Origin of the sequence: Sphingomonas sp. Leaf4 (genome assembly GCF_920939515.1) — a bacterium.
In the GTDB taxonomy this organism is placed as follows: Bacteria; Pseudomonadota; Alphaproteobacteria; order Sphingomonadales; family Sphingomonadaceae; genus Sphingomonas.
On record NZ_CAKLBB010000014.1, the window covers coordinates 1 to 85,227 of the forward strand.

The 85,227-nt window shown below is 68.3% G+C and carries 81 protein-coding genes, 1 tRNA gene and 1 pseudogene; 41 read left to right on the forward strand and 42 right to left on the reverse strand.

From position 1 onward, the window contains the following. Positions 1–122: 122 nt before the first annotated feature. Entirely contained in the window at positions 123–341 is a 219-nt protein-coding gene (locus tag LRA89_RS17610; protein WP_443025010.1) for a hypothetical protein, read from the reverse strand. A 38-nt stretch (positions 342–379) separates the two neighbouring features. Continuing rightward, positions 380–1,405: a glycerophosphodiester phosphodiesterase gene (locus LRA89_RS17615; protein ID WP_230772286.1), complete on the reverse strand. Its 1,026-nt coding sequence runs from the start codon at positions 1,403–1,405 to the stop codon at positions 380–382. Between the two features lie 74 nt (positions 1,406–1,479). Here LRA89_RS17615 and LRA89_RS17620 point away from each other — a divergent pair, with 74 nt between their 5' ends. The 5 genes from LRA89_RS17620 (at position 1,480) to zapE (ending at position 7,273) form a co-directional block, all read left to right on the forward strand. Then, entirely contained in the window at positions 1,480–2,001 is a 522-nt protein-coding gene (locus tag LRA89_RS17620; RefSeq protein WP_230772287.1) for a 2Fe-2S iron-sulfur cluster-binding protein, read from the forward strand. Then, positions 1,998–2,975, forward strand: a complete 978-nt coding sequence (locus LRA89_RS17625; RefSeq protein WP_230772288.1) for an FAD binding domain-containing protein — start codon at positions 1,998–2,000, stop codon at positions 2,973–2,975. The genes LRA89_RS17620 and LRA89_RS17625 overlap by 4 nt, the downstream gene beginning before the upstream one ends. Continuing rightward, positions 2,972–5,191 carry a xanthine dehydrogenase family protein molybdopterin-binding subunit gene (locus LRA89_RS17630; protein WP_230772289.1) on the forward strand — a complete coding sequence of 740 codons (2,220 nt, stop codon included), beginning with the start codon at positions 2,972–2,974 and terminating at the stop codon, positions 5,189–5,191. The genes LRA89_RS17625 and LRA89_RS17630 overlap by 4 nt, the downstream gene beginning before the upstream one ends. Positions 5,192–5,313: 122 nt before the next feature. Then, entirely contained in the window at positions 5,314–6,093 is a 780-nt protein-coding gene (locus tag LRA89_RS17635; RefSeq protein WP_055757485.1) for a succinate dehydrogenase iron-sulfur subunit, read from the forward strand. Positions 6,094–6,166: 73 nt separating this feature from the next. Beyond that, positions 6,167–7,273 (forward strand): cell division protein ZapE, encoded by a 1,107-nt coding sequence (zapE, locus tag LRA89_RS17640; RefSeq protein ID WP_056498435.1) that lies wholly within the window; start codon positions 6,167–6,169, stop codon positions 7,271–7,273. A 110-nt stretch (positions 7,274–7,383) separates the two neighbouring features. On the opposite strand, the gene hrpB is transcribed toward zapE, so the two are convergent. The 3 genes from hrpB to LRA89_RS17655 form a co-directional block, all read right to left on the reverse strand. Further along, positions 7,384–9,816 (reverse strand): ATP-dependent helicase HrpB, encoded by a 2,433-nt coding sequence (gene hrpB / locus LRA89_RS17645; protein ID WP_230772291.1) that lies wholly within the window; start codon positions 9,814–9,816, stop codon positions 7,384–7,386. Positions 9,817–10,046: 230 nt separating this feature from the next. Next, the gene (locus tag LRA89_RS17650; RefSeq protein ID WP_230772292.1) at positions 10,047–10,841 is read right to left on the reverse strand and encodes an aldo/keto reductase; all 795 of its coding nucleotides are present in this window, start codon (positions 10,839–10,841) and stop codon (positions 10,047–10,049) included. A gap of 66 nt (positions 10,842–10,907) precedes the next feature. Next, positions 10,908–13,265, reverse strand: a complete 2,358-nt coding sequence (locus LRA89_RS17655; RefSeq protein ID WP_230772293.1) for an FtsK/SpoIIIE family DNA translocase — start codon at positions 13,263–13,265, stop codon at positions 10,908–10,910. Positions 13,266–13,399: 134 nt separating this feature from the next. Here LRA89_RS17655 and LRA89_RS17660 point away from each other — a divergent pair, with 134 nt between their 5' ends. Beyond that, on the forward strand, positions 13,400–14,617 hold the full coding sequence (locus LRA89_RS17660) for a UbiH/UbiF/VisC/COQ6 family ubiquinone biosynthesis hydroxylase (RefSeq protein WP_230772294.1): 1,218 nt from the start codon (positions 13,400–13,402) through the stop codon (positions 14,615–14,617). On the opposite strand, the gene LRA89_RS17665 is transcribed toward LRA89_RS17660, so the two are convergent. After that, the gene (locus LRA89_RS17665) at positions 14,614–15,387 is read right to left on the reverse strand and encodes a crotonase/enoyl-CoA hydratase family protein (RefSeq protein ID WP_230772295.1); all 774 of its coding nucleotides are present in this window, start codon (positions 15,385–15,387) and stop codon (positions 14,614–14,616) included. The two genes, LRA89_RS17660 and LRA89_RS17665, sit on opposite strands and share 4 nt — an antisense overlap. 201 nt (positions 15,388–15,588) lie before the next feature. Here LRA89_RS17665 and LRA89_RS17670 point away from each other — a divergent pair, with 201 nt between their 5' ends. After that, positions 15,589–18,387, forward strand: a complete 2,799-nt coding sequence (locus LRA89_RS17670) for a TonB-dependent receptor (RefSeq protein WP_230772298.1) — start codon at positions 15,589–15,591, stop codon at positions 18,385–18,387. 146 nt (positions 18,388–18,533) lie between these two features. Here the strand turns inward: LRA89_RS17670 and LRA89_RS17675 are convergent, their stop codons facing one another. Next, entirely contained in the window at positions 18,534–19,373 is an 840-nt protein-coding gene (locus LRA89_RS17675) for a zinc-ribbon domain-containing protein (RefSeq protein WP_230772299.1), read from the reverse strand. A gap of 191 nt (positions 19,374–19,564) precedes the next feature. Between LRA89_RS17675 and ftsE the strand changes: the two genes are divergently transcribed. Genes ftsE through LRA89_RS17695 form a run of 4 tightly spaced genes read left to right on the forward strand, consistent with a single transcriptional unit; the run spans position 19,565 to position 22,393 of the window. Beyond that, entirely contained in the window at positions 19,565–20,269 is a 705-nt protein-coding gene (gene ftsE / locus LRA89_RS17680; RefSeq protein ID WP_056498421.1) for a cell division ATP-binding protein FtsE, read from the forward strand. Then, positions 20,266–21,150, forward strand: a complete 885-nt coding sequence (locus tag LRA89_RS17685) for a cell division protein FtsX (RefSeq protein WP_230772300.1) — start codon at positions 20,266–20,268, stop codon at positions 21,148–21,150. Before ftsE ends, LRA89_RS17685 begins: the two co-directional genes overlap by 4 nt. Beyond that, a complete protein-coding gene (locus LRA89_RS17690; RefSeq protein ID WP_230772301.1) occupies positions 21,147–21,686 on the forward strand; it encodes a YdcF family protein in 540 nt (179 codons plus the stop codon). The genes LRA89_RS17685 and LRA89_RS17690 overlap by 4 nt, the downstream gene beginning before the upstream one ends. Then, positions 21,683–22,393: a lysophospholipid acyltransferase family protein gene (locus LRA89_RS17695; RefSeq protein WP_329958527.1), complete on the forward strand. Its 711-nt coding sequence runs from the start codon at positions 21,683–21,685 to the stop codon at positions 22,391–22,393. Before LRA89_RS17690 ends, LRA89_RS17695 begins: the two co-directional genes overlap by 4 nt. Before the next feature lie 190 nt (positions 22,394–22,583). On the opposite strand, the gene LRA89_RS17700 is transcribed toward LRA89_RS17695, so the two are convergent. Continuing rightward, entirely contained in the window at positions 22,584–24,674 is a 2,091-nt protein-coding gene (locus LRA89_RS17700) for a malate synthase G (RefSeq protein WP_230772302.1), read from the reverse strand. A 108-nt stretch (positions 24,675–24,782) separates the two neighbouring features. Between LRA89_RS17700 and LRA89_RS17705 the strand changes: the two genes are divergently transcribed. The 4 genes from LRA89_RS17705 to LRA89_RS17720 all read left to right on the forward strand — a co-directional run bounded on the left by LRA89_RS17705 (position 24,783) and on the right by LRA89_RS17720 (position 28,682). Next, the gene (locus LRA89_RS17705) at positions 24,783–25,709 is read left to right on the forward strand and encodes a LysR family transcriptional regulator (protein ID WP_230772303.1); all 927 of its coding nucleotides are present in this window, start codon (positions 24,783–24,785) and stop codon (positions 25,707–25,709) included. A gap of 23 nt (positions 25,710–25,732) precedes the next feature. Beyond that, complete coding sequence (hppD, locus tag LRA89_RS17710; RefSeq protein ID WP_230772304.1) at positions 25,733–26,800, forward strand: 4-hydroxyphenylpyruvate dioxygenase; 1,068 nt, start codon at positions 25,733–25,735, stop codon at positions 26,798–26,800. A 233-nt stretch (positions 26,801–27,033) separates the two neighbouring features. Beyond that, positions 27,034–28,326: a homogentisate 1,2-dioxygenase gene (gene hmgA / locus LRA89_RS17715; protein ID WP_230772306.1), complete on the forward strand. Its 1,293-nt coding sequence runs from the start codon at positions 27,034–27,036 to the stop codon at positions 28,324–28,326. Next, complete coding sequence (locus LRA89_RS17720; protein WP_230772307.1) at positions 28,323–28,682, forward strand: Rieske (2Fe-2S) protein; 360 nt, start codon at positions 28,323–28,325, stop codon at positions 28,680–28,682. The genes hmgA and LRA89_RS17720 overlap by 4 nt, the downstream gene beginning before the upstream one ends. A gap of 233 nt (positions 28,683–28,915) precedes the next feature. Here the strand turns inward: LRA89_RS17720 and LRA89_RS17725 are convergent, their stop codons facing one another. Beyond that, the gene (locus tag LRA89_RS17725) at positions 28,916–29,953 is read right to left on the reverse strand and encodes a patatin-like phospholipase family protein (protein ID WP_230772308.1); all 1,038 of its coding nucleotides are present in this window, start codon (positions 29,951–29,953) and stop codon (positions 28,916–28,918) included. A gap of 197 nt (positions 29,954–30,150) precedes the next feature. Between LRA89_RS17725 and LRA89_RS17730 the strand changes: the two genes are divergently transcribed. Continuing rightward, complete coding sequence (locus LRA89_RS17730) at positions 30,151–30,768, forward strand: YbhB/YbcL family Raf kinase inhibitor-like protein (RefSeq protein WP_230772309.1); 618 nt, start codon at positions 30,151–30,153, stop codon at positions 30,766–30,768. A gap of 4 nt (positions 30,769–30,772) precedes the next feature. Here the strand turns inward: LRA89_RS17730 and pdeM are convergent, their stop codons facing one another. Both pdeM and LRA89_RS17740 read right to left on the reverse strand, forming a co-directional pair. Further along, positions 30,773–31,435 (reverse strand): ligase-associated DNA damage response endonuclease PdeM, encoded by a 663-nt coding sequence (gene pdeM, locus LRA89_RS17735; protein WP_230772310.1) that lies wholly within the window; start codon positions 31,433–31,435, stop codon positions 30,773–30,775. Between the two features lie 316 nt (positions 31,436–31,751). Further along, entirely contained in the window at positions 31,752–34,166 is a 2,415-nt protein-coding gene (locus LRA89_RS17740) for a ligase-associated DNA damage response DEXH box helicase (RefSeq protein ID WP_443025011.1), read from the reverse strand. Between the two features lie 103 nt (positions 34,167–34,269). Between LRA89_RS17740 and LRA89_RS17745 the strand changes: the two genes are divergently transcribed. Both LRA89_RS17745 and LRA89_RS17750 read left to right on the forward strand, forming a co-directional pair. Further along, positions 34,270–34,752, forward strand: a complete 483-nt coding sequence (locus tag LRA89_RS17745) for a hypothetical protein (protein WP_230772312.1) — start codon at positions 34,270–34,272, stop codon at positions 34,750–34,752. Between the two features lie 38 nt (positions 34,753–34,790). Beyond that, complete coding sequence (locus LRA89_RS17750) at positions 34,791–36,128, forward strand: oligosaccharide flippase family protein (protein WP_230772313.1); 1,338 nt, start codon at positions 34,791–34,793, stop codon at positions 36,126–36,128. A 97-nt stretch (positions 36,129–36,225) separates the two neighbouring features. Here the strand turns inward: LRA89_RS17750 and LRA89_RS17755 are convergent, their stop codons facing one another. Continuing rightward, positions 36,226–36,369: a hypothetical protein gene (locus tag LRA89_RS17755; RefSeq protein ID WP_230772314.1), complete on the reverse strand. Its 144-nt coding sequence runs from the start codon at positions 36,367–36,369 to the stop codon at positions 36,226–36,228. Between the two features lie 180 nt (positions 36,370–36,549). Then, a tRNA-Gly gene (locus tag LRA89_RS17760) sits at positions 36,550–36,624 on the reverse strand. Positions 36,625–36,790: 166 nt separating this feature from the next. Between LRA89_RS17760 and LRA89_RS17765 the strand changes: the two genes are divergently transcribed. From LRA89_RS17765 to LRA89_RS17780, 4 genes are read left to right on the forward strand one after another with little or no spacing between them, the layout of a single operon-like run. After that, the gene (locus LRA89_RS17765) at positions 36,791–37,684 is read left to right on the forward strand and encodes a tetratricopeptide repeat protein (RefSeq protein WP_230772348.1); all 894 of its coding nucleotides are present in this window, start codon (positions 36,791–36,793) and stop codon (positions 37,682–37,684) included. Continuing rightward, positions 37,681–38,298, forward strand: coding sequence for an LON peptidase substrate-binding domain-containing protein (locus tag LRA89_RS17770; RefSeq protein WP_055757443.1), 618 nt, complete (start codon positions 37,681–37,683; stop codon positions 38,296–38,298). Before LRA89_RS17765 ends, LRA89_RS17770 begins: the two co-directional genes overlap by 4 nt. After that, on the forward strand, positions 38,295–38,462 hold the full coding sequence (locus tag LRA89_RS17775; RefSeq protein ID WP_230772315.1) for a Trm112 family protein: 168 nt from the start codon (positions 38,295–38,297) through the stop codon (positions 38,460–38,462). The genes LRA89_RS17770 and LRA89_RS17775 overlap by 4 nt, the downstream gene beginning before the upstream one ends. Further along, positions 38,459–38,875 carry a hypothetical protein gene (locus tag LRA89_RS17780; RefSeq protein ID WP_230772316.1) on the forward strand — a complete coding sequence of 139 codons (417 nt, stop codon included), beginning with the start codon at positions 38,459–38,461 and terminating at the stop codon, positions 38,873–38,875. Before LRA89_RS17775 ends, LRA89_RS17780 begins: the two co-directional genes overlap by 4 nt. Here the strand turns inward: LRA89_RS17780 and LRA89_RS17785 are convergent. The 9 genes from LRA89_RS17785 to gltX all read right to left on the reverse strand — a co-directional run bounded on the left by LRA89_RS17785 (position 38,870) and on the right by gltX (position 46,906). Then, positions 38,870–39,433, reverse strand: a complete 564-nt coding sequence (locus tag LRA89_RS17785) for a hypothetical protein (protein ID WP_230772317.1) — start codon at positions 39,431–39,433, stop codon at positions 38,870–38,872. The genes LRA89_RS17780 and LRA89_RS17785 overlap by 6 nt on opposite strands. A gap of 478 nt (positions 39,434–39,911) precedes the next feature. Next, complete coding sequence (locus tag LRA89_RS17790; RefSeq protein WP_230772318.1) at positions 39,912–41,135, reverse strand: dicarboxylate/amino acid:cation symporter; 1,224 nt, start codon at positions 41,133–41,135, stop codon at positions 39,912–39,914. A gap of 139 nt (positions 41,136–41,274) precedes the next feature. Further along, positions 41,275–41,697, reverse strand: coding sequence for a 6,7-dimethyl-8-ribityllumazine synthase (gene ribH, locus LRA89_RS17795; protein ID WP_230772319.1), 423 nt, complete (start codon positions 41,695–41,697; stop codon positions 41,275–41,277). Between the two features lies 1 nt (position 41,698). Continuing rightward, positions 41,699–42,829, reverse strand: coding sequence for a 3,4-dihydroxy-2-butanone-4-phosphate synthase (gene ribB, locus LRA89_RS17800; RefSeq protein WP_230772320.1), 1,131 nt, complete (start codon positions 42,827–42,829; stop codon positions 41,699–41,701). Further along, positions 42,816–43,424, reverse strand: coding sequence for a riboflavin synthase (locus tag LRA89_RS17805; RefSeq protein ID WP_056498381.1), 609 nt, complete (start codon positions 43,422–43,424; stop codon positions 42,816–42,818). The genes ribB and LRA89_RS17805 overlap by 14 nt, the downstream gene beginning before the upstream one ends. A gap of 10 nt (positions 43,425–43,434) precedes the next feature. After that, entirely contained in the window at positions 43,435–44,382 is a 948-nt protein-coding gene (ribD, locus tag LRA89_RS17810) for a bifunctional diaminohydroxyphosphoribosylaminopyrimidine deaminase/5-amino-6-(5-phosphoribosylamino)uracil reductase RibD (RefSeq protein WP_230772321.1), read from the reverse strand. Positions 44,383–44,411: 29 nt separating this feature from the next. Next, on the reverse strand, positions 44,412–44,759 hold the full coding sequence (locus tag LRA89_RS17815) for a hypothetical protein (protein WP_056498376.1): 348 nt from the start codon (positions 44,757–44,759) through the stop codon (positions 44,412–44,414). A gap of 67 nt (positions 44,760–44,826) precedes the next feature. Further along, positions 44,827–45,501 (reverse strand): TonB family protein, encoded by a 675-nt coding sequence (locus LRA89_RS17820; RefSeq protein WP_055762379.1) that lies wholly within the window; start codon positions 45,499–45,501, stop codon positions 44,827–44,829. An 88-nt stretch (positions 45,502–45,589) separates the two neighbouring features. After that, entirely contained in the window at positions 45,590–46,906 is a 1,317-nt protein-coding gene (gene gltX / locus LRA89_RS17825; protein ID WP_230772322.1) for a glutamate--tRNA ligase, read from the reverse strand. A gap of 120 nt (positions 46,907–47,026) precedes the next feature. Here gltX and LRA89_RS17830 point away from each other — a divergent pair, with 120 nt between their 5' ends. Then, on the forward strand, positions 47,027–47,962 hold the full coding sequence (locus LRA89_RS17830) for a ribose-phosphate pyrophosphokinase (RefSeq protein ID WP_055762372.1): 936 nt from the start codon (positions 47,027–47,029) through the stop codon (positions 47,960–47,962). Here LRA89_RS17830 and LRA89_RS17835 read toward each other — a convergent pair. The 4 genes from LRA89_RS17835 to LRA89_RS17850 form a co-directional block, all read right to left on the reverse strand. After that, positions 47,959–49,191, reverse strand: coding sequence for a DUF2254 domain-containing protein (locus LRA89_RS17835; RefSeq protein WP_230772323.1), 1,233 nt, complete (start codon positions 49,189–49,191; stop codon positions 47,959–47,961). The genes LRA89_RS17830 and LRA89_RS17835 overlap by 4 nt on opposite strands. A 244-nt stretch (positions 49,192–49,435) precedes the next feature. Then, the gene (locus LRA89_RS17840; RefSeq protein WP_055762366.1) at positions 49,436–50,182 is read right to left on the reverse strand and encodes a sulfite exporter TauE/SafE family protein; all 747 of its coding nucleotides are present in this window, start codon (positions 50,180–50,182) and stop codon (positions 49,436–49,438) included. Continuing rightward, positions 50,179–50,574 carry a hypothetical protein gene (locus tag LRA89_RS17845; protein WP_056498371.1) on the reverse strand — a complete coding sequence of 132 codons (396 nt, stop codon included), beginning with the start codon at positions 50,572–50,574 and terminating at the stop codon, positions 50,179–50,181. The genes LRA89_RS17840 and LRA89_RS17845 overlap by 4 nt, the downstream gene beginning before the upstream one ends. Continuing rightward, complete coding sequence (locus tag LRA89_RS17850) at positions 50,571–51,095, reverse strand: sterol desaturase family protein (RefSeq protein ID WP_055762509.1); 525 nt, start codon at positions 51,093–51,095, stop codon at positions 50,571–50,573. Before LRA89_RS17850 ends, LRA89_RS17845 begins: the two co-directional genes overlap by 4 nt. Positions 51,096–51,132: 37 nt before the next feature. Between LRA89_RS17850 and LRA89_RS17855 the strand changes: the two genes are divergently transcribed. The 4 genes from LRA89_RS17855 to LRA89_RS17870 all read left to right on the forward strand — a co-directional run bounded on the left by LRA89_RS17855 (position 51,133) and on the right by LRA89_RS17870 (position 54,669). After that, positions 51,133–51,468: a hypothetical protein gene (locus tag LRA89_RS17855; RefSeq protein WP_230772325.1), complete on the forward strand. Its 336-nt coding sequence runs from the start codon at positions 51,133–51,135 to the stop codon at positions 51,466–51,468. 121 nt (positions 51,469–51,589) lie between these two features. Then, entirely contained in the window at positions 51,590–52,789 is a 1,200-nt protein-coding gene (gene sucC, locus LRA89_RS17860) for an ADP-forming succinate--CoA ligase subunit beta (RefSeq protein ID WP_055762358.1), read from the forward strand. 204 nt (positions 52,790–52,993) lie between these two features. Then, positions 52,994–53,743, forward strand: a complete 750-nt coding sequence (locus tag LRA89_RS17865; RefSeq protein WP_055762355.1) for an electron transfer flavoprotein subunit beta/FixA family protein — start codon at positions 52,994–52,996, stop codon at positions 53,741–53,743. Further along, on the forward strand, positions 53,740–54,669 hold the full coding sequence (locus LRA89_RS17870) for an electron transfer flavoprotein subunit alpha/FixB family protein (RefSeq protein ID WP_055762351.1): 930 nt from the start codon (positions 53,740–53,742) through the stop codon (positions 54,667–54,669). Before LRA89_RS17865 ends, LRA89_RS17870 begins: the two co-directional genes overlap by 4 nt. 100 nt (positions 54,670–54,769) lie before the next feature. On the opposite strand, the gene LRA89_RS17875 is transcribed toward LRA89_RS17870, so the two are convergent. Continuing rightward, positions 54,770–55,285: a hypothetical protein gene (locus LRA89_RS17875; protein ID WP_230772326.1), complete on the reverse strand. Its 516-nt coding sequence runs from the start codon at positions 55,283–55,285 to the stop codon at positions 54,770–54,772. A gap of 99 nt (positions 55,286–55,384) precedes the next feature. On the opposite strand from LRA89_RS17875, the gene LRA89_RS17880 reads away from it, so the two are divergent. Continuing rightward, positions 55,385–56,656 carry a dipeptidase gene (locus LRA89_RS17880; protein WP_230772327.1) on the forward strand — a complete coding sequence of 424 codons (1,272 nt, stop codon included), beginning with the start codon at positions 55,385–55,387 and terminating at the stop codon, positions 56,654–56,656. Here the strand turns inward: LRA89_RS17880 and dapD are convergent. From dapD to mnmA, 3 genes are read right to left on the reverse strand one after another with little or no spacing between them, the layout of a single operon-like run. Further along, entirely contained in the window at positions 56,634–57,452 is an 819-nt protein-coding gene (gene dapD / locus LRA89_RS17885) for a 2,3,4,5-tetrahydropyridine-2,6-dicarboxylate N-succinyltransferase (protein ID WP_230772328.1), read from the reverse strand. The two genes, LRA89_RS17880 and dapD, sit on opposite strands and share 23 nt — an antisense overlap. Further along, a complete protein-coding gene (locus tag LRA89_RS17890) occupies positions 57,449–58,111 on the reverse strand; it encodes a pyrimidine 5'-nucleotidase (RefSeq protein ID WP_230772329.1) in 663 nt (220 codons plus the stop codon). Before LRA89_RS17890 ends, dapD begins: the two co-directional genes overlap by 4 nt. Before the next feature lie 40 nt (positions 58,112–58,151). Further along, positions 58,152–59,246: a tRNA 2-thiouridine(34) synthase MnmA gene (gene mnmA / locus LRA89_RS17895; protein WP_056498356.1), complete on the reverse strand. Its 1,095-nt coding sequence runs from the start codon at positions 59,244–59,246 to the stop codon at positions 58,152–58,154. A gap of 116 nt (positions 59,247–59,362) precedes the next feature. Between mnmA and LRA89_RS17900 the strand changes: the two genes are divergently transcribed. From LRA89_RS17900 to LRA89_RS17910, 3 genes are all read left to right on the forward strand, one after another. Beyond that, positions 59,363–59,632 carry a hypothetical protein gene (locus tag LRA89_RS17900; RefSeq protein WP_082448549.1) on the forward strand — a complete coding sequence of 90 codons (270 nt, stop codon included), beginning with the start codon at positions 59,363–59,365 and terminating at the stop codon, positions 59,630–59,632. A 102-nt stretch (positions 59,633–59,734) separates the two neighbouring features. Beyond that, a complete protein-coding gene (sciP, locus tag LRA89_RS17905) occupies positions 59,735–60,037 on the forward strand; it encodes a CtrA inhibitor SciP (RefSeq protein ID WP_055762336.1) in 303 nt (100 codons plus the stop codon). A gap of 109 nt (positions 60,038–60,146) precedes the next feature. Further along, on the forward strand, positions 60,147–60,398 hold the full coding sequence (locus LRA89_RS17910) for a GlsB/YeaQ/YmgE family stress response membrane protein (RefSeq protein WP_055762331.1): 252 nt from the start codon (positions 60,147–60,149) through the stop codon (positions 60,396–60,398). A 72-nt stretch (positions 60,399–60,470) separates the two neighbouring features. On the opposite strand, the gene LRA89_RS17915 is transcribed toward LRA89_RS17910, so the two are convergent. Next, positions 60,471–62,450: a GAF domain-containing protein gene (locus LRA89_RS17915; RefSeq protein WP_230772330.1), complete on the reverse strand. Its 1,980-nt coding sequence runs from the start codon at positions 62,448–62,450 to the stop codon at positions 60,471–60,473. A gap of 106 nt (positions 62,451–62,556) precedes the next feature. After that, positions 62,557–63,099 carry a peptide-methionine (S)-S-oxide reductase MsrA gene (gene msrA, locus LRA89_RS17920; protein ID WP_055762325.1) on the reverse strand — a complete coding sequence of 181 codons (543 nt, stop codon included), beginning with the start codon at positions 63,097–63,099 and terminating at the stop codon, positions 62,557–62,559. 71 nt (positions 63,100–63,170) lie between these two features. Here msrA and galE point away from each other — a divergent pair, with 71 nt between their 5' ends. The 5 genes from galE (at position 63,171) to LRA89_RS17945 (ending at position 67,619) form a co-directional block, all read left to right on the forward strand. Further along, a complete protein-coding gene (galE, locus tag LRA89_RS17925; RefSeq protein ID WP_230772331.1) occupies positions 63,171–64,169 on the forward strand; it encodes a UDP-glucose 4-epimerase GalE in 999 nt (332 codons plus the stop codon). A gap of 31 nt (positions 64,170–64,200) precedes the next feature. Beyond that, positions 64,201–64,776: a pyridoxamine 5'-phosphate oxidase gene (gene pdxH / locus LRA89_RS17930; protein ID WP_055762319.1), complete on the forward strand. Its 576-nt coding sequence runs from the start codon at positions 64,201–64,203 to the stop codon at positions 64,774–64,776. Further along, positions 64,773–65,732: a cation diffusion facilitator family transporter gene (locus LRA89_RS17935; protein WP_055762316.1), complete on the forward strand. Its 960-nt coding sequence runs from the start codon at positions 64,773–64,775 to the stop codon at positions 65,730–65,732. The genes pdxH and LRA89_RS17935 overlap by 4 nt, the downstream gene beginning before the upstream one ends. Continuing rightward, positions 65,729–66,514: a PhzF family phenazine biosynthesis protein gene (locus LRA89_RS17940; RefSeq protein WP_230772332.1), complete on the forward strand. Its 786-nt coding sequence runs from the start codon at positions 65,729–65,731 to the stop codon at positions 66,512–66,514. The genes LRA89_RS17935 and LRA89_RS17940 overlap by 4 nt, the downstream gene beginning before the upstream one ends. Before the next feature lie 118 nt (positions 66,515–66,632). Further along, positions 66,633–67,619, forward strand: coding sequence for an LLM class flavin-dependent oxidoreductase (locus LRA89_RS17945; protein ID WP_230772333.1), 987 nt, complete (start codon positions 66,633–66,635; stop codon positions 67,617–67,619). 4 nt (positions 67,620–67,623) lie between these two features. On the opposite strand, the gene LRA89_RS17950 is transcribed toward LRA89_RS17945, so the two are convergent. The 3 genes from LRA89_RS17950 to LRA89_RS17960 are packed head-to-tail and all read right to left on the reverse strand — an operon-like array spanning position 67,624 to position 70,026. After that, positions 67,624–69,009, reverse strand: a complete 1,386-nt coding sequence (locus LRA89_RS17950; RefSeq protein WP_055762307.1) for a sensor histidine kinase — start codon at positions 69,007–69,009, stop codon at positions 67,624–67,626. Between the two features lie 10 nt (positions 69,010–69,019). Further along, entirely contained in the window at positions 69,020–69,709 is a 690-nt protein-coding gene (locus LRA89_RS17955; RefSeq protein ID WP_230772334.1) for a response regulator transcription factor, read from the reverse strand. Between the two features lie 20 nt (positions 69,710–69,729). Beyond that, complete coding sequence (locus LRA89_RS17960; RefSeq protein WP_443025012.1) at positions 69,730–70,026, reverse strand: hypothetical protein; 297 nt, start codon at positions 70,024–70,026, stop codon at positions 69,730–69,732. A 104-nt stretch (positions 70,027–70,130) separates the two neighbouring features. Here LRA89_RS17960 and LRA89_RS17965 point away from each other — a divergent pair, with 104 nt between their 5' ends. Then, positions 70,131–71,897 carry an ABC-F family ATP-binding cassette domain-containing protein gene (locus tag LRA89_RS17965; RefSeq protein WP_230772336.1) on the forward strand — a complete coding sequence of 589 codons (1,767 nt, stop codon included), beginning with the start codon at positions 70,131–70,133 and terminating at the stop codon, positions 71,895–71,897. Positions 71,898–72,085: 188 nt separating this feature from the next. On the opposite strand, the gene LRA89_RS17970 is transcribed toward LRA89_RS17965, so the two are convergent. From LRA89_RS17970 to LRA89_RS17990, 5 genes are read right to left on the reverse strand one after another with little or no spacing between them, the layout of a single operon-like run. Beyond that, on the reverse strand, positions 72,086–72,895 hold the full coding sequence (locus tag LRA89_RS17970; RefSeq protein ID WP_230772337.1) for a DUF815 domain-containing protein: 810 nt from the start codon (positions 72,893–72,895) through the stop codon (positions 72,086–72,088). A gap of 35 nt (positions 72,896–72,930) precedes the next feature. After that, on the reverse strand, positions 72,931–74,886 hold the full coding sequence (locus LRA89_RS17975) for a tetratricopeptide repeat protein (RefSeq protein ID WP_230772339.1): 1,956 nt from the start codon (positions 74,884–74,886) through the stop codon (positions 72,931–72,933). Then, a complete protein-coding gene (gene prsR, locus LRA89_RS17980; protein WP_230772340.1) occupies positions 74,870–76,219 on the reverse strand; it encodes a PEP-CTERM-box response regulator transcription factor in 1,350 nt (449 codons plus the stop codon). Before prsR ends, LRA89_RS17975 begins: the two co-directional genes overlap by 17 nt. Beyond that, positions 76,216–78,279: an XrtA/PEP-CTERM system histidine kinase PrsK gene (gene prsK / locus LRA89_RS17985; RefSeq protein ID WP_230772341.1), complete on the reverse strand. Its 2,064-nt coding sequence runs from the start codon at positions 78,277–78,279 to the stop codon at positions 76,216–76,218. The genes prsR and prsK overlap by 4 nt, the downstream gene beginning before the upstream one ends. A 4-nt stretch (positions 78,280–78,283) precedes the next feature. Beyond that, positions 78,284–79,672 carry a TIGR03013 family XrtA/PEP-CTERM system glycosyltransferase gene (locus LRA89_RS17990; RefSeq protein WP_056498336.1) on the reverse strand — a complete coding sequence of 463 codons (1,389 nt, stop codon included), beginning with the start codon at positions 79,670–79,672 and terminating at the stop codon, positions 78,284–78,286. A gap of 241 nt (positions 79,673–79,913) precedes the next feature. Here LRA89_RS17990 and LRA89_RS17995 point away from each other — a divergent pair, with 241 nt between their 5' ends. The 4 genes from LRA89_RS17995 to LRA89_RS18010 all read left to right on the forward strand — a co-directional run bounded on the left by LRA89_RS17995 (position 79,914) and on the right by LRA89_RS18010 (position 83,674). Next, the gene (locus LRA89_RS17995) at positions 79,914–80,900 is read left to right on the forward strand and encodes a sugar phosphate nucleotidyltransferase (RefSeq protein ID WP_230772350.1); all 987 of its coding nucleotides are present in this window, start codon (positions 79,914–79,916) and stop codon (positions 80,898–80,900) included. A 91-nt stretch (positions 80,901–80,991) separates the two neighbouring features. After that, positions 80,992–82,470, forward strand: coding sequence for a S41 family peptidase (locus LRA89_RS18000; RefSeq protein ID WP_230772343.1), 1,479 nt, complete (start codon positions 80,992–80,994; stop codon positions 82,468–82,470). 124 nt (positions 82,471–82,594) lie between these two features. Further along, entirely contained in the window at positions 82,595–83,341 is a 747-nt protein-coding gene (gene ung / locus LRA89_RS18005; RefSeq protein ID WP_230772344.1) for a uracil-DNA glycosylase, read from the forward strand. Between the two features lie 54 nt (positions 83,342–83,395). Next, on the forward strand, positions 83,396–83,674 hold the full coding sequence (locus tag LRA89_RS18010) for a hypothetical protein (RefSeq protein WP_055762278.1): 279 nt from the start codon (positions 83,396–83,398) through the stop codon (positions 83,672–83,674). 346 nt (positions 83,675–84,020) lie between these two features. On the opposite strand, the gene LRA89_RS18015 is transcribed toward LRA89_RS18010, so the two are convergent. Continuing rightward, on the reverse strand, positions 84,021–85,001 hold the full coding sequence (locus LRA89_RS18015; protein ID WP_230772345.1) for a hypothetical protein: 981 nt from the start codon (positions 84,999–85,001) through the stop codon (positions 84,021–84,023). A 92-nt stretch (positions 85,002–85,093) separates the two neighbouring features. After that, positions 85,094–85,227 (reverse strand): annotated as a pseudogene (locus LRA89_RS18020) (IS630 family transposase); the annotation flags it as partial.

Genomic DNA, 85,227 nt, shown 5'->3' on the forward strand with positions numbered 1-85,227 from the left:
GGGGTCAGTCCGCTTGCCCAGGCAATGCGGCTCGATCTTTGCCCATTGGGCGTCCGTCAGTACGTCACGATCCATCCATAGCGTGAATCACATCCGCACAACTTTGTGAATCCCCACAGACCCTAGTACGGCTCAGACGTAGCTTCGCTACGCCTCGCCCGGCGCTTCCGCATTTCCCGCCCCTCGCGCGCTTCCTTCTTGCGCATTTTGCGGCCGTAGTTGCGGTCGGCCTCCGACTGGCTGGTCGTGGTCCAGTCGACCACCTGCGCCCCCGCGCGCACCGGCGCGGTCGCCACATTCCATACCGTGCTGACACAGCCCCCGGTCAGGGGGGCCAGCATCAACACCATCCACGCCGCTCGCATGCTCCGGGAAATCCTCAATAGGGTTTGTCGCGTACCTGCGCCCCGATTAGCGGAAAATCGGTGAAGAAACCATCGACGCCCGCCGCCACCGCATCGGCGATCTCCTGCCCGACCCGACCCTGCGCCGCCGGACCACCCTCGACCCGGTAGCGTTCGGGCAGGAACACATTCTCCGCGCGATACGTCCACGGATGCACCCGCAGCCCGGCACGATGCGCGTCATGGATCAGCGGCTTGCCATCGGCGACCATCGACTTGTTCGGCCCGATCCCCCACGCATAGCCCGCGACGGCCTTCAGCCCCGCCGGGCTCGCCATCGCCGCATAGCTCGCCACCGCGCGGTCGGCCGGGCCGCCGCTGGCATCCATCAACTGGATCAGCCGGATGCCCGTCAGCTTCTTGAGCGCCTTGAGGTTGTTCACCTCGAACGACTGGATCAACACCGGTGCCTCCGCCGAATCCCACCCGGCCGCCTTCAGTTCGGCGACCAGCCGTGCCTCCATCGGATGGCCGATCGACGCGAAATAGGTCGGGTGCTTCGTCTCGGGATAGATGCCGATCGTCCGCCCGGTCGCCGCCGACGCCCGCTTGGCCAGCGCGATCACCTCGGCCAGCGTCGGCACGCCGTCCTGCCCGTCATAGGCGGTGTTGCCGGGGCGAAGCTTCGGCAGCCGCTCCTTCGCCCGCAGCGTCCGCAGCTCGGCCAGCGTGAAATCCTCGGTGAACCAGCCGGTCATCGCCTGCCCGTCGATCGTCTTGGTCGTCCGCCGGCCTGCGAACTCCGGGTGATCGGCGACGTTCGTCGTCTCCGAAATCTCGTTCTCGTGCCGCGCGACGAACACGTCATCCTTCGTCAGCACCAGATCGGGCTCGATGAAATCCGCCCCCTGCTCGATCGCGAGGGTATAGGCGGCGAGCGTATGCTCGGGCCGCGATCCGCTCGCCCCGCGGTGAGCGATGACGATCGGCGGCGACAGGGGACGTTCCTCGTTCACGGCAGTTCCTCCGGCCAGCGCCATCACCAGCATCAACCCCAACATCTGCGATCCTTTCGCAACAGGAAACCCTTTGCGTTCGGGACGTTGCCCGTTCCTACCCTCGGAGCACCGCCCCCATGCACTTCACCATCAACGGCCAGCCCCATCAGGCGGAGGTCGACATCCGCACCTCGCTGCTCGACCTGCTGCGCGAACATCTGTCGCTGACCGGCAGCAAGAAGGGATGCGACCATGGCCAATGCGGTGCCTGTACCGTGTTGGTGAACGGCCGCCGTATCAATAGCTGCCTGACCCTCGCCGTGATGCATCAGGATGACGAGATCGTGACGATCGAGGGATTGGGCACCCCCGGCGACCTCCATCCGCTGCAGGACGCCTTCGTCCGCCACGACGGGTTCCAGTGCGGCTATTGCACCCCGGGCCAGATCTGCTCGGCGGTCGGCATGCTCGACGAAGTGGCGAAGGGCTGGCCAAGCCACGTCAGCGCCGACCTCACCGATCCCGAGTTCACCGACGCGGAAATCCGCGAACGGATGAGCGGCAACCTGTGCCGCTGTTCGGCCTATCCCAATATCGTCGACGCGATCCGCGAAGTCGCCGACGCGAACCAGCCCGCCCATGCGGAGGCAGCGGAATGAAATCGTTCGACTATGCCAAGGCCGACAGCGCCGAAACCGCCGTTGCTGAGGCCGCCCATCCCGACACCCGCTTCATCGCCGGCGGCACCAACCTGCTCGACCTGATGAAATTGCAGGTCGAAACGCCAGCGCGGCTGGTCGACATCAGCCGCCTGCCGCTGTCCGACATCGAGGAAACCGACGACGGCGGCCTGCGGATCGGCGCGCTGGTCCCCAACTCCGACCTGGCGGCCGACCCGAAGGTCCGCGACCGCTACGAGGTGCTGAGCCGCGCACTCCTCGCCGGTGCCTCGGGCCAGCTCCGCAACAAGGCGTCGACCGGTGGCAACCTGCTCCAGCGCACCCGCTGCTATTATTTCTACGAGACGGCGGCACGCTGTAACAAGCGCGTGCCCGGATCGGGCTGCGACGCGCAAGAAGGCTTCAACCGCATCCTCGCCGTCCTCGGCACGTCCGACCATTGCATCGCGACCCACCCCAGCGACATGGCGGTCGCGATGCGCGCCCTCGACGCGACGATCATCACCTTGGGGGGTGACGGCGAACGGCGGCGGGTGCCGATCGGCGACTTCTACCGCCTGCCCGGCGACCGCCCCGATCTGGAGACGGTGCTGAAACCGGGCGAACTCATCACCCATGTCGAACTGCCCTCCGCCCCGGCGGGCCGCCAGACCTATCGCAAGGTCCGCGACCGCGCATCCTATGCCTTCGCTTTGGTGTCGGTCGCCGGCATTGTCGCCGTAGAGGACGGCACGATCACCTCGGCGCACCTCGCCTTCGGTGGTCTGGGGCCAATGCCGTGGCGCGATGCCGCGGTCGAATCGGCGCTGGTCGGCAATGCTCCCTCCGACGCGCTGTTCGGGCAGGCCGCCGACATCCTGCTGCGCGACGCCCGGGGCTTCGGCAGCAACGACTTCAAGATTCCGCTGGCGCGCCGCACGCTGATCGCCACGCTCAGGGAGCTGACCGCATGACCACCAACGCGCTCCAGATGGACAAGCCCGTCGAACACAGCCTGCTCGACGACGGCGTGCAGGGCATCATCGGCAAGGGGCTGGTGCGGGTCGACGGTCCGCTCAAGGTCGCGGGACAGGCGACCTATGCCGCCGAATACGACATCCCGAACCTCGCCCACGGCTTCCTCGTCCGCGCGACCTTCGCGGCGGGAAAGATCACCGCGATCGATGCCGAGGGGGCCAAGGCGCTGCCCGGCGTGATCGACGTGGTGGTCGACCTGAAAACCTTCATCCGCAACCCGCAGCAGGGCGGCGAAACCGGCGCCCCGACGCAGGGCGTGGCCGACGTCGCCTATTTTGGCGAGCCAGTGGCGATCGTCGTCGCCGAAAGTTTCGAGGTGGCGCGCGACGCCGCCGCGCTGGTCGTCGTCCGCTTCGAGCCTGCGGAGGGGGTCTATACCTTCGCGGACAACCTCGACAGCGCGGCCAAGCCGCCGCCGGGATCGATGCCGCCCTATCATGAGCAGGGCGATCTCGACCGCGCGATGGCCGGGGCGGCATTCACCGTCGACGACGTCTGGCGCACCCCGTCGCAGAATTCGGCGGCGATGGAGCCGCACGCCTCGATCGCGGTATGGGACGACGACGGGCTGACGCTCTACGGCTCGCTCCAGATGCCGTCATCCGACAAGCAACAGCTCGCCAAGGCGCTGGGCGAACGCCAGTCGAAGGTCCGCATCGTCGCGCGCTACATCGGCGGCGGCTTCGGCTCGAAGCTCGGCATCGCGCCGGATGCGGTCGCGACCGCCATCGCCGCCAAGGCGGTCGGTCGTCCGGTCAAGACGGTGATGACCCGCCAGCAGGTGTTCGAGGCGACGGTCCGCCGGTCGAACACGCAGCAGCGCCTGCGCCTCGCCGCCGATGCGAACGGCACGCTGACCGGCATCGGCCACGAAACCCTGTGTTCCAACCTGCCGGGCGAAGGCTATTTCGAACCGGCCGGACAGGCGACCTCGTTCCTCTACGGTGGCGAAAACCGGGTCATCACCCATGATCTGGTCGAACTGAACCAGACGCTGTCGGGGTCGATGCGCGCGCCGGGCGAGGCAGTCGGCCTCCTCGCGCTCGAAAACGCGATGGACGAACTGGCGGAACTGGCCGGACTCGATCCGGTCGAACTGCGCCGCCGCAACGATCCCGACCGCGATCCGCAAAAGGACATTCCCTATTCGTCGCGCGCGCTCACCCGCTGTCTCGACGAAGGGGCCAGGGCGTTCGGATGGGAGACACGCAACCGAACGCCGGGCGGCAAGCGCGACGGCGACTGGCTGATCGGTCAGGGCATGGCGTCGACCACCCGCGCCAACATGCTGCAACCCTCCGAAGCGGCGATGTCACTTAGGCCGGACGGGCGCGCGCTGGTCGAAACCGACATGACCGACATCGGCACCGGCACCTACACCATTCTCGCCCAGATCGCGGGCGAGATGCTCGGGCTGCCGGTCGAGCGGGTCGACGTGCATCTGGGCGATACGAAGTCGCCACCGGGCGCGGGGTCGGGCGGCTCCTGGGGTGCGGGCAGCGCCGGATCGTCGGTCTATCTTGCGTGCGAGAGCCTGCGCCAGCAACTGGCGAAGGCGATGGACGCCGATCCCGCCGACCTGACGCTCAAGGACGGCTATGCGACCGCCGGCAACCGCCGGGTGCCGCTTACCGACCTGATCGGCGACGGCCTCACCGCCACCGGGTCGATCAAGCCGGGCAAACAGGAAAAGCTGACCTCGCAGGCCAGCTATGGCGCGCATTTCTGCGAAGTGAAGGTCCATGCCGTGACCGGCGAGGTGCGCGTCACCCGCTGGCACGCGACCTTCGCCGCCGGGCGCATCCTCAACCAGCAGACCGCCCGGTCGCAGTGCATCGGCGGCATCGTGTTCGGCATCGGCACCGCGCTGACCGAGGATCTGGTCCATGACGACCGCGACGGGCGGATCGTCAACCACGATCTCGCCGAATATCATGTCCCGGTTCATGCCGACGTTCCGGCGATGGACATCGTGTTCCTCGACGAACGCGACATCCATGCCAACCCGCTCCATGCCAAGGGGATCGGCGAACTGGGCATCGGCGGAGCGGGCGCGGCGGTGACGAACGCGATCTACAACGCGACCGGCATACGGGTGCGCGACTATCCCGCGACGCTCGACAAGCTGCTCGAAGGATTGCCGGTAATGTGAAGGGTCCTCCCCGGTCACGGGGAGGATTTTTCCCTTGTTCGCATTTGCGGCAGCACTACCTGTCATGTATCTGACGCGCATATCGGGCGGAGCATCGCCCCCAAGCTGACCGAGCGAGCACCATGGCCGAATTCCGTTTGCCCAAGAACAGCCGCATCCAGAAGGGCACGACCCACACGTCGGCGACGAAGGGCCGGATCAAGAAGTTCAAGGTCTATCGCTACGACCCGGATTCGGGCCAGAACCCGCGCTACGACGATTTCGAGATCGATCTCGACGAATGTGGCCCGATGGTGCTCGACGCGCTCATCAAGATGAAGTCGGAGCAGGACCCCTCGCTCACCTTCCGCCGCTCGTGCCGCGAAGGCATCTGTGGGTCGTGCTCGATGAACATCGACGGGCGCAACGGCCTCGCCTGCACCACCGCGATCGAGGACATCAAGGGCGACATTCGCATCACGCCGTTGCCGCACATGGAAGTCATCAAGGACCTTGTCCCCGATTTCACCCATTTCTACGCGCAATATGCCTCGATCAAGCCGTGGCTCCAGACGGTCACGCCCGAACCCGCCGGCAAGGAACGGCTCCAGTCACCCGACGATCGCGCGAAGCTCGACGGGCTGTACGAGTGCATCCTGTGCGCCTGCTGCTCGACCTCGTGCCCCAGCTACTGGTGGAACAGCGACAAGTTCCTGGGTCCCGCGATTCTGTTGCAGGCCTATCGCTGGCTGGCCGACAGCCGCGACGAGATGACCGGCGAGCGGCTCGACGAGCTGGAGGACCCCTTCCGCCTCTATCGCTGCCACACGATCATGAACTGCGCCAACGTCTGCCCCAAGGGGCTGAACCCGGCCAAGGCGATCGCCGAAATCAAGAAGATGGAAGTCGAACGCGCCATCTGATCCGGCGCCCCATCGGGTTCGAGCCTGCCCGAAGCCCGTTTTCGACCGGCTCGAACCCTTGGTGGATTAATCGTTGCAGACCGTTCTTGCCCGTTACGACTCGCTGGTCGCCAGCGGCGAACTCCGCCCCGACCCCGAACAGCGCGCCGCCGCCGAACGATTGTCGCGGCTCGCCGGCCAGATCGATACCCCGCCCAAACGCGGGCTGTTCGCCCGGCTGACCGGCAGCGGCGCGCCGGCCCCGCGCGGCGTGTATCTGTGGGGCGGGGTCGGGCGCGGCAAGTCGATGCTGATGGACCTGTTCTACGACTGCGTCGCCGAACCGGCCAAACGCCGCGTCCATTTCCACGCCTTCATGATCGAGGTTCACAGCCGCCTCGCGGTCGAACGCGCCAAGGAAGCGGGCAACCCGGTGCCCCCGGTCGCCGAGGCACTGGCCAAGGACCTGAAGCTCCTCGCCTTCGACGAGATGGTCATCAACAACACCGCCGACGCAATGGTGCTGTCGCGACTGTTCACCGAGATGATGACCCACGGCGTCACGGTGGTCGCGACCTCCAACCGTCCGCCGGCCGATCTCTACAAGGACGGGTTGCAGCGCGACAGCTTCCTGCCGTTCATCAAGCTGCTCGAGGCGAACCTCGACGTGCTGCCGCTCAACGGTCCGGTCGACTACCGCCGCGACCGGCTGGGCGCGGTCGATACATGGCTGGTGCCGAACGGCCCGGCCGCGACCGAGGCGCTGTCCGCCGCCTTCTTCCGCCTGACCGACCATGCCGTCGAGGACCGCGATCATGTGCCGTCGTGCGACCTCGACGTCGGTGGCCGCACGCTGCACGTTCCCAAGGCGCTGAAAGGCGTCGCAGTGTTCAGCTTCAAGCGGCTGTGCGGCGAGGCACGCGGCGCGCCCGATTATCTGGCGGTCGCGCGGACGTTCCACACCGTCATCCTCGTCGGCATCCCGGTTCTGGGACCGGACAACCGCAACGAGGCGGCACGGTTCGTGACGCTGATCGACGCGCTCTACGAATATAAGGTCAAGCTGCTGGCGGCGGCGGATGCCCAGCCGGGCGACCTCTACCCGCGCGGCGACGGCCGCTTCGAATTCGACCGCACGATCAGCCGGCTGGAGGAAATGCGCTCCGACGACTATCTCGCGCAGGGCCACGGCGCGGACTGAGCCTGTCCCCGTCATTCCGGCGCAGGCCGGAATCCATTGTGTGGGAAGTTCGCGCCTCGATCGATGCCGCCCGTATCCATGGATCCCAGCCTGCGCCGGGATGACGGGGTTCATCCCCGCCGCGCGTCCGCCTTCTTGGTGCGCAATGTCGCCGACGCCGCCGCCGGATCATCGGGCCATGGATGGCGCGGATAGCGGCCGCGCATCTCCTTCGACACCTCGCGCCAGCTTCCCGCCCAGAACCCGGGCAGGTCGCGCGTCGTCTGGATCGGCCGTCCGGCGGGCGACGTCAGGCTCAAGGTCAGCGGCACCCCCGCGACCATCGGATGGACCGCCAGCCCGAACAGCGCCTGCACGCGCAGCTCGACCCGCGGCCCCCCTTCGGCGGCATAGTCGATCGCGTGGGTCGACCCGGCCGGGCTCTCGAACCGGGCAGGCGCGAGGCGGCGCACCTGCTGCATCCAGTCCCAGCCCGCCTGCCCCTCCAGCGCATCGTGCAACGCCGCCGGATCGACCGCGTCGAGCCGGCGCTTGCCCGCCAGCAACGGCGGCAACCAGTCGTCGAGCGTGGCGAGCAATGCGCCATCGCCCAGCGGATCGTCGTCGCCCCGCATCGCCGCGACGAACGCCGATCGCCGCCGCAGCGCCTCCGCTCCCCCAGCCCAAGGCAATAACGACAGGTCGCGCCGTACCCCTTCCAGCAGCGCGGCGGCGATCTCCTCGCGCGAGGCGGCGGCATCCGGCCCCGACGACAGCCGCACCGCCCCCAGCCGCCGTTCGCGCAGCGCGGTGATCGCACCGGTCGCGGGATCGAAGGTCACGCTGCGCCGGGTCACGATCGCCTCGCCGAACAGCGCCTCGACACTCGCCGGCTCGATCGCCACCGCCGACAGGATGCGCGCGCCCGCCGCCTGCCCCTGCGTCTCCGCCACCGCCAGCCATTCGCTCGATCCGAAGCCGCCGCCCTCCAGCCGGAAACCGCGCCCGCCGACCGACGCCCAGCGCTCGCCCGCCGCGTCGCGCCGCTTGGCGATTAGGTCGGGAAAGGCCAGCGCGACGCTGCGCGCCAGCGCATCGGCTGGCGGATCGTCGCGCCCCGGCACCAGCCGCCGCCACCGGTCGGCCAGCCGCCGCGCGCCATCGGCGCGCTGCCCGCGCTCGGACTGCCAACGGCGGCGACGCGGGTCGAGATCGATGTCGTTGCCGCCCAGCCCACGTTCGCCAAGCAGTACCGCGACCTCGGCGGCGACGCCGGCGAACCCGCCCTTGCCGGCACGGATCAGCATGTGACCGAGCCGGGGATTGAGCGGCAACCCGGCGATAGCGAGGCCATGCGGCGTCGGCCGTCCATCACTATCGATCGCGCCGAGCGTGGTAAGCCGCGCGCGCGCCTCCTCGACCGCCGCCGCGCTGGGCGGGTCGAGCCAGCGCAGGCTCGTCGGATCGCTCACCCCCCATTTGCCGCATTCGAGCACCAGCGCCGACAGATCGGCCTCCAGTATCTCGGGCGGGTCGAAGCGCGGCAGCCCGGCGGTGGCGGCGGCTTCCCACAGGCGATAGGCGACCCCCGGCCCCTGCCGCGCCGCGCGCCCGGCACGCTGCGTCACCGCCGCCTGGCTCGCACGCTCGGTGGTGAGGCGAGTCATCCCCGCCGCCCGGTCGTAGCGCGGTCGCCGCGCCAGCCCCGAATCGACCACTACCCGGATCCCGTCGAGCGTCAGCGAGGTTTCGGCGATGCTGGTCGCCAGCACGATCTTGCGCCGCCCTTCCGGGTCGGGCGCGATCGCCGCACGCTGTTCGGCGGGCAGCAGCGTCCCGTGCAGCCGGTGCAGCACCGCACCATCGGGCACGACCAGCCGCTGTGCAGTGCGTTCGATCTCGGCGACCCCGGGCAGGAAGGCGAGGATGCCGCCGTCGTTTTCCCTGAGCGCAAGGCGGATCGTGGCCGCCACCGCATCCTCGATCCGGCTCTCGGCATTGCGGCCCAGATGCCGCAGCTCCAGCGGATAGCTGCGCCCCTCGCTCTCGATTACCGGCGCGTCGTCCATCAACGCGGCGAAACGATCACCGTCGAGCGTCGCCGACATGGCGAGGATGCGCAGGTCGGGCCTGAGCGCCCCTTGCGCATCGAGCGCGAGGGCGAGGCCGAAATCGCTGTCGAGGCTGCGTTCGTGCACCTCGTCGAACAGCACCGCCGACACGCCGGCCAGTTCGGGATCGGCCTGAATCCGCGCGACGAAGATGCCCTCGGTCATCACCGTCACCCGCGTCGCCGCCGACCGCTTGCTGTCCATCCGCGTGGCATAGCCGAAGGTCCGGCCCACACCCTCGCCGGCGGTCGCCGCCATACGTTCAGCGGCGGAGCGCGCGGCGATCCGGCGCGGCGACAGCAGCAGGATTTCGCCCTCGACCCACGGCTCGGCAAGCAGCGCGGGCGCGACCGCCGTCGTCTTTCCCGCGCCGGGCGGTGCGACGAGGACGGCAGAAGAGCGGGCACGCAAGACGGTCAGCAGATCGGGGAGGACGGCATGGATCGGAAGCATCGCAGCGACCTCTAGGGCGGATCGACATTCAACGAAATGCCGTCCCAATCTGCTCCCCTCCCTGACAAGGGAGGGGTTGGGGGTGGGTTGGCCGGTTGTGGAGCGCGTACGTTTCCTTAGCAGCCGACCCACCCCCGGCCCCTCCCTTGTCAGGGAGGGGAGGCGCCTGAGCCGCCGTCCGGCTGAATGTCGATCGGTCCTCGCAATCCTTCCCCACTACCGGAAATGGCTTACAGCGTATCCGGGTTGGGGCCGAGGCGGCCGTCCGCACGGTCGAGCGCATCGATCGCGGCGACCTGTTCGCCCGACAGCGTGACCGACTGCGCCGCCAGATTTTCCTCGATCCGCGCGCGCGACGATGCCTTGGGAATCACGCCGAGCCCGGCCTGCAGATGCCATGCAAGGATCACCTGCGCCGGGGTCGCGCCGATGTCGCGGGCGATGCCGGCGATCACCGGATCGGCAAGCAGCTTGCCCTGCCCCAGCGGCGACCAGCTCTGCGTCACGATGCCGAGCCGTTCGTGCGCGGCACGTGCCTTACGCTGCTGAAAGGTCGGATGCAGCTCGATCTGGTTGAGCGCCGGCACCACACCCGTCGCATCGGCGATCCGGTCGAGATGGTCGGGCGAGAAGTTCGACACGCCGATCGAGCCGACCCGGCCGTCCTTCTGCAATTCCACCAGCGCGCGCCACGTATCGACATAGCGGTCCTGCGACGGCATCGGCCAGTGGATCAGGAACAGGTCGATTGTCGGCAGGTTGGCGGCACTGGCGTCGAACGCGCGCAGCGCCTCGTCATAGCCCATCGCGTCGCGCCACAATTTGGTGGTGACGAACGCATCGGTCCCGCCGGTCGCCGCGCCGACCCCGGCTTCGTTGCCATAGAAAGCAGCGGTATCGACCAGCCGATAGCCAGCATCCAGCGCCTCGCGCGACAGGCGTTCGGCGTCCTCGGGCGGGACCAGATAGGTGCCGAAACCGATCGCGGGGATGGTGCGGCCGTCGTTCATCGTCAGGTCGGTCATGCAAATCCTGTCAGGCAAAAGGGGGAGCAGGCGAAGCGCGGAACGGAGCGATCCGTTCCGGCCCCTTTACCCCGCCGGGCGACCGTCGGCGTCCATCAACACCTCACGCCGGCCGACATGGTCGGGGCGCGAGACGAGGCCCTCCTTCTCCATCCGCTCGATCAGCCGCGCGGCGGAGTTGTAGCCGACGCGGAGCTGGCGTTGCAGCCAGCTCGTCGACGCCTTCTGGCTCTCGGCGACCAACTGGCACGCCTGACGGAAGATCTGGTCCTCGGGGGAATCATTGCCGGTGGGCGCGCCGTCGAGGCTGAAGCCGGCATCGCCTTCGGGTTCGTTGACCACCGCGTCGATATAGTCGGGCGCGCCCTGGCTGCGCCAGAAATCGGACACCGCCTGCACCTCGTCATCGCTGACGAACGGCCCGTGGACGCGGGCCAGCGCCTTACCGCCGGGCATGTAGAGCATGTCGCCACGCCCGAGCAGTTGCTCGGCCCCCTGTTCGCCGAGGATGGTGCGCGAATCGATCTTGCTGGTGACGTGGAAGCTGATCCGCGTCGGCAGGTTCGCCTTGATGACGCCGGTGATGACGTCAACCGAGGGGCGCTGCGTCGCCATGATGAGGTGGATGCCCGCCGCGCGCGCCTTTTGCGCGAGGCGCTGGATCAGGAATTCCACCTCCTTGCCCGCCGTCATCATCAGGTCGGCGAGCTCGTCGACGATCACCACGATCTGCGGCAGCGGCGCGAGGTCGAGCGTCTCCTCCTCATACACCGGCGTGCCGTTCTCGGCGTCGTAGCCGGTCTGCACCTTGCGGCCGAGCTTCTGCCCCTTGGCGGTCGCCGCGCGGACCTTCTCGTTGAAGCTGGCGAGGCTGCGGACGTTGATCGACGCCATCATGCGATAGCGGTCCTCCATCTGCTCGACCGCCCATTTGAGAGCGCGGACCGCCTTGGGCGGATCGGTCACGACATCGGCGAGGAGGTGGGGGATGCCGCGATACATGCTCAGTTCGAGCATCTTGGGATCGATCATAATCATGCGGCACTGGTCCGGCGTCAGCCGGTAGAGCAGCGACAGGATCATGCAGTTCAGGCCCACCGATTTGCCCGATCCGGTGGTGCCCGCGACCAGCAGGTGCGGCATCGGCGCGAGATCGGCGACCACCGGATCGCCGGCGATGTTCTTGCCCAGCACGATGGGCAGTTGCGCGTTCTGGTCGGCGAACGCCTGGCTCGCCATCAGTTCGTGGAGGTTGACCGTCTCGCGCTTCTGGTTGGGCAGTTCGATGCCGATGACGGTGCGGCCGGGAATCGTCGCGACGCGCGCCGAAATGGCGGACATGTTGCGTGCAATATCGTCGGCCAACTGGATCACCCGGCTGGCCTTGATGCCCGGCGCCGGCTCGAGTTCGTACATGGTGACGACCGGGCCGGGCGAGACCTTCACGATCTGCCCCTTCACGTTGAAGTCGTCGAGGACGCTTTCGAGCAGCCGCGAATTGCGCTCCAGCGCCTGTTTGTCGATCGTCGGCCCGCTCGACGCGGGCGCGCGCGAAAGCAGGTCGAGCGAGGGCAGTGCAAAATTGTCGCGGCCTTCGCTGCTCGCGGGTTTGGGGGCGCTGGCGAGCGCGGGCGATGCCTTGCGGTCGGCGATCACCGGGGGCGGGCGGCGATCGGCCTCGGCGCGCGGGGGACGTGCCACCGGAACGTCGTCGTCCTCATCCGCCACCAGCGGATCGGCGACGAACGGCGCCGGCGGGGTCATGTCGAACGGCGCGTCGTCGTCGATCCGCCGATCGGCGGCGACCGCCTTGGCGCGCCGCTCGAACTTCGGCAGGCGGAAGGTGCCGTCGGGAATCTCGATCGTCAGCCCCTTGGCCCAGCGCCAGATGCCGAACACCCCGCACAGCAGCGCCACGACGCGGATCAGCCACAGCTCGGCGACCGGCTGGCCGATCAGGTGGATCAGCCCCTGCACGGCGGTGGCGATGCTCCAGCCGATCACCCCGCCATAGCCCGCCGGCAGCGTCAGGATCGCGTCACCCGACACAAAAGCGAGCGTGGTGCCCATCGCCAGCACGCCGACCACGCAGTCGCGGATCATGTGCTTCCACGGCCCCACCGGAACGTCGCGCCACAGCCGCACGCTGACGATCAGCGCCAGCGGCAGCAACAACGCCACTGGCACCCCGAACAGCATCAGCAACAGGTCGGCGACCAGCGCGCCGGGCGCGCCCAGCTTGTTGGCGATCGGGCCGCCCGCCGCCGTGCTGAGCGACGGGTCGGCGGGGGAATAGCCGAGCAGCGCCAGCACGATCAGCAGCACGCCGACGAACAACAGCGTCGCCCCGATCAACGCGCCGCTGCGCTTCGCCCCCGCCTTCATCGCCTCGCGCCACAACAGCGGCTGCGCGTTGGTCGCCATTCGTTCGATTCCTGTTCGATAAGGCGATCGGTTTGCGCCGGGGTGTACCGCGTCGTCAAGGCGGCGTTGCGGCGGGTGGCTGCAACCCCTAGATCGGGTTGCATCCAACGACTTCGCAGGAACGGACGGACTTCATGGCACAGGCGGACGTCATCATCCTGGGGGGCGGACTGGTCGGCAGCACGCTGGGCGTATCGCTCGGCGTTCACGGCATTTCGTCGATCATCCTCGATCCCGCCAATCCGGCGGTGACGCTGGCGCCGGGGTTCGACGGCCGCGCCTCGGCGATCGCCAGCGCGACGCACCGGATGTTCGACGCGATCGGCATCACGCCGGGGCTGGGGGCCGAGGGTTGCCCGATCGCCGCGATCCGCGCGACCGACGGGCTGGCACCGGGCAAGCTCGACTTCATCCCCGATGCCGCCGACGATCCGGTGGGGATGATGTACGAGAACAAGCGCCTGCGCCGCGCGATCTACGACGCCGCCGTCGCCAGCCCCCATGTCGACCTGCGCTACCGCGACCGCGCGCTCGACGTGCAGCGCGGCGCGACGGGAGTCACGGTGACGACCGCCGGCGGCGACACGCTCACCGCACCGCTGCTGATCGCCGCCGAGGGGCGCAATTCGCCGACGCGCGAGGCATCGGGCATCCGCGTGGCCAAATGGTCCTACGATCATGCCGCGATCATCACCACGCTCGGCCACGCCGAACCGCATGAGAATATCGCGTACGAAATCTTCTACCCCGCCGGCCCGTTCGCGATCCTGCCGCTGAACGACGACGACCACGGCCACCGCTCGGCGATCGTGTGGACGGTCGATGCGAAGGACCGCGACGCCATGCTCAAGCTGTCAAACCGCGCCTTTCTTGCCGAAGCGTCGAAGAAAATGGGCGGGTTCCTCGGGACCCTGTCGAACCTGTCGGCGCGCTCCAGCTATCCATTGGGCTTCCACCATGCCGCGCGGATCACGGCGGAGCGGCTGGTGCTGGTCGGCGATGCCGCGCACGGCATCCACCCAATCGCTGGACAGGGGCTGAACCTCGGCCTGCGCGACGTGGCGGCGCTGACCGAGGTGCTGGTCGAGGGCAAGCGCACCGGTCTCGATCTCGGTGATCCCTATCTGCTCGAGCGCTACCAGCGCTGGCGCGGGCTGGACACGTTCGCGGTGGCGCTGGCGACCGATGGTCTCACCCGGCTGTTCGGCATCCCCGGCAAGGCGGCGAGCGCGGTGCGGCGCTTCGGCCTGTCGGCGGTCGATTCGATCCCCCCGCTGAAAGCCGCGTTCATGGCCGAGGCGCGTGGCGAAACCGGCAAGCTGCCCAAGCTGCTTCAGGGCATAACCGCCTAACCCCCGAAAATCGCCGCGCGTCCTTCCAGCCCGGCGCGCACCGCCTCGCGATGTTCCGCGCCCTGCAGCAGCGGCTGCTGCTCGCGCCGTTCGGCGGCGAGGATCGCGGTGGCATCGGCATCGTCGGCCAGGTTGGCCAGCCGCTTGGCGGCGCGGACCGCCGCCGGGCTGCGACCGGCGATGGCGCGGGCCAGCGCGCGGGCGGCGGTCAGCGGATCGTCGACAACCTGCGTGACGAACCCCGCCGCCTGCGCCTCCGCCGCGTCGAAGGTCCGCGCGGTATAGGCCAGCTCGCGCAACACATCGCCGCGCACCCCGCGCCACAGCGCGAAACCGGCCATGTCGGCGACCAGCCCCCATCGTGCCTCGAGGATCGCGAAGCGGGTGGCGGTATGGGCGATGCGGACGTCGGCCCCGGCGGCGATCTGCAACCCGCCGCCCAGCGCTTCGCCGTGCAGCGCCGCGATCACCGGCATCGGCAAGGTGCGCCAGCCCCACGCCACCTGCTGCACCCGGTTGGCCGGCCCGTACGCGACATCGCCCAGATCGAGGTCGCCCGCCCCCGCCGCCATGCTGGCAAGGTCGAGGCCCGCGCAGAACCCCGCCCCCTCGCCGGCAAGGATCACGCAGCGCGCGTCCAACCCCTCAAGTGTCGCGATGGTATCGATCAGCGCGTCGAACATCGCCGGATCGATCGCGTTGCGCTTGTCGGGCCGGTTCAGCCGCACCTCGGCGATCCCGTCCGCGATCGCCATCGTCACCCGCTGCATCGTCCCGCTCCTTTTGCCCGGACGATAGCCGCGCCGGCCCGACCACGCCACATTGCACGCGACGAGGGAACCGGCGGCGGCCACCGCTCGCTTGGGGGCCGGGGCGACACGATGCGGCACTACCGGAATTTTCGGATGCCATGCGATATTCGTGCGACAATTGAACGATAGCAGCCGGATGCCGCCTTCAACGGCGGAACGATGCACAAGGGGAAGAAGCGCATGGCGCGGTGGAAACTGGCGATACTGGCATTGGGAGCGGCCCCGGGCGTTCTGGCGGCACAGGCCCCCGTGGCCCAGACGCCGCCCGCCCCCGCCACCCCGGCGGCGACCGAACCCACGGCAGCGGCGGCGGACACCGAAAGCGATGCCGAGGAAATCGTCGTCACCGGCCGCCCGCCCCCCGGATCGGTGCCCGGCGACATCAAACCCGAACTGCAACTGTCGCCCGCCGACATCCGCAGCTACGGCACCAATTCGATCACCGAACTGCTGAGCGAACTCGCCCCGCAGATCCAGTCGGTGCGCGGTGGCGAACCGGTGATCCTCATCAACGGCCGGCGATCGGCGGGTTTCCGCGAGATCGGCGACTTCCCGCCCGAAGCGTTGCTGCGCGTCGACATTCTCCCCGAGGAAGTTGCGCTCAAATTCGGCTATCGCGCCGATCAGAAGGTCATCAACTTCGTCCTGCGCCCGCGCTTTCGCAGCTATACCAGCGAACTGGAGGGCAGCGCGCCGACGCAAGGCGGATCGAGCAATTTCGAGGCCGAAGGCGGCCTCGTCCGCGTCGACCGCGACAAGCGCTTCAACCTGAACCTTCAGGCGGAGACGACCTCCAACCTGCTGGAGAGCGAACGCGGCATCCGGCCCAACGCCACGGCCACGCCGTTCGACCTGACCGGCAACGTCACCTCGACCGTGACGGGTGCGGCGATCGATCCGGCGCTCGGCACCGCGACGATCGCCGCCGTCCCCACGGGCAGCCCGACACTGGCCGGTTTCGCCGCCGGGGCGGGCAATCCGAACGTCACCGACACCACGCCGTTCCGCACGTTGCAGGGACAGAGCGACCGTTTCTCGGCGAACGCGGTGTACAGCCGCAACGTGTTCGGCAACGTCGCGGCAACGGTCAACGGCCGCGTCGAGCACAACCGCAGCGAATCGCTGCTGGGGTTGCCGAGCCTCACGCTGACGCTGCCCGGTGTCTCGTCCTTCTCGCCGTTCGACAAGGACGTGCGCGTGCTGCGCTATGCCGACACCGATCCGCTGCGCCGCACTGCCGCGACCACGACCGCCAATCTCGGCGTGGTGCTGAACGGCGACATCGGCCGGTGGCGCTGGACGGTGAACGGCAGCTACGACCGCACCGAAAGCGACACGCGGACCGAACGCGGCGTCGATGCGAGCGCATTGCAGGCAGGCGTGCTAGCCGGCACCGCCAGCCCGTTCGGCGATCTGGGCAGCTTCATCCGCACCACCGATCGCGCGAAGTCGACCTCGAGCGCGGGCGCGATCGAGGGGCTGGTGTCGGGATCGCCGTTCGCGCTGCCCGCCGGAGAGGCGAACGCCACCATCCGGCTGGCCGGGCGGACGACCGATTTCAGCAGCCGCTCGCAGCGTTCGGGGATCGACGGCAGCACCGATCTCGGCCGCGATGCGGGGTCGGTGCGCGCCAATCTCGACCTGCCGATCGCCAATGCGCAGCGCGACGTGCTGGGCTTCCTCGGCCGACTGTCGCTGAACGGCAATGTCGAGCTGGAGCAACTGTCGGACTTCGGCACGCTCACCACCTATGGCTATGGCGTCAACTGGCAGCCGATCACCGCCGTGCGGATCATCGCCAACTTCACGACCGAGGAAAACGCGCCGAGCCAGCAGCAGCTCGGCAACCCCACCGTCGTCACCCCGTTCGCGCGCGTGTTCGATTATGTCCGGGGGCAGAGCGTCGACGTGACCACCGTCTCCGGCGGCAATGCGGCGCTGCTCGCCGAAACCAACAAGAGCTTCAAGCTGGGGCTGAACGTCAAGCCGTGGAGCGAGCGCAACCTGACGTTCCAGGCGGACTATCTGTCCGAACGCGCGAAAAATTCGATCGCGGGCTTCCCGGCGATCACCGCCGAAATCCAGAATGCGTTCCCCGACCGGTTCGTGCGCGATGCCGATGGCACGTTGATCCGGCTCGACAGCCGGGCGGTGAACTTCGCCCGGACCGAGAACAGCCAGCTTCGCTACGGCCTGAACTTTTTCCAGCGGATCACCACCGCGCGTTCACGCGCCGGAGCGGCACAGCGACAGGCGCGGATGGAAGCACGCCGCGCCGCACGCGAGGCGGCCGAAGCGGCGCGCCCGACCAGCGACGCGCCACCGCCCCCACCGCCGGGGGACGGCCCACGCGAGGGCGGACGCGGCTTCGGCGAAGGACCGGGCGGTCCCGGCGGCGGACGTGGCGGCTTCGGCGGTCCCGGTGGAGGGCGCGGCTTCGGTGGCCCCGGTGGTCCGGGCGGCGGCGGTGGCGGCGGCGGGTTGCAGGCCAGCCTCTATCACACGGTCGTGTTCACGAACACGGTCCTGATCCGTGCCGGACTGCCAGAGCTGGACCTGCTGAACGGATCGGCCATCGACGACAATGGCGGCACGGCGCGCCACCGGGTCCAGTTCAATGGCGGCTATACCCGTGACGGGTTCGGCGCGCGGCTGGGCGTCGACTGGCGCGAGGGGACACAGGTGAACGGCGGAACGACCGGCGGGCAGCCGCTCGACTTCGGCAGCCTCACCCGCGTCAACCTGCGCCTGTTCGTCAATCCCGGCGAGCAGCCGTCATGGGTGCGCAACAACCGCTGGCTGCGCGGCAGCCGGATCAGCCTCAACGTCGACAATCTGTTCAACACCCGCCAGCGCGTGACCGATGCCGGCGGCGAGGTGCCGTTCCGCTTCCAGCCGGGGTTCGTCGACCCGCTCGGCCGGGTGGTGCGTGTCACGTTCCGCAAACTGTTCTTCTAGGCGGTATCGACCTTCACGCGCATGTCGTCACCCTGGACCTGTTCCGGGGTGACGAAAGAAACGCTCGCTTCGACCAAGAAAAATGCCGATCACGCCCAAGGGTGCCGTACGGAAACCCGCCGAAGCGCGATCCCCGGAACGACCCGTCAAATCCCCGAAGCGAAGCTCAGTTCGAGCTTCTTGCTGTTCGCCGGCACGTCGAGCGCGGCGCTGTTGAACGCCAGGCTGCCGCTCGGCCCGATCACGCGGACCTGCGGCTTGATCGTCCAGCTATAGACCATCTTGCCGCCCTCGTCCTTCAGCACGGCGCGGATGTCGGGAATGCGGTGGCGCGCGTTGGTCGGGTTGAGGATGCGGCCCGATACCGCGAACAGCTCGTTGCCGCTGGACAGCAGCCGGCGTTCGGGTTCGCCGATCGACAGCGTCAGCGGCATGTCGCTCGGCCCGATCGGCAGGCCGAACTGCTGCGCGATGCCGGGCGTACCAGTGTAGAGAATGCCGCCGACCGCCGCGAGCATCGCGACGCCCGCCGCCACCGCGATCGCGGTCTGGCGGCGCGCCGGATTGCGACGCGGCGCGAAGCGTGCCGGGGGCGTTTGCCGCACCCCGTCGGGCACCGCCGCCTGCGGCGGCTGTTCCGATGCGGGATCGACATACCGGCGCAGCGCATCCTCGCCGGTGCGCGGCCGGACCGCGGCGGCGCGCGGGGCCGGCGCGGGGCGCGCGACCGGATCGGGCGTCCGCGACTCGTGACGCGGTTCATGGCGCGACTCGCGCAAGGGGGCGGGCGCATCGGCCGGGGCAAGCGCGGTGCGCGGTGCCGCCGGCTCGATCGCGGCGGGCGGCACGCTGCCCAGATCGAGCATCGCCGGCGGCTGGAACCAGCTATGCCGGCACCCCGCGCAACGGACGGTGCGCCCCGCCGGTCCGATCGCCGAATCGGCGACCAGATAGCGCATATGGCATTGCGTACATTCGAGGATCATCGTCCCCTGCCCCCTGCTGAACCCCGCGCGCGAACATTGCGCGTGCGCCCGGAACAGCGACAAGCCCTACCGGATTCTTGCAATTAAACTACGGCGTCATGGCAGGCGATGGCAAGGCACGATTGCACGCGGCTTGAGGCGCGCCGTCCCATGTGCGATTGGCGACCACGCGGCGAAATCCAAGGGCGAACGTGGCCAGTATCGTTCAGTTCGAGAATGTCGGTCTACGCTATGGCGAGGGAGCCGAGACGCTCAGCGACCTGAGCTTCTCGCTCGCCGAAGGGTCGTTCCATTTCCTGCTCGGCCCCTCGGGCGCGGGCAAGACCTCGCTGCTGCGCCTACTCTATCTGGCACAGCGGCCCAGCCGGGGCGTCATCCGCCTGTTCGGCGAGGATATGGTGCTGGCCCCGCGCGGGCGGATGCCGGGGTTCCGCCGGCGGATCGGCGTGGTGTTCCAGGACTTCCGGCTGGTGCCGCACCTCTCGACGCGCGACAATATCGCGCTCCCCCTGCGCGTCGCCGGCATCGCCGAGGCGGACATCGCCGGGCCGGTGGGCGAGATGCTCGGCTGGATCGGCCTCGCCGACCGGGCCGATGCCCGCCCCGCGACGCTGTCGGGCGGCGAGCAGCAGCGGGTGGCGATCGCCCGCGCGGTCATCAACCGGCCCGAAATCCTGATCGCCGACGAACCGACCGGCAACGTCGATCCCGAAATGGGCGAACGGCTGCTCAAACTGTTCGAATCGCTCAATCGCCTCGGCACCACCGTCGTCATGGCGACGCACGACTATCACCTGCTGCCGCGCGTGCCGCAGGCACGGCTGATGCGGCTGGACAAGGGGCGGCTGGCCGATCCCACCGGCACGCTGCGCCACCCGCCCGAGCCGGCGCGATGAGCGCGGCGACCCGTGCGGCGCAGCCGCTGCTCGACGATGCGCAGGGACGCCGGGCGATGGTGTGGATCATGGCGATCATGATCTTCCTGACCACGCTCGCCGCAGCACTCGGCCTCGCGATGCAGGGCGCGGGGGCGGCGCTCGACCGGCAGCTCGCCGCGCGGCTGACGGTGCAGGTGATCGAGGGCGATGCCGCCACCCGCGACCGCGCGGTCGCCGCCCTCCTCCCCCGCCTGCGCGCCGCGCCGCAGGTGGCGGCGGCGGTCGAGGTCGACCGGGCACGGCTCGCGCAACTGCTCGAACCATGGCTGGGCGAGGCGGGGCTCGACGCCGACCTGCCGATGCCGGCGATGATCGACGTCGATCTGCGACAGGGCGACGCCGCGACGGTCGCCGGGGTGGAGGCGCTGGCGCGGGGCGTCGCCCCCAACGTGCGCGTTGATCGCCATGCGACGTGGCTGGCCCCGGTGCGGGCGTTCGTCGGGCTGCTCGGGTGGACCGCGCTCGGGCTGGTGCTGGTGATGGCCAGCGCCACCGCCGCCGTCGTGCTGCTGGCGGCGCGCGCGGGGCTGGACACGCATCGCGGAACGATCGACATCCTGCATATGCTCGGCTCCACCGACCTCCAGATCACCCGCCTCTTCCAACGGCGGATCGCGCACGACACGCTGACCGGCGGGTTGATCGGCGTGCTGTCGGGCGGGCTGGTCGCGGCGTTCCTCGGCAGCCGCCTGTCGAGCCTCGAATCGCAACTGGCCGGTGGCGTCACGCTCGATATTGCCGACTGGCTGGCGATCGTGGCGCTGCCGTTCGTCTTTACCGGCCTCGCGATGCTGGCGGCGCGGTTCGCGGTGCTCCGCCGGCTGGCGCGCGTGCTGTGATCGGGCGGGTCGCCTCGCTGCTGCTGCTGGCCTATGCGCTGGGCTTCGCGATCTTTGCGGTGACGCTGCCGCAGCCGGTCGTGGCGGGGGTGCGGACCGACGGCATCGTCGTGCCGACCGGCGCTCCGGGGCGAATCGAGCGCGGACTGGCGCTGATCGAACAGGGCAGCGCGAAACGAATGCTCGTCACCGGCGTCGATCCCGATGTCCGGCCGATGGAACTGGCGGCGGTGGTCAAGGGGCCGAAGCGGCTGTTCCGCTGCTGCGTCGATCTGGGCCACGAAGCGGTCGACACCCGCTCGAACGCCGACGAGACGGCGGACTGGGTGCGGCGCAACCGCTACCGGTCGGTCCGGTTGGTCACGTCGAACTGGCACATGGCCCGCGCGGCGATGGAACTGCGCCATGCGCTGGGCAATTCGGTGCGGGTGGTGCGCGACCCGGTGGCCGGGCATCCCGGCTTCGGGCTGCTGTTCGGCGAATATAACAAATATCTGGTGCGGGGGGTCGTGATGCGGCTGGGGATCGACCTGTGATCGCGTGGGTTCGGACGTGGCTGTTCCGTATCGTCTTCTACACCGTGTCGGCACCGATCGTGGTCAGCGCGCCGCTCTCCGCCCGCTTCGGGCACCGGGCGATGCTCCGCCACGCCCATGTATGGATCGCGACGCACCGCTTCCTCGCGCACTGGTTGCTGGGGGTGAAGGTACGGATCGAAGGGACGGCACCGGCGGGTCCCTATCTCTTCGCGGTCAAGCATCAGTCGATGTTCGAGACGCTGGAGATGGCGCAGCGGATCGACGGCCCGCTGATTGTGCTCAAGCGCGAGCTGGCCGACATGCCGTTCTGGGGCCGCGCGGCACGGGCCTATGGCGCGATCCCGGTCGACCGCGATGCCTCGGCCAAGGCACTGCGCTCGATGCTGCGCGAAGCGGCGGTGGCGCGCGCGCAGAACCGGCCGGTGCTGATCTTTCCCGAAGGCACGCGGGTGGCGGTGGGGGACGCGCCGCCGCTGCGATCGGGGTTCGCCGGGCTGTACAAGGCGCTGGGCATGCCGGTGGTCCCGGTCGCGCTCGACAGCGGCCGCTGCATGCGGCGCAAGGGAGCCGCGCGACCGGGGACGATCACCATCCGCTTCCTCGACCCGATCCCCGCCGGCCTGCCGCGCGACGAGATAGAGGCGCGCGTCCACGCCGCGATCAACGCGCTGGAACCCGCCGCCGGCGGCGTGGCGGCGGGCTAGGACCGATCGACGTTCAGCCAGACCGCGGCTCCTGCATCTCCCCTCCCTGACAAGGGAGGGGTTGGGGGTGGGTAGGCCGGTTTTGGAGCGCTTACGTTTCCTCTCGGGCCGGACCCACCCCCGACCCCTCCCTTGTCAGGGAGGGGAGCAGGTTAGGACGGCATTTCGTTGAATGTCGATCCGGCCCAGGCTACCCCGCCTTCGCCCGCGCGCGCCACGCATGGAGCAGCGGCTCGGTATAGCCGCTGGGCTGAGCCAACCCCTCGAACACCAGCGCGCGGGCGGCGCGGATCGCAGGGCCGTCGCTGTCCGTCAGCGGGCGATAGGCGGGATCGGCGGCATTCTGCGCATCGACCTTGGCCGCCATCCGCGCGAACGCCGCATCGACATCGGCGGCGGTGCAGACCCCGTGGAGCAGCCAGTTGGCGACATGCTGCGACGAGATACGCAGCGTCGCGCGGTCCTCCATCAACCCGACATCGTGGATGTCGGGCACCTTGGAACAACCGATCCCCTGATCGATCCAGCGCACGACATAGCCGAGAATGCCCTGGATACTATTGTCGAGTTCGCGCGCGACCGCCTGCGCTTCCCAGTTGCGGCCATTCGCGACCGGCACCCGTAACAGGTCGGCGATCGGCGCGACCGGTTCGGCACTCCGCCCACGCTGTTGCTGCGCAACATCGACCGCATGATAGTGCAGCGCGTGCAGCGTCGCGGCGGTGGGCGACGGGACCCATGCGGTGCTCGCGCCGCTGCGGGGATGGGCGATCTTCTGCGCCAGCATGTCGGCCATCCGGTCGGGTGCGGCCCACATCCCCTTGCCGATCTGCGCGCGTCCACCAAGCCCGCAGGCGAGGCCGATCTGGACGTTGCGGTCCTCATAGGCCGCGATCCACGGCGTCGCCTTCATCTCGCCCTTGGGGATCATCGGCCCGGCGCGCATCGCGCTGTGCAGTTCGTCGCCGGTGCGGTCGAGGAAGCCGGTATTGATGAACACGATGCGGTGGCGCACCGCATGGATGCACGCGGCAAGATTGGCCGAGGTGCGGCGTTCCTCGTCCATCACCCCGATCTTGATCGTGTGACGCGGCAGCGCGAGCAAATCCTCAACCGCGTCGAACAGCGTATTCGTAAAGGCGACTTCCTCCGGCCCGTGCTGCTTGGGCTTGACGATGTAGATTGATCCGGCGCGGCTGTTGGCACGCGGCCCGTTCACGTCATGCAGCGCGATCAGGCTGGTGACGATCGCGTCGAGGATGCCTTCGGGCGCCTCGCCCCCATCGGCAAGGCGCAGCGCGGGCGTGGTCATCAGATGGCCGACGTTGCGCACGAACAGCAGCGACCGGCCGGGCAGCGTGATGGTGCCGCCGTCATGCGCGACATAGCGCCGATCCCCGGCCAGACGGCGCTCGACACTCGCCCCGCCCTTGGCGAAGCGCGCGGTCAGCGTGCCCTGCATCAACCCCAGCCAGTTGGCATAGGCCGCGACCTTGTCCGCCGCATCGACCGCCGCGACCGAATCCTCCAGATCGCAGATGGCGGTCAGCGCCGATTCGAGCAGGACGTCGGCCAATCCCGCCGGATCGCGGCGCCCGATCGGATGGGCACGGTCGATGACCAGTTCGATGTGCAGCCCATGGTGGCGCAGCAACAGATTGTCGCCCGACCGTCCGATCCACTGATCGGGATCGGCCAGCGACGGATCGCCGCCCCGCCAGTCGCGCCAGCTCCCGCCGGCCAGCGGCACCGCATCGTCGAGGAACGCCTTGGCGCGGGCGATCACCTGCGCGCCGCGTGCCGCGTCATAGCCGCCGGGGGCGGGCGTGCCGGGAAGCGCGTCAGTGCCGTAGAGCGCATCGTAGAGACTGCCCCAGCGCGCGTTCGCCGCATTGAGCAGGAAGCGCGCGTTGAGGATGGGTACGACCAGTTGCGGCCCGGCCAGCGAGGCGATCTCGGCGTCGACGTTCGCCGGATCGATGGTGAACGGCGCGGGTTCGGCGACGATATAGCCGATCGCGCGCAAGAACGCCTCCTGTTCGGCCGGGTCGATCGGCTGTCCGGCGCAGGCGGCGAACCAGCCGTCGAGTTCCGCCTGCAACGCATCGCGCCGGGCGAGCAAGGCACGGTTGTCGGGTGCGAACCGGGCGAAGATCGCGGCGACGCCGTCCCAGAAGGCGGCGGGATCGATGGCGGTGCCGGGCAGCGCCTGCTCCTCGACGAAGGTCGCGAGGTCGGTCGCGACCTGAAGGCCGGCCCGCTCGACATAGGTTTGCGCCATTACCGCTTCCTTTCGCCTCACATCATTATCTTGCGAGACGACATAGCCCCTCGCCTTTCCCATCGGTAGCGGCGATGATCGCAGCACAGCCGTTCGCCGGAGGAACGAATGACGCTCGACCCCGATCACGCGCTGTTCGTCGCGATCGTCGATGCCGGCAGCATCGCCGCCGCCGGGCGGGCGCATGGCCTGTCCCCCGCCGCCGTCTCGAAACGGCTGGCGCGGCTGGAGGCGCGGCTGGGCGCGAGACTGGTCGAACGGACGACACGGCGGCTGCACCCGACCGCCGCCGGCGCGCAACTCCATGCCGATCTGACCCACATCCTCGCGGCGCTGGCGGCGGCGGAGGCACGGGTCGGCGGGGCGGCGGCGGTGCCGTCCGGCCGGTTGCGGGTGGCGGCGCCGACATCGTTCGGGCGGCTGCACATCGCGCCGCATCTCGGCGACTTTCTTGGCCACCACCCGGCGATCACGTTCGAATTGCTGCTGTCCGACGCCTATGTCGATCTGGCGGCCGAGCGGATCGATTGCGCGATCCGCATCACCGATCGCGTACCGCCGGGCCTCACCGCACGGCGGCTGGCGACCAACCGGCGGGTGGTGTGCGCCAGCCCGGCCTATCTAGCCGCGGCGGGCGTGCCGATGACACCCGACGATCTCGCGCGCCACCGGCTGCTCGCCGCCGACGGGCAATTGCCATGGCGGTTGCTGACACCGGGACGCCGCGCGCTGATCGAGGGGGCAAGCGCGGTGCGAACCAATTCAAGCGAGGTAGTGCGCGAACTGGCGCTGAGCGGGGTCGGCGTGGCGCTGCGCTCGCTGTGGGATGTGGGCGAGCCGTTGCGCGACGGTCGGCTGGTGCGAGTGTTGCCGGCGTGGGAGGGGCCGCACGACCTCGGCATCCTAGCGATCCACGGGCCGCAACCGAGCGCCGCCGTGACCGCGTTCGTCGACCATCTCGCCCCGCGCCTGCATGCGGCGTCATGGGAAGCGCTTGACTCGACGACGGGAGAGGTGCAGCATCGTAACAATTGATACCAGATTGAGAGGATGCGACGATGGAGCATATGGACGTCAATCCGATGGGCCTCGACGGGTTCGAGTTCTGCGAATTCTCCGCACCGGACGTCGAACGCATGGGCCGGCAGCTCGAACAATTCGGCTTCGTTGCCGCATCGCGCCATCCGACACGCGATGTCGTGCGCTACAAGCAGGGGCGGATCAACCTGCTGCTCAACCGCATTCCAGACGGCCATGCTGCACAATTTGCTGCGCAGCATGGACCATCGGCGGCGGGGATGGCGTTCCGGGTCGCCGATGCCCGGGCGGCGTTCGACGCTGCGATCGCGCGCGGCGCGAAGCCTGCCGACGCATCGCACGGCGCGCTCGGCGAAGGCTATGCGCTGGAAGGGATCGGCGGCTCGCTCCTGTATCTGGTCGACCGCCATGGCGATGCCGGATCGCTCTACGACGACTGGGAACAAGTGCCCGGCGCGGCGGAAGCCGAGGCGGAGAACAATGTCGGCCTCGACCTGCTCGACCACCTGACCCACAACGTCAAGCGTGGGCAGATGCGGACGTGGTCGACCTTCTACAACCAGATCTTCGGGTTCGAGGAACAGAAGTATTTCGACATCAAGGGCAAGGCGACCGGCCTGTTCAGCCAGGCGATGATCGCGCCGGACAAGGCGATCCGCATCCCGCTGAACGAAAGCCAGGACGACAAGAGCCAGATCGAGGAATTCATCCGCGACTATAATGGCGAGGGCATTCAGCACCTTGCCTTCACCACCGGCGATATTTTCGAGACGGTCGAAAAGCTGCGCGCGCGCGGCGTGAAGCTGCAGGACACGATCGAAACCTATTACGAACTGGTCGACAAGCGCGTGCCGGGGCATGGCGAGGACCTCGAACGGCTGCGGCGCAACCGCATCCTGATCGACGGCAATGTCGGCGACGAAGGGTTGCTGCTGCAAATCTTCACCGAACCGATGTTCGGGCCGATCTTCTTCGAGATCATCCAGCGCAAGGGCAACGAGGGCTTCGGCAACGGTAATTTCCAGGCTTTGTATGAGTCGATTGAACTGGATCAAATTCGGCGGGGGGTAATCACGGTCGACGCATAAGCGTCGACCGGATGCCGGGACGCAGGTCCCGGCCCCGCGCCGGCCAGCGCAGCGCAGCCGGGCCACAAGGCGCGGCTCCGCCGCGACTGACGGCCCGGCGGGCGGCAAACGCCAACCGTCACCCCGGCGAAGACCGGGGTCCATGGTAACGGCTGGTATCGATAGAAGCGTAACGTCACCTGTCCATGGATTCCGGCCTGCGCCGGAATGACGAAGAGGCGAAGGAGAGGATCATGCCCGGTTCCACCTACCACCCCGGCTTCGCCAACCATGTCGCCACCGAAGCCGTCGCCGGCGCGCTCCCCATCGGCCGCAACAGTCCGCAGCATGTTCCTTTCGGCCTGTACGCCGAACAATTGTCGGGCACCGCCTTCACCGCGCCGCGACACGAGAACCGGCGATCGTGGCTCTACCGCCTGCGCCCCACCGCCAACCACGGCGCGTTCATTCCCTACACCGGTGCGGCGCACCTCAAGTCGGCCCCGATCGACGGCCCCCCGCCCAGCCCCAACCGGATGCGCTGGGACCCGCTTCCGTTCCCCGACGCCTCGACCGACTGGGTCGACGGCCTCGTCACCTATGGCGCGACCGGGGATGTCGCCGCGCAAAGCGGGGTCGGCATCCACCTCTATGCCGCGACGCGCGACATGGACCGCGCGTTCTTCTCGGCCGATGGCGAGTTGCTGATCGTGCCGCAGCACGGCCGCCTCGCGATCGATACCGAACTGGGCCGGATCGACATCGCCCCGCTCCAGATCGCGCTGATCCCGCGCGGGCTGCGCTTTCGGATCAAACTCCCCGACGGCCAAGCACGCGGCTATGTCTGCGAGAATTACGGCAGCCTGTTCCGCCTGCCCGACCTCGGGCCGATCGGTGCCAACGGCCTCGCCAACCCGCGCGATTTCGAGGTGCCCGCCGCGTGGTTCGAGGACCGCGATACCCCTTGCGAGGTGATCCAGAAATTCCAGGGCGGCCTGTGGACCACCACGCTCGACCATTCGCCGTTCGACGTGGTGGCGTGGCACGGCAATCTGGCGCCATGCCGCTATGACCTGACGCGCTTCAACACGATCAACACCGTGTCGTTTGACCATCCCGACCCGTCGATCTTCACCGTGCTGACAAGCCCAAGCGACACGCCCGGCACCGCCAATTGCGACTTCGTGATCTTTCCGCCGCGCTGGATGGTGGCGGAGGACAGCTTTCGCCCACCATGGTTCCACCGCAACGTGATGAGCGAGTTCATGGGGCTGGTGACGGGGGCCTATGACGCGAAGGAAGGCGGCTTCGCGCCGGGCGGCGCGTCGCTCCACAACCAGATGAACGGCCATGGCCCCGATCAGGCGAGCTATGAAAAGGCGGTCGCCGCCGACCTCAAGCCGCACCGCATCGCCGACACCATGGCCTTCATGTTCGAGACGCGCCACGTCGTCCGCCCGACCCCCTGGGCGATGGCGACGCCGACGATGCAGCTCGATTACGACGATGTCTGGACCGGATTCGCCAAGGCGAAGCTGCCGGGATGAGCGACGACCGGGTCTTCGCAACGCCGGCCGGGGTGACGCTCGGGCCGCTGGGCGACGTCGCCGAGGGCGCGGCACGCAACTATGTCCTGCAACTGCGTGCCGGGCGGTTCCACGGCTTCGTGGTGCGCACCGGCGACGGCGTGGTCGGCTATGTCGATCGCTGCCCGCACATGGGCCTGCCGCTGGCGCAGACGCTCGACGGCTATCTGACACCCGACGGATCGGCGATCGTTTGCGGCTGGCACGCCGCGCTGTTCGACATCGCCAGCGGCGCGTGCCTCGGCGGCCCCTGTCCCGGCCAGTCGCTAACCCCGTGGCCGGTAACGGTTCGCGATGGGGCGATCGTTACCGCCTGAGGCGGGTTTCACGCGAAGGCACGAAGGCACGAAGAAGATTTGGTTCGCGCAGAGGCGCGGAGGCGCAGAGAGGTTAGGGCGCACGATCGTCTCGCGCCGAATGGCACTGTTCCATGCCGCATCGTGGGAGAGGAGAGACGCTGCCGCGTCCACAACCCCTCCGCGCCTCTGCGCCTCTGCGCGAAAAACCCTTCTTCTTCGCGCCTCCGCGCCTTCGCGCGAACCAATCCGCCTCAAGCCGCCACCGCCTCGGGCAATGCGGTGAGCGTCGACGCCCGCCCGAATGACCCGGCATTGTCGCGCAGCCACGCATCCGCCGTCGCCCGGCCGAGATCGCGCAGCGCCTCCAGTTGCGACCAGCGCGTGTCGCTCTTGCCCGACGGCCCCCGTTCGGCCAGCGCGTGCGGCGCTTCCATCAGGTGCAGGTTGGTGTCGGCCAGCGCGGTAAACTTGTCGGTGATCGGCGGCGCCTGTCGCGCGATCGCCTGTACCTCGGTCAACGCCTTCAGGTCGCGTAACAGACAGGCGTTGAAGCCGATGTCGCTCATCCGCGTCATCACCTCAACCAGTGTGTCGGGGGTTTCCTTCGTCAGAAACGGCGTGATCTGCACGATCAGCAGGTCGCTCTGGCCATGCCCGTCGAAGATCAGCGGTTCTAGCGCGGGGTTGGCGGAAAAGCCGCCGTCCCAATAGCATTCGCCCTCGATTTCGACCGGCCCGAACAATTCGGGCAGGCAGGCCGAGGCCATCAGCGAATCGAGCGTGATCTCACCGCCCTTGAACAACCGTGCGGCCCCCGTCGACACCCTGGTCGCGGCGATGTGCAGCGGCACCGCTTGCGGCGCGGCGAGCGTGGTCAGGTCGATATTGTCGGCGACGACGCCCCGCAACGCGCGCATGTCGCGCAGGTCGGGCGACAGCGGCGCGACATAGCGGCCGAACAATTTGCTGAGTTCGATCGAGCGGCGCAACACCGGCTCGAACAACGGCCCCGCCCAATACATGTCGAAATCGAATGCCCTGAGCGGCGAGCGCCGCGACACGCCGCGCCACAGCCGTTCAAGCGCCGCCTTCGCCCCCGGCCGCCCGCCTTCCACCAAGCCGCTGACCAGCGCCGCGCCGTTCAGCGCGCCCGCCGAGGCTCCACTGACCGCGACGATCGGCAGGTCCTCGTCGAGCAGCCGGTCGAGTACGCCCCAGCCATAGGCACCATGCGCTCCACCGCCCTGCAACGCGAGCGAGAGGCGCGGACGATCGTCGATATGGGTCATGATCGGAATTCCTGGGGGACGAGGGGGTTGTCGGCTCTCCCGATCGGTCGGCGATCCTGCGTCGCCTTGGCCGGGGAAACGGGCGACCGGCCGATTGGATGCAGCCGCCATCGCCGCATTTTGGCGAGGATATGACGGACCCCGCCGCCGCTTCGCCGGTTATCCCTCCATACATCACGGCTACAGGGAGATGCGCGATGCTCGAACACGTACCGGCATGGCTCGGGGCATTGCTGCGCGGCGTCCGCGCCGGGGCCTCCAAGCTGACGATCGTCGATCCCGCGCTCGGCAGTTTCGACAGCCTCGATCTGTCGAGCCTCGCCTTCGCCGACGGACAGCGGCTGCCCGAACGCTTCACCGCCGATGGCGAAGGACTGTCGCCGCCGCTCCACTGGCGTGGGGTGCCGGCGGGCACGCGGCGGCTGGCGCTGATCGTCGAGGACCCCGATGCGCCCGCGCCGCAACCGCTGGTCCATGCGATCCTGTGGGACTTGCCGCCGGAGGACGGGCAATTGCCCGAAGGCGACATCCGCCCCGATGGCGATGGCGAAGCGGGACACGGCGATGTCGGCCGCAACAGCTATCTGCGCGAAGGCTGGCTGCCGCCCGACCCGCCGACCGGCCACGGCGAGCATCGCTATGCGTTCCAGCTCTTCGCGCTGGGCGACGGCCCGGACCTCGATCCCAACCCCGGCCGCAGCGCGCTGGTCGAGGCGATGGCCGGGCGGGTGCTGGCGGCGGGGCTGTTGACCGGCACCTATTCGCGCGGGGAACCCGCCGATGTCGGACCGGTGGGCGCGCCGGCTACCGCCTGATCCGCTACGCCACCAGCCGGAACCGCAACAACCGGTCGTCGAGCGCGATCAGCGCCTCGGCGGCCGTACCCACCGCGCGGACGATCTCCGGGTGGCGGGCGTCGAGCCCGCCGGTCAGCGATCCGAAGGCGGGCAGGATCAGCTTGGTATCGGTCGCGACGAAGCAGCGCCGTGATACCGACTTGCCGCGCACCTGCACCCTGAGCTTGGGGTGGAAATGCCCCGACAATTCGGGGCACGTTTCCCCGCGCTCGGCTTCGTGGCGCAGCACCAGTCCGTCGACCTCGGCCTCGGCCGCCACCCGTCCGCCGCAATGATCGGCGACAACCGGATCATGGTTGCCGGTGATCCACGTCCACTCGGCCCCGCCGGTCAGCGCGCACAGCCGCGCCCGCGCTTCCCCCGACAACCGGTCGCACCCGGCGCTGTCGTGAAAACTGTCGCCCAGACACCAGATTTCGCGCGGGTCCGTCCGCGCGACCAGCGCCTCGATTCCCGCCAGCGTTTCCAGCGTGTCATAGGGCGGCAGCATCTGCCCGAACTGCGCGAACCAGCTCGCCTTCTCGAAATGCAGATCGGCGAGCAGCAGCGCGCGCCGCGCAGGCCAGTACAGCGCCCCTTCGCGCAGGGCGGAAAATTCATGTCCGGCGAACGAAAGACGAACCATCGGTGGCGCTATGCCGGTCGTTCCGGTTCGCATCAAGCCGCGCAGGCGTAACGGTCGGATTGATTCACGCGAAGGCGCGAAGGCACGAAGAAGATTTGGTTGGCGCAGAGGCGCGGAGGGGTTCCGCTTGCAGCAACATCCCCCGCGCAAGCGGCCTCACGCTATCGGAGCAGCCAGTACGACGTCTCCCGGTCGCGCAGCGTCACCCCGAACGCACCCCCTCCGCGCCTCTGCGCCTCTGCGCGAAAAACCCTTCTGTTCTTCTCCTCCGCGTCTCCGCGCCTTCGCGTGAACCAACCTTCTTCCGACCGACCGATCAATCCAGCGTCATCGCCTCCGCCGCCAACGCTTCCGCCTCGGCCAAAAGCGCATCCTCCGCCGACGACCCCTGCTCCATCCGCTCGCGCCCGATCAGCACCAGCACCGGCACCGCCAGCGGGCTGATCCGGTCGAGTGCCACATGCCGCATCCGCGCCTGCGCCGTCTCCAGCAGCGTCGCCAGCCGCCCGACATCGGTCATCCGCGCCCGCGCATCGTCCCACGCCGCCTGCAACAGCAGATGCCCCGGCTCGTACTTGCGCAGCACGTCGTAGATCAGGTCGGTCGAGAACGTCACCTGCTTGCCGGTCTTACGCTTGCCCGGATGCTGGCGTTCGACCAGCCCGCCGATCACCGCCACTTCGCGGAACGCCCGTTTCAGCAGCGCCGATTGCTGCACCCAGTCGACGAACTCATGCTCCAATATGTCGGGCGAAAACAGCGCCTGCGGATCGGGGATCGGCTCCAGCCCATAGCAGGACAGCGCATAGTCGTTCGCCACGAAGCCGATGGGTTTCAGCCCCATCGCCTCCATCCGCCGCGTGACGAGCATGCCGAGCGACTGGTGCGCGTTCCACCCCTCGAAGCTGTAGGCGACCATGTAATGCCGCCCTTCGCGCGGGAACGTCTCGACCAGCAGCTCTTGGGCGCCCGGCAGCACCGACCGTCGCGCCTGTATCTCCAGCCATTCGCGCACGTCGTCGGGGAAGCGATGCCACTGACCCGGCGAGGCAAGAAACCCGCGCACCCGATCGGCAAGGCTGGTCGACAGCGCCATGCGCGTGCCGCCATATTTGGGAATCCGCGCCGGCCGGCTCGACGCCCGCACCACCAGATCGGTCAACTCGATCTTCTCGACCTCAAGACTCATGCCCGCGAAGAAAAACGTATCGCCCGGCGTGAGTGTCGAGGCGAAATATTCCTCGACCGTGCCCAGCCGCCGGCCATTCTTGAACCGCACGTCCAATGTCGGCGCATCGACGATGATCCCGGCGTTCAGCCGATGCTGCGCAACAAACGCGGGTTTGGTGACATGCCACAGCCCGTCGTCGCCCAGCCGCAGCCGCTTGAACCGGTCATAGGCCTTCAGCGCATAGCCACCCTCGGCGATATAATGCAGCACCCGGTCGAACGTGTCGCTATCCAGCGCCGAATAGGGCAGCGCGCTGCGCACCTCGTCCAGCATGTCGGCGGTGGCGAACGGCGCGGCACAGGCGCAGCCCATCAGATGCTGTGCCAGCACGTCGAGCGCGCCGGGGCGGAACCGGTCAGGGTCGAGTTCCCCCGCCTCCACCGCATCCAGTGCCGCCTGCGCTTCGAGAAACTCGAAACGGTTGCCCGGCACCAGCAACGCCTTCGACACCTCGTCCAGCCGGTGGTTGGCGCGGCCGATGCGTTGCAGCAGCCGCGACGATCCCTTGGGCGCACCCATCTGGATGACGCAGTCGACATCGCCCCAGTCGACCCCCAGATCGAGGCTGGCGGTCGCAACCAGCGCGCGCAACCTGCCATCGGCCATCGCCTGTTCGACCTTGCGCCGCGCCTCGCGGTCGAGGCTGCCGTGATGCACACCGATCGGCAGTTGCCTGTCGTTCGCCTTCCACAAATCCTGAAAGATCAGCTCGGCAAGGCTGCGGGTGTTGCAGAAAACGATGGTCGTGCGATGCGCCTCGATCTGCTGCATCACCTGTCCGGCGGCATAGCGCCCCGAATGGCCCGACCACGGCACCCGGTCGGTCGGCAGCAGGATACGGATGTCGGGATCGGCCCCGGCCTCGCCCTCGACCAATATCACCGTGTCGATGTCGCCGTCGGGGGCCAGCCACGCGCGATAGCCGTCGGGATCGGCGACCGTCGCCGACAGCGCCACCCGCCGCAGATCCGGCGCCAGCCGCTGCAACCGCGCGAGCCCGAGCGCCAGCAGATCGCCGCGCTTGTCGGTGGCAAAGGCATGGACCTCGTCGATCACGATCGTCCGCAGGCCGGCGAACAGGGTCGGCGCATCGGGATAGGATAGCAGCAGGCTGAGCGACTCGGGTGTCGTCAGCAGGATATGCGGCGGTTTGCTGCGCTGGCGCGCCTTGCGATCGGACGGGGTGTCGCCGGTGCGCGTCTCGACCCGAATCGGCAGGTCCATCTCGGCAATGGGGGTCAGCAGGTTGCGCTGCACGTCGACCGCCAGCGCTTTCAGCGGCGAGATATACAGCGTGTGCAGCCCGTCGCGCGGGGCCTCAATCAGCTCGGTCAGCGTCGGCAGGAACCCGGCCAGCGTCTTGCCCGCGCCGGTCGCCGCGACCAGCAGCGCATGGCTACCCGCCCGTGCCGCCGCCAGCATGTCGAGCTGATGCCGCCTCGGCCGCCACCCACGCGCGGCGAACCAGTCGGCAAGCGGGGCGGGAAGAGGTTCGCTCACCCCGACGCATGTAGGATGCCCGCCGCCCATCCGAAAGCGCCGCGCTGGCAAGGGGGTGGCGGATGTGCGACTCTCGCGGCCGACGCCCTTGGGGAAACCGCCGATGCTTACGACCCTCGCCCTGTTGCTTGCCTCGCCGCAGGCAGCCGCCCCCTGCCCGGCGACCCCGGCCCCGCTGCCGGCGGAATTGCGGAGCTGGACCCGCCCGACCGCCGTGACCGCCGGGGCCGATGCCGCCCGCGCCATGCGCATCCGCCCGGGCGAAACGGTCCGCGCGACGCTGCTGCCGCGATCCGGGGTGCGCTTTGCGTTCCTTCCCCCGAAGGGCGCGGGCCATGCCGGGCTGTTCGGGATCACGGTGGAGCGAGCGGGCCGCTACAAGATCGCGCTCGGCGATCGTGCATGGATCGACATGATCCGCGATGGAGCGCCGCTGCCGTCGGTCGCCCACGGCCACGGCCTTGCCTGTTCGGGCATCGCCAAGCTGGTGGAGTTCGATCTTCGCCCCGGCCGCTATCTCGTCCAGATCACTGGTTCGGCCACCCGCCAGATCACCCTCCTCGCCACGCCGGTCGCGACCCGCTAAGCAACCGCCCTTTCCCCGGCAGGACCACCGACCCGACGATGAACGGCACCTCCTCCTCGATCAGGGCCAAGTCGTTCTGGACGATGGGCACCTATGTCGCCTCGACCGCGCTGCGCTTCGGCGGCAACATCATCCTGTCGCGCGTGCTGGGGCCGGAGATCATGGGCGTGGCGGTGATCGCGCAGGCGATCCGCAACGGCTGCGAACTGCTGTCCGACTTCGGCTTCGAACAGAATGTCGTGCGCAGCCCGAACGGCGAGGATGGCGGCTTCCTCGACACCATCTGGACGATGCAGATCCTGCGCGGCGCGATCGTCTCGCTCGCCTGTCTCGCCCTCGCACCGCTGCTCGCGCGTTCCTACGGCATCGACGTCGCGCTGATGGTCGCGCTCAGCGCTGCGCCGCTCCTCACCTCGCTGACGTCGACCGCGCCCTACACCATGGCGCGCCAGTTGGAGGTGAAGCGCCGCAACCTGTTCGAGCTGGGCAGCGAGGCGGCGGGCCTCGCCATCACCGTCGCGCTGGCGGTGACGCTGCGGAGCGCGTGGGCGCCGATCCTCGCGATCCTGCTGTCGTTCGCGCTGCGCTCGGCGCTCACCTATCCGCTGCTCCACCGCCGCCCCACGCTGCGGTTCGACCGCGCCCATGTCCGCGAGATCGTTCATTACAGCAAATGGATCATGCTTTCCTCGCTCGCCTTCTATGCCGCGATCTATATCGACCGGCTGTATCTGGGCGCGGTGGTGACGCTGGCGATGCTCGGCATCTACGGGCTTGCCCGCTCGATCGGCGACCTGCCCAATACGGTTGCCGGGCGGCTGGGGTTTCAGGTCGTCTTTCCCTTCGTCGCCCACAACGACGGCGGATTCGCGCCGGGCAGCACCGCGCGACGCGAACTGGGCCGCACCCGCGCGCACTTCCTGATCCTCGTCCTGATCGGCGTCGCCACCGTCATGGCATGGGCCGACATGGCGGTGCTGGCACTCTACGGCGCGCGCTTCGCCGCGGCGGGGTGGATGGTGTGCGTGCTGCTGGCGGGAAGCTGGATCGCGGTCCTCGCCTCGCTCGGTGAAGCGACCGTGTTCGGCGGCGGCAAGCCGAGCAACGTCAGCACCGCCAACCTGTTGCGCTTCGCGGTGATGGGCGCGGTATTGCCTTTGGGCTTCCATCTCGGCGGCATGCCCGGCGCGCTGCTGGCGCTCCCGGCGAGCGAGCTGGTGCGCTACCTCTCGCTGCTGCGCGCGCAATATCGCATCGGCGTCGCCTTCGTCGCGCAGGACGTGGCGCTCACCCTCGCCTTCGCCGCGCTGTTCGGCGGCTGGATCGCGCTGCGCCTCGCGCTCGGGCTGGGCGTGCCATGGGCGTTGATGGGGTAAGGCGGTTCGCGCTGGTCTGGTGCTGGCCCGCTTCCCACGGGTCCCCGCCACCCAATCGAGGCACGCGGCCGCGCGATTGGCCGCACTGCCCTACCCCTTACCCCGGCGCATCGTCGTGCGAATCGAAATGCCGCCGCCACTGCGCGATGCCCGCCGCCGTCTGATCGTCGATCTGCACGCCGCGCGGCCCCTGCCGCACGAACACATGGGTGACGAGCAATAGCGAGGCCGGTGCCGGCATGGCGTCCTGATCCACGAGGGGCGAGCGGAAGGCCGCTGTCGCATCTGGTGGGGCGGAGCGCAATCGGGGGGCACGCGGGGCACGACATGGCAAAGCCATGTCGTCAGTCGACGCTCTGCGTCGCTAGCCGGGCGTGTTGCTTTGTCGCTAGATAGCTGCCGCTATCTTGCGGCAACACGCTGGAGCGGGCGAAGGGATTCGAACCCTCGACCCCAACCTTGGCAAGGTTGTGCTCTACCCCTGAGCTACGCCCGCTCTGGCGTCTGTCCGAACCGGCGAACCGGCTGGGGTGAGGCGGGCTATTAGCCGGGGGTTTGGGGTCGCGCAACCCTAAAAAGAAACTCTTTTGCATGTCCCGCGTCATGCCCACATAGGGGCGCTCCCCAACGGACAAAGGAATCGACGCTTGGCCACGCTTGGATTGACCGCCCCGGAAAAGGAAGCCGTGGAGGCGTTCCGCCGCGATGTCGTCGAACCGTCGATGACGCAGCTTGTCGTCATCGATTTCTGGGCCGAATGGTGCGGCCCGTGCAAGGCGCTGACCCCGATCCTCGAAAAAGTCACCGCCGACTATGCCGACAGGGGCGTGGTGCTGGCCAAGATCGATACCGACAAGAACCAGTTCATCGCCGCCCAATTCCAGATCCGCTCGATCCCGACGGTCTATGCGATGTTTCAGGGCCAGTTGGTCGCCGATCTGACGCAGGCACGCACCGAGAGCCAGCTCCGACAGATGCTCGACCAGTTGCTGCAGCAGTTGCCGGTCGAGCCGGCCGAGCCCGCCGGCCCCGACATCGAACCGCTGGTGGCGATGGGCGAACAGGCGCTTGGCGAGGGCGACGCGATGCGCGCGCTGTCGATCTTCGAACAGGTCGCCGAGATCGCGCCGACCCATCCGCAGGTGCTAATCGGCCGTATCCGCGCGCTGCTGGCGCTGGGTGACCATGACACCGCGCAGACCGCGCTCGACGTGCTGCCGCCCGAGGTCGCGAAACTGCCCGCCGTCGATCAGGTGCGCGCCACCCTCGCGCTCGCCCGCGACGCACAGCCGGTCGACGATCTGGCGGGCCTCAAGGCCGAGGTCGCCGCGCAGCCGGACGATCATGACGCGCGCTTCCGCCTTGCCGGCGCGCTGATGGCGGCGGGCGACCGCGACGGCAGCGCCGAGCAGCTTCTGGCGATCGTCGCCGCCGACCGGAGCTGGAACGAGGACGCCGCGCGCCAGCAACTGCTCAAACTGTTCGAGGCGGTCGGGCTTGAGGATCCGTGGGTGTCGCAGCAGCGCCGCAAATTGTCCGCGATCCTGTTCGGATGAGCGCGCGCGTCTCGATCTTTCCCCTGAGCGGGGCGTTGCTGTTTCCCAACATGCACCTGCCGCTGCATATCTTCGAGCCGCGCTACCGGGCGATGGTGTCCGATTCGCTCGCCCGCGACCGGCGGATCGGCATGATCCAGCCGCGTCCGGCGGGCGGTGAGGGCGACCGCGTGCCGCTGTTCGACATCGGCTGCGTCGGGCAGATCATCGATGTCGAGGCGCAGGCCGACGGCCGCTACGACATCGTGTTGCAGGGCGTCACCCGCTTCCGCATCCTGCGCGAGCTGGACGTCACCACCGCCTTCCGCCAGGTCGAGGCCGAGCTGCTGCCGGCCGAGGCGGACGCGACGCTGGCGCTCGCCGAGCGCGCCTCGCTCGAACTGGAATCGCGCCGCTTCGCCGATGCGCAAGGCTATGCGGTCGACTGGGATTCGGTCGCCCGGCTCGACGATGAGAGCCTCGTCAACGGCATCGCCCAGATCGCCCCGTTCGACGTCGCCGCCAAACAGGCGCTGCTCGAAGTGGATCGCCTGTCCGACCGCGCCGAGCTGATCGTGCAACTGATGCAGTTCTTCGGCCGCCACGGCGACGAGGACGAGGCGACGCTGCAATGACGCTCGACCCGTGGCTGCTCTCGATCCTCGTCTGTCCAGTGACGCGCACGCCGCTGGAGCATGATGTTGCGGCGAACGAACTGGTCAGCCGCGCGGCGGGTCTCGCCTATCCGGTCCGGGGCGGCGTGCCCGTCCTGATCGTGGAGGAGGCGCGCGCGCTGTGAGCCATGACCTGACCGGCAAGTGGAGCGGGATCTTCAACTATCCCCACACCCATCCCCCGACCGCGTTCGAGGCCGACCTCGCCGATCTCGGCGGGTCGATCGTCGGCACGGTGCATGAGCCGGACCTGTTCTCGGTGCCGCCCGGCGCGCTGATCGCCGCGGCGATCGACGGCCACCGCGAGGGTGCGAAGGTCGCGTTCAGCAAATTCTACGACGAGAGCGAGGGCTATGCCGACATGGTCGTCTATGCCGGGGCGCTCAGCGACGACGGCTGCGAGATCAGCGGCCGCTGGGACATTCCCGGCGTGTGGTCGGGCACCTTCCTGATGATCCGCCCCACGGCGGTCGTCCCGGCCGGGGAAATCGCCGGCGAGGCGGTCGACGACCTGCCGCCGGACGGCACGGCCTCATAGCAGATAGACGACGACATACCGCGCGACGAGCGCGACCATGACGATCCGCGCGGCCCGCTCGCCGCGCACCCACATCGCCGCCGCCATCAATGCGACGAGGACCACCGTCAGCACGATCGGCAGCCAGCGCAGCAGATGCACCGCCAGCACCGGCTCGCTGGCATACCACGCCAACTGGCACGCCAGCAGCACCGCCAGCACCCCGATCACGATCCGGCGGACGCGAAAGAAATGCTGGTCGAAGTCGGTCGTCTCGTCGCTGTCGCTCGGAAACGCCAGCCGCGCCGCGAGGTAATAGGCACCGGCAAAGCCCGTCACCGCCATCAACGCCTTGCCCGACACGCCGACCACGTCGCGCACCGTCCATGCCGCCTGCCAGAACGACAACAGGTCGAGCAGCACGAAGATACCCAGCAGCGGCGTCAGCCAGCCGATCCGCACCACGCTGCCCGGCCGCAACCGCCGCTCGATCGCCCGCGCGAACCCGCCGAGCACCTCGGCGATCGACAGCCCGAGCAGCAACCCGAACAACGCGAAGATGAATTCGAAATCCGACATGGCGCCCCCCGACGTCCGCTCGATCCCAAACGGTAGCACCATGACGGCAGGCGCGACAACGGCCGGCCTGTCCTACATCCGGGGCGGCTGCTACGGTTGCAATGCCGGCCCGTGACGGGGATGCGGCCGTTCCTTGACAGTGCCGGACACGACGCTCGCGACGCTGTCGCAAGTGTAAACTTTGTAAACTTTGGCCATGGGGTGGACACCGGACCATAGCCGACAGGCACGGATAACGCCCTGCGACCGGAACCGTGCGGTCCCTGACCATGGCGCACGCAACACCGTCGCAAGTGTAAACTTTGTAAACTTTGGACCCACAGGGGACGCCCGGATGCCGATCCCGGCCCATCTGACCCGCCGTTCAACCGGGGGCGGCTCGCCGCTCCGCCCCGGCGGACCCGATCGACGTTCTCGATCAGGATCGAATGTCGGGCATATCCCAAACGACAGGCATGAATGCCGTCATCTCGCGAGCTTACGCCAAACTGTCACTTTCGCGCTCGAACCCGACCGGCGTGACGGGCGCCACCGTCGCTGTCACGATCAGGTCGTAGGTGACGTTGGCGACGGTTCGCGCCATGTCGGGGATCACATCGACCGCAGCGAGGATGGGCAGCAACTCGATCTGCGCACCCAGCGCGATGACTGTCGGCGCGGCGCTCGCATAGACGCTGATCGCGCCCGGAAGTCCAAGGATCATCAGGCTTGAGAGCACCGCCAGCGGTATCGCCATGGCGATCTGGACCGGCGAAACCGTAACGCCGCCCATCCATGCCAGCGCCAACGCCACCAGCAGCGTGTTCGACGGTGCGGTGATCTTGAAGACCGCGACGGCGATCGGCAGCGCGACCGACGCATCGCGATCACCGATGCCAAGCGAACGCGCGCCGAGGATCATCGCAGGCAAGGTTGCGAGCGACGATTGCGTACTCGCCGCAATCACCTGGGCGGGTGCCGCAACCCGCGCGAAGCGCCAGAGCGGGACGCGGCTGGCGAAACGCATCCATCCGTACCCGATAGCGATCAGCAGCACCGACAGCGCGAGCGAGGCGGCGACATATTGCGCCAGAATGGTAAGCACGCTCACCCCTGCGGACGCCCCTACCGAAAAGGCGAGCGCGCCGATCCCCAGCGCGCCGACCCGCAGCACCCAGCCGATCACCATCACCATGGCGTCGGCCAGACCGTTGAGCGCCTGAACCAATGCCGCAGACCGTTCTTCCTCGATCCGGCCGACCGCGATCCCCAGGACCAGCGCGAAGATGACCAGCGGGACGATCGCGCCCGCTGCCGCCGCCGCGACCGGATTGGTGGGAATCATCGCACGCACCGCCTCGACGGGTCCGGGCACGACCGGGGGCACCGTTGCGGGAAACATGGTGCGGAGTGCGACGATGCTGTCGTGCGGAATCGTGAAAAGGTCGATCAGCAACGGGGCGACCAGTGCCGTGACGATCGCCGACAAGAAAAGCAGCCCGATCATCACGATCGCCAGCCGCTTCCCCAGATCGCCCCCTTCTTGCCCGGTCGCCGAACGCAGCCGGGCAACCCCGGTCACGACCAGCGCGAAGACTAGCGGGACGATCGTCATTCGCAGCAGATCAAGCCACAGTCCACCGATCAGACCGGCGATCGTCAGCGCGGCAGGGCGCTCGCCCGATACCGTCCCGGCGACGAAACCGCCGACGAGCGCAAGCATCAGCCACGCTGGCGCCGGTATCCGCCGTGCCGCAACCAAGGATATTCCTACCATGACCGCCCCCCGATGGCGATCGTGAGTCTACCACCAGGCGTATGTCAACCGAAAGGGACGACCGATACGATCGGCTCGCCCGGAGCTATTCCGCGAACCGCTCGCGCAGCGCGAGCATGGTGAGCGCAGCCTTGGCCGCCTCGCCGCCCTTGTCCTTCTCGTCGCGCTTCGCCCGCGTCAGCGCCTGCGCCTCGTTCTCGACGGTCAGGATGCCGTTGCCGACGGGTACGCCCTCCAGCGACAGGTTCATGATCCCGCGCGCGCTCTCGTTCGACACGACCTCGAAATGATAGGTCTCGCCGCGGATGATGACGCCCAGCGCCACGAACGCATCATAGTGTTCGGACGCATCGGCGATCGCGATCGCGCCGGGTACTTCCAGCGCGCCGGGCACGGTGATCGTCTCGTGGCTATGCCCCGCCGCCTCGATCGCCGCGCGCGCGCCGTCGAGCAGCAGGTCGTTCAGATGGTCGTAAAACCGGGCCTCGACGATCAGGACCTTCGCCATGTCAATTCTCCGTGATCGGCCGTTCGCCGACGATTTTCAGGCCATAGCCATCGAGGCCGATCAGCGTGTGGTGGGTGTTGGTGAGCAGCACCATGTCCTCGACGCCCAGTTCGTTCAGGATCATCGCGCCGACGCCGTAGTCGCGCAGTTCCTCCATGTCGGGCACCGGCGCGCCGCTGCGGGCATGGATCGCGAGGGTGAGGCCGTCGGGACGCGGCCGGTTGATGACCACCACCACGCCCGCCCCTTCCTCGGCGATGATCCGCATCGATCGGCGCAGCAGGCCGCCGCGCTCGCCGCCTTCGCCGAACAGGTCGGCGAACGGCGACAGCGCGTGCATCCGCACCAGCGTCGGCTTGCTCGGATCGATCAGGCCCTTGACCAGCGCGACCTGCTCGCTGCCCGTCGCCTTGTTCCAGAACGACATCGCGCGCCACTCGCCGCCCCACTCGCTCTCGAACACCGTCTCGGCGCGCTTCTCGACCAGATGGTCGTGGCGACGGCGATAGGCGATCAGATCGCGGATCGTCCCGATCCTGAGCGCATGCAACTGCGCGAAGGCGACGAGGTCGTCCATCCGCGCCATCGTCCCGTCCTCGTTCATGATTTCGCAGATCACGCCCGAGGGATTGAGCCCGGCGAGGCGCGACACGTCGACCGCCGCTTCGGTATGGCCGGCGCGCACCAGCACGCCGCCCTCGCGCGCGACCAGTGGGAAGACATGCCCCGGCGTCACGATCTCCGACGCTTCCTTGGCGGCATCGATCGCGACGGCGATGGTGCGCGCACGATCGGCGGCCGAGATGCCGGTCGTCACCCCCTCGCGCGCCTCGATCGAGACGGTGAAGGCGGTTTCGTGGCGCGTGCCGTTGTTGCGTGCCATCAGGTCGAGGCCGAGTTGTTCGACCCGAGCCTTGTTCATCGCGAGGCAGATGAGGCCCCGGCCGTGGCGCGCCATGAAGTTGATCGCATCGGGCGTCGCCATCTGCGCCGGGATGACGAGGTCGCCCTCGTTCTCGCGGTCCTCGTCGTCGACGAGGATAAACATCCGCCCGTTGCGCGCCTCGTCGATGATCTCTTCGGGCGACGAGAGAAAGGCGTGGGCGAGGCCCGACAGTTCAGCGTTGGCCACGGACTTGTTCCATTCGCATCAGATAACGGGCGAGGACGTCGATCTCGATATTGACCGCCTGGGACGCGGCCAGCGTACCGAGTGTCGTCACCGCCTGGGTGTGGGGGATCAGGTTCAGGGTGAAGCGGGCGTCGTCGGCCGCGTCCTCGACGGTATTGACCGTCAGCGACACGCCGTCGACCGTCACCGACCCCTTGGCCGCGACGAACGGGGCCAGCGCACGGTTGACCGCGATCGTCACGCGGGTCGAATCACCGTCGGGCGCGGTGTCGACCACCTGGCCGACGCCGTCGACATGGCCGGTGACGATATGCCCGCCCAGTTCGTCGCCCAGCCGCAACGCGCGTTCGAGGTTGAGCGGGCGGCCCTCGCGCCACTGGTCGGACGCGGTGCGCGACACCGTCTCGCCCGACACGTCGACCGCGAACCAGCCCGGCCCCTTGTCCACGACCGTCAGGCAGACGCCCGAACAGGCGATCGACGCACCCATGTCGATGGTCTGCGTGTCGTAACTACAGGCGATGGTCACGCGCAGGTCGCCCGCCCCGCCGATCGATTCGATGCGACCCACGTCGCTGACAATTCCGGTAAACACTCGGCGGCTCCTATCTGGCGCGCTCGTAGACTTCCAGCCGGTCGCTGCCAAGACTGCGGGCATCGTGCAACCGCCAGCGACCATGCGCTTGCGTCAGATCGGTGAGGCCGATGTCGGGCAGCGTCCGGCCATGCCCGATCAGGATCGGCGCACGATACAGCAGCAGCCGGTCGACGACGTCGGCGCGCAGGAACGCCGCCGCCGTGGCCGCGCCGCCCTCCACCAGCACATGATCGCCGGGAAGCTCGCCCAGCGCTTCGACTCCGGGAAGCATGACGAACCCCGGCATCGCCGCGCAATCGGCCGACAGCACCACCCGCGCAGGGCTGTGGTCGCCCAGACCGGCCAGTCGCACGTTCAGTTTCGGCCGGTCGATCTCGGCGGTGCCGCGCCCGACGAGGATCGCCTCGTGCCGGCTGCGCTCCAGATGGCCATGCGCGCGGGCGACGGGTCCGGTGATCCACTGGCTGCGCCCGTCCGACAGCGACACCGCGCCGTCGAGCGACAGCGCCAGTTTCAGCGTCACGAACGGCCGGCCAAGCGCGCGCCGCGTCAGGAACCCGGCCATCGACCGCCGCGCATCCTCCGCGCCCGGTCCGACCACGACGTCGATGCCCGCCGCGCGCAACCGGGCAAGCCCCACGCCATCGGTGCGCGGATCGGGATCGCCGATCGCGACCACCACCCGCGCCACCCCGGCCGCAACCAACAGGTCGGCGCAGGCCGGTCCGCGCGGCGAGACATGGGCGCAAGGCTCCAGCGTGACATAGGCGGTGCCGCCCCGCGCACGCTCACCCGCCTGCGTCAGCGCCATCGCCTCGGCATGCGGCCGCCCGCCCGGCTGCGTCCAGCCGCGCCCGGCAACCCGCCCCTCGGCATCGACCAAGATGCAACCAACATTGGGATTGGGCGTAGTCCGCCCGCGCGTCCGCTGTCCGAGCGTCAGCGCCGCCGCCATGTGGCGCGGATCGGCGGCGGGGGCGTGGGTCAGATGCCCCAGCTATTCAGCTTGTCGTCGATCCGCTTCCATTCGGCCTGACGCTTGGCACGATCGCGTAGGAATTCCTCGGTGGCGATGCGGTCCTTCTCCATGTCGATCTTCTGCTGGGCGATGATCTCCGCATCGCTGCGGTTCGCCGGCCAGCTTTCGACGTAGATGATCTCTTTCTTGTACGGCCGCTCGAAATGCGAATCGTGGACGAAGCCCCAGCCGATCACCAGCACGATGCAGATCGACAGCAGCAGGAACCACCATTCATAGGGTTTGCGCGTACGGGCATAGTCCACGAAGTCGCGGATGGCATGTAGCGGCGAGAACAGGCGGAGCAGACTCATGACGCCGTCCAAGATAGGCGCGAGCGCCCCCGTCCGCCAGTGCGGAACGGGGGCGGGCGTTACATGCCTATTGATCCGTCATGGTGAAGCGCACGGTCATCTCGCGCCAGCTTTCCACCGCCACGCCGTCGCGCGTCGCGGGACGAAAGCGCCATTTGGACAACGCGCGGCGCTTGGTCGCCTCGAAGAAGGCGTCGCTGGTGGCGCTCACCGGCTCGATCGCGGTGACGCGGCCGTTGCTGCCCACCAGCACGCGAACGACGACCACCCCGTCGCGGGCCTGATTGCGCTCGAACGCCGGATAGTCGGGCTGGAAATCGGCGCGGTAGCGTGGATCGACGCTGGCGGCGACCAGCACGGGAAGCGGCGAGGCGACCGTGACGCCGCCGGTGCCGCTGCCCGTGCCGCCGGGCGATGCCGTGACCGGTGACGGCGGCGCGATCGGTGGCAGGATGTCGGTGCTCGCGATCACCGGACCGGGCACCGGGAACGGTGCGGGCGGGTTGAACGGCAGCGGCGCCGGCGCGGGATCGGGCACGGCGGTCCGCGGCAACGGCTTGGGGGGATCGATCGGCGGGGGCGGTGGGTCGATGGGAATGTTGATCGTTGTCAGCGGCTCGTCCCCGCCGCGCAGGATGGTCGTCGTCGCCATCGTCGTCATCAGCGCCAGCAGTGCGCCGTTGATCGCTATCGCTATTCCCAGTCCGGTCGGACTGAGGCCACGTTGTCCCTGATATGCCATGCCCTCACGCTCCTCGATGCAACTCTCCCAGGCCAAATCGGCCGAGCTGCGAGGAGATACCTGTCGGGGACGGCTGTAAAGCTGACGCCTACGTCAACCGTGCGATCGCCGCCTCTCGCCCGATCAGCGGCAGCAGCGCGGCCATGTCCGGCCCATGCTCGCGCCCGGTCAGCGCGAGGCGCAGCGGCAGGAACAGCGCCTTGCCCTTGCGCCCCGTCTCCGCCTTCAAAGCGCCGGTCAGTTCGGCCCATGGTGACTCCCACGCGATCGTCGCCGCAACGCGCGCGGCAGTGGCGAGGAACGCCGCATCCTCTTCGCCCAGCGCCGGCCGCGCGACCGGCCCGGTCACGACCCGCCACCAGTCGGCGGCATCGCTCACCCGCTCCAGATTGCCGCGCACCGCTGCCCATGCGGCCGCATCCATGCCCTCGGGCAGCAAGTCCGCGACGCGCCCGTACGGCAGTTGGTGGACGATCCGCGCGTTTACCTGCGCCAGTTCGCCCTCGTCGAACCGCGCTGGCGCGCGACCGAAGCGGGCAAAGTCGAACCCCTCGACCAGCGGCGCCGGATCGACGATCGGCTCCACCGGATCGCTGGTGCCGAGCCGTGCGAGCAGCGCGATGATCGCCTCGGGTTCGATGCCCTCATTACGGAAATGATCGATCCCCAGCGATCCCAGCCGCTTCGACAGCTTGCCCTCGTTCCCCGTCAGCAGTGCCTCATGCGCGAACGCCGGCGGCGTCGCGTCCATCGCCTGAAACATCTGCATCTGCGTGGCCGTGTTCGACACATGATCCTCGCCGCGCACGACATGGGTGACGCCCATGTCGACATCGTCGATGACCGAGGGCAGCAGATACAGCCATGATCCGTCGGCGCGGCGCACCACCGGATCGGACAGCAGCGCACCGTCGAAGCGCTGTGGCCCACGGATCATGTCGTCCCACAGGATCGGTTCCGCCGCCAGCCGGAAGCGCCAGTGCGGTCGCCGCCCTTCCCCTTCCAGCCGTTCGCGATCCGCGTCGGTCAGGTTCAGTGCCGCCCGGTCGTACACCGGCGGCAATCCCCGCCCGGCGAGGATCTTGCGCCGCAGGTCGAGTTCCTCGGGCGTCTCATATGCCGGATAGATGCGCCCGGCAGCGACCATGTCGGCGAACACCGCCTCGTACCGGTCGAACCGTGCCGACTGGCGTTCCTCGCCATCGGGGGTCAGCCCCAGCCACGCCAGGTCGGCGCGGATCGCCTCGACGAACCGCTCTTCGCTGCGTGCCTTGTCGGTATCGTCGATCCGCAGCAGGAACCGCCCGCCGTGCCGCTTCGCGAACATCCAGTTGTGGAGCGCGGTGCGAAGGTTGCCGACGTGCAGCGTGCCGGTCGGGCTGGGGGCGAAACGGGTGACGATCATGGCCGCCCTCTCGCCCATTTGGAGGATCGGCGCAAACACGGGCGTCACATGGGTTTCACATTTCGTCCATGCGCTCTATGGCGCGCCCATCTTCTCCACACACGGACCACGGGGCATTCCATGAAGCTGCTGGCGGGCAATTCCAACCTTCCCCTGTCGACCGCGATCGCGGACTATCTCGAAATCCCGCTGACCAAGGCGAGCGTCCGGCGCTTCGCCGACGAGGAAATCTTCGTCGAGGTGCTGGAGAATGTGCGCGGCGAGGACGTGTTCGTCATCCAGTCGACCAGCTATCCGGTCAACGACAATCTGATGGAGATGCTCATCATGATCGACGCGCTGAAACGCGCGTCGGCACGGCGCATCACCGCCGTCATCCCCTATTTCGGCTATGCCCGGCAGGACCGCAAACCCGGCCCCCGCACGCCGATCTCGGCCAAGCTGGTGGCGAACATCGTGACCGAGGCGGGCGCCGACCGCGTGCTGTGCGTCGATCTCCATGCCGGGCAGATTCAGGGTTTCTTCGATATTCCGACCGACAATCTCTACGGCGCGCCGGTGATGTCGGAGGACATCAAGACCCGCTTCGGCGAGCATAACCTGATGGTCGTCTCGCCCGACGTCGGCGGCGTGGTCCGCGCGCGCAGCCTTGCCAAGCGGCTGCACAACGCCCCCCTCGCCATCGTCGACAAGCGCCGCGAACGGGCCGGCGAATCCGAGGTCATGAACATCATCGGCGATGTCGAGGGCCGCTTCTGCGTGCTGATCGACGATATTGTCGACTCGGCAGGCACGCTGTGCAACGCGGCGGCCGCATTGAAACAGGCCGGCGCGGTCGGCGTCGTCGCCTATTGCACCCACGGCGTGCTGTCGGGCGGCGCTGTCGCCCGCGTCGAGGCATCGGCGCTGGAAGAACTGGTCATCACCGATTCGATCGGCAACCACGACGTGATCGCGCAGGGGACCAAGATCCGCCACCTGACCATCGCCCCGCTGCTGGCCGAAGCGATCCGCCGCATCGCCGACGAATCGTCGGTGTCGAGCCTGTTCGACTAAACGCCCCCCAACGTCCGCGCCAGCGCCGCTTCGTCCTGCATCACCCGCCGGACATTGCGGCGCAGCTCCTCGGCAAGCGCATGGGTGGTCGCTCCGGCATGGGGCAGCGCCTTGCCGAGCGCGGCGAGGATTTTCAACACACGCTGCGCCACCTCTTCCTCGCCGGCACCCTCGCGTATGATCGATACGAAGCCGTCGCGGATCATCTCGTCGATGCCGGGACGCGGCAGATACACCGGCGGCAATTCGGCATCGGGCGGCGGCGCTTCGGCGGGCAACAGCGACAAGGTGCGGAACAGCGCGTTCACCACCTCGATCGCGGTGCCCGGATCGTTCGTCGCCGGGGCAAGCGCCCGTCCGGCGATCTCGCCCAGCGCGATCAGCCCCAACCGGAGATCGTGATCGAAGCGCCGGTGCCGCTCGACCATGAACGCCTTCACCAGCGCCCGCTCAGTCGCCTCGTCGACGTCCTTGCCGACGATCCGCAGCAACGGCCGGTCGCCATGCACCAGCGTTCCCGGCAGCGCTTCGACATGGATCGCGATGCCGTGTTCGCGGGCGATCGCGATCAGGTCCGCCATGTCGATATGGGTGACATAGCCGATCCGGTCCGCCGTCACCGTCCGCGCGCCCGGGGGTAGCGCAACCGCGGGACTACCGCCGCCGTACGGGTCCCTGGCGAACGCGGCCATCGCCGAACCTGCCGCATCCTCGACCCGGTCGATCACGTCCGCCATCCGCCCGAACGCGGCGAGATGCGCGATCCAGCGCAGCAGCGTGACGACGACCAGCACGATCAGCAGGATGGTCGCCAGCAACAACACCACCCGCCCCTGCCCGCCGTAGAGCCGGGTCTGCAACCCGATGATTCCCACCACCGCAAAGACGAACGCGCCGAGGAATGTCGACAGCGCGTTCTGCGACGTTCGGTCGGAGATCATCAACTGCGTCGCGCGTGGCGTGGCGAGTTGCGTCGCGGACGAATAGGCGCTGACCATCGCCGTCAACGAAAAGGTCGTCACCGCCAGCATCGACGATGCGATGATCCCCAGCACCGTGCCGACCGCGTCCTGACCGATGTCGCCGGTGAAATGATAGGGCAGCCACCGCGCGATGATCCCGGCGAACCCCGCCACCGCCACGCTCGCCACGCTGATGAGCGCGGCGCGGAACCAGATCTGCCGTCCGGCATGCCGGGCCAGCCAGGCGATACGCGAAACCGATACCATATTGCCCCCTTCTTCCCGCGAACGCACGGACGAAGCAGATCGGTGCGCGGCCCAGGCGATTATTGCGCGGGCGGTTTCGCCGCCGGCGCGACGCCCTCGCCCGGTCGGATCGTCATGCGTCCATTGATGGTCCGCTGTTCGGGCCGGGCATCGGCCTCGGCCAGATCATGCCGCGCTTGATGGCCGAGACATTTTATCTCTCGGCTAAAAACCGATGCGTCCCGTCGCACCCGGCACGGGTGGGTCACACCACCCCGTCCCACAGCAACTTCACCCCTACCGCGATCATCAGCCAGTAGATCACCCGGTAGAACCGCTCGGCCGACACCCGCCGTACCAGCCACACGCCGACGAAGGTCGTCGCGATCGCCACCGGCAGCAATGCGGCCGAGGTCAGCAGATTGGTCCGCGTGAACTGCCCCAGCGCCAGATAGGCGGGCACCTTCAACCAGTTGACCGCGCAGAAGAAGATCGCGGTCGTCCCCACCAGCACGTCGCGCGGCAGGCGGCGGGGCAGAACCCAGAGCTGGAACGGCGGCTGCCCGGCATGGGCGATCTGGCTGGTGATGCCCGACAGCACCCCGAACAGGCTGCCGACCCAGCCGGGCGACGCGGAGGCGACCGGTACGCCGTGCCGCTCGGTCCACAGCCGCCAGCCGCCGAACAGGATCGAGATGCTCCCTACCGCCGCCAGCACCGCCGAAGGCTGCACCATGGTCGCAAAGCCATAGCCCAGCGCAATTCCCACCGCCGCGCCGGGCAGCATCCACAACAGGACATGCGCGTCGAACGTCCGACGGAACGCCCATACCCCCACCACATCCTGCACGATCAGGATCGGCAGCAGGATCGCGGCGGCCTGTACCGGATCGATCGCCAGCGCCAGCATCGGCATGGCGAGCGAACCGACTCCGGCGAACCCGCCCTTGGCCAGCCCCTGCGAGGCGACGGCGGGGATCGCCAGCGCGTAGAACCACGGATCGACGATCAACGGACCGCGTCGCCCCGCATCTGCGCGATACGGAACAGCGCCAGCACGCCGACCGCCATCACCGCGACCAGCGCCAATACCGCATAGGTCAGCGCCGCCAGCCAACCGGCGATGTCGTGCAACGCATCGGCGTGAATCCGGGCGGTGGTTTGTTCGGGGGTCAACTCGCGCGGCGCGCCAGTGGTGAACGGGGCGGGAGTGCCAGCTTCGGGTGCAGCGGCGCGTGAGTCGACCGCCTGCGGGCCATCGCTGCGGCTTGCCTGCCCGCCCCCATCGGCCATGCCGCCAGGCGTGTTGGTCGACATGGTGGCGACCGCGCCGACCATCGCCAGTGTAGCGAACACCGCCAGCAGCCACGACAGTGCGCGTGCCTGCCACCCCCCGGGCGTCACGGATGCTCGACCGGATCGCGGGTGACGGCGGTCGGCGCGCGCACCCCGGCGTTTCCGCGCGCCTTCAACGTCGCCTTGAGGTCCTCAGGCTTCGGGGCCCACAGGAAACCGAAGCTGACCGTGCCGTGCTTCGTTTCGACGACATGGTGCAGCCGGTGCGCGGAGATGATCCGCTTCATATAGGACGACCTGGGCAGATAACGATGGCTGAGCCGGCGGTGGACGATCACGTCATGGAACCCGAAATAGATCGCCCCATAGGCGGCGATCCCCGCGCCGATCCAGATCGTGCCCGGCCACCAGCCCCATTGCACCCCGCCCAGCAATAGCACGATCGACGGCACCGCGAAGATCGCGGCGTACAGGTCGTTCCACTCCCAGTTACCATGGCGGGGCGCATGGTGGCTGGCGTGAAGGAACCAGCCCGGCCCGTGCATCAGCCAGCGGTGCGCGACATAGGCGAACCCTTCCATGAAGATCACGGTCGCGACGAAGATCAGGATACCGATTGCCCAGTGCATGGCGGCGATATAGCCTCGCCCCATGAAAAGCGCGAGGGTGACAGCGACCTTGTTCGCGATGGCTTTGCTGGCTGGGTGTCAGCCGACCGACGAACAGAAGTTGCAGTCGTGGCTGTTGCACAGCCTGCCCGAGCGCTTCGCCAACTGCATCGCCGAACGCACCTATGATGCGCTGACTCCGGTGGAAGAAAAGGCGTTCCGCGACGCGGTGCTCGCCGGATTCCGGGCATCGCCCGACAGGTACACCGCCGACCGTCCGCGGACGCTCGCCGAAGCGCAGGCAGCGATCGCACGCGATCTTCCCGCCAATGTGGCGCAACGGGTCCGCGCCACCACCGCCCGTTGCCACGTCCACAACTGGCGTCTCGGTTAAAGCATTTGCGACGCAATTGCATTAATGCGCTTTCGGACTGGATTCGCCTGCGCGCATGTGCTTTACGCGCGTCAACTTCGCAAACTTGCGTACAACCACCCGAGAGGCGGAAGGCAACGTCATGAACATTCACGAATATCAGGCCAAGGAACTGCTGGCGAAGTTCGGCGTGCCGGTCCCGCAGGGGTTCGCCGCGCTCACCGTCGACGAAGCCGTCGAGGCCGCCGGCAAGCTCCCCGGGCCGCTGTATGTCGTCAAGTCGCAGATTCACGCCGGCGGGCGCGGCAAGGGCAAGTTCAAGGAACTGGCCCCCGACGCCAAGGGCGGTGTCCGTCTCGCGTGGAACCTCGACGAAGTCCGCGCGCACGCCACCGACATGCTCGGCAACACGCTGGTCACGATCCAGACCGGCGACGCCGGCAAGCAGGTCAACCGCCTGTACGTGACCGACGGCGCGAACATCGCGCAGGAATTCTACCTCGCGCTGCTCGTCAACCGTGCGACCGGCCGCGTCTCGATGGTCGCCTCGACCGAAGGCGGCATGGACATCGAAACCGTGGCGCATGACACGCCCGAGAAGATCCATTCGATCGACATTGATCCGGCGACCGGGTTCCAGCCGCACCACGGCCGCGCCGTCGCCGCCGCGCTCGAACTGAAGGGCGACCTTGCCAAGCAGGCCGCCAGCGTCGCGTCGAAGCTATACGATGCGTTCCTCGGCACCGATGCCGAGCAGATCGAGATCAACCCGCTGGCCGTCACCGAGGAAGGCCAGTTGGTCGTGCTCGACGCCAAGGTCGCGTTCGACGGCAACGCCATGTTCCGTCACAAGGACCTGATGGAACTGCGCGACACCACCGAAGAGGACGCGATGGAGCTGGAGGCGTCGAAGTACGACCTCGCCTACATCAAGCTCGACGGCGACATCGGCTGCATGGTCAACGGCGCCGGCCTCGCCATGGCGACGATGGACATCATCAAGCTGAACGGCATGTTCCCGGCCAACTTCCTCGACGTGGGCGGCGGCGCCAACAAGGAGAAGGTGACGGCGGCGTTCAAGATCATCCTCGCCGATCCGGCGGTGAAGGGCATCCTCGTCAACATCTTCGGCGGCATCATGAAGTGCGACATCATCGCCGAGGGCATCGTCGCCGCCGCGAAGGAAGTGAACCTGTCGGTGCCGCTGGTCGTCCGTCTGGAAGGGACCAACGTGCAGGCCGGCAAGGACATCCTCGCCAATTCGGGTTTGGCGATCGTTCCGGCCAACGACTTGGGCGACGCCGCCAAGAAGATCGTGGCGGAAGTGCAGAAGGCGGCCTGATCGCCTTCGCGCGCAAGCGAACCGAAAGGGGCCCGGGCGGAAACGTCCGGGCCCTTTTTCGTTGGGTGGCTGGGTGATTCGGTCTAGGGTTGCCGCCTGTCGCACCCGCGACCCGGCCTTTCCGTACCGGACTTGCGAAAACCACGCAGTACCGCCACAGAAACCGCCGACGTCGCCGTGCAAGAATTTTGAGAGGGAGTGCCCATGAAGGTGCTGGTGCCGGTCAAGCGCGTGCTTGACTATAATGTGAAGCCCCGCGTGAAGGCTGACGGAAGCGGGGTCGACCTCGCCAACGTCAAGATGAGCATGAACCCGTTCGACGAGATCGCGGTCGAGGAAGCGATCCGCCTGAAGGAGAAGGGCGTGGCGACCGAGATCGTCGTCGTCTCGATCGGCGAGCAGAAGTCGCAGGACACGCTGCGCACCGCGCTGGCGATGGGTGCCGACCGTGCGATCCTCATCACCAGCGAGACGAAAGTCGAACCGCTGGGCGTCGCCAAGCTGCTGAAGGCGGTGGTCGACGAGGAGCAGCCGGGTCTGGTGATTCTCGGCAAACAAGCGATCGACGACGATAACAACCAGACCGGGCAGATGTTGGCGGCGCTCACTGGCTATGCCCAGGGGACCTTCGCCAGCAAAGTCGAGGTGTCGGGCGACAGCGTGAACGTTACCCGCGAAGTGGACGGCGGGCTGGAGACGGTCGCGCTCACGCTGCCGGCGATCGTCACCACCGACCTGCGCCTCAACGAGCCGCGCTATGCCTCGCTGCCCAACATCATGAAGGCCAAGTCCAAGCCGTTGGCGGCCAAGACCGCCGCCGATTACGGCGTCGACGTGACCCCGCGGCTGACGACGGTGAAGGTCGAGGAACCGGCCAAGCGGCAGGCGGGCGTCAAGGTCGCCGATGCCGACGAACTGGTAGCCAAGCTCAAGACGCTGGGAGTGGTCGCATGAAGACGCTGGTTTGGGTCGAACACGACGGTTCGGTCGTCAAGGACGCCACCTTCGCCGCCGTTACCGCCGCCGCGAAGCTGGGCGACGTCGATCTGCTGGTCGCGGGTCAGGGGGTCGACAGCGTCGCGCAGGCCGCAGCGCAGATCGCCGGTGTCGCCCGGGTGCTGGTTGCCGACGATGCCGCCTTCGCCCACAATCTGGCTGAGAACGTCGCGCCGCTGGTCGTCGAGCTGATGGGCAGCCACGACGCCTTCGTCACGGCGGCGACCACCACCGGCAAGAACATCGCGCCGCGCGTTGCCGCGTTGCTCGACGTGATGCAGATCAGCGAAATCCTGTCGGTCGAGGGACCGGACAGCTTCACCCGCCCGATCTATGCCGGCAACGCGATCGCGACGGTCAGGACCAGCGATCCCAAGCTGGTGCTGACGGTGCGCGGCACGGCGTTCGACAAGGCGGAAGCGACCGGCGGATCGGCCAGCGTCGAGGCCGTCGGCTCGACCGGGGACAAGGGCGTGTCGAGCTTCGTCGGTTCGGAGATTGCGGCATCGGAACGGCCCGAGCTGACCAGCGCCAAGATCATCGTCTCGGGCGGTCGCGCGCTCGGATCGGAAGAGCAGTTCCATGCACTGATCGATCCGCTGGCCGACAAGCTGAACGCGGCGGTCGGTGCCAGCCGCGCGGCGGTGGATGCGGGCTATGCGCCCAACGACTATCAGGTCGGCCAGACCGGCAAGATCGTCGCCCCCGAAGTCTATATCGCGGTCGGCATCTCGGGCGCGATCCAGCATCTGGCGGGGATGAAGGACAGCAAGGTCATCGTCGCGATCAACAAGGACGAGGATGCGCCGATCTTCCAGGTCGCCGATGTCGGGCTGGTGGGCGACCTGTTCACGCTGGTGCCGGAGATCACCGCGAAGTTGTAAGGCACGTAGCGGAGCTACGCGCCGGTGCGCGACGGTGAAGCCGTAGCGCATACAACGGCGACGGCCGGCGTCGCCATAGCGACGACCGACGACGCGGGATTTACTCCCGCGTCGTCCCTCCCGGAACCGCCACCGGCAAAGGCACCGCCGGATCGAGCGGGATCGCCACCCGCTTGGCACGTTCGGCCTTCGACGGGCCGCGCTTCGCGCCACGCATGACATCGCCGATCAACTTGCCGACGTCCTTGTATTCGCCCGGCTCCTCGCAGCAGCTATTCGGATCGATCAGCTTGCCCAGCGCGCGGACGAGGAACACGCCGCCACCGATCATGTCGACCCCGGTGGTACAGCCCTGCGACAAGGTGGCGCAGGGCGGTGCGGCGGCGGCCATCGCTCCGGCACCATCGGTATAGGGGTTCGACGCCAGCGGCCGGTCGGGCGGCGTACGTTCGGCGGGAATCGGAAGACGCGGATCGCGTGCCTGTTCGCCGCACACCAGAATTTCGTCGTCCTGCGAATGGCGCCGCTGCGACGCACAGGGATCGACGAGGATCGAGAACCGTTCGGGCGGCGGGGCGGCAGTCTGGCCAAGGCCGATCAACAGCAGCGCAAACATCGGACGGCCTCCCCGACAGGATTTCCGTGACCAAAGCACGGCGCACCACATGGGGTAAAGCGCTTGTCGTGCCGCATGACCGCACGGTAGCCTGACGCCATGATGTTCGCTCCCCTGCTGTTGCTGGCTGTGCAAGCCACCGCCCCGACCCCTGCCGATGTGGCGCGAGCCGAACGGGTACTGGCGCGACACCCGATCATCGACGGGCACAACGACCTGCCGTGGGAATTGCGCGACGGACATGGCGCGGCTGTCGAATCGGTCGACCTGACCGCCGATACAAGCCGGATCGATCCCCCGCTCCAGACCGATCTCGCCCGGCTCGCCCGGGGCCATGTCGGCGGGCAATTCTGGTCGGTGTGGATTCCGGCGACGACCACCGGACCGCAGGCGGTCGAGACGACGATCGAGCAGATCGACATCGTCCGGCGGATGATCGCCGCGAACCCGACCCGCATGGCGCTAGCGAAGGACGCCGCCGACATGGCGCGAATCGCCCGGAGCGGCCGGATCGCGTCGCTGATCGGCGTGGAGGGCGGGCACCAGATCGACGGCCGGCTGTCGGTGCTGCGGCAATATCGGGTGCTGGGCGTGCGCTACATGACGCTGACGCACGGCAAGAGCGTCGGCTGGGCGGACAGTTCGACCGATGCCCCGCAAGCGAACGGGCTGACCGGATTCGGTCGACAGGTGGTGGCGGAGATGAACCGGCTGGGGATGCTGGTCGACGTCGCGCATGTATCCGACGCAACGATGTCGGCGGTGCTGGCGGTGAGCAAGGCACCAGTGATCGCGTCGCACTCCAACGCGCGCGCATTGGCCGACCGGCCGCGCAACATTCCCGACGCGCTGCTGGGCGCGATCGGGCGGAATGGGGGCGTGGTGATGGTCAACGCCTATCCCGCCTTCCTGTCGGCGCAGTGGAACGCATGGGACAATGCCCGCAGCGCCTATGCCAAGACGCAGGGGCTGCCGACCAACCGCTATGGCGCGCGGGCACCGGCGGCGATGCAGGCATGGGACGCGGCCAATCCCGCACCGCGCGTCACGGCATCGACGATGGCCGACCATGTCGAGCATATCGCCCGGATTGCGGGCCGGGCGCATGTCGGCATCGGCGGCGATTATGACGGCATTTCGGGCACCGGTCCCGAAGGGATGCAGGGGGTCGACGGCTATCCGCTGCTGTTCGCCGAACTGGCACGGCGCGGCTGGAGCGATGCCGATCTCGCCGCGCTGGCGCAGGGCAATATTCTGCGCGTCCTGGCGCGGGCGGAGGCGGTGGCGACGTCGCTGGCGACCGAGAAGCCGGTCGATGCGACGTGGCCCCCTGCCCCCGCCGCCCCGATCAATCCCGCAACAGGTCGTTGATGCTGGTCTTGGACCGGGTTTGCGCATCGACCCGCTTGACGATCACCGCGCAGTAGAGCGCGGGCTTGCCGTCGCCGCCACCGATCGAACCGGGCACGACCACCGCATAGGGCGGCACTTCGCCACGAAACACTTCGCCGGTCGCGCGGTCGATGATCTTGGTCGAGGCACCCAGATAGACCCCCATCGACAGGACCGCGCCCTCGCCCACCCGGACGCCCTCGGCGACTTCGGCGCGGGCACCGATGAACGCACCGTCGCCGATGATGACCGGATCGGCCTGCAACGGTTCGAGCACACCGCCGATGCCGGCCCCGCCCGACAGATGGACGTTCTTGCCGATCTGCGCGCACGACCCGACCGTCGCCCAGGTGTCGACCATCGTGCCTTCACCGACATACGCACCGATGTTGACGAAGCTCGGCATCAGGATCGCGCCCTTGCCGACGAACGCGCCGCGCCGCACGATGCTGCCCGGCACCGCGCGGAAGCCCGCCTCGCGGAAGCGATGCTCGCCCCAGCCGGTGAACTTGCTCGGCACCTTGTCGAACCAGTTGGTGCCGCCGGGGCCGTCCATGATCTGGTTGTCGTTCAGCCGGAACGAGAGGAGCACCGCCTTCTTGAGCCACTGGTTGACCTGCCAGCCGCCCTCGACCGGTTCGGCGACGCGTGCCTCGCCCGAATCGAGCAGCGCCAGTGCCGCGTCGACCGCCTCGCGCACCTCGCCCTGCGTATGAACGGTCAGTTCGGCGCGGGCGTCCCACGCGGCATCGATCTGGGCGGCAAGGTCGGTCATGATTCCTCCACGAAGCGTAACCACGCGACGAGATCGTGCGTGGTGTAATCGATATGGTCGTAAGCCTCGACCGGCCCCTGTTCGGACCCGTTGTCGACCCACAAGGTCGTCATCCCCGCCGCCTTGGCCGGCACGAGGTTGCGCGCCATGTCCTCGGCGAACAGCGACTGGGCGGGGTCGATCTCCCATGCGGCGCACAGTCCTTCATAGGCGCGGACGTGCGGCTTGGGGTGATAGGCGGTGGCATGAATGTCATGGATGCCGGCGAAACTGTCCGACAGGCCGAGCCTGTCGAGCACCCGGCCGGCATAGTCGATGTCACCGTTGGTGAAGATCAGCTTACGCCCCGGCAGTCCGGCCAGCAGGCGCGGCAGATCGGGGTCGGGCACCAGCGGCGACAGATCGATGTCATGCACGAAATTCAGGAAATGGTGCGGATCGACCTGATGCTCGGTCATCAACCCCGACAGGCTGGTGCCGTGCGCATGGAAGTGCATCTTCTGGACCCGGCGCGCTTCCTGCGCGTCGCAGTCGAGCAGGTCGCAGATATACTGCCCCATGCGCGCCTCGATCTCGGCGAACAGGTTGCACGACGCCGGATACAGCGTGTTGTCGAGATCGAAAATCCAGTCACGGACATGGGCGAGCGCGGGCAGCATCGGACGCGGGCCTTAGGCGGCAGCGGCCCGCGCGGCAAGCTCAAGCCGCTTGCGTCCGCTCGATCCAGCCGCCGCCGAGCACCCGGTCACCGGCATAGAGCACCGCCGCCTGGCCCGGCGCGACGCCATATTCGGGCGCGTCGAACACCAATTGGTCGCCATGCAGTTCGGCGGGGACGGGCTTGGCCATCGATCGCACCTTGGCGGTCAGCGGCCCGACGTGATCGCCGCCGATCCAGTTGATGTCGGACAACAGTGCCCCGCCCACCGCCAGCGCGCGGCGTGGGCCGACGACCAGCCGCTTCGTCTCCGGCTCCAGCCGCACGACATAGAGCGGTTCGGCAAGCCCGCCGATCTCGAGCCCGCGCCGCTGGCCGACGGTATAGCCGACGAGCCCGCCATGACGGCCGAGCACTTGGCCCTCAAGGTCGACGATGTCGCCGCCGTCGTTCGCTTCCGGGCGTAGTTTGCGGACCAGCCCGGCATAGTCGCCATCGGGGACGAAGCAGATGTCCTGGCTGTCGGGCTTGCCGGCGACGCCAAGGCCCAGTTCGGCGGCGATCTCGCGCACCCGCGCCTTGGGCATGCCGCCCAGCGGAAATCGCAGGAAATCGAGCTGGTGCTGGGTCGTGGCGAACAGGAAATAGCTCTGGTCGCGCGCCGGATCGACCGCGCGGTGCAGTTCGGCGCCCGCAGGCCCCAACACCCGGCGGATGTAATGGCCGGTGGCAAGGCAGTCCGCGCCCAGATCGCGCGCGAGTGCGAACAGGTCGGTGAACTTCGGTCCCATGTTGCATTTCACGCAAGGGATCGGGGTGCGCCCGGCAAGATAGGCATCGGCGAAATCGTCGATCACCGTCTCGCGAAAGCTCGTCTCGTGATCGAACACGTAATGCGCGATGCCCAGCCGGTCGCAGACCGCGCGGGCATCGCGAATGTCGCGTCCGGCACAGCACGATCCGGCACGTCCCACCGCCGCACCGTGATCGTAGAGTTGCAGCGTGACGCCGATCGTCTCCGCGCCGGTCGCATGGGCCAGCGCGGCGACGACCGAACTGTCGACGCCGCCCGACATGGCGACAACGATTCGGCGCGCGGCAAGGGGCGGGTCGAGTTGAAAATCTGCGGCGGTCATCGCGCGTCAGATAGGCGCTTGCGCGATCAGTTGCAAAAAATGACGATATTTACCGGACCTTCAACACTGTGGGCGCATGACGCTGTTTCTAAAGGACGTTGGTTGGGACGGTTGGTTTGGATCTGAGTTTCGCCCGCTTCGATCGTGGCACCGCGATCACGGTACTGCCGACCGATCTGGCGGTATTGCTGGCGGCCGTGACCGGACGCCAGGCAGCCAGCCAGACGGCGCGGTTGCAGACACGGCTGGCGTGGAAACGCGCGCCGGTATCGTTGCTGCATCCCGCCGACGGGGCGTTCGATGGCTGGACGGCGGCACTGCTCGCGTCATCCGTCGCGCCGTGGGACCCGCCCGTCGCACCACGGCAGGCAAGGGACTGCGAATGAATACGATATTTACCTAACCGATTTAAACCATGTTTAAAGGCAACCGCGTATGACCGCGACAACAGGTTTCCCGGGGCACCGCCACCCCGTTCGAGGTCCAGTATGATTGAGAACCAGAAAATCCGTCCGGCAAAAGTGATCGGTCCGCTCGGCGAGCCGCTGACGGTCGATTCGCTGCCCCCGCCCGAAACGACTCGCTGGGTGGTGCGGCGCAAGGCGGAGGTCGTCGCGGCGGTGAACGGCGGATTGCTCAGCATCGACGACGTGTGCGATCGCTACAATCTGTCGGCGGAAGAGTTCGCCAGTTGGCAGCGTGCGGTCGACCGGTCGGGCATGCCGGGACTGCGCGTCACCCGAATCCAGCACTATCGGTCGCTCTACGACCGGCAACAGCGAAAATATTGAAACCTCGCTCAAAACGGGAGCGGAACAAGCCAGCCCATCAAGAGTCTTTCCCTCAGTACGCCCGGTACGAATACTTACTGTGGCGCGGCATCAAATGGAGGGACGGACCATGGGATTCATCATCTGGCTTATCGTAGGTGGCGTCGTGGGCTGGCTGGCCAGCATCATCATGCGGACTGACGCACAGCAGGGTATCCTCCTGAACGTCATCGTCGGCATCGTGGGTGCGGTGATCGCCGGTTTCGTCACCGGAACCAACATCAACAACGGCATCACCGTGATGAGCTTCGTCTATTCGTTGATCGGCGCGGTCGTGCTGCTGGCGATCGTGAATCTCGTTCGTCGTGGTGCGGTGCGCTAAGCACCGAGCGAACCCACCGGGTTCAACGCGGGCCGCTCCTGATGGGGCGGCCCGTTTTCTATGACACGATGGTCAGCCGCCGGTAAGTTCGCCGAGCGTCGCCCGCATTTCGGCCCGAACGCCATCCGGTTCATAGGCGATCGTGCTGCCACCAGTTCCCGCCAGTCCCAGTCCCAGCAGTTTCGTGCCGAAACCGCGCCGGGCAGGACACGTCACTGCCGGACCCCCTTGTTCCTGCCAGACCAGCGTCAACACCTCGTCCTCGACCTGCCACGTCAGCACGACGCGGCCAGTTGCGTTCGACAGCGCACCATATTTGACCGCATTGGTCCCCAGTTCGTGGAGGATCAGCGCCAGTCCCAGCGCGGCACGGGCGCCCAACGCCACATCCGGTCCGCCCAGCGTGATCCGGTCGTCACAGCCGAACACCGCGATCACCTGCCGCACGGTCGACCGCAGGTCCGCGCCGACCCAGTCGCGATCGACCAGCACGTCGTGCGCGATGCCCAGCGCCTGCAACCGCTTTTCGAACGCATCGAGTGGGGCACGATCGACCAGCCCGCGCAGCGTCTGCGAGGCGATTGCCTGCACCATCGACAGGGTGTTCTTTAACCGGTGCGCCAGTTCGTGGATCAACAGGCTCTGCTGCTTTTCCGATTCGACCTGCGCCACACCCACCTCGACCCGGTCGGCGACCTTGCGCAGAAACCCCAGTTCCTCGGGCGTCCAGTGACGCGCAGTCGCGTGATGCGCCATGAGGATCGCAACGACCCGCCCGTCGCGGCGCACCGGCATCTTCACCAACGCTCCGACCTGGATCGATTCGAGCATCGCCAGATACGGCATGCTACGCGAATCGAGCCGGACGTCGTCGATCGCGATCGCGTCGCTCTGGGTCAGAGGATCACACAGCGGCCCGAAATCGGCGAGCCGGTGCCGGCCAGTGATCTCCGACACGCCCGGCGCGCTCCAGCCGGGGCCGACGTCGATGAACGTCGTTGTCGAGTCGATCCGGCCAAACGCCGCTCGCACCAGTCCCAGTGTTTCGGCGACCATCGTCGTCGCGGCCCGGGTGACATCGGCGATGTCGTGACAGTCGCGCAGCGCGTCGCCAAGACGGATAAGCGCCGCCTGGCGTGCCGCCGCCGCCAGCTCCTCGGTCGTATCGTGAAGGATCACCCCGAACCGGTCGCCCTCGATACGAAAGCAGCGTCCACGGAACCAGCGCCCGCGCGATGGCGCATGGTGGACGAAGCCGACCGGCTTGCCATCGGCCAGCAACCGGTCGAGATCGTGCGTCCAGTGCGCGGGGGCGCTGACGTCCAGCGTGCGGCCGGTACGCGCCAGCATCGTCGCGCGATCGAAGCCCGACAGCGCGAACCATGCCGGATTGGCATCGAGATAGCGCCAGTCGACGACCTTTCCGCCCGTGTCGCGGATCACTTCGCCCAGCGCGAAGCCGTCGCCGATATTTTCGAACAGATGCTGCCACCGACGCTCCTCGCTCGACAAACGACGCTCGGTGGCGACGATCCGGGCAAGCGCCGCATCGCGTTCGGCCAGCGAACGGCGCAGGTCCAGCGTCGTCACCACCTGCCGCGCCAGACGGCGGAGCGTATCGGCCTGCGCGGCGGTCAGGCCGTCGGGCCGGGGAACCGTGTCGAGCACGCAAAGCGTTCCGATCGCCGTTTTGTCGTCGCCGACCCGCAGCGGCACCCCGGCATAGAAGCGGACCTGTGGTCCATCGGTCACGATCGGGTTGGCGCACGTCCGCGGATCGGCGGCCAGATCGCGGATTTCGACGAGATCGGACGAATGCAGTGCATGGATGCACAGCGCGTAATCGATCGGCGTCCCGTCGAGATCGGTCCCGGTCCGGGCCAGGAACCGCTGCCGTTCGGTTTCGATCAGGGTAACCAGCGCCACCGGCGCGGCGCAGGCGTCGGCCGCCAGCAGAACCAGATCGTCCTGTGCCGGATCATGCCATGCGCAGTTCAGACGATAGGCATCGATCGCGTCCAGACGCCGTCGCTGCTCCGCCGAGTCGGTCATCGCCCCCATCACACCGCCCCCTGCCGGCCGATCCGGGCGTAGCAACTCCACTCGATACAGACAAGGGTCGCGCCGGAACTGGCACGACCCTTGCAAAACTTAACGCCTATGCGTCGGTCGTGGTGCGCGACCGGGCGGCGAAGCTCTTGCGCAGCTTCTGCAACTTGGGCGGAATGATCGCGAGGCAGTACGGATTGCGCTGGCCTTCGCCTTCCCAATATTCCTGGTGATAGTCCTCGGCCGGATACCAGGTCGTCAGCGGTTCGATGGTGGTGACGATCTTGCCACGTCCCTCACCCGCCCGCTCGATTCCCGCACGCGCCTCGGCTTCCTGATCCGCATCGTGCGGGAAGATCGCCGAGCGATATTGCGTGCCGATGTCGTTGCCTTGGCGGTTGAGCTGCGTCGGATCATGAGTCGCAAAAAAGATGTCGAGCAGATCGTGATAGCCGACCACTTGGGGGTCGAACGTCACCCGGATCGCTTCGGCATGACCGGTGTCACCACCGCATACCTGCTTGTAGGTCGGGTGTTCGGTCGTGCCGCCGATATAGCCGCTTTCGACCTTCTCGACGCCGATCACGTCGCGGAACACCGCTTCGACGCACCAGAAACATCCGCCCGCGAACGTCGCGACTTCGGTAGCCATGGGATACTCTCCTTCGTACAGAGAGCCATGTAGGCGCGCGCTGCGCCGGTACAATCGGGGACGGAAACGCAATGGCGAACGGCAAGGTTCTGGTGACGGGCGGTGCGGGCTATATCGGCAGCCATGCCGTGCTGGCGCTGCTGGATGCGGGGCATGAGGTGGTGGTGGTCGACAATCTCGTCACCGGCTTCGACTGGGCGGTCGATTCGCGCGCCTCGCTGGTCGTCGCCGACATCGCCGACGACGCGGCGGTGCGCGCCGCGATCCGCGAGCACGGCGTGTACGCCATCCTGCATTTCGCCGGATCGGTCGTGGTGCCCGAATCGGTCAGCGATCCGCTCAAATATTACCGCAACAACACCGCCGCCTCGCGCAGCCTGATCGAGAGCGCGGTCGCCGAAGGGGTGAAGCATTTCATCTTCTCCTCGACCGCCGCGACCTATGGCATCCCCGAGGTCGTGCCGGTGCGCGAGGATTCGCCCAAGCGCCCGATCAACCCCTATGGCATGTCGAAGCTGATGACCGAGATGATGCTGGCCGACGTCGCCGCCGCGCATCCGATCAACTATGCCGCGCTGCGCTATTTCAACGTGGCGGGCGCCGACCCCAAGGGTCGCAGCGGCCAGTCGACGGCGGGGGCGACGCATCTCATCAAGGTCGCGGTCGAGGCGGCGACCGGCAAGCGTGCCCATGTCGGCGTCTATGGCACCGACTTCGCGACGCCCGACGGCACCGGGGTGCGCGACTATATCCATGTCAGCGATCTCGCCGACGCCCACGTCCATGCGCTCGACCTGCTGATCGCCGATCCAAGCCAGAGCCACACGATGAACGCCGGCTATGGCCGGGGCTATTCGGTGCTCGAAGTGCTCGACGCGGTCGACCGCGCGACCAACCAGACGATCGACCGCCGGCTGGAGGGTCGCCGCGCGGGCGATCCCGACGCGCTGATCGCCGACAATAGCGCGATCCTCGCCAAATTGCCGTGGCGGCCGGCGCATGCCGATCTCGACCAGATCGTCGCCGACGCGCTGGGCTGGGAGCGCACGCTCGCCGAACGGGCGGGATGAAATCGAGGCGAAAAGGGCGTAAGGGGCCGGCATGACCGACCCCTTCGCCCTGTTCGACGACTGGTTCGCCGAGGCCCGCGCTTCGGAACCGAACGACCCCAATGCCATGGCACTGGCGACCGCCGATGCCGCCGGCCATCCGTCGGTGCGGATGGTGCTGCTCAAGGGCCATGGCCCCGACGGGTTCGTGTTCTACACCAATCGCGAGGGCCGCAAGGCGGGCGATCTGGCGGCCAATCCGCATGTCGCGCTGCTCTTCCACTGGAAATCGCTGCGGCGGCAGATCCGCATCGAAGGGCCGGTTGCGCTGGCCAGCGATGCCGAGTCGGATGCCTATTTCGCCTCGCGCGGGCGCGACTCGCAACTGGGCGCATGGGCATCGGACCAGTCGCGTCCGCTCGATGCGCGCGCGACCTTCGAGGCACGGTTCGATGAGGTGCAGGCACGATTCGAGGGACGCGACGTGCCGCGCCCGCCGTTTTGGGGCGGCTATCGCGTGACGCCGGAGCGAATCGAGTTCTGGCAGGACCGGGCGCATCGCCTGCACGAACGCCGGCTGTTCACTCGCGACGGCGATGGCTGGCGCGAGGGTTTGCTGTTCCCATGACCGAGACCGAGCGCAAGCGGGTGATTCCGCTCGCCACGCGGGCCGCCATCGCATCGGTGACGATGGCGCTGTTCCTGCTGGGGCTGAAAGGCTTTGCCGCATGGCATACCGGGTCGGTCGCGATGCTCGGCAGTCTGGCCGACACCGCGCTCGACCTGCTCGCGTCGCTCGTCACGCTCTACGGGGTGCGACTGGCGGCGACGCCGGCGGACCATGACCACCGCTTCGGCCATGGCAAGGCGGAGGCGCTGGCCGCGCTGTTCCAAGTGATGCTCATCACCGCGTCGGCGGCGGGCATCGGCTGGCGCGCGATCGCCGCCTTCGGCGCACCCGGCGAAACGCAGGACGTCGAGTTCGGCATCGGCGTGTCGGTGATCGCGATGATCGCGACCTTCGCGCTGCTGGCGTACCAGAAATCGATCATCGCGCGTACCGGATCAGTCGCGATCCGCGCCGACAACGTCCATTACCAGAGCGATCTGCTGCTCAACCTCGCGGTCATCATCGCGATGGTGCTCGATCAGGTGTTCGGAGTGCGCGGGGCCGATCCGGTGATGGGCATCCTGATCGCGCTGTGGCTCGGCTGGGGCGCGTTCCAGGCGTCGAGCCAGGCGATCGACCAGTTGATGGACAAGGAATGGCCCGAGGACGAACGCCGCGCCTTTCTCGACGTGGCGGCGCGGCAGGAGGGCCTGCGCGGCATTCACGACTTCCGCACCCGCCGATCGGGCAGCCACGACTTCGCGCAATTCCACATGGAGGTCGCGCGCGACATGACCGTCGCCGATGCGCACGACGTGGTCGAGAATGTCGAGCGCGCGTTGCGACGGGCGTTTCCCAAGGTCGAGGTGCTGATCCACCTCGACCCAGAAGGCCATGTTGATACCGACAATCCGCTGGTCGAGGCCGATGTAACGCCGCACTGGTTCGGCAAGCGCATCGGGAATTACGGATGACACTGCCCTTTACCGTGGTCGACGCCTTTGCCGACCGCCCGTTCACCGGCAATCCGGCGGCGGTGATGGTGTTGACGGCATGGCCCGACGATGCGGTGCTGCGTGACATCGCCGCCGAGCATAATCTGTCGGAAACCGCCTTCGCCGTGGCGACGGACAACGGCGACGCCGACTATGAACTGCGCTGGTTCACCCCGACCGTCGAAATCGCGATGTGCGGCCATGCGACGCTGGCGAGTGGCCATGTGCTGATCGGCGAGCGCGACGAGGTTCGTTTTGCCACGCGCAAGGCAGGCGTGCTGACCGTTGCGCGCGACGGGGCGGGCTATACGCTCGAGCTACCGGTGACGCGGGTGGCCGCAGCGCCCGATCCGGCGCTGCTCGCGGCGCTGAGGTGCGAGGGCGAGGTGTTCGCCAGCATCAGCGGCGCGCAGGCCACCAGCATCATCCTGTTGCCCGATGCGGCGGCGGTGCGCGGTTGCGCGCCCGATATGCGCGCACTGGCGGCTTGTGGGGTGATGGCGATCGTCACCGCTCCCGGCGACGTCGCCGATGTCGTCAGCCGGGTATTCGTGCCCACGTGGGGCGTGGACGAGGACCCGGTGACCGGATCGGCGCATGCCGCGCTCGCTCCCTTCTGGGCGGAGCGGTTGGGACGCGAGCATTTCACCGCGTTTCAGGCGAGTGCCCGCGGCGGGCATCTGACGGTCACGCTGGCGGGCGAGCGGGCGGTGCTGGGCGGCGGGTGCGTGACGGTGATGCGGGGCGAGTTGCTGGTCTGAGGCCGGACCGGAAGAAGACGGGTTTTTCTGCCCCCCGCCGCCCACGAACGATCGTTGCTTTCAACCGGCCAAGCCTTGCTTCGGTAGCAATCCGCAACCCGCCTCCCATCTATCTCGAATGACCCGTTATTCGATGCTCGATCTCGTGCCGATCCGTGCAGGCGGCACCCCGGCGCAGGCCATGGCGCAGGCCGCCGACCTTGCCGCCCATGCCGAACGCCAAGGCTATCACCGTTACTGGGTGGCGGAACATCACGGCATGGCCGGCATCGCCAGCGCCGCGACCGCCGTGGTGATTGGCCATATCGCGGCTGCGACCAACACCATTCGGGTCGGCGCGGGCGGGATCATGCTGCCCAACCATGCGCCGCTGACGATCGCCGAACAGTTCGGGACGCTGGATGCGCTCTATCCCGGCCGGATCGATCTGGGGCTGGGCCGCGCGCCGGGATCGGACCAGATCGTCGCCCGCGCGCTGCGCCGGACGCTGGAAACCGATCCCAACGCCTTTCCGCAGGATGTGGTCGAGCTGCAGCGCTATTTCGCGGGTGACGACCGTACCGGTATCCGCGCGGTGCCCGGCGCAGGAGCGAAGGTCGACCTCTGGATATTGGGGTCGTCGCTGTTCGGGGCGCAACTCGCGGCGATGCTGGGGCTGCCCTATGCATTCGCGTCGCACTTCGCCCCCGCCGCGCTCGATCAGGCGCTGGAGGCGTATCGTCGCAACTTCCGCCCGTCCGCCATACTCGACAAGCCGTATGCGGCAGCCGCCTTCAACGTGCTGGCGGCCGACAGCGACGACGAAGCGCGGCTGCTCGCCAGTTCGACCGAACAGATGTTCGTCGCGATCCGCACCGGCAAGTCGATCGAACTGCCGCCGCCGGTTGCCGGCTATCGCGCGCAGATCGGGGTACAGGGCAACACGATCCTCGACCATGTCCTCGAATGCTCGGCGATCGGTGGGCCGGAGACGGTGCGAGCCGGTCTTGCAGCCTTCATCGAGCGGACGCAGGTCGACGAGGTGATCGTGACCGGCGCGATGTTCGATCCCGCTGCACGCAAGCGCAGCGCCACCATCGCGGCGGAGGCGATGCGCGGCCTGTGAGCGATCAGGCGGCGGGCAGCCGGAGCCGGACGAGCAGCCCGCCCAGATCCTCGCTCTCCTCGAGCGAGGCGGTGCCTTCGTAGATTTCGGCGACGTCGCGCACGATCGCGAGGCCGAGGCCGGTGCCGGGCTTGCCCGAATCGAGCCGCACACCGCGATCGAAGATGCGCTGCCGGTCGGCAGCAGGGATGCCGCGCCCGTCATCTTCGACCAGCAGTTCGACGAAGCCGGCATCGGCGCGGACGGTGACGAACACGCTGCCCCCGCCATATTTGGCGGCGTTCTCGACGAGGTTGCCGAGGATTTCGTCGAGATCCTGCCGTTCGATCCGCGCGATCAGGTCCTTCTGGCCATCCACGTCGATGCGGACGTTGGGATAGAGCCGCGCCACCGCGCGCTCGACCGCCTCGACCGAGGTCCAGACCTCGGCGCGGCTGTGCGCCGATCCGCGCCGCCCGACCGCGCGGGCGCGGGCCAGATGATGGTCGACCTGCCGCCGCATCGTCCGCGCTTCGCGGATCACCGTGTCGGCGAGGTCGGCCTGTCCGGCGGCCGAGGCGTTCATGATGACGGTGAGCGGTGTTTTCAGCGCATGGGCAAGATTGCCGGCATGGCGGCGGGCTTCCTCCGCCTGCCGGTCGTTGTGTTCGACCAGCGCGTTCAGTTCCTCGACCAGCGGCGCGACTTCGGCAGGCATGCTGCCCTCGACCCGTGCGGCCTGTCCCGCGCGCAGCTTGGAGATGGCGTCACGCACCGCGCGCAAGGGGAGCAGCCCATACCATGTCTGGAGCGCCGCCATCACGATCAGCCCCAGCCCGAGCAGCGCGAACGAACGCACCAGCGTCTTGCGCAAGGCATTGATCTGCTGGTCGAGCAGGTCGCGCGCCTCGGCCACCTGGAACCGCCACACGGTGTTCGATCCGGGCAGCGTCAGGTCACGCTCGACGATGCGCAGCTTCTGATCGGGGAAGGGTTTCGCGTCATAGACGCGCAGGTCGTTGCCGATCTTGGCCGGATTGCCGGGCAGCCGCCGGTCCCACAACGAGCGCGACGGGAACGGATCGAACCCCTCGCCGCTCACCTGCCAATACAGGCCCGAATAGGGTTCGAGGAACCGCTGGTCCGATAGCTGGCGGCTGAACGTCACCTGCCCGCTGGTGTCGATCTCGGCCGAGACGATCAGCGAGGTCAGGATATAGTCGAGCTGGTCGTCGAAGTTGCGGGTGATCGCGCCGGTCAGCACCCGGTCGAGCGCGAAGCCGCCGCCGGCGAGCAGCAGCATGATCCAGCAGGCGGCGATGACGATCATCCGCCGCGACAGCGATCCCGTCACCTGCACATAGCCGCGCGAGTCGGCGGCACGGGAGGCGGGATCGCTCGCCTTCGTCATGGTCGCGGCGTCAGGCTTCCGCGCCGGCGGGCTTGGGCGCGCCGGGTTCGTCGAGGCTGTAGCCGAGCCCGCGAATGGTGGTGATGACATCGGCGCCCAGCTTCTTGCGGATGCGGGTCACGAACACCTCGATCGTGTTCGAATCGCGGTCGAAGTCCTGATCGTAGATATGTTCGATCAGTTCGGTGCGGCTGACCACCTTGCCCTTGTGGTGGAGCAGGTAGCTGAGCAGCTTGTATTCCTGCGCGGTCAGCTTCACCGGCTCGCCCGCCTTCGTCACCTTGCCCGAGCGCGTGTCGAGGCGGATGTCGCCGGCGGTCAGCTCGGCCGAGGCGTTGCCCGAGGCGCGGCGGATCAGCGCGCGGAGCCGCGCGATCAGTTCCTCGGTCTGGAACGGCTTGGCGACATAGTCATCGGCCCCCGCATCCAGTCCGGCGACCTTGTCCGACCAGCTATCGCGCGCGGTCAGCACCAGCACCGGGGCGGTGCGCCCTTCCTTGCGCCAGCGGTCGAGCACGGTCAGTCCGTCGATTTCGGGCAACCCCAGGTCGAGGATGATCGCGTCATAGGTTTCGGTCGACCCGAGGAAATGCCCTTCCTCGCCATCGGTCGCGAGGTCGATGGCATAGCCAGCCCCCTCCAGCGTGGCGCGCAACTGGCGGCCGAGATTCGGTTCATCCTCGACGATCAGGACGCGCATCGGCTTCTCTCCCTTGTTCGTTAACGGCTGCGGCCGACGACCTGCCCGGTACGGGCGTCGACATCGACCCAGATCACCGCGCCATCGCGCAGGAACTTGAGCGTGTAAATGCCCCGGTCGGGGTCGTAGTCGAAGCCGAGATATTGCGCGCCGCGCATCTGCGGCACGACGCGGCCTTCGATCTCGCGCAACGGCAGGATGCGGCCCTGCGCGCGCGCGGTCCGGGCAGCCTGATGGTCGCGCAGCAATTGGTCGGGCATCGCCTGTGCGACCCCCGATACCGCCATCAACCCCGCCATTAGGAACCGAACGACCATCGTCATGCGGCGTGACATAGCGACAACGCATTGAACAGCCCGTGAATAGGGCAGACAGGCTGGCGTAACTTGCTTCGTCGCCGAGTGCGGCTTACCTGCCACACATGGCTGCACCTGTTTTGTCGTATGAAGGCCTTGGACTCGTCCAGGGCAATGGCTGGCTGTTCCGTGGATTGGACATCCATGTCGGACAGCGTGACCGCCTTGCGCTGATCGGGCGCAACGGGGCGGGCAAGACGACGCTGCTCAAGCTGATCGCGGGCGCGATCGATGCCGACGAGGGGCGGCGGACGATCGTACCGGGCACGCATGTCGTGCTGCTGGAACAGGACCCCAAGGTCGACGGCTATGCCACGCTGCGCGACTTCGCGCTGCGGGGGCCACGCGCACCCGCCGAACATGAGGTCGACGCGATCGCCGACCAGCTCGGCATCGACCTCACCCGCGAGGCGGCGACCGCGTCGGGCGGCGAACGGCGGCGGGCAGCGATCGCCCGCGCGCTGGCCGAGAACCCCGACGTGCTGCTGCTCGACGAGCCGACCAATCACCTCGACCTGTCGGCGATCGAATGGCTGGAGGAATGGCTGAACCGCTTCAACGGCGCGTTCATCGTCATCAGCCATGATCGTACCTTCCTGACGCGGCTGACCAAGTCGACGCTGTGGCTCGATCGCGGCGGCATTCGCCGCGCCGAGATCGGCTTCGGCGGGTTCGAGGCGTGGATGGAACAGGCGGCCGCCGAGGAAGAACGGGCGGCGCAACGCCTCGACGCCAAGCTCAAGATCGAGGAACATTGGTTGCACCGGGGCGTGACTGCCCGGCGCAAGCGCAACATGGGGCGGCTGGAGAAGCTGCACGACCTGCGCGCCGAACGTGCCGCGATGCAAGGGCCGCAAGGGACCGCGAAGATCCAGATCGAAGCCGACGACACCAAGACCAAGGTCGTGATCGACGCCGAGCATGTGACCAAGGGCTTCGGCGACCGGACCGTCATCAAGGACTTTTCGCTGCGGGTGCGCCGCGGCGACCGGATCGGCATCGTCGGTGGCAATGGCGCGGGCAAGACGACGTTGCTGCGGATGCTGACCGGTGATCTCGAACCCGATTCGGGCAGGATCATGCGGGCGCAGACGCTGGAAGGCATCGTCATCGATCAGCAGCGCAAGCTGATGGCCCCGGAAAAGCGGGTGCGCGACGTGCTGGCCGATGGCGGTGACTGGATCGAGGTCAACGGCTCGAAGAAGCATGTCCACGGCTATCTGAAAGAGTTCCTGTTCGATCCGTCGATTGCCGAGGCGCGGATCGGCACCTTGTCGGGCGGCGAGCGGTCGCGGCTGTTGCTGGCGCGCGAGTTCGCCCGGCCGTCGAACCTGCTGGTGCTCGACGAGCCGACCAACGATCTCGACCTCGAGACGCTCGATCTGTTGCAGGAGGTGATCGGCGATTATGCCGGCACGGTGCTGATCGTCAGCCACGACCGCGACTTCCTCGACCGCACGGTGACGGTGACGCTGGGGATGGACGGATCGGGCCATGTCGATGTCGTGCCCGGCGGCTATGCCGACTGGGTCGCCAAGCGGCGCGAGCGCAGCGCGGCCAAGGTCAAGGCCAAGCCGGTGGAAACCGTGGCCAAGCCCAAGTCGACCAAGATGAGCTACAAGGACCAGCGCGACCTGGACCTGCTACCGAAGCGGATCGAGGAACTGGAAGCGGCGATCGTGCGCGACGAGGCGCTGCTGTCCGATCCTGCGCTCTATACCAAGGACCCGAAGCGGTTCGCTTCGCTGAACGCGCAGATCGATAAGGCGCGGGCGGAGAAGGATGCGGCGGAGGAACGCTGGCTGGCGCTGGCGGAGTTGGCGGAGGTCTGATCTTCCGGCTGTGTCCAGGAAGATTGGGTTCACGCGGAGGCGCGGAGACGCGGAGGGGCTGCGGCTCCCGACCGTTCCGCGTCAGCGGAACCCTGTCCGCCCGTGGCCAGCATCGCTGACAGGGATCGCTACGCGATCGGGCTGCCACGCCTGCAACCCCTCCGCGTCTCCGCGTGAACCCGACTTCTTTAAATCGCCTTCCCGTGCCGCCCGGCGAGATCAGTGACATACTGCCACGCCACCCGGCCCGAGCGGCTGCCGCGCTTCGTTGCCCAGCCGATCGCGTCGTGCGCGTCGAACGGCAGGGTATAGGCGGCGCAGTAACGCTCGACGATCGCGACATAGTGATCCTGATCGACGACATGGAAGCCGAGCGACAGGCCGAAGCGGTCGGCGAGCGCCAGCGCGTCGTCGACGGTGTCGCGCGGGTTGATCGCGCTATCCTGTTCCTTGAGGTCGCGGGGGACGAGATGGCGGCGGTTGGCGGTGACGATCAGCCGGACGTTGCCGGGGCGACCTTCGGCACCGCCCTCGAGTAGCGAGCGCAGCGCCCTGCCCTCGGCGGGGGTGTCGAAGCCGAGATCGTCGACGAACACCACGAAGGCGCGCGCCACGCCGTCCAGCAGCGCGAACAGCCGGGGCAGGCCGTCCAAGGCAGTCGCAGGCGCCTCGACCAATGCCAGTGCGCCGCCGTTCGCCTGCACCTGCCCGACCGACGCCTTGACCAGCGCCGACTTGCCGGTACCGCGCGCGCCCCACAGCAGCACGTCGTGCGCCGCCGCGCCCTTCGCCAACCGGTCGAGATTGGCGGTCAGCGCGGTCTTCTGCGCCTCGATCCCGACCAGCCGGTCGAGCGGCACCGGGCGAAAGCCGCGCGCCGCGCGCAGCACCCGGCCGTCCCAGCCATAGGCGGGATGCGCCAGCGGATCGGCGGCGGCGGGCGGCGGGGGTGCAAGGCGTTCGAGCGCCTCGGCGATACGGAGCAGCGGATCGGTCATCGTACCCCCTTAGGCGGACGGCAGCCCGATTTGAACTACCCCGCCACTTCGGCGAGATGCGCGGCGATAGCAGGGTCGGCAGGCGCGAGCGAGGCGGCCTTGCGCAACAACGGCAGCGCCGCGCCCGGATTGCCGGCACGGTAGAGCGCCCAGCCATAGGCATCGACGACCAGCGGGTTGGCCGGGGCCAGCGCATAGGCAGCCGCGCCGAAGCTGGTCGCGGGGTCGCCCTGCCCGGCGGCAGCATAGGCACGGGCGAGGCCGGCCAGCACCGCGACGTCGCGGTCGCCGACGAGGTCGCGCAACCGCTCGAACGTGGCGACGGCAGAGGCGACATCCCCCGCCGCCAACTGCCATTCGCCGGTCAGACGGAGCGCAGGGACGCTCGAAGGATTCTGCGCGAGATAGAGCGACAGCGCGGCGCTGGCCTCGCGGCGTTGCCCGGCGCGGGCGCGCGCATCGACCAGCCGCAGCATCGTCGCCTCGTCGAAGCGGCTGGCGGCGGCGGCGGCATAGGCGGTGGCGGCCTCCGCCGGGCGGTTGGCGGCGGCATAGGCGTCGCCCAGCACGAGCTGCGCGGCAGGGGCACCAGGGTTGGCGGCGGCGACCGCGCGGGCGGCGGCCAGCGCCTCCGCCGCATCGCCCGCGCTGGCCAATGCGCGGATATAGGGAACCGCGACCGCCGGATCGCCCGGCGTCGGCCGGGCGGCGGCGGCGAGCAAGCCGAGGCTCTCGTCGGGGGCGAAGGCGGTCGACCGGCCGCGGACCGGCGAGGCGGCGCGATCGAGGAACACCGCCGCCCCGGCACGATCGCCGATCCGCTCCAGCGCGCGGGCGGCGAGCGTCAGTGTATAGCTGTCGGCATCGGCGCGGTCGGCGGCCGGGCGGATATAGTCGAAGGCGTCGCGCGCGGCGTCGCTTCGCAGCAGCGCCAGCGCCAGCAGCTTGCGCGCGGTGATGTTGGTCGGTTGCCGCGCGACCAGTTCGCGCAGGCCCACCGTCGCCTGCGCCGGTGCGCCCTCCGCCAGATCGAGCGATGCGCCGAGCAGTAGCGCACCGGGCACGCCCTGCACCCCGCCGCCCGCCTTTTGCAGCACGCTGCGCGCCGTCGCCGGATCGCCGGCGCGCGCGGCGAGAACCGCCTGGAGATAATAGCCCTGCACGCTGCCCGGCCGCGCGGTCATCGCCCGGCGAACCGCGTCGAGCATCGCGCCCGTCCGTCCGCTGTCGCCCAAAGTCGCGGCGTAATCGATCAACGTGTCATGGGCGTAAGGGTCGCGCGCCAGCGCCGCCTCGAACCACGGCAGCGCGGCGGTCAGGCCATATTGGATGCGCATCGTCTGGGCGCGCAGCCGGAGCGTGTCGGGCGAGGTCGGATCGGCCCTGACCGCCGCCGCCGCCGCGTTGATCGCGCCGACCATGTCGCCAGCACCCATGCGGATTTGCCCCAGCGCGACCCAGTCGGCGGCGCGACCGGGATCGCGCGCGACCGTCGGCTCGAGGATGGCGAGCGCGGCCACGACATCGCCCTGCCGCGCCAGCGCCTGCGCGCGGATGCGGTTGCCATAGCCGGCATAGCGCGGGGCGGCCTTGCCCGCTTCGGCGATCGCGCCGGGCGCATCGCCTTGCAACAACCGGGCGTGCGCGCGCAGTTGGTGCGCGCGCGCCGGATCGAAGCCGCCCTCGACCGCGCGATCGAGCGCTGCCTGCGCCGCGAGGCCATCGCCTAGCGCGAGATGGGTCCGCGCCAGCACCGCCTGCGCGAAGCCCCAGCCGGGATCGGCGGCGACCGCCGCCTGCGCGCGTTGTCGGGCGACGCTCCAGTGGCCGGCCTGAAACTGGCCGAGCGCCTCGGCGATACCGGTGCGGGCGTCGGCCGGATCGGCCTTGGCCACGCGCGCACCGCCGGCCACCGCGATACAGGCGGCGGCAAGCGCCAGACCGGCGCCACCGAGCAGCGCGCGCAAGGGACGATCAGGGTTGCAGGTCATAGGCCTTCATCAGATCATAGAGCGTCGGCCGGCTGATGCCGAGCAGACGCGCGGTGCCGGAGATATTGCCCTGCGCGCGGGCCAGCGCGTGGCGGATCGCGCCGCGATCGGCCGCCTCGCGCGCCGCCTTCAGGTTGATCGGGCCGTCGTCGCCCGCGCCCAGATCGAGGTCGGCGGCGGTGATATGCTTGCCATCGGCCATGATCGCCGCGCGCTTCACCCGGTTTTCCAGTTCGCGGACGTTGCCGGGCCAGCCCCAGGCGTCGATCGCCGACAGCGCGTCGGGGGCGAAGCGCTTGCCCCCCTGCCCCATCTGTCGCGCATGCCGATCGAGAAAGGCGCGGGCGAGCAGCACCGCATCGCCCGGCCGTTCCTTAAGCGAGGGGATGCGCACGACGATCTCGGCCAGCCGGTAATACAGGTCCTCGCGAAACGTCTGCGCGGCGACCATCGCGTCGATGTCGCGGTGGGTGGCACAGACGATGCGGGTGTCGACCGGGATGGCCTTGCGCCCGCCGATCCGCTCGATCACTCGTTCCTGCAGGAACCGCAGCAGCTTCACCTGAAGCGGAAGCGGCACGTCGCCGATCTCGTCGAGGAACAGCGTGCCGCCCGCCGCCTGTTCGATCTTGCCCTCGGTCGTCTTGACCGCGCCGGTGAACGCGCCCTTCTCATGGCCGAACAGTTCGCTTTCGAGCAGGGTTTCGGGAATGGCGGCGCAGTTGATCGCGACGAAATTGCCGCGGCGGCGCGGCGATGCGTCGTGCAGGCCCCGCGCCAGCAGTTCCTTGCCGGTGCCCGACGCGCCGAGCAGCAGCACCGACACATCGGCCGGGGCTACCCGTTCGATGGTGCGCGTGACCTTCAGCATCTCGGGCGCGGCGGTCAGCATCCCGCCGAGCACCGTCTGCCCCTCGACCCGTTCAGCGAGGCGGCGGTTCTCCGCCTCCAGCGCATGGACGTGGAAGGCGCGGGCGACGATCAGCCCCAGCGCGTCGATGTCGATCGGCTTGGCATAGAAGTCCCATGCGCCGAGTTCGATCGCGCGCAGCGCGCTCGCCCGGTCGCCATGGCCGCTGGCCACCACGATCTTGGTATCGGGCTTGATCGCGAGGATCGCCTCCATCGTCGCGAAGCCTTCGCCCACGCCGTCGGGATCGGGCGGCAATCCCAGGTCGAGCGTCACCACCTGCGGTTCGGTGGCGCGCACGGTGGCGATCGCCGCCTCGCGGTCGCCCGCGACCGATATAGCATAGCCGTCATACGCCCAGCGAAGCTGACGCTGGAGGCCGGGATCGTCCTCGACGATCAGCAGCGATTTGGTATCGGTCATGCGGCCTGTTCCAGCGTCGGCGGGGCAAGGGGGGATGCGGCAGGCAGCACCACGCGGAAGCGGGTGCCCTGGCCCGCGATGCTCTCGACATCGATCCGCCCGCCCATCGCCTCGGTCAACTGGCGCGCCTCATAGGCGCCAATGCCGAAGCCGGTCGGCTTGGACGAGACGAACGGGCGGAACAGCTCGTCGCGGACGAACTGGCGGGTCATGCCGATGCCGGTGTCGATCACGTCGATCCATGCCGATGTCGCATCGCCACCGGTGACGATCCGCACCGGGGTGCTGCCGCCCGCGTCGAGCGCGTTGTGGGCCAGATGATCGATCACCTGTTGCAGCCGGGCGGGATCGGCGGCGGCATGGGGTTCGCCATCGCCTGACACCTCGATCGCCCCGCGCAGACGGAAGCGATGCGCGGACTGGACGGCGATGGTCGCCAATGCCACCGGCCCCGGCGCGGCGGTGCGTGGCGGCTCGCGCTCGGCGAGACGGGCGAGCAGGTCGCTCATCCGCGCGGCCGATTCGTTCAGCGTCGCGACCATGTCGGCGCGGAACGCGGGGTTGTCGGCATGGCGCTCGGCGTTGCGCGCGACGAGGCTTAGCTGGCTGACGATGTTCTTCACGTCGTGCAGGATGAAGGCGAAGCGGCGGTTGAACTCCTCGAACCGGCGCGCTTCGGCCAGTGCGCCCTGCGCGCGGGCCTCGGCAAGATAGCTCGCCACCTGCCGCCCGGCGATGCGGAGCAGATCGAAATCCTCCCAGTCGAGTGCGCGGGGCAGCAGCGGACGGGCGAGCAGGATCGCGCCGGTCAGCCGGCCGAGATGCGGCAGCGGCACGATGACCCAGGCGTCTTCCTGTGCCAGCAACGCGGGCGATACCGCCTCGCGGTCGGCCACGCCTGCCGTCCCATCGCGCACCGAATCGAGTTCGAGGATACGGCCGGTCGTATCGAGATAGGCGGCGAGCGCGGCGTCGCCATCGCCCGGCGGGACCGCGCCGTCCCAGTGCCACGTCGCCTGCAGCGCCAGTTCGCCGTCGTCGGCGACGAACAGCAGCCCCGCGGGCGAATCGGTCAGGTCGGCGACCGCCTTCACCAGTCGTTCGTCGAGCGGGGCGGCGCCCTTGGGTTCGCCCAGCGTCTCGGTGAAGCGGGTCCATTCGGCGCGATAGTCGTAGCGGTGGCGGAAGAGGTGCTTGGTCAGCTTCACCTTGATCCACGCCCGCAGCCAGCCCGACGACGCGGCGGTGAGCAGCGCGGCGGTCGAGCCGAACACGAACGCGGTCTGCGCAATACGGGCATGGGCGCCGCCCAGCGCGGCGATCAGCGCGGTGGCGAGGATGGTGATCGCGAAATAGGCGGCCAGTCCGAGCAGCGACAGCGAATGAAAGGCTACCGCGCGCGAAAGCTGCACCGAACCACCGCCGCGTCGCGACAGCGCCAGCGCGATCATCGCCGCCAGCGCGACCAGCGCCAGCCCGCGCGCGGCCATCAGTTCGCTCGGCACCTCGCGCAGCAGATAGAGCGCGATGCTGAAATTCGCATCGATCAGCCACACCGCGCCGACCGCCAGCACGACCAGCCGCGCGCCCGAGGATGCCGCGCGCGGAAACATGCCGTGCAGTAGCGCCAGCGCGCCAAGCGCGGCAAGCGCGCGCAGCATCGTCGCCACGTCGAGCATCGCCTGCGCGCCGGCGGGATCGTGAATGGTCGGCACGGCGATGTGCAGCAGCGCCTGCGTGGCGGTGACGGCGGCGACCGCGAGACAGGCGAGCGTCGCGCCCACCCCCAGCGTACCCCCGGCGCCCGAGCGCCGCTGGATCGCAACCAGCACCGCCAGCCAGCCGAGCGTGCGCACCCCTTCGAGCAGTCGCGTCTCGGGCTCGGCGCTGCCGTTGCCGGCGACCGACAGCGCCCAGAGCGCGGTCGCGCCAAGCGCCACGGCGAGCAGCGCGCGTGGCAGTTCGTCCTCGCCCTCGTCGCGCCGGGCGACCCATAATGTCAGCACGCCGAACAGCAGCGCGGCGGCCGCATGGCCCCAGATGACGATGCCGGTCAGCACGCGATCACCGCGCCCCGCTCGACCAGATGACGACCCGGAGCGTCTGGAGCAGGATCAGCAGATCGAGGAACGGCGAATAATTCTTGGCGTAGTAGAGGTCGTATTCGAGCTTCTGGCGCGCATCGTCGATCGAGGCGCCATAGGGATAGTTGATCTGCGCCCAGCCGGTGATGCCCGGCTTCACCATATGCCGCTCGGCATAATAGCGCAGTTGCGTTTCGAGGTCGGCGACGAACTGCGGCCGTTCGGGACGGGGGCCGACGAAGCTCATCTCGCCTTTCAGCACGCTCCAGCATTGCGGCAGTTCGTCGATGCGGCTCTTGCGCAGGAACCGCCCAACGCGGGTGATGCGCGGATCGTCCTTTTCGGCCCAGACGGCGGTGCCCGCGACCTCGGCATCGGTGCGCATCGAGCGGAGCTTGGGGATGTCGAAGCTGACGCCGTACAGGCCGACGCGGCGCTGGCGGTAGAAGGCGGGGCCGCGACTGTCGAGCTTCACCGCCAGTGCGGCAAGCGCGATGACCGGCAGCGTGATCCCGAGCAGCAGCAGGCTGGCGAGGACGTCGAACATCCGCTTGACGATGCTGGAGAACATCCGCCCCGAGGAAAATCCGTCGGAGAAGATCAGCCACGACGGATTGACGCTGTCGAGATCGACGCGGCCGGTCTCGCGTTCGAGAAAGGTCGAGATCTCGTTGACGTGGACGCCGGTGGTCTTGATCCGCAACAGGTCTTTCAGCGGCAGCGCCCCGCGCCGTTCCTCGAGCGCGAGGACGACTTCGGCCGCCCCCAACAGCACGACATGATCGGCGAGATTGTGGATCGCGTCGCGGGCGATCGCTTCGGGGATCATCCGGTCGCTTTCGCGCATCGCGATATAGCCGACAACGACGAAGCCCGCGCCGGGTGCCTGTCCCAGCGTCTTGAGCCGTAGCGCGCGCTCGCCCGCCCCCAGCACCACGACGCGCCGCTTGAACGCCTGTCCGCCGAGCAGCGTGCCGGTGACGATCCGCAGCAGCACCAGCAGCACGACCGCGAAACCCATCGCGTAGAGCAGGTTGGAACGCCACAACATGATCGTCGGGAACAGGAACAGCAGCAGCGAGATGAAGATGACGCCGAGCGAGATCGCGACCAGCAGCCGCGCGGTCGCGAAGCGCAGCGATTGCAGCGAATCGGTGCCATACACCCCGACCGCAACCATCGCGAGTTCGAGACTGACCGCGAAGCTCGCCAGTTCGGCGATGCGGCCGTGCGTCGGCCCCACTTCCATGCCGATCTGCATCGCGCGCACGACCCAGCCGAGCTCGCCCGCCAGCAGCAGGACCGCGAAGTCGAGGACGCCCAGCAGGAGGACGGCATTGGGCACATAGTGCTTGAACAGCCGGATCATGGTTGGAGTCCCGAAACAGGTGTAAGGCCAGCCGACACCCACCCGCTATCGCGCGAAAGGGCAAAGAAATACTGAACGCGGCGGATACTCTTTTCGCGCTTGTTGTTATAGCGCAACGGCCACCCGTTTCAGGCTGGTATGGCGCTCGTCTGCGCCGCATCGGAGACTCCATCGCATGTCGTCGCAACCCGCCATCGTCCCCGTCATTCTCTCGGGGGGGTCGGGGACCCGGCTGTGGCCGATGTCGCGCCCGGAAAAGCCCAAGCAGTTCCTGGCGCTGACCGCTGAGGAGACGATGCTGCAACTGACCGCGCGGCGGACGGTCGGGGCGGATTATGCCGCGCCGATCGTCGTCGCCAACGCCAGCCATGCCAGTGCGGTCGAGGAACAGCTCGCCGCCGTCGACCTCAGCCCGCAGGCGGTGATCCTCGAGCCGATGGCGCGCAACACTGCGCCGGCGATCGCGCTGGCGGCGATCGCGGCGGGCGCGGGCGATGCGCCGCTGCTCGTCATGCCGTCCGACCATGTCATCGCCGATCTGGAGGCGTTCCGCGCCGCCATCGCCCGTGCATTGCCGCTGGTCGCCGATGGCTGGCTGGTGACGTTCGGCATCACCCCCGACGCGCCCGAGACCGGCTATGGCTGGATCAAGGTCGGCGAACCGCTGGTCGAGGGCGTCCACCGCGTCGACCGCTTCGTCGAGAAGCCGCCGCTCGACAAGGCGGAGGCGATGCTGGCGTCGGGCGATCATGCGTGGAACGGCGGCATCTTCCTGTTCCGCGCCGACAAGTTCCTCGAAGCGCTAGACGTGCATGTCCCGGCGATGGGGCGCGCCGCGCGCCAATCGATGGAGCGGGCGGCGCGCGACGGCATCTGCATCCGTCCCGATGCCGAATCCTTTGCCGCCTGTCCGTCGGATTCGATCGACTATGCGGTGATGGAGCGTGCCGACCGGGTCGCGGTGGCACCGGTGGCGATGGGGTGGAACGACGTCGGAAGCTGGGACGCGCTGCATGCGATCAGCGAGCTCGACGCCGAACTGAACACGCACGGCGGTAACGTCACCATCCTCGATTCGACCAACTGCCTCGTCCGCTCGGACGGGGTGCGGATCGCGATGGTCGGGGTGAAGGACCTGATCGTCGTCGCCAGCGGCAACGACGTGATGATCCTGCCGCGCGGCCGGTCGCAGGAGGTCAAGCGGCTGATCGAGGCAATGAAGCCGTAATCCCGGCGGTACGCCGCCTGCACCGAGAATCCATTTCCCTTTGGTCGGCCCGGGTATAGGCTGCGGGCAGGATCAGGAGTGGAGTGGGCGTATGCGGGGTCGGTTCGGGGCGGCATTGGGCGTGCTGGCAATGCTGTCGGCATGCGGCGGCGGCGGGAGCGGCGCCGGGACCGTCGGCAGCGGCGGTGGCGGATCGACCGGCGGTACGCCGACCGCCAGCCCCACGCCGACCGCCACGACCGGCTGTTCGCTGCGCGAGCGGCAGGACTGGGCACTGGCCCAGCTTCGCGAATGGTATCTCTTTCCCGAAACGCTGCCCGCCAGCCCCGACCCCACGTCGTTCACCACGGTCGGCGGCTATATCGATTCGCTGACCGCGACCGCGCGGGCGCAGGGCAAGGATCGGTATTTCACCTATCTCACCTCGATCGCCGAGGAGAACGCCTATTACAGCTCGGGGTCGACCGCGGGCTATGGCGTGCGCTTCGCGCTTGATTCGACCGGGCGGCGGCTGCTCGTGACCGAGGCGTTCGAGGGCGGGCCGGCGCTGGCCGCCGGAATCGATCGCGGGACCGAGATCACCCAGATCGGCACCAGCAGCGCTACCTTACGCGACGTGTCGGCGATCATCGCCGCCGAGGGCACCGCCGGGCTGACCACCGCGCTGGGGCCGGACAGTGCGGGGACGACGCGCACCTTCCGCTTCCGCACGATCGAGGGGACGACGACCACCGCGAACGTCGCCAAGACCGATTTCAACCTGCTGCCGGTATCGACCCGTTATGGCGCCAAGGTGTTGCAGGACGGGTCGAAGCGGGTCGGCTACATCAACCTGCGCACCTTCATCTCGCCGGCCAACCAGCCGCTGCGCGATGCCTTCGCCAATTTCCGGGCCCAGGGGATCACCGAGTTCGTCATCGACTTCCGCTACAATGGCGGCGGGCTGATCTCGGTCGCCGAGCTGATGGGCGACCTGCTGGGTGGCGGCAAGTCGGGCAGCGACGTGTACAGCTATACGTCGTTCCGGCCCGAGAAGGCGTCCGAGAATACGGTCAAATATTTCGCCCCGACCGCACAGTCGGTGACGCCGACCAAGATCGCCTTCATCGGCACCGGCAATACCGCGTCGGCGAGCGAGCTGGTCATCAACGCCTTCGTGCCCTACCTCGGCAACAACATGGCGCTGGTCGGCACCAACACCTATGGCAAGCCGGTCGGCCAGATCGGGCTCGACCGGGCCGGGTGCGACGACCGGCTGCGGGTCGTGGCGCTGGCGGTGCAGAACTCGGCGCGGTCGGCGGCCTATTACAACGGGCTTGCCACCACCGTGCCCAACACCTGTCAGGCGAGCGACGACATCAGCTATCCGCTGGGCGATGTTCGCGAACAGTCGGTGGCGCGCGCGCTCGACTTCCTTGCCGGGCGGCAGTGTTCGCGGATCGGCGCATCGGCCAGCGCGCGGGGCGACGGGCTGAACGCCTCGCCGCGCTCGCTTGGCGGAGAGGAGCGGACGCTGCTCCAGCCCGACCGGCCGTCGACCGTGCAGCGCGAGGTGCCGGGGCTCTTTTGACGTCGGGCGGCACCGGCCCGCTCCCCCTCCCGGCCACCCACAGCGTATCCTGATTGGGTGGCCGGGAGGGGGAGCGGGCCGGTGCCGCTTCCACGCGACGGGACGAGCGTCTAAGAAGGACGCCATGAACGACACCCCTGCCCCGCTGCCCGCCGGGATCGATCCCAGTTGGGCGCCTGCCCTCTCGCCGGTGTTGGCCGGGCCGGGGATGGCGGCGTTGCGCGCGTTCCTGACCGCCGAGAAGGCGGCGGGGAAGCGGGTGCTGCCGCATTCGCGCGACTGGTTCGCGGCGCTGGCCACGCCGCTGGATCAGGTGCGGGTCGTCATTTTGGGGCAGGACCCCTATCATGGGCCGGGGCAGGCGCATGGGCTGAGCTTTTCGGTGCGGCCGGGCGTCGCGGTGCCGCCGTCGCTGCGCAACATCTACAAGGAGCTGCACGACGATCTGGGGATCGCGCCGGCGCGCCATGGCTATCTGGGGCACTGGGCCGAGCAGGGCGTGCTGCTGCTCAACAGCGTGCTGACCGTGGAGCAGGGGCGCGCGGCGTCGCATGCGGGGCATGGGTGGGAGGCGTTCACCGACGCGATCGTCCATGCCGTGGCCGAACATGCCCCGCCCAGCGTCTTCCTGCTGTGGGGATCGCATGCGCAGAAGAAGGCGGCGTTCGTGCAGGACGGCGTGGCCGGCGGGCGGCATCTGGTGCTGAAGGCGCGGCACCCCTCGCCATTGTCGGCGCATAGCGGGTGGTTCGGCAGCCGGCCGTTTTCGCAGGCCAACGCCTTTCTGGAAGCACAGGGCCGGGGCGCGATCGACTGGACGGTGCCGGCGGTCGGTACGCAGGCGGAACCTTTGGACGCGGCGGACGATTGATGCCGCCTGTCCGGCGAATGGCCGGGCCGGTTGGTTTCGAAGGGGACAAGCACCATGAAGACGATGATGAAAGCGGCCGGCATGGCCGGACTGTTGATGCTGGGCGCGTGCGGCGGCAATGCCGACGACAAGGCGGCGGACAACATCGAGGCGATGACCGAGAACCGCGCCGACGCGCTGGAGGATCAGGCCGATCTGACGAGCAACGAGCAGGTCGAGGACGCGCTGGAAGATCGCGCGGAGAACGTCCGCGAGATGGGCGAGGACGCCGCCGAGAAGGCCGATGACGACGACAATGCCCAGATCGAGCAGGCAGTCGCCAACCGGATGTAACGCGCGCCGGGCAAGGCGTAGCGTCAGCTACGCCAAGCCGCACAAGGCGCGCGCGGCCGACGGCGCGGCGAGCGCCGTTCGACGCCACGGCGCGCCGGGCAAGGCGTAGCGTCAGCTACGCCAAGCCGCACAAGGCGCGCGCGGCCGACGGCGCGGCAAGCGCCGTTCGACGCCACGGGCTTTGCCCGTGGCGCGGCCGTCGACCGGTCGCCCCCCGCGTCGATCCCAACTGCCGGTCGGGCAGGAGTCGCGACGTCGGCGTGTATGGATTCCGGCCTTCGCCGGAATGACGAAGGGGGTGGAGCCGGCGGTTCCGCTCCCCAATTCCCCCCAAAGTTTACAAAGTTTACACTCGCCGCGCCTTGCGACGGCGGGCGCGCTTGCCCGGATGGTCGGGAGTCAGGCCGGTCGCGGCGGCGCGCTTGGCGAGAGCGAGCTGAATCTCGAAGTCCACGCCCAGCGGACCGGGGGCGGGGATATAGGGCAGGTCGTCGTCGCCGTCGTCCTCGTCGGGGATGTGGATCGGCGGCTGGAGCGGTTCGTCGGGCTGCGGGCGATGGGGATCGCACCAGCGCGGCAACCGGCCGTCGAGAATATCGGCGCAGGCGATTCGCGTATCGAGGTCGGCGGGATCGATCGCGCGATGCGGTTCGGCGGGCGCCACGGGGGCGAGGCGTTCGAGCGCCTGCGCCAGCGGCATCGGCGGATCGAGCCGGGGGCGATCGGCGGCCAGTTCGTCGGGCAGCGCGGCGGCTGGTGCGGCGACGGGCGCGACCTCGACCCGCGCGGGATCGGGCGCGCCGCGCGAACGCGCGCGCGCGTGGTGGCCGTAGCGGTCGGGATAATGCGCGGCGAGCAGGAACATCAGCATCCGGTCGCCGTGACGGTGGCGCAGGCCGACGCGGCGGCCGTTGCGATCGAACACCACTTCCTCGGACCCGTTGACCGCGCGTTCGAACGCGACGTCGACCAGCATCGCCACCGCCTGCGCGATCGCGGCGTCCCATGCGTGGGCGAAGGGCTCGCCGCCTTCGGCGCGGCGCAGGCCATAGGCGCTGACCCGGCTCATGCCGACCGAGCGTGCCGCCTGATCGACCGAACCGCCATCGGCCAGCGCCTCGATGAACTCGCGCTGCCGCGCCTCGGTCCAGCCGTCGCTGCGCGGCTTTCGCTTGACCGGAATCCATTCATAGGCGGCCGGATCGAAGCCGTGCGCGTCGATATAGGGCGTGTCGGTGGGGGGATCGACCTGCAACAGCGGATGCGGCTCGGGCAGCGGTTGCAGGTCGGGCGAGGGCGCGGTCGGCGCTGGCGTGTGGGTCTGCATGGGCGGCAGCCGAGCATGGGTCGGGGGGTGTAGGACAGCGGTTTTTGGGGGAGGCTTTACGACGGCCGATGGTGCGTTAGAGCAGATTCCGTTCAGTATGCATCGTATCCGGCAGCGGCGAAGTAGTTGGCGCACTCAGCGGGCGTGTAGGTGTCGATGGCGGCGCCGATGGCGCGGGACAGGTCGTCGACGGTGCGCGCAGCAGCTTTACGCAGGAGTGCTTTCA

Coding starts and splice junctions, on each gene's coding strand:
- LRA89_RS17610 (WP_443025010.1), bottom strand. CDS start 341: ATGCTGGCCCCCCTGACCGGGGGCTGTGTCAGCACGGTATGGAATGTG.
- LRA89_RS17615 (WP_230772286.1), bottom strand. CDS start 1,405: ATGTTGGGGTTGATGCTGGTGATGGCGCTGGCCGGAGGAACTGCCGTG.
- LRA89_RS17620 (WP_230772287.1), top strand. CDS start 1,480: ATGCACTTCACCATCAACGGCCAGCCCCATCAGGCGGAGGTCGACATC.
- LRA89_RS17625 (WP_230772288.1), top strand. CDS start 1,998: ATGAAATCGTTCGACTATGCCAAGGCCGACAGCGCCGAAACCGCCGTT.
- LRA89_RS17630 (WP_230772289.1), top strand. CDS start 2,972: ATGACCACCAACGCGCTCCAGATGGACAAGCCCGTCGAACACAGCCTG.
- LRA89_RS17635 (WP_055757485.1), top strand. CDS start 5,314: ATGGCCGAATTCCGTTTGCCCAAGAACAGCCGCATCCAGAAGGGCACG.
- hrpB (WP_230772291.1), bottom strand. CDS start 9,816: ATGCTTCCGATCCATGCCGTCCTCCCCGATCTGCTGACCGTCTTGCGT.
- LRA89_RS17650 (WP_230772292.1), bottom strand. CDS start 10,841: ATGACCGACCTGACGATGAACGACGGCCGCACCATCCCCGCGATCGGT.
- LRA89_RS17655 (WP_230772293.1), bottom strand. CDS start 13,265: ATGGCGACCAACGCGCAGCCGCTGTTGTGGCGCGAGGCGATGAAGGCG.
- LRA89_RS17660 (WP_230772294.1), top strand. CDS start 13,400: ATGGCACAGGCGGACGTCATCATCCTGGGGGGCGGACTGGTCGGCAGC.
- LRA89_RS17665 (WP_230772295.1), bottom strand. CDS start 15,387: ATGCAGCGGGTGACGATGGCGATCGCGGACGGGATCGCCGAGGTGCGG.
- LRA89_RS17670 (WP_230772298.1), top strand. CDS start 15,589: ATGCACAAGGGGAAGAAGCGCATGGCGCGGTGGAAACTGGCGATACTG.
- LRA89_RS17675 (WP_230772299.1), bottom strand. CDS start 19,373: ATGATCCTCGAATGTACGCAATGCCATATGCGCTATCTGGTCGCCGAT.
- LRA89_RS17685 (WP_230772300.1), top strand. CDS start 20,266: ATGAGCGCGGCGACCCGTGCGGCGCAGCCGCTGCTCGACGATGCGCAG.
- LRA89_RS17700 (WP_230772302.1), bottom strand. CDS start 24,674: ATGGCGCAAACCTATGTCGAGCGGGCCGGCCTTCAGGTCGCGACCGAC.
- LRA89_RS17705 (WP_230772303.1), top strand. CDS start 24,783: ATGACGCTCGACCCCGATCACGCGCTGTTCGTCGCGATCGTCGATGCC.
- hppD (WP_230772304.1), top strand. CDS start 25,733: ATGGAGCATATGGACGTCAATCCGATGGGCCTCGACGGGTTCGAGTTC.
- hmgA (WP_230772306.1), top strand. CDS start 27,034: ATGCCCGGTTCCACCTACCACCCCGGCTTCGCCAACCATGTCGCCACC.
- LRA89_RS17720 (WP_230772307.1), top strand. CDS start 28,323: ATGAGCGACGACCGGGTCTTCGCAACGCCGGCCGGGGTGACGCTCGGG.
- LRA89_RS17725 (WP_230772308.1), bottom strand. CDS start 29,953: ATGACCCATATCGACGATCGTCCGCGCCTCTCGCTCGCGTTGCAGGGC.
- LRA89_RS17730 (WP_230772309.1), top strand. CDS start 30,151: ATGCTCGAACACGTACCGGCATGGCTCGGGGCATTGCTGCGCGGCGTC.
- pdeM (WP_230772310.1), bottom strand. CDS start 31,435: ATGGTTCGTCTTTCGTTCGCCGGACATGAATTTTCCGCCCTGCGCGAA.
- LRA89_RS17745 (WP_230772312.1), top strand. CDS start 34,270: ATGCTTACGACCCTCGCCCTGTTGCTTGCCTCGCCGCAGGCAGCCGCC.
- LRA89_RS17750 (WP_230772313.1), top strand. CDS start 34,791: ATGAACGGCACCTCCTCCTCGATCAGGGCCAAGTCGTTCTGGACGATG.
- LRA89_RS17755 (WP_230772314.1), bottom strand. CDS start 36,369: ATGCCGGCACCGGCCTCGCTATTGCTCGTCACCCATGTGTTCGTGCGG.
- LRA89_RS17770 (WP_055757443.1), top strand. CDS start 37,681: ATGAGCGCGCGCGTCTCGATCTTTCCCCTGAGCGGGGCGTTGCTGTTT.
- LRA89_RS17775 (WP_230772315.1), top strand. CDS start 38,295: ATGACGCTCGACCCGTGGCTGCTCTCGATCCTCGTCTGTCCAGTGACG.
- LRA89_RS17785 (WP_230772317.1), bottom strand. CDS start 39,433: ATGTCGGATTTCGAATTCATCTTCGCGTTGTTCGGGTTGCTGCTCGGG.
- LRA89_RS17790 (WP_230772318.1), bottom strand. CDS start 41,135: ATGCTTGCGCTCGTCGGCGGTTTCGTCGCCGGGACGGTATCGGGCGAG.
- ribH (WP_230772319.1), bottom strand. CDS start 41,697: ATGGCGAAGGTCCTGATCGTCGAGGCCCGGTTTTACGACCATCTGAAC.
- ribD (WP_230772321.1), bottom strand. CDS start 44,382: ATGGCGGCGGCGCTGACGCTCGGACAGCGGACGCGCGGGCGGACTACG.
- LRA89_RS17815 (WP_056498376.1), bottom strand. CDS start 44,759: ATGAGTCTGCTCCGCCTGTTCTCGCCGCTACATGCCATCCGCGACTTC.
- LRA89_RS17820 (WP_055762379.1), bottom strand. CDS start 45,501: ATGGCATATCAGGGACAACGTGGCCTCAGTCCGACCGGACTGGGAATA.
- gltX (WP_230772322.1), bottom strand. CDS start 46,906: ATGATCGTCACCCGTTTCGCCCCCAGCCCGACCGGCACGCTGCACGTC.
- LRA89_RS17830 (WP_055762372.1), top strand. CDS start 47,027: ATGAAGCTGCTGGCGGGCAATTCCAACCTTCCCCTGTCGACCGCGATC.
- LRA89_RS17835 (WP_230772323.1), bottom strand. CDS start 49,191: ATGGTATCGGTTTCGCGTATCGCCTGGCTGGCCCGGCATGCCGGACGG.
- LRA89_RS17850 (WP_055762509.1), bottom strand. CDS start 51,095: ATGCACTGGGCAATCGGTATCCTGATCTTCGTCGCGACCGTGATCTTC.
- sucC (WP_055762358.1), top strand. CDS start 51,590: ATGAACATTCACGAATATCAGGCCAAGGAACTGCTGGCGAAGTTCGGC.
- LRA89_RS17865 (WP_055762355.1), top strand. CDS start 52,994: ATGAAGGTGCTGGTGCCGGTCAAGCGCGTGCTTGACTATAATGTGAAG.
- LRA89_RS17870 (WP_055762351.1), top strand. CDS start 53,740: ATGAAGACGCTGGTTTGGGTCGAACACGACGGTTCGGTCGTCAAGGAC.
- LRA89_RS17875 (WP_230772326.1), bottom strand. CDS start 55,285: ATGTTTGCGCTGCTGTTGATCGGCCTTGGCCAGACTGCCGCCCCGCCG.
- LRA89_RS17880 (WP_230772327.1), top strand. CDS start 55,385: ATGATGTTCGCTCCCCTGCTGTTGCTGGCTGTGCAAGCCACCGCCCCG.
- dapD (WP_230772328.1), bottom strand. CDS start 57,452: ATGACCGACCTTGCCGCCCAGATCGATGCCGCGTGGGACGCCCGCGCC.
- LRA89_RS17890 (WP_230772329.1), bottom strand. CDS start 58,111: ATGCTGCCCGCGCTCGCCCATGTCCGTGACTGGATTTTCGATCTCGAC.
- mnmA (WP_056498356.1), bottom strand. CDS start 59,246: ATGACCGCCGCAGATTTTCAACTCGACCCGCCCCTTGCCGCGCGCCGA.
- sciP (WP_055762336.1), top strand. CDS start 59,735: ATGATTGAGAACCAGAAAATCCGTCCGGCAAAAGTGATCGGTCCGCTC.
- LRA89_RS17910 (WP_055762331.1), top strand. CDS start 60,147: ATGGGATTCATCATCTGGCTTATCGTAGGTGGCGTCGTGGGCTGGCTG.
- LRA89_RS17915 (WP_230772330.1), bottom strand. CDS start 62,450: ATGACCGACTCGGCGGAGCAGCGACGGCGTCTGGACGCGATCGATGCC.
- msrA (WP_055762325.1), bottom strand. CDS start 63,099: ATGGCTACCGAAGTCGCGACGTTCGCGGGCGGATGTTTCTGGTGCGTC.
- galE (WP_230772331.1), top strand. CDS start 63,171: ATGGCGAACGGCAAGGTTCTGGTGACGGGCGGTGCGGGCTATATCGGC.
- pdxH (WP_055762319.1), top strand. CDS start 64,201: ATGACCGACCCCTTCGCCCTGTTCGACGACTGGTTCGCCGAGGCCCGC.
- LRA89_RS17935 (WP_055762316.1), top strand. CDS start 64,773: ATGACCGAGACCGAGCGCAAGCGGGTGATTCCGCTCGCCACGCGGGCC.
- LRA89_RS17940 (WP_230772332.1), top strand. CDS start 65,729: ATGACACTGCCCTTTACCGTGGTCGACGCCTTTGCCGACCGCCCGTTC.
- LRA89_RS17945 (WP_230772333.1), top strand. CDS start 66,633: ATGACCCGTTATTCGATGCTCGATCTCGTGCCGATCCGTGCAGGCGGC.
- LRA89_RS17950 (WP_055762307.1), bottom strand. CDS start 69,009: ATGACGAAGGCGAGCGATCCCGCCTCCCGTGCCGCCGACTCGCGCGGC.
- LRA89_RS17955 (WP_230772334.1), bottom strand. CDS start 69,709: ATGCGCGTCCTGATCGTCGAGGATGAACCGAATCTCGGCCGCCAGTTG.
- LRA89_RS17960 (WP_443025012.1), bottom strand. CDS start 70,026: ATGGTCGTTCGGTTCCTAATGGCGGGGTTGATGGCGGTATCGGGGGTC.
- LRA89_RS17965 (WP_230772336.1), top strand. CDS start 70,131: ATGGCTGCACCTGTTTTGTCGTATGAAGGCCTTGGACTCGTCCAGGGC.
- LRA89_RS17970 (WP_230772337.1), bottom strand. CDS start 72,895: ATGACCGATCCGCTGCTCCGTATCGCCGAGGCGCTCGAACGCCTTGCA.
- LRA89_RS17975 (WP_230772339.1), bottom strand. CDS start 74,886: ATGACCTGCAACCCTGATCGTCCCTTGCGCGCGCTGCTCGGTGGCGCC.
- prsR (WP_230772340.1), bottom strand. CDS start 76,219: ATGACCGATACCAAATCGCTGCTGATCGTCGAGGACGATCCCGGCCTC.
- LRA89_RS17990 (WP_056498336.1), bottom strand. CDS start 79,672: ATGATCCGGCTGTTCAAGCACTATGTGCCCAATGCCGTCCTCCTGCTG.
- LRA89_RS17995 (WP_230772350.1), top strand. CDS start 79,914: ATGTCGCGCCCGGAAAAGCCCAAGCAGTTCCTGGCGCTGACCGCTGAG.
- LRA89_RS18000 (WP_230772343.1), top strand. CDS start 80,992: ATGCGGGGTCGGTTCGGGGCGGCATTGGGCGTGCTGGCAATGCTGTCG.
- ung (WP_230772344.1), top strand. CDS start 82,595: ATGAACGACACCCCTGCCCCGCTGCCCGCCGGGATCGATCCCAGTTGG.
- LRA89_RS18010 (WP_055762278.1), top strand. CDS start 83,396: ATGAAGACGATGATGAAAGCGGCCGGCATGGCCGGACTGTTGATGCTG.
- LRA89_RS18015 (WP_230772345.1), bottom strand. CDS start 85,001: ATGCAGACCCACACGCCAGCGCCGACCGCGCCCTCGCCCGACCTGCAA.